67 protein-coding genes, 1 tRNA gene, 1 rRNA gene and 1 pseudogene (1 of these 70 running past the window's edge) are annotated in these 87658 nt (G+C 71.5%); 25 read left to right on the forward strand and 45 right to left on the reverse strand.

Annotated features, from left to right (window positions below; all coding sequences use genetic code 11):
* The 3 genes and pseudogenes from AB0J12_RS23100 to AB0J12_RS23110 form a co-directional block, all read right to left on the reverse strand.
* Positions 1-638: the 5' portion of an NUDIX hydrolase gene (locus AB0J12_RS23100; protein ID WP_363266243.1), read on the reverse strand. It extends 121 nt beyond the left edge of the window; 638 of the gene's 759 nt are visible here — the first part of the coding sequence; its start codon is at positions 636-638; its stop codon lies off the left edge, out of view.
* 435 nt (positions 639-1073) lie between these two features.
* Positions 1074-1307 (reverse strand): annotated as a pseudogene (locus AB0J12_RS23105) (glycogen debranching N-terminal domain-containing protein); the annotation flags it as partial.
* Positions 1308-1855: 548 nt separating this feature from the next.
* On the reverse strand, positions 1856-3394 hold the full coding sequence (locus AB0J12_RS23110; RefSeq protein ID WP_363266244.1) for a DUF4192 domain-containing protein: 1539 nt from the start codon (positions 3392-3394) through the stop codon (positions 1856-1858).
* 257 nt (positions 3395-3651) lie between these two features.
* On the opposite strand from AB0J12_RS23110, the gene AB0J12_RS23115 reads away from it, so the two are divergent.
* Positions 3652-5817: a RecQ family ATP-dependent DNA helicase gene (locus AB0J12_RS23115; protein ID WP_363266245.1), complete on the forward strand. Its 2166-nt coding sequence runs from the start codon at positions 3652-3654 to the stop codon at positions 5815-5817.
* A gap of 363 nt (positions 5818-6180) precedes the next feature.
* A complete protein-coding gene (locus AB0J12_RS23120) occupies positions 6181-6801 on the forward strand; it encodes a hypothetical protein (RefSeq protein ID WP_363266246.1) in 621 nt (206 codons plus the stop codon).
* 443 nt (positions 6802-7244) lie between these two features.
* Here the strand turns inward: AB0J12_RS23120 and AB0J12_RS23125 are convergent, their stop codons facing one another.
* The 3 genes from AB0J12_RS23125 to AB0J12_RS23135 all read right to left on the reverse strand — a co-directional run bounded on the left by AB0J12_RS23125 (position 7245) and on the right by AB0J12_RS23135 (position 9377).
* The gene (locus tag AB0J12_RS23125) at positions 7245-7862 is read right to left on the reverse strand and encodes a hypothetical protein (protein WP_363266247.1); all 618 of its coding nucleotides are present in this window, start codon (positions 7860-7862) and stop codon (positions 7245-7247) included.
* Positions 7863-7930: 68 nt separating this feature from the next.
* Positions 7931-8632 (reverse strand): ribonuclease HII, encoded by a 702-nt coding sequence (locus AB0J12_RS23130; RefSeq protein WP_363266248.1) that lies wholly within the window; start codon positions 8630-8632, stop codon positions 7931-7933.
* Positions 8633-8753: 121 nt separating this feature from the next.
* Positions 8754-9377, reverse strand: a complete 624-nt coding sequence (locus AB0J12_RS23135) for a TetR/AcrR family transcriptional regulator (RefSeq protein WP_363266249.1) — start codon at positions 9375-9377, stop codon at positions 8754-8756.
* A 181-nt stretch (positions 9378-9558) separates the two neighbouring features.
* Here AB0J12_RS23135 and AB0J12_RS23140 point away from each other — a divergent pair, with 181 nt between their 5' ends.
* Positions 9559-11106 carry an MFS transporter gene (locus tag AB0J12_RS23140; protein WP_363266250.1) on the forward strand — a complete coding sequence of 516 codons (1548 nt, stop codon included), beginning with the start codon at positions 9559-9561 and terminating at the stop codon, positions 11104-11106.
* Between the two features lie 468 nt (positions 11107-11574).
* Here AB0J12_RS23140 and AB0J12_RS23145 read toward each other — a convergent pair whose 3' ends face one another.
* The 3 genes from AB0J12_RS23145 to AB0J12_RS23155 form a co-directional block, all read right to left on the reverse strand.
* The gene (locus AB0J12_RS23145; protein WP_363266251.1) at positions 11575-12480 is read right to left on the reverse strand and encodes an ADP-ribosylglycohydrolase family protein; all 906 of its coding nucleotides are present in this window, start codon (positions 12478-12480) and stop codon (positions 11575-11577) included.
* Positions 12481-12492: 12 nt separating this feature from the next.
* A complete protein-coding gene (locus tag AB0J12_RS23150; protein WP_363266252.1) occupies positions 12493-13152 on the reverse strand; it encodes a phosphoglycerate mutase family protein in 660 nt (219 codons plus the stop codon).
* Positions 13153-13236: 84 nt separating this feature from the next.
* Positions 13237-13842 carry a YdbC family protein gene (locus tag AB0J12_RS23155; RefSeq protein WP_363266253.1) on the reverse strand — a complete coding sequence of 202 codons (606 nt, stop codon included), beginning with the start codon at positions 13840-13842 and terminating at the stop codon, positions 13237-13239.
* Positions 13843-13996: 154 nt separating this feature from the next.
* Here AB0J12_RS23155 and AB0J12_RS23160 point away from each other — a divergent pair, with 154 nt between their 5' ends.
* The gene (locus AB0J12_RS23160; protein WP_363266254.1) at positions 13997-14530 is read left to right on the forward strand and encodes a TerD family protein; all 534 of its coding nucleotides are present in this window, start codon (positions 13997-13999) and stop codon (positions 14528-14530) included.
* A gap of 93 nt (positions 14531-14623) precedes the next feature.
* On the opposite strand, the gene AB0J12_RS23165 is transcribed toward AB0J12_RS23160, so the two are convergent.
* Positions 14624-17518: a vitamin B12-dependent ribonucleotide reductase gene (locus AB0J12_RS23165; RefSeq protein WP_363266255.1), complete on the reverse strand. Its 2895-nt coding sequence runs from the start codon at positions 17516-17518 to the stop codon at positions 14624-14626.
* A gap of 166 nt (positions 17519-17684) precedes the next feature.
* Positions 17685-18260, reverse strand: a complete 576-nt coding sequence (gene nrdR, locus AB0J12_RS23170; RefSeq protein WP_363266256.1) for a transcriptional regulator NrdR — start codon at positions 18258-18260, stop codon at positions 17685-17687.
* A 612-nt stretch (positions 18261-18872) separates the two neighbouring features.
* Between nrdR and lexA the strand changes: the two genes are divergently transcribed.
* Positions 18873-19652: a transcriptional repressor LexA gene (gene lexA / locus AB0J12_RS23175; protein ID WP_363266257.1), complete on the forward strand. Its 780-nt coding sequence runs from the start codon at positions 18873-18875 to the stop codon at positions 19650-19652.
* 341 nt (positions 19653-19993) lie between these two features.
* On the opposite strand, the gene AB0J12_RS23180 is transcribed toward lexA, so the two are convergent.
* The 4 genes from AB0J12_RS23180 to AB0J12_RS23195 form a co-directional block, all read right to left on the reverse strand.
* On the reverse strand, positions 19994-22033 hold the full coding sequence (locus tag AB0J12_RS23180) for an ATP-dependent DNA helicase (RefSeq protein WP_363266258.1): 2040 nt from the start codon (positions 22031-22033) through the stop codon (positions 19994-19996).
* A 161-nt stretch (positions 22034-22194) separates the two neighbouring features.
* Positions 22195-23004: a GNAT family N-acetyltransferase gene (locus tag AB0J12_RS23185; protein WP_363266259.1), complete on the reverse strand. Its 810-nt coding sequence runs from the start codon at positions 23002-23004 to the stop codon at positions 22195-22197.
* A gap of 104 nt (positions 23005-23108) precedes the next feature.
* Positions 23109-24992 carry an IucA/IucC family protein gene (locus AB0J12_RS23190; protein ID WP_363266312.1) on the reverse strand — a complete coding sequence of 628 codons (1884 nt, stop codon included), beginning with the start codon at positions 24990-24992 and terminating at the stop codon, positions 23109-23111.
* A gap of 257 nt (positions 24993-25249) precedes the next feature.
* On the reverse strand, positions 25250-26758 hold the full coding sequence (locus AB0J12_RS23195; protein WP_363266260.1) for a diaminobutyrate--2-oxoglutarate transaminase family protein: 1509 nt from the start codon (positions 26756-26758) through the stop codon (positions 25250-25252).
* 398 nt (positions 26759-27156) lie between these two features.
* On the opposite strand from AB0J12_RS23195, the gene AB0J12_RS23200 reads away from it, so the two are divergent.
* Both AB0J12_RS23200 and AB0J12_RS23205 read left to right on the forward strand, forming a co-directional pair.
* Positions 27157-28386, forward strand: a complete 1230-nt coding sequence (locus tag AB0J12_RS23200) for a hypothetical protein (protein ID WP_363266261.1) — start codon at positions 27157-27159, stop codon at positions 28384-28386.
* 142 nt (positions 28387-28528) lie between these two features.
* Positions 28529-29737, forward strand: coding sequence for a hypothetical protein (locus AB0J12_RS23205; RefSeq protein WP_363266262.1), 1209 nt, complete (start codon positions 28529-28531; stop codon positions 29735-29737).
* Positions 29738-29827: 90 nt separating this feature from the next.
* Here the strand turns inward: AB0J12_RS23205 and hflX are convergent, their stop codons facing one another.
* From hflX to miaA, 6 genes are all read right to left on the reverse strand, one after another.
* Positions 29828-31321 (reverse strand): GTPase HflX, encoded by a 1494-nt coding sequence (gene hflX / locus AB0J12_RS23210; protein WP_363266263.1) that lies wholly within the window; start codon positions 31319-31321, stop codon positions 29828-29830.
* Between the two features lie 125 nt (positions 31322-31446).
* Positions 31447-32958, reverse strand: a complete 1512-nt coding sequence (locus AB0J12_RS23215; protein WP_363266264.1) for a M1 family metallopeptidase — start codon at positions 32956-32958, stop codon at positions 31447-31449.
* 114 nt (positions 32959-33072) lie between these two features.
* Entirely contained in the window at positions 33073-35598 is a 2526-nt protein-coding gene (locus AB0J12_RS23220) for an HD domain-containing protein (RefSeq protein WP_363266265.1), read from the reverse strand.
* 233 nt (positions 35599-35831) lie between these two features.
* Positions 35832-36701: a diaminopimelate epimerase gene (dapF, locus tag AB0J12_RS23225; protein WP_363266266.1), complete on the reverse strand. Its 870-nt coding sequence runs from the start codon at positions 36699-36701 to the stop codon at positions 35832-35834.
* A 93-nt stretch (positions 36702-36794) separates the two neighbouring features.
* Complete coding sequence (locus AB0J12_RS23230) at positions 36795-37340, reverse strand: hypothetical protein (RefSeq protein WP_363266267.1); 546 nt, start codon at positions 37338-37340, stop codon at positions 36795-36797.
* Between the two features lie 108 nt (positions 37341-37448).
* Positions 37449-38387, reverse strand: coding sequence for a tRNA (adenosine(37)-N6)-dimethylallyltransferase MiaA (gene miaA, locus AB0J12_RS23235; protein ID WP_363266268.1), 939 nt, complete (start codon positions 38385-38387; stop codon positions 37449-37451).
* A gap of 243 nt (positions 38388-38630) precedes the next feature.
* Here miaA and AB0J12_RS23240 point away from each other — a divergent pair, with 243 nt between their 5' ends.
* Both AB0J12_RS23240 and AB0J12_RS23245 read left to right on the forward strand, forming a co-directional pair.
* A complete protein-coding gene (locus AB0J12_RS23240) occupies positions 38631-38849 on the forward strand; it encodes a hypothetical protein (RefSeq protein ID WP_363266269.1) in 219 nt (72 codons plus the stop codon).
* A gap of 24 nt (positions 38850-38873) precedes the next feature.
* Complete coding sequence (locus tag AB0J12_RS23245; protein ID WP_363266270.1) at positions 38874-39167, forward strand: antitoxin; 294 nt, start codon at positions 38874-38876, stop codon at positions 39165-39167.
* A 120-nt stretch (positions 39168-39287) separates the two neighbouring features.
* Here the strand turns inward: AB0J12_RS23245 and AB0J12_RS23250 are convergent, their stop codons facing one another.
* The 4 genes from AB0J12_RS23250 to AB0J12_RS23265 all read right to left on the reverse strand — a co-directional run bounded on the left by AB0J12_RS23250 (position 39288) and on the right by AB0J12_RS23265 (position 43427).
* Positions 39288-39995, reverse strand: a complete 708-nt coding sequence (locus tag AB0J12_RS23250) for a class III extradiol dioxygenase subunit B-like domain-containing protein (protein ID WP_363266271.1) — start codon at positions 39993-39995, stop codon at positions 39288-39290.
* A gap of 127 nt (positions 39996-40122) precedes the next feature.
* Positions 40123-41640: a tRNA (N6-isopentenyl adenosine(37)-C2)-methylthiotransferase MiaB gene (gene miaB / locus AB0J12_RS23255; protein WP_363266272.1), complete on the reverse strand. Its 1518-nt coding sequence runs from the start codon at positions 41638-41640 to the stop codon at positions 40123-40125.
* A gap of 150 nt (positions 41641-41790) precedes the next feature.
* The gene (locus AB0J12_RS23260) at positions 41791-42447 is read right to left on the reverse strand and encodes a response regulator transcription factor (protein WP_363266273.1); all 657 of its coding nucleotides are present in this window, start codon (positions 42445-42447) and stop codon (positions 41791-41793) included.
* The gene (locus AB0J12_RS23265) at positions 42444-43427 is read right to left on the reverse strand and encodes a sensor histidine kinase (protein WP_363266274.1); all 984 of its coding nucleotides are present in this window, start codon (positions 43425-43427) and stop codon (positions 42444-42446) included. Before AB0J12_RS23265 ends, AB0J12_RS23260 begins: the two co-directional genes overlap by 4 nt.
* A 291-nt stretch (positions 43428-43718) precedes the next feature.
* On the opposite strand from AB0J12_RS23265, the gene AB0J12_RS23270 reads away from it, so the two are divergent.
* Positions 43719-44204, forward strand: a complete 486-nt coding sequence (locus AB0J12_RS23270) for a TrkA C-terminal domain-containing protein (protein ID WP_363266275.1) — start codon at positions 43719-43721, stop codon at positions 44202-44204.
* Positions 44205-44211: 7 nt separating this feature from the next.
* Positions 44212-45465 carry a cation:proton antiporter gene (locus AB0J12_RS23275; RefSeq protein WP_363266276.1) on the forward strand — a complete coding sequence of 418 codons (1254 nt, stop codon included), beginning with the start codon at positions 44212-44214 and terminating at the stop codon, positions 45463-45465.
* 127 nt (positions 45466-45592) lie between these two features.
* On the opposite strand, the gene AB0J12_RS23280 is transcribed toward AB0J12_RS23275, so the two are convergent.
* Positions 45593-46006 (reverse strand): MazG nucleotide pyrophosphohydrolase domain-containing protein, encoded by a 414-nt coding sequence (locus AB0J12_RS23280; protein ID WP_363266277.1) that lies wholly within the window; start codon positions 46004-46006, stop codon positions 45593-45595.
* A gap of 88 nt (positions 46007-46094) precedes the next feature.
* Between AB0J12_RS23280 and AB0J12_RS23285 the strand changes: the two genes are divergently transcribed.
* Positions 46095-47093, forward strand: coding sequence for a TAXI family TRAP transporter solute-binding subunit (locus tag AB0J12_RS23285; protein ID WP_363266278.1), 999 nt, complete (start codon positions 46095-46097; stop codon positions 47091-47093).
* Positions 47094-47238: 145 nt separating this feature from the next.
* Here the strand turns inward: AB0J12_RS23285 and AB0J12_RS23290 are convergent, their stop codons facing one another.
* Together AB0J12_RS23290 and AB0J12_RS23295 are read right to left on the reverse strand one after the other, a co-directional pair.
* Complete coding sequence (locus tag AB0J12_RS23290; RefSeq protein WP_363266279.1) at positions 47239-48669, reverse strand: HAMP domain-containing sensor histidine kinase; 1431 nt, start codon at positions 48667-48669, stop codon at positions 47239-47241.
* Between the two features lie 10 nt (positions 48670-48679).
* A complete protein-coding gene (locus tag AB0J12_RS23295) occupies positions 48680-49369 on the reverse strand; it encodes a response regulator transcription factor (protein WP_363266280.1) in 690 nt (229 codons plus the stop codon).
* Between the two features lie 296 nt (positions 49370-49665).
* Here AB0J12_RS23295 and AB0J12_RS23300 point away from each other — a divergent pair, with 296 nt between their 5' ends.
* The 8 genes from AB0J12_RS23300 to AB0J12_RS23335 all read left to right on the forward strand — a co-directional run bounded on the left by AB0J12_RS23300 (position 49666) and on the right by AB0J12_RS23335 (position 56096).
* On the forward strand, positions 49666-50442 hold the full coding sequence (locus AB0J12_RS23300; RefSeq protein WP_363266281.1) for an amino acid ABC transporter ATP-binding protein: 777 nt from the start codon (positions 49666-49668) through the stop codon (positions 50440-50442).
* A gap of 65 nt (positions 50443-50507) precedes the next feature.
* Positions 50508-51353 carry a glutamate ABC transporter substrate-binding protein gene (locus tag AB0J12_RS23305; RefSeq protein WP_363266282.1) on the forward strand — a complete coding sequence of 282 codons (846 nt, stop codon included), beginning with the start codon at positions 50508-50510 and terminating at the stop codon, positions 51351-51353.
* A 117-nt stretch (positions 51354-51470) separates the two neighbouring features.
* Entirely contained in the window at positions 51471-52139 is a 669-nt protein-coding gene (locus tag AB0J12_RS23310) for an amino acid ABC transporter permease (RefSeq protein ID WP_363266283.1), read from the forward strand.
* Positions 52136-53080, forward strand: a complete 945-nt coding sequence (locus AB0J12_RS23315) for an amino acid ABC transporter permease (RefSeq protein WP_363266284.1) — start codon at positions 52136-52138, stop codon at positions 53078-53080. The genes AB0J12_RS23310 and AB0J12_RS23315 overlap by 4 nt, the downstream gene beginning before the upstream one ends.
* Positions 53081-53255: 175 nt before the next feature.
* Complete coding sequence (locus tag AB0J12_RS23320) at positions 53256-54860, forward strand: FAD-dependent monooxygenase (protein ID WP_363266313.1); 1605 nt, start codon at positions 53256-53258, stop codon at positions 54858-54860.
* Positions 54861-54991: 131 nt separating this feature from the next.
* The gene (locus AB0J12_RS23325; RefSeq protein WP_310851512.1) at positions 54992-55063 is read left to right on the forward strand and encodes a putative leader peptide; all 72 of its coding nucleotides are present in this window, start codon (positions 54992-54994) and stop codon (positions 55061-55063) included.
* 89 nt (positions 55064-55152) lie between these two features.
* Positions 55153-55701 (forward strand): cysteine dioxygenase, encoded by a 549-nt coding sequence (locus AB0J12_RS23330; RefSeq protein ID WP_363266285.1) that lies wholly within the window; start codon positions 55153-55155, stop codon positions 55699-55701.
* A complete protein-coding gene (locus AB0J12_RS23335) occupies positions 55698-56096 on the forward strand; it encodes a rhodanese-like domain-containing protein (protein WP_363266286.1) in 399 nt (132 codons plus the stop codon). The genes AB0J12_RS23330 and AB0J12_RS23335 overlap by 4 nt, the downstream gene beginning before the upstream one ends.
* Before the next feature lie 123 nt (positions 56097-56219).
* On the opposite strand, the gene recX is transcribed toward AB0J12_RS23335, so the two are convergent.
* The gene (recX, locus tag AB0J12_RS23340; protein ID WP_363266287.1) at positions 56220-57038 is read right to left on the reverse strand and encodes a recombination regulator RecX; all 819 of its coding nucleotides are present in this window, start codon (positions 57036-57038) and stop codon (positions 56220-56222) included.
* A 3-nt stretch (positions 57039-57041) separates the two neighbouring features.
* Positions 57042-58172, reverse strand: coding sequence for a recombinase RecA (recA, locus tag AB0J12_RS23345; RefSeq protein WP_363266288.1), 1131 nt, complete (start codon positions 58170-58172; stop codon positions 57042-57044).
* 389 nt (positions 58173-58561) lie between these two features.
* Between recA and AB0J12_RS23350 the strand changes: the two genes are divergently transcribed.
* Positions 58562-59371, forward strand: a complete 810-nt coding sequence (locus AB0J12_RS23350; protein WP_363266289.1) for a hypothetical protein — start codon at positions 58562-58564, stop codon at positions 59369-59371.
* Positions 59372-59407: 36 nt separating this feature from the next.
* Here AB0J12_RS23350 and AB0J12_RS23355 read toward each other — a convergent pair whose 3' ends face one another.
* Together AB0J12_RS23355 and AB0J12_RS23360 are read right to left on the reverse strand one after the other, a co-directional pair.
* Positions 59408-60703 (reverse strand): AI-2E family transporter, encoded by a 1296-nt coding sequence (locus AB0J12_RS23355; RefSeq protein ID WP_363266290.1) that lies wholly within the window; start codon positions 60701-60703, stop codon positions 59408-59410.
* Positions 60704-60826: 123 nt separating this feature from the next.
* On the reverse strand, positions 60827-61021 hold the full coding sequence (locus AB0J12_RS23360; RefSeq protein WP_363266292.1) for a DUF3046 domain-containing protein: 195 nt from the start codon (positions 61019-61021) through the stop codon (positions 60827-60829).
* A gap of 81 nt (positions 61022-61102) precedes the next feature.
* Here AB0J12_RS23360 and AB0J12_RS23365 point away from each other — a divergent pair, with 81 nt between their 5' ends.
* The 3 genes from AB0J12_RS23365 (at position 61103) to AB0J12_RS23375 (ending at position 68139) form a co-directional block, all read left to right on the forward strand.
* A complete protein-coding gene (locus tag AB0J12_RS23365; protein WP_363266293.1) occupies positions 61103-62047 on the forward strand; it encodes a hypothetical protein in 945 nt (314 codons plus the stop codon).
* A 220-nt stretch (positions 62048-62267) separates the two neighbouring features.
* Complete coding sequence (locus tag AB0J12_RS23370; RefSeq protein WP_363266294.1) at positions 62268-67271, forward strand: ATP-dependent helicase; 5004 nt, start codon at positions 62268-62270, stop codon at positions 67269-67271.
* Between the two features lie 25 nt (positions 67272-67296).
* A complete protein-coding gene (locus AB0J12_RS23375) occupies positions 67297-68139 on the forward strand; it encodes a DNA-formamidopyrimidine glycosylase family protein (RefSeq protein ID WP_363266295.1) in 843 nt (280 codons plus the stop codon).
* A 150-nt stretch (positions 68140-68289) separates the two neighbouring features.
* Here AB0J12_RS23375 and AB0J12_RS23380 read toward each other — a convergent pair whose 3' ends face one another.
* From AB0J12_RS23380 to AB0J12_RS23425, 10 genes are all read right to left on the reverse strand, one after another.
* The gene (locus tag AB0J12_RS23380; RefSeq protein ID WP_363266296.1) at positions 68290-68622 is read right to left on the reverse strand and encodes a hypothetical protein; all 333 of its coding nucleotides are present in this window, start codon (positions 68620-68622) and stop codon (positions 68290-68292) included.
* 92 nt (positions 68623-68714) lie between these two features.
* A complete protein-coding gene (locus AB0J12_RS23385) occupies positions 68715-69185 on the reverse strand; it encodes a DNA starvation/stationary phase protection protein (RefSeq protein ID WP_363266297.1) in 471 nt (156 codons plus the stop codon).
* A 180-nt stretch (positions 69186-69365) separates the two neighbouring features.
* Positions 69366-69746: a helix-turn-helix transcriptional regulator gene (locus AB0J12_RS23390; RefSeq protein WP_363266298.1), complete on the reverse strand. Its 381-nt coding sequence runs from the start codon at positions 69744-69746 to the stop codon at positions 69366-69368.
* Positions 69747-69855: 109 nt separating this feature from the next.
* Positions 69856-70401 (reverse strand): CinA family protein, encoded by a 546-nt coding sequence (locus AB0J12_RS23395; RefSeq protein WP_363266299.1) that lies wholly within the window; start codon positions 70399-70401, stop codon positions 69856-69858.
* Positions 70398-71129, reverse strand: a complete 732-nt coding sequence (gene pgsA, locus AB0J12_RS23400; protein WP_363266300.1) for a CDP-diacylglycerol--glycerol-3-phosphate 3-phosphatidyltransferase — start codon at positions 71127-71129, stop codon at positions 70398-70400. Before pgsA ends, AB0J12_RS23395 begins: the two co-directional genes overlap by 4 nt.
* Positions 71126-72586 carry a 30S ribosomal protein S12 methylthiotransferase RimO gene (gene rimO, locus AB0J12_RS23405; protein WP_363266301.1) on the reverse strand — a complete coding sequence of 487 codons (1461 nt, stop codon included), beginning with the start codon at positions 72584-72586 and terminating at the stop codon, positions 71126-71128. Before rimO ends, pgsA begins: the two co-directional genes overlap by 4 nt.
* A 96-nt stretch (positions 72587-72682) precedes the next feature.
* On the reverse strand, positions 72683-73522 hold the full coding sequence (locus AB0J12_RS23410) for a RodZ domain-containing protein (protein WP_363266303.1): 840 nt from the start codon (positions 73520-73522) through the stop codon (positions 72683-72685).
* Positions 73523-74032: 510 nt separating this feature from the next.
* Positions 74033-76810: a DNA translocase FtsK gene (locus tag AB0J12_RS23415; RefSeq protein WP_363266304.1), complete on the reverse strand. Its 2778-nt coding sequence runs from the start codon at positions 76808-76810 to the stop codon at positions 74033-74035.
* Between the two features lie 193 nt (positions 76811-77003).
* The gene (locus tag AB0J12_RS23420) at positions 77004-77684 is read right to left on the reverse strand and encodes a response regulator (RefSeq protein ID WP_363266306.1); all 681 of its coding nucleotides are present in this window, start codon (positions 77682-77684) and stop codon (positions 77004-77006) included.
* A gap of 268 nt (positions 77685-77952) precedes the next feature.
* Positions 77953-83442 carry a HAMP domain-containing protein gene (locus AB0J12_RS23425; RefSeq protein ID WP_363266308.1) on the reverse strand — a complete coding sequence of 1830 codons (5490 nt, stop codon included), beginning with the start codon at positions 83440-83442 and terminating at the stop codon, positions 77953-77955.
* Between the two features lie 388 nt (positions 83443-83830).
* On the opposite strand from AB0J12_RS23425, the gene AB0J12_RS23430 reads away from it, so the two are divergent.
* Positions 83831-86587: a SpoIIE family protein phosphatase gene (locus AB0J12_RS23430; protein WP_363266309.1), complete on the forward strand. Its 2757-nt coding sequence runs from the start codon at positions 83831-83833 to the stop codon at positions 86585-86587.
* A gap of 54 nt (positions 86588-86641) precedes the next feature.
* Here the strand turns inward: AB0J12_RS23430 and AB0J12_RS23435 are convergent.
* The 3 genes from AB0J12_RS23435 to rrf all read right to left on the reverse strand — a co-directional run.
* Positions 86642-86717, reverse strand: a tRNA-Thr gene (locus tag AB0J12_RS23435).
* Between the two features lie 76 nt (positions 86718-86793).
* Positions 86794-87456 (reverse strand): DegT/DnrJ/EryC1/StrS family aminotransferase, encoded by a 663-nt coding sequence (locus AB0J12_RS23440; protein WP_363266314.1) that lies wholly within the window; start codon positions 87454-87456, stop codon positions 86794-86796.
* A 114-nt stretch (positions 87457-87570) separates the two neighbouring features.
* Positions 87571-87658: ribosomal RNA gene (gene rrf, locus AB0J12_RS23445) — 5S ribosomal RNA — on the reverse strand; the annotation flags it as partial.

Genomic DNA, 87658 nt, shown 5'->3' on the forward strand with positions numbered 1-87658 from the left:
GTGCCGGTCACCTTGCGGTGGAAGTTGCGCGGGTCGAGAGCGACGCCCCACACCGCCTCGTACACGCGGCGCAGCTCGCCGACCGTGAACTCGGGCGGGCAGAACGCCGTGGCCAGCGAGGAGTACTCGATCTTGGAGCGGGCGCGCTCGACGCCGTCCGCGAGGATCTGCGCGTGGTCGAAGGCGAGGGGGGCGACCGCTTCCCCGTCACGGCCGTAACCGCCCTGCTGCAGCAACTCCTCCACGGGGGCCCACCGCGCGTTGCTGGCGTCACCGCCCGCCCGCGGCGCGGGCAGATCAGGGGCCAGCGCCAGGTGCGCGACGCTGACGACGCGCATGCGCGGGTCGCGCTTGGGGTCGCCGTAGGTCGCCAGCTGCTCCAGGTGCGCGCCGTTGTCCTGGACGGGTACCGAGGGGTCGTGGACGCGCAGTCCCGTCTCCTCGGCCAGCTCGCGCGCTGCGGCCTGCGCCAGATCCTCATCGGCCCGTACAAAACCGCCGGGCAGCGCCCAGCGTCCCTTGAACGGCGCCTCGCCCCTGCGCACCGCCAGCGCGCACAGGGCATGGCGGCGCACGGTCAGCACGACCAGGTCCACGGTGACGGCGAAGGGCGGAAAGGCTGACGGGTCGTAGGGCATGCGGCGATCATAGTCGTCTGCCTGACGATAAACACGCCCTTCGTCGGCCGCTTCGCCCGCTGATCCACTTCCTTTCGCCCGTGCGGTGCGCCGTGCGTCCGGCTTCCTTTCGCCGTGCGGTGTGCAATGCGTCCGCCGCCTTCCGTTCCGGGTCATCTGTGCCGGGGTGCGGCAGGCGGTTCCCGAGACGCACGTTCTCCGGCTACCGATCTGCGGGCGCGAAGTGATCCCGGGATCAGGTCGGAGCAGCCGGTCACACACGGGCCGACCTGATCAAGTCTCAGGCAGACCGGATCACGATCGAAACAGCGCGGGTCATGGTCGACAGCGGATCACGGTCGAAGCGACGTGGATCACGGTCGTCAGCCGATCATGTCGAAACATCGCGGATCACGGTCGACAGCGGATCACGACCGAGACGGACCGGGCGAGCCGGTCGGCGCCGGTCGTCCGTGCCTGCACGGTGAGCGGTTCACGCCCGGCGACCCGGACTTGGCAGCGGGACAGCAGACGCCGGCCGGCGCGGTAGATGCCGTCCAGCCGTCGGCCGGTGAGCTGCCCGTCCTGCGAGATCGCGAGTCCGGGCAGCGCGACGCCGATCAGGCTGGTGTGAACGGCCGGGAGATCGACCGGCTGCCGGGGGGCGGTGGGCCGGGCCGGCGGCGCTATGCCGTGGGAGGTCGGTCGCGGGGCGGTCGCGGTGCTGCCGGGGGCGCCCGGTGATGTGGCCTCGGCGGTAGCGGGTGTGGCGGCATGCGCGGCCGGGTGTGGCTGCGGGATGTTGGTGGAGGCCGTGGGTGCCGTGGTCGGTGTGAGGTGCGGGCCGCCGGCTGTCCGGTGCGGCGAAGCTGTGAGGGTGTCCGGCGGGGCCGCGAACGGCGGCGTGGGCTGCCGCATGCGATGGCGCTTCTGCCCGCTGTGCGTCTCGGGCGTGGTCGGCGCCGGATGGGGGGCTGCGGCGGAGCGGGTTCGGTGCGGCCGTACACCTGGCCCTGAGGTTCCGCCACTCAGGTGAACGGAGCTGGGCTCGCCGGGGTCACGCCCCCACCGGAATGGCTCTGGGGCGGGCTGATGGTGACACGCCCGATCGCGAACCCCTCGGGGCGGGCCGGACCTGGATCGACACCCGAAAGCGTCACTGCTCACAGCGGTTCGGCGGCCCGCACCACCGCCGTCCGCGCACCTGCGACGCCCCGTGCCTGCCGGCGGAACCCCACTCACCTTTCCCCCTCGACGTCTGCGCCGGCCGTCGGCGTGCCGTCCCCGGCGGCGCCTTCGTGCCGGCCGGTCGTCCTGCCCGCGGTGCGTGGGCGTGCGCCGGCCGGTCGTTGGGTCCGCGGGCGCGTTCCGGCCCGCGGGCGTCCGGTTCCGGGGCGTCGTCGCCGCTCGCCGGTGCCGGACCTCGGCGGCACCTTCACCCCGGTACCGGTCGCAGGCTGGACGGCGTCCACATCGGCGGCATCGCCGGCGCAAAGGCCGGGTGCCGCGGAGGGCTCGTCGGCGCACGGTCGGTCCGTGCCGTCTCGGCTCTCTGCCACGGCGCCGGCACGCTCTGCTGACGTCGCGGCACGTGTGCGTTCGTCACGCGCCGCGCGCAGGCAGCGCCGCACCGACTCGGGGTCCAGCCCTTCGTTGACGGCCTGGTGGAGGAGGCGCGCGAAGACGTACGTGGGGTCCGCGGCGAGCGCCATGGCGAGGGCTTCGCGGGCTTCGATCTCGTCACCTGTCGACCAGGCGACCCATCCGGCGAGGGTGAGGGGCGCCGCGGCGTGCTCGCCGTAGGGGCCGACGCATCGACGGGCGAGTGCGCGCCACAGGCGGAGTGCGGGGTCGGCTTCGTCGCCCTCCATCCACTCGGCCAGCCGGTCGCGGGTGGTGCGGTCCTGCAGGCCGAGAATCAGGGCAGCGGCTTCGTCGTGGTCCAGCAGTTCGTCGTCACGCCGGTCCGCTGCGGCGGCGCCGGACAGCGGTGGCGCTCCAGCCAAGCGCCGCATGACCTGTTCGGCGGAGGTGACCGTCTCCTCGGCGACCTCGAGGCCCGCACCGTCGATGATCCGGGGAACCAGCGCCATACTGGCGGTGTCCAGGGCCACCTCCTGTTCGAGGGCGGCGGACGTCTCCCAGGGCAACAGGCGTGCCCGTAGCTCGCGCAGCGTGCCGCGCACCCGCACGCCCGCGTAGGCGGCCGCGGCTGCCAGTACGGAGGTGCCGGGCAGTCCCATCGGGGCGCCTTCGGAGGGGCAGCAGGCCTCGCGCTCGCAGATGTACGACCAGTAGCGGCCGTCCGAGATGCACAACGCCTCGATGACCGGTACGTCGAGCGATCCGCACTCGGTGCGGAGTTTGTGGGCGAGCGGCTGCAACCGCTCCATGACCTGCCGGCCCGTCTCGCCGGGCGCAGGCTCCTGGCAGAGGTAGGCGACGATCTGCTCCGGCGGGGCGCCTCGCCGACGGCCTCCGGTGATGAGCCCCCGGGTCAGCTCACGGGCGACCGCAGGCCAGTCGTCGGTGTTGCGGGGGATGCCGAGCCGGGCCCGGCCGCCGAACCGGCCACGTCCGCCGTGGTCGTGCAGGGCGACCAGGACGATGCTGTCCTCGGGGCGGTAGCCGAGCAGGTAGGGCAGGGCGTCGGCCAGCTCGGCGGGGGTGCGCAGGGTCACCTGGTGCGCGGGGAGGTCGTCGGGTCCGAAGGGGCCGACAAGATGGCGGAACGCGTCGTTTTCGAAGGATCCTGTGGTTTCGCTGTGGTTCGTCATGCGGAGACGATCTCGCGGATTTCGATGTTCCGGTTGGGGCTGTGGATAAGTTCGGTCAGGGACACGTCAACGTATGCCTCCGACCACCGTGGCCAGTCCTCGCCGAAGGACCGGCCGAGCGCCTCCCGAGGGCCGGCGCAGCGAGCCGTCGCAAGGCCCGCCTGCGCGAGCCGTCACTCGCCACCGGAGCCCCAGCCGAGCGAGCCGTCGGCCGCCGCCGTACCCGGATTGTCAGTGGCGTCCTGTTGTATGGACACATGGAGCACACGAGCAACGCGGATCTCCGGGCGGCCGCCGACGCGGTCCTCGCCCGTCTCGTCGGGGACCCGACCGGCGCGGCGCGACTGCGCGAGGACCAGTGGCGGGCGATCGAGGCGCTCGTCGCGGACAGACGCCGTGCCCTGGTCGTGCAGCGCACGGGCTGGGGAAAGTCCGCGGTCTACTTCGTGGCGACCTCGCTGTTGCGGGCCCGGGGCAGCGGGCCCACGGTCATCGTCTCCCCCCTGCTCGCGTTGATGCGCAACCAGGTGGACGCGGCGGCCCGGGCCGGCATCCACGCCCGCACGATCAATTCGGCCAACACCGAGGAGTGGGCGACCGTCCAGGCCGAGATCGCCGCCGGTGAGGTGGATGTGCTGCTGGTCAGCCCCGAGCGGCTGAACAACCCCGACTTCCGCGACCAGGTTCTGCCCGCGCTCGCGGCCGCCACCGGCCTTCTCGTGGTGGACGAGGCCCACTGCATCTCGGACTGGGGGCACGACTTCCGGCCGGACTACCGGCGGCTGCGGACCATGCTCGCGGACCTGCCCGCGGGAGTGCCGGTGCTGGCGACCACGGCCACCGCCAACGCCCGGGTGACCGCCGATGTCGCCGAACAGCTCGGCACCGGCGACACCTCCGACGCCCTGGTGCTGCGCGGCCCACTGGACCGGGACAGCCTGACGCTGGGCGTGCTGCGGCTGCCGGACGCCGCGCACCGGATCGCGTGGCTCGCCGACCATCTCGACGAGCTGCCGGGTTCCGGCATCATCTACACGCTCACCGTGGCCGCCGCCGAGGAGGTCACCGCCTTCCTGCGACAGCGCGGTCACACCGTCGCGTCGTACACCGGGCGGACGGAGAACGCGGAGCGACAGCAGGCCGAGGACGACCTGCTCGGCAACAAGGTGAAGGCTCTGGTCGCCACCTCCGCGCTCGGCATGGGGTTCGACAAGCCCGACCTCGGCTTCGTCGTCCACCTCGGTTCGCCATCCTCGCCGATCGCCTACTACCAGCAGGTCGGACGCGCCGGCCGCGGTGTGGAGCACGCCGAGGTGCTGCTCCTGCCGGGCAAGGAGGACGAGGCCATCTGGGAGTACTTCGCCTCGCTCGCCTTTCCCTCGGAGGACCTGGTGCGACGCACGCTCGACGTCCTCGGGCGAGCCGCGGGGCCCCTGTCCCTGCCGGCGCTGGAGCCTCTGGTGGAGCTGCGCCGGTCCCGGTTGGAGACGATGCTCAAGGTCCTCGACGTGGACGGGGCGGTGAAGCGGGTCAAGGGCGGCTGGATCGCGACCGGGCAGCCGTGGACGTACGACGCGGAGCGCTATGCCTGGGTCGCGCGGCAGCGCAAGGCGGAGCAGCAGGCGATGCGGGAGTACGCGTCGATGACGGGCTGCCGCATGGAGTTCCTGCAGCGGCAACTGGACGACGAGGGCGCCAAGCCGTGCGGCCGCTGCGACAACTGCGCGGGATCCCGTTTCACGGCCGACACCTCGGCGTCCGCTGTGGACGCGGCGCGCGTCGACCTCGGCCGGGCCGGTGTCGAGGTCGAGCCGCGGCGCATGTGGCCGACAGGCCTGCCGGCGATCGGCATCGAACTCAAGGGGCGCATTCCGGCCGGGGAACAGGCAGGTCCGGGGCGGGCGTTGGGGCGTCTGTCGGACATCGGCTGGGGCAACCGGCTGCGGCCTTTGCTGGCACCGCAGTCGCCCGACGGGCCGGTTCCGGACGATGTGGCGAAGGCCGTGATCGGCGTGCTGGCCGACTGGGCCAAGGGGCCCGGCGGCTGGGCCTCGGGAGCGGAGGAGACCCCTCCCCGCCCGGTCGGTGTCGTCACGCTCGCCTCGCGCAGCCGGCCGCAGTTGATCGCTTCCCTCGGCGCGCGGATCGCGGAGGTCGGGCGCCTGCCTTTGCTGGGATCGGTCGAGTACGCACCCGATGCCTCTCCGGTCGCGCGCAGTAACAGCGCCCAGCGCGTCAAGGCGCTCACGGGGACGCTCACGATGGCGCCGGAACTGGCCGCCGCCCTGAGAGAGGCCCAGGGCCCGGTCCTCCTCGTCGACGACTTCACCGAAACGGGCTGGACATTGGCGATCGCCGCCCGGCTGCTCCGACGGGCCGGGGCGCCCGGGGCGCTGCCGCTCGTCCTGGCGGTGCAGGGCTGAGCCACCGGCTCGGCGCGGAGACGCGAGCCGGTGCGCAGCAGCGGCCCGCCCACCGCGCCGAGCCGCCCGTTGCTCGGCACTGCAGCGGTCGTCTCTCACTCTCCGTGGCGCCTTCCGCCCGCGCCGTGGCGGTGCATCAGCGGCCGGGAACGGGGGAAGAAATACAACGCCGAGATATAAGCCTCACACCAGCTCATACCGGTCTGTGGCCCCAATTGCTCGTTGCCGCATCCAAGTTCGACAGGAAGAATTGAAGTCCGCTCCCCGCGCGGCCCGCCCGTGGTCCGGCAGAGCTCTGCTGCGGTGTGGGCTCCCTCGAATCCGACTCGCCCGCAGTATGGGCGCGTAGCCGAAGGGAGGAACGTGACCTTCGGATTCGCTCCGTCCTCGGCGGCGTCCTTGTCGACGTCCGCGTCCGCCGCGTCCGCCAGCCGCTTGCTCGAACCCGCCGAGTGGGCCGCCGCGGGAATCCCTCTGCTGCGCAACCCCAGGGAAGTCGTCAGCGGACTGCACGCCCGGCACCAGCCTGGGCCGTCGACCGCGATCGTGGCGGTTCTCGACCCCGACGAGCGGCTGCGGGCGAGCGCGTCCTTCACCCGCCGCCCCGCGCCGGCCGACGGCTGGCTGTTCCGCAACGTGCTCCTGTCCCAGCTGCGCCGGGTGATCCCGCACGACCTGCGGCGCCGTACTCCGGTGCGCACCGCCGTGCTGCTGTACTGCCGTGAGGGCGACGCACGTTGGACGGAGGAGGACGGCGCGTGGATGTGGGGACTGCGTGACGCCTGCACCTTGCACGGGCTGCGCTGCGGGGCCTACATCACCCTGACGCGCGACGGCTGGCAGGTCCTCGGCGAAGGCCGCGGCGGCCGCCGCCCCCACGCCTCCTCCACACCGGAACCCTTTGCGACGGCCGAGGCGCCGCCTCATCTGCCCCGCACGGGCGGCGTAGCGTCGGAGATCCTGCGCCGGGCAGCGGCCCGCTGACGCGACGGGCTCACCGGGACCCGAAGGCTCACCGGCTCACGGCAGTCACCGCGCTGACGGAAGCCAGCGAAAACCCACCGAAGCCGTTGGCCGTAGCAGGCAGGCCCATGACCCAACCTCGCGCCCTCGCGCCCGGCTTCACGGGCCATGCCTCACGGGCCGAGCCCGCACCCACTGCCCCGCCGGGCTCCTGCGCCGAGCCCGGCGGGAGCGGATGCAGACCGGCTCTGTGCCGTACAACAGCCCGGACGCGGAAACAGTCCGGCCACTCGAGCGGACGCAGCCGCTGTCACCCAGCGGGTACGGCGCATCTCCGGGGCGGCGCGGCCCACACGGGGCCTGGCAACCCTGGCCCGCAATGGCCTGGCAACCGTCGAGCACCGGCCCGTCCGGTCGGCCCGTAACGGTCCGCGGACGGTGCGGCCGAGGCCGTCGGCGGGCCGTCAGACTCCCGCGCCCAGCACCGCGTTGATCTTCTGCGGGTCGCCGCAGACGATCAGCAGGGCGCCTGCCTTGCCGTGCGCGATGGACAGTGCGGTCGCGGCAGCGGCGTCGGTTCCACCGTTGAGCGCGACGACGACCACGGGCCGGGAGGCAGCACGGCCGACCACGGCGGCGTCGGCATAGAAGACGTCGTCGCGCGCATCGTGCTGCGCCCAGTACGACGTCTCGCCGAACGACAGCTCGTGGGTGGCCCACGGGTGCTGCTCGCCGGTGGTGATCACCAGCACGTCACCGGGGGCGCGGCCGGAGTCGAGGAGCAGGTCCAGGGCCTCCTCGGCGGCGTCGAGGGCACCCTCGACCGAAGCCGGGATCAGCTGGATCTGCGCAGCCGCCGGGGCGGCGGCGGCCGGTGCCGGCTGGGCCGGGACCGCTTCGCGGGGCGTGCGCTGCACCGGAGGCGTGGGCCGGAGGGGGCCGGGACGGCCGGGGCGGGCCGGAGCCGCGGGGCGGGGACCGGGTACGGGACGAGGGGTCGGCGCGGTGCGGCCACTGGCCGGAGTGGCGCGGGGACCCTGGGCACTCTCGTGAATCTGAGGCTCCTCGGGAATGAGAGGCATGGGCTGATATTTATCAAACGTTGGTGCGGCTCACGTGAACGGGTGGCACATGAGTGCGAGCGAAACGGTCAGAAATCGAAGCCGAGCTGGCCCTCGATCTCCGGAACGCTTCCGTCCGCCCAGCTGCGGGCCTTCTTGAGGTGCTGCCACTGGGGCAGCGCATCAAGATACGCCCACGACAACCGGTGGTGGGGGGTGGGCCCCCACTCGGCCAGTGCGGCCTTGTGCACGGGCGAGGGGTACCCGGCGTTGTCCGCAAAACCGAAGTGTGCATGCTCGACGCCCAGTTCGGCCATCATTTTGTCGCGCTGGACCTTGGCGATGACCGAGGCCGCCGCGACCGCCACACACGAACGGTCCCCCTTGATCACCGTGCGGACCTGCCACGGTGTGCCGAGGTAGTCGTGCTTCCCGTCGAGGATCACCGCGTCGGGACGGACGGGCAGGCCCTCCAGGGCCCGTCCCGCCGCAAGCCGCAGCGCGGCTGTCATCCCCAGGTCGTCGATCTCCTCGGGGGTGGCGTGCCCGAGGGCGTACGCCGTCACCCACTTCAGCAGCGCCTGCGAGAGCTCGTTGCGTCGCTTGACGGTGAGCAGTTTGGAGTCGGTGAGCCCCTCGGGGGGGCGGCGCAGTCCGGTGACCGCCGCGCAGACGGTGACGGGACCGGCCCAGGCGCCGCGCCCCACCTCGTCGACACCGGCGATGACCTTTGCTCCGGTCGTGGCGCGCAGGGAGCGCTCGACGGTGTGAGTAGGTGCTTCGTACGGCATGGCGTCCTTAGCGTACGCCGCCGTGATCCTTGAGCGACACCCCGGCCCCCCTCCCGACGACAAGCCCTTCCCCACCCGACGACAAGCCCCTGTGACCTGACGACGCACCTGCGACCCGCCGTCAGTCGCCGCCCGGTCGCAGCAGCGGAAGCATCAACTGGTCGACCATCTCTTCGATGTCCTGGTCGCCCCATTCGCTGGCGCACATCTTGGCGCGGTACATCATCATGGCCGGAATGGCGTCCAGGACATAGCCATTCGCGGCGCCGACCCGTACCTCGCCCCGTTCGATGCCCCGTTCGATGATCTCGCGCAGCAGCTCCAGCATCGGCTGGACCACTCCGTCGACGATGACCGTGTGGAAGCGCTCGGCCTGCATCGGATCGCATTCGTGAATCACGGCCCGCAGGGCGAGTCCGGGGAGCGAGAACATGGCGTCGCGGGAGCGCCGGCACAGCGCCAGCAGATCCTCCCGCACGCTGCCGAGGTCCGGGGCGCCGTCCAGCGCCGGCAGTCCGGCCTGCAGTGCGTCGGCGACCAGGTCCTCCTTGGACGGCCAGCGGCGGTAGACCGCCGCCTTGCCGGTCTGGGCACCGGCGGCGACGCCCTCCATGGTGAGGCCTTTCCAGCCGACCGTGCTGAGCTGCTCCAGCGCGGCGTCGAGGATCGCGCGTTCGAGCACGGCGCCGCGCCGGCGGGGAGCGGCCGTCCGTGCGGGGGTGGCCGTCCAGCGCGAGGTAACCATCCGAGTGTCTCCAGGCAGAGAGAGCGGGTGTCGTGGGGCAACGGGGCTTGGGGCACGGCAGGGGGCGGGGGACACGCCGAGCAGCCGACCACAAGGTGAACGCTTGCGTTCTCTATGGGGGCTCACTACCGTGGACGCGACAGTGAACGCCATCGTTCACTAAGGCTCTTGTGGGGGACCCATGGCCACTACCTCTCAACTCGTCCAGGACCAGAAACCAGGTGCGGCTCGCCGGGAGGGGCATCCCGGCATCGCACTCGCCGTCATCGCGGCCTGCCAACTCATGGTGGTACTCGACGCGACGATTGTGAACATCGCCCTTCCGCACATTCAAGACGCGCTCAAGTTCAGCACCACCGACCTCACCTGGGTGGTCAGCGCGTACACGCTCACCTTCGGCGGTCTTCTGCTGCTCGGGGCGCGGGCCGGAGACATCCTCGGCCGGCGCCGCGTCTTCATGACCGGCATCCTGCTGTTCACCTTCGCCTCCCTGCTGGGCGGACTGGCCCAGGAGCCCTGGCAGCTGCTGGCCGCCCGGGCTCTGCAGGGCATGGGGGGCGCGATCGCGTCGCCGACGGCGCTGGCGCTGATCACCACGACCTTCCCCGAGGGCCCGGAGCGCAACCGGGCCTTCGGCGTCTTCGCCGCCGTCTCCGCGGGCGGCGGCGCGATCGGCCTGCTGGCCGGCGGCATGCTCACCGAATGGCTGGACTGGCGGTGGGTGCTGTTCGTCAATGTGCCGATCGGGCTGCTGATCGCCGCGCTCGCACCGCTGTACATCACCGAGTCCGAGCGACACCCGGGGCGCTTCGACATCGCCGGGGCACTGACCTCGACAGCCGGTATGGCATCCCTGGTGTACGGCTTCATCCGCGCCGCGGAGGAGGGCTGGCGGGACAGCCTGACCCTCGGCTCCTTCGCCGCCGCGCTCGTACTGCTGGTCACCTTCGTGTTCACCGAGAGGCGGGCCAAGGAGCCGATCACCCCGCTGCGGATGTTCGCCGACCGCAATCGCTCCGGCACCTACGTGATCATGCTCAGCCTGGCCGCGGCGATGTTCGGGATGTTCTTCTACATCGTGCTGTTCGTGCAGAACGTGCTCGGTTACAGCCCGATCAAGGCAGGTCTCGCCTTCCTGCCCGTGACGGTCGCGATCGCCATCGGCGCGGGTCTGTCCCAGCGCTTCCTGCCCCTGCTCGGCCCGAAGCCGTTCCTGCTCACCGGCTCGGCGCTGGTGGCGGTCGGGCTGGCCTGGCAGGCCATGATCGACCCGGACAGCACCTACGTCGGCGGCGTGCTGGGCCCGATGCTGATCTTCGGCTTCGGCATGGGCCTGAACTTCGTGACGGTGACGGTCACGGCCGTCTCCGGTGTCGCCCAGCACGAGGCGGGCGCGGCGTCCGGCTTGCTGAACGCGACGCAGCAGGTGGGCGGTTCGCTCGGACTGTCCATCCTGACCACCGTGTTCGGCTCGGCGAGCAGGGACGAGGCGCGGAAGCAGGTGCCCGATTTCCTCGCCAACGCAACGGCACAGCAGAAGGCTGAGTTCGCCAGGACGCACCAGCTGCCGGCCCCCTGGGGGCACGAGGTCCTTGCCCACGGCATTTCCTCGGCGTTCGTCCCCGCCGCGGCCATGGCGGCCCTCGCCCTGGTCACCGCGTGGGTGGTGATCCGGGTCCGCAAGAGCGATCTGGAGGCGCTGGCGGGCACGGCCGGACCGATGGCCTGATCCGGAGGGGCCCACACAGCCGGAGGGGCCCACGCAGGACGGCGGATGGTCGCAGCGCGCCCGGAAGACCGACGACGGCAACGCCGGTCCGGCCATCCGCACCCCTCCGGTCGGCCCCAGTCCTTGCCATCCGGGCGGCCACCACTGCCGGAGCGACGGCAACCGCAGGACAGCCAACCGCAAGGCGGCCATCACGGCCCACCCCAGATTCAAGACCAGCATCCGCATGACCACCCCCCGATCCGTCGGTGCCGCCCACTCGAGCGGCGCATATCGCCGCGAGGCAAAGACAGCGGCGCAATGCCAGCGACTGACGGGACAACGCGCGGCGATTACACGGAGTTCCCAGCCAGTACGGAGAGTTTCCCTGCGTACGTGAGCGGCGGCCCGGCAACGGGAGCACCCAAGCGCGCCGGCCGGACAACTCTGGCGGACAGCGCCCAACCTCTCAGGCCGACAACCAACCGTTCAACCGGACACCGGTACCCAGCCCGGCAGTGCCTCCGTCCGGTCCACCCAGGCCCCCGGCGGTCCGCCCGCCTTCCCGGCGGCCAGCACGCCACCCACGATGGCGCAGGTGGTGTCCACGTCGCCGCCCACCTGAGCGGTGGTCCAGAAGGCCTCCTCGAAGTCGCCGAGGGACCGCGCGGCCGACCAGAGCGCGAAGGGAACCGTGTCGTGGGCGCTCGTGCGCCGACCACAGCCGAGCACCGCGGCGACGGTCGCGGCGTCGCCGTAGTCGAGCATGTCCCGTGCGCGCCGCAGGCCCTGTCCGACAGCGCTCTTGGGTACGAGCGCGACCACTGCGTCCAGCAGCGCCTCGGGGCTGGGCGGACCGCCCGGAGCGGCGGCCAGTGCGGCGGCCGCGGCCACGGCCATGGCGCCGACCACGGCCTCACGGTGCTGGTGCGTCGGGTACGCGGAGATCTCCGCCTGGTGGGTGGCCTGCTCGGGATCGTCGGCGTACCAGGCGCCCAGCGGCGCGATCCGCATCGCGGCGCCGTTGCCCCAGGAGCCCTGCCCCTTGAAGAGCGCAGCGGACAGCTCACGCCAGTCGCCGCCCTCGCGGATCAGCCGCAGCAGACGATTGACGGCTGGGCCGTATCCGCGGTCGAAGTCGTGGTGCTCGGCGAAGGAACGGGCCAAGGCGTCCTGGTCGATGCGCTGCTGGGAGGCGAGGACGGCGACCACGGAGCAGGCCATCTCCGTGTCGTCGGTCCACTGCCACGGGCCCGGCGGCAGCTCGCGGCTCTTGAGCAGCGGATAGTTCGCGGGAACGAAGAACTGGGAACCCAGCGCGTCCCCCACCGCCAGTCCGCGCAGGCTGTTCAGGGCACGGACCAGGCGCCCGTCGAAAGAGGAATCAGCGGTCATCGCCCTGCCACTCTATCCGGTGATCCCGTACGGTTCCGGATCTCGCCAGCGGTCGAACGGCCTATCGAGCGCGTACTTGCCGTCGTCCCCGAGGACGAGCATCCGCGTCTCGCCGTTCCCCGGGTTGGACAGCGACTCGAACTCCGCGACGGTCCAGTGGAACCAGCGCATACAGAACAGGCGCATGGCCAGGCCGTGGGTCACGATCAGCACGTTCGGCGGGTGGTCCGGGGCTTCGAAGCTGCGGAACAGGCTCTCCAGGAAGCCGCCGACCCGGTCGTACACGTCGGCGCCGCTCTCCCCTTGGGCGAAGCGGTAGAAGAAGTGGCCGTAGGCGTCCCGGTAGGCCTTCTGGAGGCGGACGTCGTCGCAGTCCTGCCAGTTCCCCCAGTCCTGCTCGCGCAGGCGGGGCTCCTCCCGTACCCGTATGAACTCCGGATCGAGGTGGAAGGCGCGCAGCGTCTCGTGCGTGCGGCGGTAGGGGGACACGTAGACGCTGACCCGCTCCTGGCCGAAGAGTTCGCGCAGTCGCTTGCCGGTCTCCCCGGCCTGCTGCCAGCCCCGCTCGGTGAGAGCGAGGGCGTGGTCGGGCTCGCGTTCATACACGGTGTCATCAACGTTGCCGGTTGACTCACCGTGCCGGACAAGGACGATGCGCCGTGGTCGTGCCATGCCGAAACCCTAGATCGGGTGTCGGCCGACCGGGTAATCGGACCGGGCTTATACGGCGTAGGTCACACCCGAGCGGGCGCCGGGTCACACGGTCCAGGTGGGTTCCAGGTCCACGATCTCACCCGACAGAGAGGCGATGTCCGCTTCGGTCTGGGCGCGCAGGGCCAGGCGTTCCACCCTCTCGGTGCGGTACTTGCCGTGCTCGGCGGCCGAGCGCCACATCGACAGCACCAGGAACTCGTGCCCCGGAGCCTCTGCGAACAGCCCGCGGATCATGCCGGGCGAGCCGGCCATCGCCGGATTCCACACCTTCTCCTGCATCAGCGTGAAGTGCTCGACGCGTTCCTCGTTGACCCGGCACAGAGCGGCCCGGATCAGGTCGGCGTCGGTGAAGCGCGGCTCGAATCCGGTCTTCACGTCGAAGCGGTAGTCGAACAGCCGGACCTGCGCGTCCTTGAAGGTGCCGGCCTGCGCGGCCGCCAGCCGGTCGTGGGAGCGGGCCATGAAGGAGTCGTAGAAGGCGCGGCTCTCCCAGAAGGCGAAGAGGTTCGCGACCTCGGGGCGTTTCCGGCTCCAGCCACCCCCCTGCCCTCTGAAGCCCGGCTCCCCCAGAAGCCCCGCCCATTTCCGCTGCCCCCGCTCGAAACCGCGGCGGTCCACCACGGTGCAGCGAATCCACTTGACCAGCACCGCGCCATCGTAAGGCCAGGAAACGTGGCAGGGGTCACTGTCCGGCCGACTCTGCCCGTACGAGGAGGCACGCGTGCGTGGCAGGATGGACAACCGTCCCTGCCCAGTGGGCAGTTCGGGGCGAGGGTGGTCGGGCAGTCGGGAAGGGGAGTCCGTGAACGGCCTCAGCAAGGGAATCCGCAAGGTCGAGGTCGCACTCAAGTGGGATCCGAGTCCGGCGGGGCAGCCACCGGCCGACCTGGACCTGGTCGCCGCGACGTACACGGCGGACGAGCCGTACGGCGATCCGGACTATGTCGTCCACTTCGACAGCCGCTCTCCGGACGGCACGATCTATCTCAACCGCGACAGCAGGGACGGCAGGGGCTTCGGCTGGGACGAGGTCATGACGCTCGAGCTGGACCGGCTGGACGGCCGGTACGCGCGCGTGGTCGTCGGTGCGGTCATCCAGCAGCGGTCGGCACACCGGACGTTCATCGGGGTGCTCAATCCGGGTCTGCGGATCCGCGAGGGATACACGGATCTGTTCGAGGGCGACTTCGGCGAGGTGCTCGGGGCTACGGCGGCGACGGTCGCGGAGTTCGTCCGCGACACCTCCGGCGAGTGGGGGTTCCGTCCGGGCGTCCACGGTTTCGAGGAGGACCCGGCGGACTTCGCGAGGGTGATGGGGCGGATCCGGCCGTCCTGAAAGCGAGGCCGCGAAGCACCGCGGGGCGGTGGAACCGTCTTTCCGGTTCCACCGCCCCGCGGTCAGTCGATGCGCGCCGTGCCGGCGCTCACCTCAGCTGCAGCCGCTGGTCGAGCCGCAGCCCTCGCAGATGTAGCAGGAACCGGCCCGCTGCATCTTCGTACCGCAGGAGAAGCACAGCGGGGCGTCGGCCTGGATGCCCAGCTGCATCTCCACCAGTTCCGCGTTGGTGTGAGCCTGCTGCGGGGCGGCCTTGGTCGCACCGGCGTCCGACTGCGGCGTGGCCACGGCCTTCAGCTCCTGGGCGCGCGGCGCCGACTGGGCCAGGCCCTCGACGTCGACCTCGTCGTCGGACGGCTCGTAGGAGCCGGTCTCCAGGTGGCGCTGACGCTCCTCGGCGGAGTGGATGCCGAGGGCGGAGCGGGTCTCGAAGGGCAGGAAGTCCAGCGCCAGGCGGCGGAAGATGTAGTCGACGATCGACTGCGCCATCCGCACGTCCGGGTCGTCGGTCATACCGGCCGGCTCGAAGCGCATGTTGGTGAACTTCGAGACGTACGTCTCGAGCGGCACGCCGTACTGCAGACCGACGGAGACGGCGATGGAGAAGGCGTCCATCATGCCCGCGAGGGTCGAGCCCTGCTTGGACATCTTCAGGAAGACCTCACCGAGACCGTCGTCCGGGTAGGAGTTGGCGGTCATGTAACCCTCGGCGCCGCCGACCGTGAAGGACGTGGTGATCCCGGGGCGGCCCTTGGGCAGGCGCTTGCGGACGGGGCGGTACTCGATGACCTTCTCGACCGTCTCGCGGATGGTCGCCTCGGCCTTCTCCGTGACCTCTGCCTTCTCCTTGTCCTTGGTCTTGGCGGAGAGCGGCTGGCCGACCTTGCAGTTGTCACGGTAGATCGCGAGCGCCTTGACGCCGAGCTTCCAGGCCTCGAAGTAGATCTCCTCGACCTCCTCGACGCTCGCCGTCTCCGGCATGTTGACCGTCTTGGAGATGGCGCCGGAGATCCACGGCTGGATCGCGGCCATCATGCGGACGTGGCCCATCGGGGAGATGGCGCGCTCGCCCATGGCGCAGTCGAACACCTCGTAGTGCTCCGGCTTGAGGCCGGGGGCGTCGATCACATTGCCGTTCTCGGCGATGTGGGCGACGATCGCCTCGATCTGCTCCTCCTGGTAGCCCAGGCGGCGCAGGGCCTGCGGGACGGTGCCGTTGACGATCTGCATCGAGCCGCCGCCGACCAGCTTCTTGAACTTCACAAGCGCCAGGTCGGGCTCGACACCGGTAGTGTCGCAGGACATCGCCAGACCGATGGTGCCGGTCGGGGCGAGGACCGACGCCTGGGCGTTACGGAAACCGTTCTTCTCGCCGAGGCGGACGACGTCCTGCCAGGCCTCCGTGGCGGCGGCCCACACCGGGGTGTCCAGGTCGTCCATGCGGACGGCCTTGCCGTTGGCGTCGGCGTGCTGCTTCATGACGCGCTTGTGGGCGTCGGCGTTGCGGGCGTAGCCATCGTACGGGCCGACGACCGCGGCCAGCTCGGCGGAGCGGCGGTAGGCCGTACCGGTCATCAGGGAGGTGATGGAGCCGGCGAGGGAGCGGCCGCCGTCGGAGTCGTACGCGTGGCCGGTGGCCATCAGCAGGGCGCCCAGGTTGGCGTAGCCGATGCCGAGCTGGCGGAACGCGCGCGTGTTCTCGCCGATCTTCTGGGTCGGGAAGTCCGCGAAGCAGATCGAGATGTCCATCGCGGTGATGACCAGCTCGACGACCTTCTGGAAGCGCTCGGTCTCGAAGGACTGGTTGCCCTTGCCGTCGTCCTTCAGGAACTTCATCAGGTTCAGCGAGGCCAGGTTGCAGGACGTGTTGTCCAGGTGCATGTACTCGCTGCACGGGTTCGACGCGGTGATCCGGCCGGACTCGGGGCAGGTGTGCCAGGTGTTGATGGTGTCGTCGTACTGGATACCGGGGTCGGCACAGGCCCAGGCGGCCTCGGCGATCTTGCGGAAGAGCGCCTTGGCGTCGACCTCCTCGATGACCTCGCCGGTCATCCGGGCGCGCAGGCCGAACTTGCCGCCCTTCTCGACGGCCGTCATGAACTCGTCGTTCACGCGGACGGAGTTGTTGGCGTTCTGGTACTGGACGGACGTGATGTCGTCGCCGCCCAGGTCCATGTCGAAGCCCGCGTCGCGCAGGACGCGGATCTTCTCCTCTTCCTTGACCTTGGTCTCGATGAAGTCCTCGATGTCGGGGTGATCGACGTCGAGCACGACCATCTTGGCGGCACGGCGGGTGGCACCACCGGACTTGATGGTGCCGGCGGAGGCGTCGGCGCCGCGCATGAAGGAGACCGGACCGGAGGCGTTGCCGCCGGAGGACAGCAGCTCCTTGGAGGAGCGGATGCGGGAGAGGTTCAGGCCGGCGCCCGAGCCGCCCTTGAAGATCATGCCCTCTTCCTTGTACCAGTCGAGGATCGACTCCATGGAGTCGTCGACGGACAGGATGAAGCAGGCGGAGACCTGCTGGGGCTGCTTGGTTCCGACGTTGAACCAGACGGGGCTGTTGAAGCTGAAGATCTGGTGCAGCAGGGCGTAGGCCAGCTCGTGCTCGAAGATCTCGGCGTCGGCGGGCGAGGCGAAGTACTGGTGGTCCTCGCCGGCCTTGCGGTAGGTCTTCACGATGCGGTCGATCAGCTGCTTGAGGCTGGTCTCGCGCTGCGGAGTGCCGACGGCACCACGGAAGTACTTGCTGGTGACGATGTTGACCGCGTTCACCGACCAGAAGTCGGGGAACTCGACGCCACGCTGCTCGAAGTTGACCGAGCCGTCGCGCCAGTTGGTCATGACGACGTCACGGCGCTCCCAGGTCACCTCGTCGTACGGGTGCAGCCCGGGGGTGGTGTGGATGCGCTCGATACGCAGCCCCTTGGTGCCCTTGGCGCCCTTTGCTCGGGAACCTCGTGCCGGACCGCTCGCCGTCTCTGTCATGCCGCCTCCCTGTACGGGCGAAAACGCCCTGAAGTGCCCCGATGTTCCCGTGGCACGGTGTTCTGTCTGGTGTCGCGGGCACCCTCTCGCTGCCGCCCGCAACAGGTCTTCGTGTCGCCGCCGCCGACCGGATCCGGAAGGTTTGCTCCCGTGTCCGGCCCGTCGCTCAGTCGGCGGCGCTCGCGGGTTCGGGGACCTGGACCGCCCCCGATGACCCGCGTTCGTTTTCCTGGCTCCCCTCGCCGGCGCCTGCGCCTGCGTCGCCTTCGCGGTCCTCGTCGACCGCGGCGGGGCGTCCGGTCTGTTCCCTGAGCTCCGCGATGGCGGCCTCGAAGTCCTCGAGCGATTCGAACGCACGGTAGACCGAGGCGAACCGCAGATAGGCGACGAGGTCGAGCTCCTGCAACGGGCCGAGTATGGCCAGCCCCACGTCGTGGGTGGTCAGCTCGGCGCTCCCGGTGGCCCGCACGGCCTCCTCGACCCGCTGGCCGAGCTGGGCGAGCGCGTCCTCGGTGACAGGCCGTCCCTGGCATGCCTTGCGCACGCCGTTGATGACCTTGGTGCGGCTGAAGGGCTCGGTGACTCCGGACCGCTTGACCACCATCAGTGAGCACGTCTCCACCGTCGTGAAACGACGGGAGCAGTCAGGGCACTGACGGCGCCTGCGGATCGACGTGCCGTCGTCGGTCGTACGGCTGTCGACGACACGGCTGTCGGGGTGCCTGCAGAAGGGGCAGTGCATAAACTCCCAACCCTCCTCACAGCAGACTCAATAGCCTCGCTGGGCCTCATGAGCCCCGCGAAGCAGCCCCAAGCATAGGCGATCGCCGAGGGCTCGGAGACCAGGGGGACCACAACTTGTGGGCTGCGGTAGCCATCCAACCACTAGATGTGGGGATTGGCGCATACATGCACACCACGCGTGTGTGTCGCGCCGGTAAGCGGCTCTTGCCGCGCCGGAATGCGGTCGAGCCGGCCGGCGCCGCGGCCGAGCGCGACACGCGGGGCCGACAGGGGTACGGCACTGCGCGTCCGGCCGTATCGTTCCGGCACATCACGGAGATACCGTGGGCGCCGCACGGAGATCGGGTAGGGCTCCCGCGCAGAGCGGGGCCGGTTCGCGGCGCCCGGGAAGCCGGGTGGCAGACTGGGGCCGACGCATCACGGGATCGGCACCCGGCGGTGAAGAGTACAGCAATGGGCGCTTTTGCCCGCCAAGAACCACGTCAGCCATACACCCGGACACACGATCGCGTCACGCGAATCACGGTTTTTCACTCGAACGTGTGTTTGGCGCAACCTTTCGAAAGCAACTACCGTTGTGCTGGCAGGGAGACCACCGAGAGGGGCCGACGTGACCACCACCGCAGACAGCGCCACCATCACCGCCCAGGACCGCTCCCAGGGCCGACTCGAGCCGGTGCATGTGATGAACGAAGCCGTGAACCCCGAGGGGCCCAAGCGCTCCCTGCCGGGGCGACCTCCAGGCATCCGGGCCGACAGCTCGGGGCTCACCGATCGCCAGCGCCGGGTGATCGAGGTCATCCGGGACTCCGTGCAGCGCCGGGGCTATCCGCCTTCGATGCGGGAGATCGGCCAGGCGGTCGGCCTGTCCAGCACGTCCTCCGTCGCCCACCAGCTGATGGCGTTGGAGCGCAAGGGCTTCCTGCGCCGCGACCCGCACCGCCCGCGCGCCTACGAGGTACGGGGCTCCGACCAGGCGGCCCCGATCCAGCCGACGGACACCGCGGGCAAGCCGGCCGCGTCGTACGTCCCGCTGGTGGGCCGGATCGCCGCCGGTGGCCCGATCCTCGCCGAGGAGTCCGTCGAGGACGTCTTCCCCCTGCCGCGGCAGCTCGTCGGTGACGGTGAGCTGTTCGTGCTCAAGGTCGTCGGTGACTCGATGATCGAGGCGGCGATCTGCGACGGCGACTGGGTCACCGTGCGCCGCCAGCCGGTCGCGGAGAACGGCGACATCGTGGCCGCCATGCTGGACGGCGAGGCCACGGTCAAGCGCTTCAAGCGCGAGGACGGCCACGTCTGGCTCCTGCCGCACAACTCCGCATACGAGCCGATCCCCGGTGACGACGCGACGATCCTCGGCAAGGTGGTGGCCGTTCTGCGCCGCGTCTGAGCGCCGCTGCGGCGACCACGCCGGTACGGCCGCGTCGACGCCGCACGCAGCCAGGCGGGCATGCCGACCCGCCGCTCCCTGACTGGGCCCCGGGACCTCTGCGCCGGTTCCGGGGCCCTTGTGCTGCCCTGGCACGACCACTTGCCGGGTCGCGCTCCCGTGCGCGGCCGGCGCGCGTCCTTCGTTCGCCCCGGAATACCCGGCGGGCGGAATCCGCCCTGCACCGTTCGTCGGTCCGGTCGGTCCGGTCCGGTCGGGTGGCTCGCGTCCGCAGCCGGGCAAGCCACCCCGTACGCACCACTGTGGCGAGCCGCGTGCTCACACCGCCGCGGCCCGCATGGTCACACCGCCTCGGGCTGCTTGCTCGCCGCCTCGGCTTGCGCGTCCGCCGCCTCGGCTTGCGCGCTCACCGTCTCGGCCGGCTTCGCTGTCGCATCGATGGCCGCCAGCGACTTTCGCACCTGGTTGCGATCCGTCGTGTACCAGAAGTCAGGCATGGACGCCTTCAGATAGCTGCCGTAGCGGGCCGTGGCCAGACGCTGGTCCAGTACGGCGACCACCCCGCGGTCGCCCGAGGCCCGCACAAGGCGGCCGGCGCCCTGGGCCATCAGCAGTGCCGCATGCGTGGCCGCGACCGCCATGAAGCCGTTGCCTCCGGCGTCCTCCACGGCCTTCTGGCGGGCGCTCATCAGTGGGTCGTCCGGCCGCGGGAACGGGATCTTGTCCATGACGACCAACTGGCAGCTCGCGCCCGGCACGTCGACGCCCTGCCACAGCGAGAGCGTGCCGAACAGGCAGGTCTTCGGGTCGGCGGCGAAGTTCTTGATCAGCTCGCCCAGGGTTTCCTCGCCCTGCAGCAGGATCGGGAACTCGGGGATCCGGCTGCGCAGCTCCTCGGCCGCCAGCTGAGCGGCCCGCATCGAGGAGAACAGGCCGAGGGTACGGCCACCAGCGGCCTGGATCAGCTCGGTCAGTTCGTCCAGCATGTCGGCGCGGTCGCCGTCGCGTGCGGGACGCGCCAGATGCTTGGCGACGTACAGAATGCCCTGCTTGCGGTAGTCGAAGGGCGAACCGACGTCGACGCCCTTCCACTGCGGGACGTCGTCTCCCTCCGTGCCCTCCGGAGCGAGCCCCAGGGAAGCGCCCACGCCGTTGAAATCACCGCCCAGCTTCAGCGTCGCGGAGGTCAGGATCACCGACCGGTCGGCGAACAGCTTCTCCCTGAGCAGGCCGGACACCGACATCGGGGCCACACGCAGCGAGGCGCCGAAGCGGTCGTGCCGCTCGTACCAGACGACGTCCCATTCGGAACCGTTGACGATGCGCTCCGCCACGTCGTGCACGTTCTCCACCGACGCGAGTGCCTGCTTGCGGACCGCGTCCTCGTCCTGCACGGACTTGTCGCGCGTGGCGCCGATCGCGGAGATCACCGTGCGCGCCGCGTCGCGCAGCGCCATCAGGGCGTATCCGAGGTCCTCCGGGGTCTCCTCCAGACGACCCGGCAGCGCCAGCTCCATCAGCCGCTCGAAGCCCTCCGCGGCGGTCTGCAGCTGATCGGCGGCCTTCTCGTTCACGAGTTTCGCCGCGCGGCGCACCGCGCGGTTGACCTGGCCGGGGGTGAGCTCGCCGGTGGCGACGCCGGTGACCCGGGAGACCAGTTCGTGCGCCTCGTCGACGATCAGCACCTCGTGCTGCGGCAGCACGGGAGCGCCCTCGATGGCATCGATCGCGAGCAGCGCGTGGTTGGTGACGACGACCTCGGCGAGCTTGGCGCGCTCACGGGCCATCTCGGCGAAGCACTCGGCACCGTAGGCGCACTTGGTGGCGCCCAGGCACTCCCGAGAGGAGACCGACACCTGAGCCCATGCCCGGTCGGAGACACCCGGGGTGAGGTCGTCCCGGTCGCCGCTCTCCGTGTCGTCCGCCCAGTCGCGCAGGCGCAGCAGGTCCTGACCCAGCTTGCTGGTCGGTGCGGCGGCCTCGAACTGGTCGAACAGGCCCTCCTCCTCGTCCTGCGGAACACCCTCGTGCAGGCGGTGCAGGCACAGATAGTTCGACCGGCCCTTGAGCATGGCGAACTCCGGACGGCGGCGCAGCAATGGATGCAGCGAGTCCACGGTGCGGGGCAGGTCGCGCTCCACGAGCTGACGCTGCAGGGCGAGGGTGGCGGTCGCGACGACGACCCGCTCGCCATGCGCGAGCGCGGGCACGAGATAGCCCAGCGATTTGCCCGTACCGGTGCCGGCCTGGACCAGCAGATGCGAGCTGTCGTCGATCGCCTTGGCGACGGCTTGGGCCATGGCCACCTGGCCGGGACGCTCTGTGCCGCCGACGGCGGCGACCGCAGCGTGCAGGAGTTCGGGAAGTGAGGGCTTCGTCATAGCGCGACCACCCTACGGCTCGGCACTGACAAACGACGGATCGCGGTGGAGACGTGGGACGTGATCAAGGGCGTTCGCGTTCCGAACGAGAGAGGAAGGACCGGGCGGGAACCAACGGTCCGGCAGGGGCGTTCTCGGAGTGACACTGCTACTACACAGCGTCACAGCAGACTCCGCAGGGACCGGTCCCGAAGCATGAGCGCGGCCCGCTTCCCGGGCAGGTCCACCTCTGCGGAGAACCGGAAACCAGCGTTCAGGAACGCGGCAAGGGAGGGGACATTGCGCACATCGGGTTCCGCGACGACACGGGTGCAGGCCGGACGCCGGTCGAGGACCAGGTCGGCCACGGCTCTCAACAGAATGCTGCCGACTCCGCGCCCTCGATCGGCGACATCGCCGAGGAGAAGGTGGAGACCGGTGTCGTGAGGGCGGGCGGGATAGTGCCGGGCCAGTGGATCGAGGTCGGCCCGGTAGAGCTCCCAGTAGCTCATCGGTGTGCCGTCCAGGACGCCGAGGCAGGGCACGCTGCGCCCGTCACCGGTGAGCTGTGCGGCGAGGTGGGCCTCCGTCACGTCGGCCGGACCGGCCAGTTCCCAGAACGCCGCGACTGCGGGGTCGTTCATCCACTGGCTGATGAGCGGCAGGTCCCGGTCAAGGCGGACGGGGCGCAGCTGGAACTCCCCCGCGGCCGTGGTGGTCGGTCCCCACTCCGCGACCTGGTCGAGCAGGTCACCGCCGAGAAGCGGGAGGACGGTGCCCCACACCGGCGAGGAGTCCTGCACAGCCTCGACGCCCTGCGCCGCTTCGGCGTTCTGCACAGCCCCGACACCGGCGTTCTGCGCAGCCCCGGTGTCCTGCCCGGCCCCGGGCTCCCCGGTGACGCGCAAGGCGAGGAAATCGGCCGGGAGCTGGAGATCGAGGGTGTCCTCGGAGTCGGCGGTACCGGTCACAAGGGAGTCGGTGGGAGGCACGGCGGCTCTCCTCTCAGAGGATCAGGGAGCAGAAGGCAGAAGGCGGTACGGAACTTCAGAGGGGAAGAGGTGGGGGCGACGCAGAGGCGACGAGGGTCGCCGCTTCAGCAGCGAAGGGGGTTGGCGATGGTGACGTAGACGGACTGGGTGTCCACCGGACCGACGAGTTCGTCCAGTCCGTGCAGCCGGGTGAGGAGATTGGCCTTGCAGCGCAGGGTGGTCGCGTCCAGCAGCCGGCCGGGCAGCGTGCTGCGCAGCCGTGCGGGACCGGACACTGCGGCGTCGAGGAAACGGCGGAAGGCGGCGAGCAGCAGCCGTTCGTCGGCGAGGCGCTGCGAGCCGAACGCGCCGATCAGGCCGAACACGTTGTTGATCGCGAGGTAGTAGGTGAAGCGCTCGTCGGTGACGTCGTCGGCGACGAAGGTGTCGCTGTGCGCGCCGATGCCGGGAAGCCGGGCGTCGAGTTCGGCGCCGCGGGACTCGCGGAAGTAGTAGCCCTGGTTGTCCCGGTAGCGGCCGCCGACGGGCCATCCGTCGGGGTCCAGCAGGAGCAGCGTGTTCTGCTGGTGGGCCTCCAGCGCGATGCCGGCCTCGCCGTCGAGCCACAGGACGGGGCGGACGACGTGTTCGAGGTAGCGCAGGAACCACTCGGCGGCGACGGCTGCCCGCGGGCGTCCGGTTCGGTGAGCCAGGCGCGTGACCACGTCGGCCAGGCGGGAGCCCGGTGCTGACGCGGTGGACGGCCGGAGGGCGACGAGCCCGGCGATGCACGACACGTCGTCGGCGGGGGTGAACGGGTTGTGCCGGATCACCACGTCGAGTCCCGTCACCGGGTGGCCGTCCCGGTCGTCGACGGCGAGCCAGGCGGGGTCGCGGACGATGTCGAAGGCGGGGTGCGCGGCCTGCCACTGCCGGGCCAGTCCCGAGCGCAGCAGCCGGTGGACCTCGACACCACGGTGGAGTTCCTTGCGGAGGTTCTCACGGCGGGAGTTGGTGATGCGCAGGCCCAGGGACAGCTTGAGCATGGCCGGGGCGCCGGGTCGGTACAGGGTGCGGACGGAGGAGGTGGGGTGCCACGCGGGACCGTGGGGTCCGAGGTCGCGCAGCAGGCCGGAGTCGAACAGGGCGGCCGCTTCGGGCCGGTGGCGGACTTCGCGGAGTTGCCAGGGGTGCGCGGGCAGGGCCGCGTAGCCGTCGGGCAACGGCAGTGCGGGGCCGGCGAGTCGGGCGGTGAGCCGGTCGGCGGGGACGATCCGGCCGCGCTCGGTCCAGGCGGAGTCGGTGGCGAGTGCGGAAGGGGCGACGGCGATCCAGTGGAGTGGGAAGGAGCCGTGCAACTCGGGTGAGTAGAGCCGGTTTTCGGCCTCCGACAGGCCTTCGCGGCTCTTCGGGGTCGGATGCAGCGGATGGCCCAGCGTCAGGGCCTGCTCCGCCGAGAGGAAGAGATCCGGCCCGTGGGCGGAGCGGGCGCGGTGTTCGCTGACGAAGGAGGTGGTGCGGCGCACGGAGTCCGCGACCCGGGCGACCAGATCGGTGGCGTCGGCGTCGGCAGTGCCGCCGACGGTGGTGCCACCGCCCGTGGTGGTGCCACCGCCCGTGGTGGTGCCACCGCCCGTGGTGGTGCCACCGACGAGGCTGGTGTCGCCGCCGGTGCTGGTGCGGCCGCCGGTGGCAGCGCTCTCCCGGGTGAGCAGGGCGGCGACGGTGACGGCGTCGGCAGGCGGGGACGCTTCGGGGGCGCCGGCCAGGCGGGGCGCGCCGAAGCGGTGCCAGCCGGTCGGGGACCAATGGCGGACCGGGACGAGCAGGGCCGTGCCGGTGGCCGGCAGCGGGATGCGCAGGGTCTCTCCGGTGGGGGCGGGGACACCGGCCTCGCGGACCCAGCAGCGCAGGAGGTTCTCCACGGCCGCGGCCTGGGCCGCCGTGTGCGGATCGGGGTGGGCCACCGGGTCGGCGCCGGAGGGCGCCGGCCGGGGCACGCCGGTCACCGCTTGCGCGCTGCCGGAGGCCGCCGTCGGCCCGGGGGTGCCGTGCTGGTGTCCGCACGGCCGCCACTCGCGCGCCGGCCCTCCTTGCTGGGGGACGGTCGCGGCGGCGGGGGCGGCCGGGGCGTGCGGGTCGGGGCTGCCGGCGGAGTCGGCGGTGGGGGCGGCGGAGGCGGAGGCAGATGCGGAGGCGGAGATGGGGTTCAAGGAGGTTCCTCGTGACGTCGTGCGGTGAGGGGGTGCGCGGTGCGGACGGACGGTCAGCCCGGCTGTGGGCTGTATGCACCGCGCTGCTCGCGGTACTGGTCGCGCTCCTGGGCGGTCGGGACCGTACGGGCGGCTGCCGCCACCGCGTCGGCGAGCCGGTCGAGGACCGCGGTGGCCTGTTCGTCGGTGATCGTCAGGGGTGGAAGCAGCCGGACGACGCTCGCGTGCCGGCCGCCGAGTTCGACGATCAGTCCGCGGCGCAGGCATTCCCGCTGGACGGCTGCGGCAAGCCGCGGGGACGCCGGGCGAGGGCGTCGGGCGGATTCCGGGCGCGCGTCCCGGAGGTCTTCCGACGCGAGCCCGCCGACGCCCGATGTGTCTCCCAAGACGTCCGCTTCCACGAGGTCGCTCGCCACGACGCCGCCCGCCACGACGTCCGCCGCCTCCGCCTCCGCCTCGACCATTTCCATCCCGATCATCAGCCCCCGTCCCCGCACGTCTCCCACACAGGAGAACTCCTCGCTAAGTCGCCGAAGTTGGTTCAGCATGCGGGAGCCCAGGGTGGCCGCGCGTTCGGCGAGGCCGTGGCGGCGGACGTAGGCGAGGGTCGCCGTGCCCGCGGCCATGGCGAGCTGGTTGCCGCGGAAGGTGCCCGCGTGGGCGCCGGGTTGCCAGAGGTCGAGGTCGTCGCGGTACACGACGACGGCCAGCGGGAGGCTGCCGCCGATGGCCTTGGACAGGACCATGACGTCGGGGGTGATGCCGCTGTGCTCCACGGCCCAGAAGGCGCCGGTGCGGCCGACCCCGGTCTGGACCTCGTCGGCGATGAGGGGGATGGACCGGGCGGCAGTGATCTCGCGGACGCGCCGCATCCAGGTGTCGGGCGCCGGGATGACACCGCCCTCGCCCTGGACGGGTTCGACGATCAGCCCGGCGGGGTGCGGGACGCCGGACTTGGGATCGTCGAGCACGGACTCGGCCCAGCGAGCGGCGAGTTCGGCGCCCGCCTCCCCGCCGACGCCGAAGGGACAGCGGTAGTCCTGCGGATACGGCAGGCGGGTCACGCGGCTGCCGTGTCCGGGCAGGTCGGCGGCGTGGCCGGAGACTTCCTGGGCGCCTGTGGTCATGCCGTGATAGGCGCCGGTGAACGCGAGGATGCCGGTCCGGCCGGTCGCGGTGCGGACGAGTTTGAGCGCGGCTTCCACGGCGTCGGTCCCGGCCGGCCCGCAGAACTGGACGCGAGCACGGCCCGCCAGTCCGGGCGGCAAGGTGCTGAGCAGCTCGGTGACGAAGGCGTCCTTGACGGGTGTGGCGAGGTCGAGGGCGTGCAGGGGAGCGCCGGAGTCGAGGACGTCCCGGATCGCCTCCAGGACGACGGGGTGATTGTGGCCCAGGGCGAGGGTCCCGGCCCCGGACAGGCAGTCGAGGTAACGGCGTCCGTCGGCGCCCTCGATGGTGAGGCCGCGGGCCCGTACCGGCACGATCGGCAGGGCACGCGCGTAGGTGCGTGCCGCCGACTCGCGCGCCGCCTGCCGTCTCAGGATCCCCTCGGTGACGCCCACGGCTTGTTCTCCTCCCGCCATCCGGAGGCGAGTTGCCGCTCACAGGCTGTGTCCCGCCCCCTCACCCGGTATGCCGGAGCCGGACGGCGGCGCACCGCGGCCCCGGACCCCACCGCTACCAACAGCGCACCGCCGCACTGGTTACGGGTGGCGCGCCACCCCGCCGGTGACGCCGCACACCACGCAGGGCACACCACCCCGCGCAAGACCTCGCTTCCCTGGTCGGACGACCCGCCCCCGCTGACCGTCTGTAGCCGAACCGTTGCCGTTCCGCCGGAAGTCCCCCACAGCGAGCGCATAGTGTGTGATCCCGTTCCGGACGCCGTGCGCACGCCCCGAGCAGCACAGAGGGGCAGTGGCACGGCGGCAGTACGTCCATCCCAGGGGGAGTCAGCAGCATGCGATCCATACGGCCGTCGTTCACCGCTCGCCGGGAGGGAGGCGCACGCCGCGGAGCTTCCCGCGGGCTGGCCGCGCTCGCCCTCGTCTCGGCGCTGGCCCTCACCGCCACCGCCTGTGAGGGCGGCGACGACAACGCCGACGGCCGGCCCACCGAGAACGCGACCTCCTCCGCAGCGGGCGACACGCAGATCAAGATCCCGGACGATCTGAAGAACCGGCTCAAGGAGCACGGGATCGATCTCGGCAAGTGGAAGAACGGCGCCTGGAAGAACTGGGACAGGGACCAGTGGCTGCGTGAGGCGCAGGACTTCATCAACCCGATCATCAAGGGCCTGTGGGACCCGGACCGGATGCGGGGCGCCGAGGACCCCGACCGGGGTGTCGACGACAACGACCTCTCCGGTGACCAGGGCGTCACCGACCCGACTCCGGCGCCGGTGCAGGCGAAGGCCGTCGCGCCGGGGTACCACGCCAACGCGCCCGAGGCCGGCAAGGTGTTCTTCGACTCGCCCGAGGGCACGATGGTCTGCTCGGCGACGGTGGTGAAGGACCCGGCCCACCCGGGCAAGTCCAACCTGGTGTGGACGGCGGGGCACTGCGTCCACGCGGGCAAGAAGGGCGGCTGGTACCGCAACATCGCGTTCGTGCCGTCGTACAACGACTCCGGGAAGTCTGTCGCCGAGTTGCAGAACGCCACCCGGGAGCAGGTCGCTCCGTACGGCGTGTGGTGGGGTGACTGGGCGCAGACCTCGGATCAGTGGATCGAGCAGGGCGGCGAGACCGGCGGTGACGGGGCGTCGTACGACTACGCGGTGATCCATGTGACGCCGGAGCAGGGCAGCGGCGGCAAGTCGCTGGAGGAGACGGTCGGTTCGGCGCTGCCGGTCGACTTCGACCCCCCGGCCGTGCCGAAGATCGGGAGCCTGACGGCGACCGGCTACCCGGCGGCCAAGCCGTACGACGGGCAGAAGCTGTACCGCTGCCAGGACAGGCCCGGGCGGCTGTCGCTGAACGCCACCGACCCGACGATGTACCGCATCGGCTGCACGATGACCGGCGGGTCCTCCGGCGGTGGCTGGGTCGCGCAGGGATCGGACGGCAAGCCCGCGCTGGTGTCCAACACCTCGATCGGCCCGGTGACGGCCGGCTGGCTGGCCGGTCCGCGGCTGGGCAAGGTGGCCAAGGGCGTGTACGACGCGGTGAGCAAGAAGTACGCCGGGCAGTAGCCGCCCGCCGGGGTGAGCGGCGGTGGCGTCCCACGGGAACCTTCACGATCTCGCCGCCGTTCGCCCTCATCCGTCCGTGCATGATGACAGCGCTCCACTCACATCGGCTCGACGACAGCACATCAACGGGGGTACACGCACCATGCGTTCCACGTCAGCACGCACCACGACGCCACGCGTCCGGCGTCGCCGTACGGCTCTCGCCGCCGCCGGCGTCGTCGCGGCCCTGGCACTCACCGCCACTGCCTGCAACGGTTCCGACGACGACAAGGCGAGCGGCACGCCCGGCGCCGACGCCTCCCAGTCCGCGGATCCGGGCCAGGTGAAGATCCCGGCCGGTCTGGCCGACAAGCTCAAGAAGCACGGCATAGACGTCGACCAGTGGAAGAACGGCGGCTGGAAGAACTGGGACAAGGACAAGTGGCTCAGTGACGCCAAGGACTTCGTCAACCCGGTGATCCAGGGCCTGTGGAAGCCGGAGCGGATGAAGTCCGCGAAGGAGGCCGACAAGACGGTCACCGCCAAGGACGCCCCGGCCGACCAGGGCGTCAGCGACCCGGAGCCGGCCCCGGTGCAGGCCGTGGCCGAGAAGACGCCGTACGAAGTGAACGCGGCCCCGGTCGGCAAGGTCTTCTTCGACTCGCCCGAGGGATCGATGGTCTGCTCGGGCACGGTGGTCAAGGACGCGAACCACCCGGGCAAGTCCAACCTGGTGTGGACCGCGGGGCACTGTGTGCACGCCGGCGGCAACGGCGGCTGGTACCGCAACATCGCGTTCGTGCCAGCGTACAACGACCTCGGCAAGTCCGAGGCACAGCTGACTAACGCCCCCGCGCGGGAGATCGCTCCGTACGGCGCCTGGTGGGCGGACTGGGCCTCCACCTCCAACCAGTGGATCCAGGGCGGCTCGGAGACGGGCGGCGCGGGTGCCGCGTACGACTACGCGGTGCTGCACGTGAAGCCGGAGCAGGGCGCGAAGTCCCTGGAGGAGACGGTCGGAGCCGCGCTGGACGTGGACTTCTCCGCGCCGTCCGCGCGGCAGGCGGGCACGATGGGCGCCTGGGGTTACCCGGCGGCGCCGCCGTACAACGGGCTGAAGATGTTCAAGTGCCTCGACCGGCCCGGGCGTTTCTCGCTGTCCCCGTCGCTGCCGAACATGTACCGCATCGGCTGCACCATGACCGGCGGCAGCTCCGGCGGTGGCTGGTTCCGGGTGGTCGACGGCCGGACCAAGCTGGTGTCGAACACCTCCATCGGCCCGACCGACAACACCTGGCTGGCCGGTCCGCAGCTGGGCCCGGAGGCCGAGGCGCTGTATCAGAACATGAGCAAGACGTACGGCGGTCAGTGAGACGCCGGAACATCCCGAAGGCCCGCCCCCTGCGAGGGGGCGGGCCTTCGGGCGTCACACGCCCGTGTCACTCGTGACCCGGCAGTCTGCTCAGGCCGCCGGCGCCGGAACGTACGGCGCGAGCTCGGCGGCCAGCTCCTCGTGCACCCGCACCTTGAGCAGGGTGCCCTCCGCGGTGTGCTCCTCGGAGATCACCTCGCCCTCGTCGTGGGCGCGGGCGACCAGCTTGCCGTGCGTGTAGGGCACGAGCGCCTCGATCTCGACGGACGGCCGGGGCAGTTCCGCGTCGATCAGGGCGAGCAGCTGGGACATGTTCTGACCGGTGCGGGCAGAGACGGCGATGGAGCGCTTCTCCACCCGCATCAGGCGCTGAAGCACCAGCGGGTCCGCCGCGTCCGCCTTGTTGACCACGACGATCTCGGGTACGCCGGTGGCACCGACGTCCCGGATCACCTCGCGGACCGCGGCCAGCTGCTCCTCCGGGTTCGGGTGCGAGCCGTCCACCACGTGCAGGATCAGGTCGGACTCGCCGACCTCCTCCATGGTGGAGCGGAACGCCTCGACCAGGTGGTGGGGCAGGTGGCGCACGAAGCCGACGGTGTCGGCCAGCGTGTAGAGCCGGCCGCTCGGGGTCTGTGCCCGGCGCACGGTCGGGTCCAGGGTCGCGAACAGGGCGTTCTCGACCAGGACGCCCGCGCCGGTGAGGCGGTTGAGCAGCGAGGACTTGCCGGCGTTGGTGTAGCCCGCGATGGCTACGGACGGCACCTTGTGGCGCTTGCGCTCCTGGCGCTTGATCTCGCGGCCGGTCTTCATCTCCGCGATCTCCCGGCGCATCTTCGCCATCTTCTCGCGGATCCGCCGCCGGTCCGTCTCGATCTTGGTCTCACCGGGACCACGGGTGGCGAGGCCGCCGCCCTTGCCGCCGCCCATCTGCCGGGACAGCGACTGACCCCAGCCGCGCAGCCGCGGCAGCATGTACTGCATCTGCGCGAGAGCGACCTGCGCCTTGCCCTCGCGGGACTTGGCGTGCTGGGCGAAGATGTCGAGGATCAGGGCCGTACGGTCGATGACCTTGACCTTGACGACGTCCTCGAGGTGGATCAGCTGACCGGGGCTGAGCTCACCGTCGCAGATGACGGTGTCCGCGCCCGTCTCCAGGACGATGTCGCGCAGCTCCTCGGCCTTGCCGGAACCGATGTAGGTGGCCGCGTCGGGCTTGTCGCGGCGCTGGATGACGCCGTCGAGCACGAGCGCACCCGCGGTCTCCGCGAGGGCTGCGAGCTCGGCCAGCGAGTTCTCGGCGTCGTCGACGGTCCCCGAGGTCCAGACACCGACGAGCACGACCCGCTCCAGACGGAGCTGGCGGTACTCGACCTCGGTGACGTCCTCGAGCTCGGTGGAAAGGCCCGCCACACGGCGCAGAGCCGCGCGCTCGGAGCGGTCGAGCTGGTCGCCGTCCCGGTCTCCGTCGATCTCGTGGCTCCAGGCGACGTCCTCTTCCATCAGGGCATCGGCCCGAAGTCCTTCGGGGTAAGTGTGCGCGAGGCGCTTGGTGGCCTGGGAAGAGGAAGAAGAGGAGGTCATTGGGTCCTTACGTCGATGGGGATTCCGTCACTGTTCACAACGCGCGAGTACCCCGGGAGATTCCCGCGTCCCGCCTCGTGGCGACCCGAAGATGGTCGCACGGAACGGCCCGTCTCGTCACCGGCTTATTTGTCCGCTGTCTTGCGGTCCGCCGTCTTCTGCGAAGCCGCCGCTTTCTGCGGCGCCGCCGACTTCCAGTCGGGGTGTCCCGGCATCGGCGGGGTCTTCGTGCCGTACAGCCAGGCGTCGAAGAATCCGCGCAGGTCACGGCCGGCGATGCCGGAGGCCAGGTGGACGAAGTCGGCCGTGGTCGCGGTGCGGTCGCGATGGTTTTGGACCCAGACGCGCTCCAGGCGCTCGAAGGCGGGCCGGCCGATCTCCTGGCGCAGGGCGTACAGGGCCAGCGCGGCCCCGTCGTAGATGTTCGCCCGGAAGATGCCGATCTTCTGGCCGGGCTGCGGCGGCTTGGGGGCGGCGGGCGGCCCGCCGGCCGCGCGCCAGCCGTCGGAGGCGGCGTAGGCGGCCTTCATGCGCGCCTCCATCGGCTTGTGCGCCTTCTCTTCGGCGTACAGGGCCTCGTACCAGGTGGCGTGTCCCTCGTTGAGCCACACGTCGGACCAGGTCCGCGGGCTGACGCTGTCGCCGAACCACTGGTGCGACAGCTCGTGCACCATGATCGACTCGACGTACCAGGCCGGGTAGGCGGGGTCGGTGAACAGATCCCGCTCGAAGAGGGAGAGCGTCTGCGTCTCCAGCTCGAACCCGGTCGCGGCCCGGGCCATCAGCAGCCCGTACGTCTCGAACGGGTAGCGCCCGGCCTTGCTCTCCATCCAGGCGATCTGGTCCGGGGTCTTCTTCAGCCACGGCTCCAGGATCGTGCGGTCCTTGCTGGGCACGACGTCCCGCACGGGCAGGCCGTGCGGACCGTCGCGGTGCAGCACGCTGGAGCGGCCGATGGACACCTGCGCCAGCTCGGTGGCCATGGGGTGCTGAGTGCGGTACGTCCAGGTGGTGGACCCGCCGGCGCGGTCGACCGTGGCGGGCAGGCCGTTCGCGACGGCGGTGTAGCCGTTGGGCGCGGCCACCCGGAAGGTGAACATCGCCTTGTCGGACGGGTGATCGTTGCACGGGAAGACCAGGTGGGCCGCGTCGGCCTGGTTGGCCATGGCGAGGCCGTCCGTGGTGCGGACCCAGCCTCCGTCACGGCCCTGGACCGGCCTCGGGTCGCTGGTGTGCCGGACGGTGATCCGCGTCCAGCTGCCCGGCGCGAGCGGCCGCTGCGGGGTGACGACCAAGTCCTCACCGGCCTTCGCGAAGGAGGCGGGACGGCCGTCGACCTCGACGGAGGACACCGTGCCGTGCGCGAAGTCCAGGTTCAGCCGGTCCAGGGCAGCCGTGGTCCAGGCGTCGATGGTGGTGACCGCCTGGAGGGGCTTGTCGTTGCGGCCGGAATAGGTCAGGGACAGGTCGTACGACGCGACGTCGTACCCCGGGTTGCCGAGGTTCGGGAAGAGGCGGTCGCCGACGCCGAGCGGGGCGGCCGGGGCGTTCGCGGCGACGAGGCAGACGGAGACGGCGGAGGCGAGCAGCGCCGTCTTCAGGCGCCGGATGGTCTTCGTGCGGGGGGTGCGCGGCATGGAACACCGCTACCAGCGCACGCGCGCGTGGCGGCGACGGCACGCGCCCGGCCCACCCGAAAGAGGGGTGCGCCGGGTCGCCGGGCGGAGGTGCGGGATCGTGCCGGACGGGTCTCAGAGCAGCGGTGGGGCGTGGTGCTGGGCGCGGTCCACGTCGTAGACGCCGGGGACGTTGCGCATCGCCCGCATGAGGGCGGGCAGGTGAGCGGCGTCCGGGAGCTGGAGCGTGTAGGTGTGTCGGACGCGTTGCTGCGTCGGGGGCTCGACGGTCGCGGAGACGATCTCTGCGCCTTCGAGGGCGATGGCCTCGGTGAGGTCGGCGAGGAGGTGGGGGCGTCCGAACGATTCGGCGACCAGGGTCACCCGGCATGCCGTGGTCTCGCCCCAGCGCACGTCGACCTCCGCACGCCCCCCGCCGCGCATGCGCGCCACGGTGGCGCACTCCGCGCGGTGCACCGTGACGGCCCCGCCGCGCACGGCGAAGCCGGTGATCTCGTCGGGCGGAACGGGGGTGCAACAGCGGGCGAGCCGTGCGGTGGCCCCGTCGCGGCCGAGGACCGTCACGTCGGCGCCACGGGGGCGCGCGCCGCGCGGATGTGACGCGCGGCGTGCGCCGGGGGTGGACTCCGCCTCGGCTGCTCCGGCGTTCTCGGTGCTGTGCGTTTCCGCTGTACGGCGCGATGCTGCGGCGGCGGGTGGAGCGGAGGCGTCGTACGGCATGCCTGCACGAGCGGGGCCGCTGACGCGTTCGGCGTTCTCCGCCGCAGGCACACCGGCCGCGCTGCCGACGATGCGCGAGGGAGACTGTGCGCCCTGGTCGAGGTCTCGCGCGCCTGTCGCGCCCCCGGCACGTCCCCCTGCGCCCGGCGCTCCCCCGCGCGCCGGGCGCACGCCAGGCGCACTGGCGCTCGCACCGGCGCTCTCAGCACCCTGATCCGCGCCTTCGCGCTGCGGCTGCCCCGCCTCCTCCGCCTGCGCCGTCTTGTCCGGGCCCTGGGCTTCCGGCCCCGGGTGCGACGCCAGCCACCGCTGGATCGCGATCCGTGCCGCGGGCGTGTGCGCGTACTCCAGCCACTCCGGCGACGGTTCCGAGGCCGGGTCCTGCCCCATGAGCGGCTCCACGGTGTCGCCGTCGCGCAGGACCGTGCCCAACGGCGCCAGCAGGCCGTTGAGGCGGGCCCCGATGCAGGCGTGGGCGTCCTCGCCGTACTGCGCGTAGGCGGCGTCCACGCAGGTCGCCCCCTCGGGCAGGCCGATCGGGCCGCCGTCGGGCCGGAAGACGGTGATCTCCCGGTCCTGGGCGAGGTCCTCGCGCAGGGTCGTCCAGAAGGTGTCGGGGTCGGGTGCGGCCCGCTGCCAGTCCAGGAGCCGGGAGAGCCAGCCGGGCCGGGTGGGATCGGCGCGCTCACCGTCGGGCGGGGACTGCTCGTCCGACGGCGGCGCGTAGGGATTGCCGAGGGCGACCACGCCGGCCTCGGCGACCTTGTGCATCTGGTGGGTGCGGATGAGGACTTCGGCCACCTGGCCGTCCGCGCGGGCCACCGCGGTGTGCAGCGACTGGTACAGGTTGAACTTGGGTACGGCGATGAAGTCCTTGAACTCCGAGACGACCGGCGTCATACAGGTGTGCAGTTCGCCGAGCACGGCGTAGCAGTCGGCGTCCTCGTTGACCAGCACGAGCAGGCGGCCGAAGTCGGCGCCGCGCAGCTGACCGCGTTTGCGCGCGATGCGGTGCAGGGAGACGAAGTGGCGGGGCCGGATGAGGACTTCGGCCGGGATGTCGGCCTCGCGCAGTACCCTGCGCGCCTCGTCCGCGATCTCGGCGAGCGGGTCGCCGGCACGCGCGGCGTTCTCGACGATCAACTCGCGGGTGTGCTCGTACTCCTCGGGGTGGAGGATCGCGAAGACCAGGTCCTCCAGCTCGGTCTTGAGGGCCTGGACGCCGAGGCGTTCGGCGAGCGGGATGAGCACGTCGCGGGTCACGCGCGCGATGCGGGCCTGTTTCTCGGGGCGCATCACGCCGAGGGTGCGCATGTTGTGCAGCCGGTCGGCGAGTTTGATCGACATCACGCGGACGTCGTTGCCGGTGGCGACGAGCATCTTGCGGAACGTCTCCGGTTCGGCGGCGGCGCCGTAGTCGACCTTCTCCAACTTGGTGACGCCGTCGACCAGATAACGCACCTCCTCGCCGAACTGCTCCCCGACCTGATCGAGCGTCACGTCCGTGTCCTCGACGGTGTCGTGCAGCAGGGAGGCGGTCAACGTCGTGGTCTCCGCGCCGAGTTCGGCGAGGATCAGGGTGACCGCGAGGGGATGCGTGATGTACGGCTCGCCGCTCTTGCGCATCTGACCGCGGTGCGAGGACTCGGCCAGCACGTAGGCGCGCCGCAGGGGGTCGAGGTCGGCGTCGGGGTGGTGGGCGCGGTGGGCGTCGACGACGTGGCTGATGGCGTCGGGCAGCCGGTCGCGGGCGGCGGGGCCGAGCAGCGCGGCGCGGCCCAGGCGGCGCAGGTCGATGCGGGGGCGGCCCTTGCGGCGCGGGGACGGCGGCGCGCCCTGCTCCAGCGCCGCGGTGGAAGCGGGCGCGACCTGGCCTGTCACCGGGCCTTCGGTCACAGGATTCGTGGCCTCCGCACTCATGGGCACCTCCGGCTGCGTGGACCGGCGGACGGGGTGCCCCAGGACGGACACGGCTCAGGGGAGGGCGACTCCCCCGTCCGAGCCGGTGCTTGATGCTACCGAGCCCACCACGCGCGTTTGACCGTCTCTCGGCGAGCGTGAAACGGATCACCCATTCGAGCGACGGTCAACGGGTTTGCGGCGTGGCGTCAACCGCCGTCCGGGCGCTACCGGGTCGGCGGCCGGGCCGGGTGTCAGCCGAGCGCGCCGCGCAGCCACTCCGCGTCGATCCGGCCCTCCGCGACGATCACCGCGGGGCCGGTCATCTCGATCTCGCCGTCGGGACGCTCGGTGATCACCAGACGTCCGCCGGGGACGTCCACGGTGTACGTCGCCGGGGTGCCGGTGGTGGCCGGCTCGGCACCGTCGCGACGGGCGGTGGCGACGGCGACGGCGCACGCGCCCGTGCCGCACGAGCGGGTCTCACCGGAGCCTCGCTCGTGCACGCGCATGGCGACGTGCCGCTCGCCGCGGTCGACGACGAACTCGACGTTGACGCCGTCCGGGTAGGCGGAGGCCGGGCTGAACGGCGGCGGGGTGTACAGGTCCCCCGCGTGCGCGAGGTCGTCGACGAAGGCGACGGCGTGCGGGTTGCCCATGTTGACGTTCCGCGCGGGCCAGCTGCGCTCGCCGACGCTCACCGTGACGTCGCCCTCGGGCAGGACCGCCTTGCCCATGCCGACGGTGACGTCGCCGTCCTTGGCGATGTGCACGCTCTTCACGCCCCCGCGCGTGGCGACGGCCAGGTCGCCCTCGCCGACGTGGCCGGCGTACTGGAGGTAGCGCGCGAACACGCGCACGCCGTTGCCGCACATCTCGGCGATCGAGCCGTCGCCGTTGCGGTAGTCCATGAACCATTCGGCCTCGGCGGCCATGGCCTTCGCCTCGGGATGTGCCGCGGACCGCACGACGTGCAGCACTCCGTCGCCGCCGATGCCCGCACGGCGGTCGCACAGGGCGGCGACGGCGGCCGGGGACAGGTCGAGGGCGTTCTCCGGGTCCGGGACGATCACGAAGTCGTTCTCGGTGCCGTGACCCTTGAGGAAGGCGATCCGCGTGCTCATGCCTCGATCGTACGGGAGGGCTCCGCCGGGACGCCGACGGGAGGCGGGCCAGGTGAGCGGCGGTGCGGGCGGTCCCGCACGGCACCGGCGCGCTCAGCGCAGCCGTGCCACCCGCCACACGGCGAGCGTCACGACGACGGCCACCAGCAGGACGTACCCGAGTACGACCCGCCAGTCCAGGCGGCGGCCCGAGCCACGGGGTGGCAGGCCCGGCCAGGTGTAGCCCACGCGCCGGGCGGCCATCATGCCCCAGCCGGCCGCGCAGGAGCAGATCAGCAGCCCCAGCATGGCGATGACGGCACCGCTGTCGCCGAAGTCGAAGGCGAGCGGGAAGGCGAACATCAGGGAGCCGCTCGCCGCGAGCGCGACGATCGGCGCGAGCTGCCACAGCCGCAGCCGGCGCTGCGGGCGCAGCTCGACCTCGACCTCGGGCCCGCCCACGAACATCTCTTCCGGTTCCGGACCGTCCGCGGTCACGCCGCCCTGGGTGTCGTCGGGGCCGTCGGGGCTCAGCGGGTCCCCGTCCGGTACCGAACGGTCGCCGTCGAGGCCCGAACCGCTTGTGCCCTGCGGCTCTTCACCCCTGTCGGTGGTGACGGGCTCGGTGTCTTGTGCGGTGTCGCGAGGGCCGGCCTCCATCGCCACGCGCCCTCCCAACTCGGACTCCACTTGGTCGATCGAAGCTCGATGATGGCACGGCGCCGGAGGCCGGGATGACGGCCTGGGCGTCCCGATGCCATGACGTGATCAGGCTGTAACCGGTCGGTCGATCAACGCCAGGGCGAGCTGCGGAAGTTCCCCGAGGTCCGCCGCGGCCCCACTGAGCCAGTGCACCCGCGGGTCGCGCCGGAACCACGAATCCTGGCGGCGCGCGAAGCGCTTGGTGGCACGGACGGTCTCGGCGCGCGCCTCCTCGAGGGTGCACTCCCCGGCGAGCGCCGTGAGCACCTGCTGATAGCCGAGGGCGCGCGATGCCGTACGCCCCTCACGCAACCCCCGCGCCTCCAGCGCACGCACCTCGTCCACGAGCCCGGCCTCCCACATGCGGTCGACCCGGCGGGCGATGCGCTCGTCGAGTTCGGGGCGTGTCACGTCGACGCCGATCTGCACGGTGTCGTAGACCGAGTCGTGGCCGGGGAGGTTCGCCGTGAAGGGCTTGCCGGTGATCTCGATCACCTCGAGCGCCCGGACGATCCGGCGCCCGTTGCTGGGCAGGATCGCCCGCGCCGCTTCGGGGTCGGCGGCGGCCAGCCGGGCGTGCAGGGCGCCGGAGCCGCGCAGCGCCAGCTCCTCCTCCAGGCGGGCCCTGACCTCGGGGTCGGTGCCGGGGAACTCCAGGTTGTCGACGGCACCGCGGACGTAGAGGCCCGAGCCGCCGACCAGGATCGGCCAGCGGCCGGCGGCGAGCAGGTCGTCGATCCGCTGGCGGGCGAGCCGCTGGTACTCGGCGACGGAGGCGGTGACGGTCACGTTCCAGATGTCGAGGAGGTGGTGCGGCACTCCGGCCCGCTCCTCCTGCGTCAGTTTGGCGGTGCCGATGTCCATCCCTCGGTACAACTGCATGGAGTCGGCGTTGACGACCTCGCCGCCGAGTTGCCGGGCGAGAAAGACGCCGAGGTCGGACTTGCCGGCTGCGGTGGGGCCGACGACGGCGATGACGCGGGGGGCGGGAGGTGCGCTGCTCACCGCACCAGTTTCGCAAACCCCGGACCCTGTCCTCGAACGAGTTACGTGACGCGGTACGAGCGAGGTCGTTGCCACCTTGCGAGATCCCGTCACCGGCTCGTCGGGAGCGGTGATCCCGGTGGCGCAATCGGACGCACCGGGCTACGCGGAATTTCGCCCGGACGAGTACCGTATGGAGTTGATATGGGCGTTTTTGCGAAACTTTTTCGGAGGTCGGGGGCCACGGCGGCGGCCGAGCAGGCCGTGAACGAGCCCTCCGCCGACGACGCTGAGGCGACGGAGAGCGCGGAAACCGAGACCCCCGAGACCGCCGAGGCGACCGGGCCCGGTGAGGCGACCGAGGCTGCCGAGCCCGGGGCGAGCGAGAAGGACGAGGAGAACGCGGGGGCCGCCGGCATCCCCCAGCAGCAGTCCGCCGAAGCTGCCGCCGACAGCGAGGCCGGTGAGAGCGCCCACACGTAACTGTCCCGCCAGGGAAGGTGGACCATGGGTCTGATGGACAATCTGAAAGCCAAGCTCGGCCCGGCCAAGGACAAGGTGTCGGACCTCGCGCAGCAGCACGGGGGCAAGGTCCAGCACGGCATCGACCGGGCCGCGAAGGTCGTCGACGAGAAGACCAAGGGCAAGTACAGCGACAGGATCCAGACGGGCACGGGCAAGGCGAAGGGCGCCATGGACCGGCTCGCGCACAAGGGCGGCGCCGCGGCCGACGGCGGCGCGGCCACCCCGCCGACCCCTCCCCCGGCCACCCCGCCCCAGGGCCCGCCGCCCACCTCCTGACCCCGGCCCGCCATGGCCGGGGGCGTCAGGGCCCCGGCCACAGGCGCACCAACGGACGGCCGCGCACTCTCATGGTGCGCGGCCGTCCGGTACCTGCCCTCGCGTCGCCTGTGTCCGGCGCTAGGACCAGGTGGCGACCAGGTAGCCCACGCCGTACGGCGCGTCCTCGTACAGCAGCGCCCCCGACAGGTCCGCCTCCGCTGCGGCTCCCGCCAGCACCTGCCACGGGGCCCGGCCGGAGGCCTGCAGTTCGTCCGCGAGCCGCGCGTCCAGTGCCCGCAGCGCCGCCACGTCCGCCGCGCCCAGCGCCCGCGCCACCCCGGCGTCGAAGGGCGCCGCGCGTTCGTCGAGGTAGCCCGGCGCCTTGACGGTGCGGCAGGCGCTGGCGTCGCCCATCACCAGCAGCGCGACCCGTTCGGCGCGCCCGGCGAGGTCCGCGCCCAGCTCGGCGCACCGCTGCGGCGCCAGCGTCCGCGCCACGGCCAGTCCCTCGATCGGTGCGTCCGCCCATCCGGTCCGCCCCAGCAGCCAGCCGGCCACCGCGAGCGAGACCGGCAGCACGGGCCCTGCGGCCGCGTCCTGGCCCTCGCCGAGGGTTACGTCGACGTCCACGCCGAAGCCTCGGAACGAGCCCCGCGCTCCCTGCGGGTACGACCCCGCCTCCTCGGCGGCGCCGACGACGACCAGCCGGTCGGGGCGGGCGGCGGCGAGGACACCCAGCGCGTCGGTGCAGGCGGCACGGGCGGCGTCCAGCTCGGGAGCGGCGCCCGTGGCGACCTCGGGCACGAGGAGCGGCGGGCAGGGGCAGACGGCAGCGGCGACAAGCATGATCAGCAGATTACGCGGTCAGTACCGGACGGACGCGTCCAGCCGTCGACGGCGACCCGGGTCGGGGACGGTCCGTCCCGCGGCAGGTCCACCGGGCCGGAACGGGCCGGTCCGCCGCGGCCGCAGGTCAGTCGCAGCCGCAGCCGCTGCCCGTGGCGACCGGCAGGGGCGCGGGTGCGCCGATCTTCGGCAGCCCCAGCATCACGCCGGCCGGCTTGGCCTGCTCGGCCTCCTGACGCTTCTGCCAGGCGTCGCCCGCGCGGGTGCGGCGCACGTCCAGCACCGGGCCCTCGGCGAGGAGGTGGTGCGGCGCGGCGTACGTCACCTCGACGGTGACGACGTCTCCGGGGCGCACCTCCTGCTCCGGCTTGCTGAAGTGGACCAGGCGGTTGTCGGGGGCGCGGCCGGACAGGCGGCGGGTGGCGTCGTCCTTGCGGCCCTCGCCCTCGGCGACCATGAGCTCCAGCGTGCGGCCGACCTGCTTCTTGTTCTCCGCCCAGGAGATCTCCTCCTGGAGGGCGACCAGCCGCTCGTAGCGCGCCTGGACGACCTCCTTGGGGATCTGGTCCTCCATGGTCGCGGCCGGGGTGCCGGGCCGCTTGGAGTACTGGAAGGTGAAGGCCTGCGCGAACCGGGCCTCGCGGACCACCTGCAGCGTCTGCTCGAAGTCCTCCTCGGTCTCGCCGGGGAAGCCCACGATGATGTCGGTGGTGATCGCGGCGTCCGGGATGGCGGCGCGGACCTTCTCGATGATCCCGAGGTAGCGCTCCTGGCGGTAGGAGCGGCGCATCGCCTTCAGGACGGTGTCCGAACCGGACTGCAGCGGCATGTGCAGCTGCGGCATCACGTTCGGCGTCTCGGCCATGGCGGCGATGACGTCGTCGGTGAAGTCACGCGGGTGCGGGGAGGTGAAGCGGACCCGCTCCAGGCCCTCGATCTTCCCGCAGGCACGCAGCAGCTTGCTGAAGGCCTCGCGGTCGCCGATGTCGGAGCCGTAGGCGTTGACGTTCTGGCCGAGCAGGGTGATCTCGCAGACGCCCTCGGCGACCAGGGCCTCGACCTCGGCGAGGATGTCGCCGGGGCGGCGGTCCTTCTCCTTGCCGCGCAGCGCGGGGACGATGCAGAAGGTGCAGGTGTTGTTGCAGCCGACGGAGATCGACACCCAGGCCGCGTAGGCGCTCTCACGGCGGGTGGGCAGCGTGGAGGGGAACGCCTCCAGCGACTCGGCGATCTCGACCTGCGCCTCCTCCTGCACGCGGGCGCGCTCCAGCAGGACGGGCAGCTTGCCGATGTTGTGCGTGCCGAAGACGACGTCGACCCAGGGGGCCTTCTTCACGATGGTGTCGCGGTCCTTCTGCGCGAGGCAGCCGCCGACCGCGATCTGCATGCCCGGCCGCTGGGCCTTCCTCGGCGCGAGCCGGCCGAGGTTGCCGTAGAGCCGGTTGTCGGCGTTCTCCCGGACGGCGCACGTGTTGAAGACCACGACGTCGGCGTCACCGTCGGAGCCCTCGGGGGCGCGCACGTATCCCGCGTCTTCGAGCAGGCCGGCGAGCCGCTCGGAATCGTGGACGTTCATCTGGCACCCGTAGGTGCGTACTTCGTAGGTCTTGACGTCCACTGCGGGGCTCCGGTCGCTGCTGCTCATGCCATACAGGGTAGGCCGTTCCGGGACCACCCCGATCCGGCCTGTGGACAAGGAGCCGCAGGGCCTGTGGACGGGCAGCCGCCGGGCCGGTGGACGGGCAGCCGTGAGGCCCGGGGACGACGGGCCGCGGGGCCGGCGGACGAGCGGGGCTCAGGGGTCGACGAGGCCCGCGCGGATCGCGTAGCGGGTCAGTTCCAGGCGGTCGCGCAGGCCGAGCTTCTGCAGGATGTTCGCGCGGTGCCGCTCGACCGTCTTGACGCTGATGAACAGCAGGTCACCGATCTCCTTGGAGGTGTGCCCCTCCGCGACCAGCTTGAGGATCTCCTCCTCGCGCTCGGTGACAGCGCGCTCGGGCAGACCGTCGCCGCGGTGGAGCCGGTCCAGGTAGGAGCGGACCAGCGCCCGCTCGGCGCCCGGGTAGATGAACGGCTCGTCCCGCATGGCCGCCCGGCACGCCTCGACCAGGTCGCGGTCGGCGACGGACTTCAGCACATACCCGCTCGCACCCGCCTTGAGCGCCTCGAAGAAGTATTGCTCGTTGTCGTACATGGTCAGGATCAGCAGGCGCAGACCGGGCAGCCGCCGCGACAGCTCGCGGGCCGCCTGCAGGCCGGTCATCCGGGGCATGGCGATGTCCAGCACGGCCAGGTCCACCTCACGCGCGCGTGCCAGCTCGACCGCCTCGGCCCCGTCGCCGGCCTCGGCGACGACCGTCAGGTCCGGTTCCGACTCGAGGATGAGGCGCACGCCCCGCCGTACGAGGGTGTGGTCGTCGGCGAGCAGCACGCGGACGGGGCGGCCGGTCACCGGGGAGCTCCCGCGTCAGGGTGCGGCGTGCCCGGCGGTACGTCGGCACGGTGCGGTACGCGCAGCCGTACGTCCGTCCCGCCGCCCGGCGCCGCTGCGACGCTCAGCCCGGCGCCGACCAGCAGGGCCCGCTCGCGCATGCCGCTGATGCCGGCACCCTCGATCGCCCCGGCCGTGCCCCGGCCGTTGTCCCGCACCAGCAGCTCGACGCCCGCGGCGTCGCCGCGCAGGCGCAGCTCGGCGCGGTCGGCACCGGAGTGCCGGGCGGTGTTCGTGAGGGCCTCCTGCGCGACCCGGTACAGCACGAGTTCGGTCTCGCCGGGCAGCGGCGTCAGGTCGGCGGCGAGGTCGTGGCGGACGGTCAGCCCGTGCCCGGTGAACTCGGCGGCGAGGGAGCGCAGTGCGCTGTGCAGCCCCAGTTCCTCCAGCAGGGCGGGCCGCAGCCGGCGGGCGATGCGGCGGATCTCGTCCAGCCCGGCGCGGGTGGCCTCCTGGGCCTGGCCCACCTCCTCGCGCAGCTCCGCCGGGGCCCGGTCGGCGACGCGGCGGAGCTGGAGCAGGACGGCGGTCAGGGTCTGGCCGACCTCGTCGTGCAGCTCGCGGGCCACCCGATGGCGTTCCCTCTCCTGCGCGGACAGCACACGGGCGGCACCGGCGGCACGCTCGGCCGCGAGCCGGTCGAGCATCGCGTTGTACGTCGTGATCAGCCCGGCCGTCTCCGCCGGACCGGCGACCTCGGGACGTGCCCCCGGGCGCAGCAGGTCGGCGGTGGCCATGGCCCCGGCCAGCCGGGTGAGCGGGGCGAGCCCGATCCGCAGGACGGCGGCGTTGACGGCCAGCAGCGCGGCCAGCCCGCCGACCACCACCAGCGCCTCGCCGGGCAGCACCGGGGTCGAGACGGTGACCGGGCCGAGCAGCAGCGCTGTGGCGATCACCAAGCCGACGGCGTTGAGGCAGAAGATCCGCCAGAACAGCGACACGCGCCTGGCACCTCCTCGTCTTCCGTTCCCCCACGGCTCTGTTCTTCCGTCCGCCCGCGGCGCCGCCGTGACGTCCGCCCACGGGTCTGCCGTGCTGTCCGCGCACGGGTCTGCCGTGCGGTGTGCCCACGGCCCTGCCGTGACCAGCCTCTCCGCCGCCCGCGTACCGCGTCCATCCGTGCTGACACCCATGTCGCCACCGTACGGAAGGGTGGCAGCATGGCCGCTCGGCACCGGCCGGGAACGATCACCGGCGGTGCCCGTACCACCGGCGAATGAAGGGGAAGAAACGTGTCTGCGCCGCGCCTGAGGGCGACACCGCTGCCAGGTATCGGGGTCAAGTACGACCTGGTGACACGCGAACAGGGCCATCTGTCGGTGGTGGCGCACCGGGACGGCACCCGCACCCTCAGCGTGTACCGGGCCGACGACCCCGATTCCTGCGCGCACTCGCTCCGGCTGACCGGCTCGGAGGCGGACTCGCTCGGCGACGCGCTGATGCCCGCCCACCACAGCCCGAACCTGCTGCACACCACGGACCTGGGCCTGGTGGCCGAGCGGATCGAGATCGCGGCGACCTCGTACTGGAACGGCCGGCTGCTCGGCGAGACCCGGATGCGGACGCAGACGGGCGCGTCGATCGTGGCGGTGCTGCGCCGCGCCGACGCCGTGCCCTCCCCCACGCCGGACTTCCGGCTCGCGGGCGGCGACACGCTGATCGTGATCGGCACCCGCGAGGGCGTGGACGCCGCCGCCGCGATCCTCGGGCGGGAGTGAGCCGCCGGTGCACTCCTCCGCGGTTCTGCTCATCGAGTTCGGTTCGATCATCCTCTGCCTCGGCCTGCTCGGGCGGATGGCGGCCCGCTTCAGCTTCTCGCCGATACCCCTGTACCTGCTGGCCGGGCTCGCGTTCGGCGAGGGCGGACTGCTGCCGCTGGGGGCGAGCGAGGAGTTCGTCGCCACCGGCGCCGAGATCGGCGTCATCCTGCTGCTGCTCATGCTGGGCCTGGAGTACACGGCCAGCGACCTGGTCTCCAACCTGCGTACGCACTATCCGGCGGGTCTGGTCGACTGCGCCCTCAACGCGCTGCCGGGCGCGGCCGCCGCGCTGCTGCTTGGCTGGGGGCCGGTGGCGGCCGTGGTGCTCGCCGGGGTCACCTGGATCTCCTCCTCCGGGGTCATCGCCAAGGTGCTCGGTGACCTGGGCCGGGTCGGCAACCGGGAGACACCGGTCATCCTCAGCGTGCTGGTCCTGGAGGACCTGGCCATGGCGGTCTACCTGCCGATCGTCACCGCGCTGGTGGCAGGCGCGGGGTTCGCGGCGGGCAGCGTGACCCTGGCGATCGCGCTGGGCGTGGCGGGCGTGGTGCTGTTCGTCGCGGTCCGCTACGGCCGCCTCATCTCACGCTTCGTCTCCAGCGACGACCCGGAGAAGCTGCTGCTGGTCGTGCTGGGTCTGACGATCCTCGTCGCCGGCGTGGCGCAGCAGTTGCAGGTGTCGGCCGCGGTGGGCGCGTTCCTGGTCGGCATCGCGCTGTCCGGGGAGGTGGCGGAGGGGGCGCACGCGCTGCTGAGCCCGCTGCGGGACCTGTTCGCCGCGGTGTTCTTCGTCTTCTTCGGCCTGCACACCGATCCGGCGAGCATCCCGCCGGTGCTGCTGCCCGCGCTGGCGCTGGCCGCGGTCACCGTCCTGACGAAGATCGCCACCGGCTACTGGGCGGCCCGCCGCGCCGGGGTCTCGGTCAAGGGGCGGTGGCGCGCGGGCGGTGCGCTGGTGGCGCGCGGCGAGTTCTCGATCGTCATCGCCGGGCTCGCGGTGACGGCGGGCATCGAACCGTCCCTGGGCCCGCTGGCCACGGCGTACGTCCTGATCCTGGTCGTCCTCGGCCCGCTGACCGCCCGCTACACGGAGCCGCTGGCGGCCCGCTGGTCCCGGCGCCGCGCCGCCTCACGCGCCGTGGCGGCGGCACCGGCGGGCGTGGAGGCCGAGGCGGCAGACACCGAACCGCGGCAGCGGACGGCGGTCCCACGGGACTGAGACCGACTGAGACCCGCAGGCGCAGACGCCTGACTGCGGGCTCGGGCCCCTGACTAGGCATCCGGCACTCCGGCCCCTGACTACGACCTCAGGCCCCTGACTGCGGGCTCAGCCCCTGACTGCGGGCTCAGGCCGCGCTCTCACCCCCCGGCTCCCATCCCTGCCGGCGCAGCACGCCGGCCACGTCTGGTGCCTCGTAACTCTCCCCCTTGAGCACCTTGCCGTCGGCGCGGCGGGCGACCTGGCCGTCGGGGCCGAGCTTGGTCATGTTGGAGCGGTGGATCTCGGCGATCACCTGGTCGAGGTCGATGCCGTGCACCAGCGCGGTGCCGTACGCGACGTAGACGACGTCGGCCAGCTCGTGGGCGAGCTTGTCGAGCGGTCCGGTGACCGACACCTCGGCGACCTCCGCGGCCTCCTCCGCGAGCAGTTCACCGCGGTGGGCGGCGAGCGCGGGCGGCACCTCGGTGGGCGTGCTGCGGGCGTCGAGACCGAAGGCGAGGTGGAACTGACGGACCAGGTCGGCGGGGGAGGTACTCATACGGGCGACTGTAACGGGCGCCACTGACAGCCTCGCTCCGCCCGCCGCCCCTGGTCAGCACGGCGCAGGGCCTGGCAGGATCGCGCCCATGTCCAAGCTGCTCCCCCGTATCGGCAGGCGCCGGGCCCTGACGGGCGCGGCAGCCGGCGTCGTGGCGCTCGGCCTGCTGCTGTGGTGGCTGCTGCCGCTGGGCGAGGAGCCGCCGAGCGGATCGATCACCGTCAGCACGGGCACCCCGAGCGGGGTCTACCAGGACTACGGCAAGCGGCTGCGCACCGCGCTCGCCAAGGACATGCCGCAGCTGAAGGTGCGCCTGCTGACCAGTGACGGCTCGCAGGAGAACGTCACGCGCGTGGCGCGCGGCCAGGCCGACTTCACGATCGCCGCGGCCGACGCGGTGGAGACGTACGAGGTGAACGGCGGCCAGGGCGCCGACCGGCTGCGCGGCGTCGCCCGCCTGTACGACGACTACGTCCAGCTCGTGGTCGCCCGCGACTCGGGCATCCACTCGGTCGCCGATCTGCGCGGCAAGCGGGTGGCCATAGGCCCGCCGGAGTCGGGTGTGCGGCTGATCGCGGACCGGGTACTGCGGGTGGCGGGCATCGACGCGGACAAGGACATCACGCCCGAGGCCGACGGCATCGGCAGTGCGCCGAAGCGGCTGCGGGACGGCGCGATCGACGCGTTCTTCTGGTCGGGCGGTGTGCCCACCGACGGGGTACGGCAGCTCGCCGGTTCCTTCCCGATCCGGTTCGTACCGATCGGACCGGATCTCGTCGCGCGGCTGCACCGCGAGGGGGACGCCTCGCGCTACTACCGCGCCACCAACATGCCGGAGTCGGCCTACCCCACCGTGCAGAACGGCGCGGCCGTCCCCACCATGGCGGTCTCCAACCTGCTGATCACGCGCGCGGACATCGATCCACGGCTGACCGAGTGGGTGACCCGCACGGTCATCAAGAGCCGCGACGGCATCGGCGCGCACGTGCACTCCGCGCAGCTCGTGGACCTGCGCACGGCGATCTACACGGACCCGCTGCAACTCCACGAGGGCGCACGGCGGTACTACCGCTCGGTGAAGCCGTAGAGCCGCCGACCGTCACCGCACTGGCCGCTCGATGAAGCCGTAGAGCCACCGAACGCACCCGCCACTCCGTGGTGCAGCTGTAGAGCCACCGACCACACCCGCCGCCCCGTGCAGCCGGACGCCACCGACCGCACCCGCCGTCCCTTCAGGCGGGCGCCGCGTCCTGTGTGGACGCCGGCTGCGGGGCGTGCCGGGGCACCGTCACCGTCACCACCAGGCCGTGCGGCTCGTGGTGGCCGTAGGAGATCGAGCCGCCGCCCGCCGCGAGCAGCGCGCGGGTGATGGACAGGCCGAGGCCGGAGCCCTTGACGTTCTGGTGCCGGCCGCTGCGCCAGAAGCGGTCGCCGACGCGGGTCAGTTCCTCGTCGGTGAGACCGGGGCCGTTGTCGGTGACGACGACGGTCACGGTGTCGCCGCCCGCCGCGACCGCCACCTCGACGTGCTCCCCGGCGGGCGTGAACTTCACCGCGTTGTCGATCACCGCGTCCAGCGCCGACGACAGCGTCACCGGGTCGGCCCAGCCGGTCGTGGGCGGGCAGTCGCCGACCAGGCGTACGCCCTTGGCCTCGGCGGTGGGCGCCCAGGCCGCCACGCGCTCGGCGGCGAGCGCACCGATGTCGGTGGTCTCCATGTCCGCCTCGGCGTGCTCGGCGAGCGCCAGGTCGAGCAGGTCGTCCAGGACCTGCGCCAGCCGCTTGCCCTCGGCCTGGACCGAGGCGATCTCCGTATTGCCCTCCGGGAGTTCGAATTTCAGCAGTTCGATGCGCAGCAGCAGCGCCGCGAGGGGGTTGCGCAGCTGGTGCGAGGCGTCCGCGACGAAGGCGCGCTGCTGCTCCAGCACATCCTCGACGTGGTCCGCCATCTCGTTGAACGACTTGGCCAGCCGCTGGAGTTCCGGCGGCCCGCCGGCCGCCGCCACCCGGGACTTCAGGCGTCCGGTGGCGATGTCGTGGGTGGTGGCGTCCAGGACGCGTACGGGCTTGAGGACCCAGCCGGTCAGCCGGAGCGCGGCGCCGACGGCGAGCAGCATCGCGGCGACGAGGCCCGCGCCGATGACCAGCCAGCCGCGCAGGATCCGCGAGCGCATCTCGCCGGTGGGCGAGTCGGTGACCACCACGGCGACGACGTCCCCGTCGCGGATCACCGGTGAGGCGACGACGAGCCGGTCGCGCTGCCAGGGCCAGACCTGCTGCGGATCGTGGCTGCGCCGGCTGAGCAGCGCCTCCTCGAAGGCGGCCCGCACCTCGCCCGTACGGGGGAGGAAGAACCCCGCGGGGGCGTGCGCCATGGGCGTGTCGGTGCGGTAGAAGACGCCGGCGCGGATGCCGTACACCTCGTAGTAGCTGGCGAGTTCGTGGCTGAGGGTCTCCAGCCGTTCGTCGCCCGGGTTGCGGTCGATGGTGGCGGCGGTGTCGACGTACTGCGCGAGGGCCGCGAAGCGTGCGGTGTCGTCGATCCGGTCGACGACCACTTTCTGCTGCTGGCCGGCGGCCACGCTGACGGCCAGCGGGATGCCGAGGGCGAGCAGGACGGCCGCCATGAGGACGATGAGCAGCGGCAGCAGGCGTGTGCGCAACCCGTCCCCGCTAGGCGGCCGGGGCGACGAGGCGGTAGCCGACGCCGCGTACGGTCTCGATGAGGGCCGGCATGCGCAGCTTGGCGCGCAGGGAGGCGACGTGCACCTCCAGGGTCCGGCCCGTTCCCTCCCAGCTGGTGCGCCACACCTCGCTGATGATCTGCTCGCGGCGGAAGACCACGCCGGGCCGCTGCGCGAGCAGCGCGAGCAGGTCGAACTCCTTGCGGGTCAGCTGGACGACGCTGCCGTCGACGGTGACCTGACGGGTGGGCAGCTCGATACGGACCGGACCGAGGTGGACGGCGGTCCCGGTGCTGTCGGTGGTCTCCTCGGCGGCGGGGCGGCGCCGGCTGACGGCGTGGATACGGGCGAGGAGCTCCCCGGTGTCGTACGGCTTGACCACGTAGTCGTCGGCGCCGAGGTTGAGGCCGTGGATGCGGGAGCGCACGTCGGAGCGGGCGGTGACCATGATCACCGGCGTCGCGGTGCGCTTGCGGATCTTGCTGCACACCTCGTAGCCGTCCTGGTCGGGCAGGCCGAGGTCGAGCAGGACGACACCGAAGCCGGGACCTTCCGGGACGAGCGCCTGCAGCGCCTCCTCGCCGTTGCGCGCGTGCGTGACGTCGAAACCGTGCCGGGCCAGGACCGCGGACAGTGCGGCGGCGACATGGTTGTCGTCCTCGACGAGCAGCAGTCTCATCCCGGCCTCCTCCGATTCATCAGGCGTACGGTTTGTCTAAGTAACAACGCGTGCACGCCCGCGTGCACCATGGCAGTCACGCTGATGGACGAGGATGGCGTCAAGAGGGTTCCGGTGGGTCCGGGCTTTAGTTATCCGGCCGATACGTGCCCAGGTGGCCCCCAGGTCCGCAGTGCTACGACATGTGTCCGATTGCTATCGGATCGTGATGCTCAGATTCCCCTCAGATGTAATGACGCTGGTCGAGGCTGGTTACTACATTCCTCCGAAACCGAGGAGGACGGAGCCTGAGAGCCATGACCGAAGTATCGGTGGCCAAGCAAGACGTGGCCCCCACCGACGAACTCGTCGTCCTGAAGAGCGTCAACAAGCACTTCGGCGCGTTGCACGTGCTCCAGGACATCGATCTGACGATCGCGCGTGGCGAGGTGGTCGTGGTCATCGGACCCTCTGGGTCCGGTAAGTCCACCCTGTGCCGCACCATCAACCGCCTGGAGACCATCGACTCCGGCTCGATCAGCATCGACGGCAAGCCGCTGCCCGCCGAGGGCAAGGCCCTGGCCCGGCTGCGGGCCGATGTCGGCATGGTCTTCCAGTCCTTCAACCTCTTCGCGCACAAGACCGTGCTCGAGAACGTGATGCTGGGCCAGGTCAAGGTCCGCAAGGCCGACAAGAAGCAGGCCGAGGAGAAGGCGCGCGCCCTGCTGGACCGGGTCGGCGTGACCACCCAGGCCGACAAGTACCCCGCGCAGCTCTCCGGCGGCCAGCAGCAGCGCGTCGCGATCGCGCGGGCGCTGGCCATGGACCCGAAGGTGATGCTCTTCGACGAGCCGACCTCGGCGCTCGACCCGGAGATGATCAACGAGGTGCTGGAGGTCATGCAGCAGCTCGCCCGCGAGGGCATGACGATGGTCGTCGTCACCCACGAGATGGGGTTCGCACGTTCGGCTGCAAACCGCGTGGTGTTCATGGCGGACGGCCGGATCGTCGAACAGGCTGCGCCCGACCAGTTCTTCAGCAACCCGCGCAGCGACCGGGCCAAGGACTTCCTGTCGAAGATCCTGCACCACTGATCCGGCCGCGCGCCCGACGCGCCGCCCCGCGCCCCGCATCGTTCCTCACGCAAAGGATGTCCACCATGAAGCTCCGCAAGGTGACCGCCGCCTCGGCCGTCGTTCTCAGCATCGCCCTGTCCGCCACGGCGTGTGGCGGTGGCAGCAAGGACAACTCGTCGTCCTCGTCGAGTGGTGGCGGCAACAAGATCAAGATCGGTATCAAGTACGACCAGCCGGGTCTCGGCCTGAAGGAGCCGAACGGCGACTTCGCCGGCTTCGACGTGGACGTCGCCACGTACATCGCGGGACAGCTCGGCTACAAGCCGGACCAGATCCAGTTCGTGGAGACCAAGAGCGCCGACCGCGAGAACGCGCTCTCGCGCGGTGACGTGAAGTTCATCGCGGCCACGTACTCCATCACCCCGAAGCGGCAGGAGAAGGTCGACTTCGCCGGTCCGTATCTGCTGGCCCACCAGGACCTGCTGGTCAAGAAGGACTCGAAGATCACCAAGGGCACGGACCTCAACGGCCAGAAGCTGTGCTCCGTGGTCGGCTCCACCTCGGCGCAGAACGTCCAGCAGACGATCGCGCCGAAGGCCCAGCTCAAGGAGCTCGGCGGCTACTCCGAGTGCATCGCCGGCCTGCAAAGCGGCGCCGTGGACGCGGTGACCACCGACGACTCGATCCTCGCGGGCTTCGCCGCGCAGGACAAGTACAAGGGCCAGTTCAAGCTCGCCGGTCTCAAGCTGAGCAACGAGAACTACGGCGTCGGTGTGAAGAAGGGCGACACCCAGCTGGTCGACAAGATCAACAAGGCGATCGAGAAGATGGAGAGCAGCGGCGCCTGGGAGGCGGCCGTGAAGAAGAACTTCGGCCCGGCCGACTACAAGAACGAGCCGGCTCCGAAGATCGGCCAGATCGTCAAGTAACGCGGCCCACCGCAGTCAGCTCGGGGTCCCCCTGGTGTGCGCCGCCGCCCGTCGCCCTGCCGGCGGCGGCGCGCCCCGCCCTCCACGTACGTCATCCACCCGGAAGCGCGGGAGATCGTGTTCGACTTTCTTGAAGGCTACGACGTCCTAGGGGCGTTCTGGATGACGGTGAAACTCACCGTCTTCTCCGCCGTGGGCTCCCTGATCTGGGGCACCCTGCTGGCCGCGATGCGGGTCAGTCCGGTCCCGCTGATGCGCGGCTTCGGCACCGCCTACGTGAACATCGTCCGGAACATCCCGCTGACGGTGATCATCGTCTTCTCGTCGCTCGGCCTCGCCGACATCTTCGGGGTCACCCTGGGCGCCCCCGACGACTTCAAGCTCCAGGGCTTCCGGCTCGCGATCCTCGGTCTGGTCGCCTACACCGCGGCCTTCGTCTGCGAGTCGATCCGCTCCGGCATCAACACGGTGCCCCTCGGCCAGGCCGAGGCGGCCCGCGCGATCGGGCTGAACTTCACCCAGACGCTGCGGCTGATCGTGCTGCCGCAGGCCTTCCGGTCGGTCATCGGCCCGCTGGCCAACGTGCTGATCGCCCTGACGAAGAACACCACGGTCGCCGCCGCCATCGGTGTGGCGGAGGCCGCCTCCCTGATGAAGTCGATGATCGAGAACGAGGCCCAGACGCTCGCCATCGGCGCCGTCTTCGCCTTCGGTTTCGTGGTCCTGACCCTGCCCACGGGCCTCATCCTCGGGTGGCTCGCCAAGCGACTGGCGGTGAAGCGATGAGTTCCGTCCTCTACGACACGCCCGGGCCCCGGGCCAAACAGCGCAACATCCTTCTGTCGGTCGTCTTCTTCGTCCTCCTGGCCCTGCTGGTCTGGTGGATCTGGCAGACGATGGATGACAAGAACCAGCTCACGAGCGCTCTGTGGAAGCCGTTCGTCCAGGGCGACACGTGGACGACCTACCTGATCCCGGGCCTGGGCAACACCCTCAAGGCGGCCGCGCTCGCGATGGTCATCGCCCTGCCGCTGGGCGCGTTCTTCGGCATCTCACGCCTGTCCGACCACCGCTGGGTACGTGTGCCGTCCGCCGTGGTCGTGGAGTTCTTCCGGTCCATCCCGGTGCTGCTGCTGATGCTGTTCGCGAACGAGCTCTACTCCCGCTACACGAACGTCACCAGCGAGGACCGGCCCTTCTACGCGGTCGTCACCGGCCTGGTGCTCTACAACGCCTCCGTGCTCGCGGAGGTGGTCCGTGCGGGCATCCTGTCCCTGCCCAGGGGCCAGAGCGAGGCGGCCTACGGCATCGGTCTGCGCAAGACCCAGACGATGACCAGCATCCTGCTGCCGCAGGCGGTCACGGCCATGCTGCCGGCGATCGTCAGCCAGTTGGTGGTCATCGTGAAGGACACCGCGCTGGGCGGTGTGATGATCGGCTACAACGAGCTGCTGAACTCCCGCAGCACCCTCGCGGCCAACTTCGCCAACGTCATTCCCAGCTTCATCGTCGTGGCGGCCATCTACATCGTGCTGAACTTCATCCTGACGTCCTTCGCGAGCTGGCTGGAGGGCTACCTGCGGCGCAGCAAGCGCAGCACGGGTGCGGTCCTCAGCGCGGAGGACATGGAGGAGCTGAACCCGGCGGCGGTGGGCGGCACCTTCGGCACCGGCGGTGAGGGCGGTGGCCCAGCCGGCTTCACTCACACCGGCGGCAAGAAGCCATGACGGCCAATCAAGCAGCTTGACCCAGACGGAGGCAGTGGCATGATCGCCACTGCCTCCGTCACTTGACGCAAGCTTCGGCAATGGGTTGCATACGTTCTGTGATCGTGCACCCTGCTCCAACCTGTTGTTCACATACGTCCCCGAGGACACCGCTGCGAGCAGGGGGCGCCGCGCCGTGGACCCGGTGATCATCGCCGGAGCGGGGCCCGTGGGGCTCACGCTCGCCCTGGCGCTGGCGCGTCAGGAGGTGCCGTCGGTCGTGCTGGACGAGGGCCCCGGCAAGGACGAAGCCCGGCTCGCCCGCACGGTCGTCCTGCGCGAGGACACCGCCGCCCTGCTTCAGCGGCTCACCGGGGTGCCGCTGGACGAGGCCGGTCTGCGTTGGGCCGGATGGCGGTCGATGCGGCGCAAGCAGGTGATGCGCGAGATCGCCTTCGACGACGACACCGAGCCCGCTCCCGTGCACATCGCCCAGCACGTCCTGACCGGCGCCCTGCGCGATGCCCTCGCCGGTCACCGCCTCGTCGAGATCGCCACGGACAGCCGCCTGGACGCCGTCGAACAGGAGCCCTCCGGCGTCACCGCGCACACCCGCGGCCCGAACGGCACCTGGTGGCGCGGCAGTTTCCTCGTCGGCTGCGACGGCCCCCGCTCCACCGTGCGCAAGCTGGCGGACATCCGTTTTCCGGGCCGTACGGCGGTGGAACGGTACGCCGTGGCCGCGCTGCGCACCGAACTCCCCTGGGACGGCGAGGCCGTACTGCACCGTCTGCCGCCGTGGCGCACCTCCGGCCCGACCGCCGGCGAGGTCACCGCCCAGCCGCTGCCGGACGGTGTGTGGCGGCTGGACTGGCTGCTGCCGCCCGGCAAGGACCTGGTCACGCCGGAGATGCTGGTCGCCCGCATCCGCGAGACCCTGGCCGGCTGGCACGCCGGCGCCACACCGCCGTACGACCTGCTGGACACCGGTGTGCACACCGTCCACCACCGCCTCGCCCGCCGCTGGCGCTCGGGCCGGGTTTTCCTCGCCGGGGACGCCGCCCACCTGCTGGGGGCCCTCGGCACCCAGGGCCTGGACGAGGGACTGCGCGACGCCGACAACCTCGCCTGGAAGCTGGCGCTGGCCTGGCACCACGGACCACGCGAGGCGCTCCTCGACAGCTACCAGACCGAGCGCCGCGCCGCCGTCGCCGCCCGGCTGCGCGCCGCCGACCAGGTCCTGCCGCTGCTGCGGGGCGGCGGCGGACTGCGGTCGTACGTCCCCGGCGCGACCCGCGGACACGACGCCCTGCTCACCGACGGCCACCTGGGCCGCGGCCCGCTCGGCGAGACGGCCGACTACTCCGGCTCCCCGCTCGCACCCCGGCACCTGGAGGCGGCGGTCCCCGTCGCCACCGCGCCCGGCGCACAGGTCGCCGACGTGCTGGTCACGGCGGAGGACGGCTCCTTCGTGCCGCTGCGCGACCGGCTCGGCCGCGGGGCCCTGCTCGTCGTCCTGATCGCGCCCGGTACCGGCGTGTGGGAGCGCAAGCACTGGGTCACGGCCGGGATCATGCCGCGGCTGGCCGCCGCGGTGACCGCTCTGCCGCATCCGGCGGAACTGCTGGTCGCCGAGGAGTACCCGGGTGCCGCCGCCCACACGGTGCTGCTGGTGCGGCCCGACGGCCACCTGGTCACCGCGCTCAGCGGAGTACGCCCGGCCGACCTGTACGCCGCCGCCGAGGCCACCTTGGGTGGACCGGCGCGGGCCGAGGCGACGGCGGGCTCCGCCCCGAAGTGACCCCGCTCGCCGTCACAACCCGCACGCGTCACGTACGGATCCCGCTCGCCGTCACTGTGCGCCCGCATAGTGACGGTGAGTTGACCGTCCGGGACCGTCGTGGTGTACTCCGGAGCGTGACCGACACCGATGTGCGCCTGTGGCGGAGGGTCCATATGGACCTGCTCCGATACGCGGGCTGCGTGTGTCGTCCGTCCTGCTGAATTCGCATCCCCCCTCTTTTCTCTGCCGCGCGCCGTGCCCGTCGTGCCGTCGCGCGCTGCCGACGCGAACGCTCAACAGGACGGTGCCCGTGTCTGTCTTCCCCTCGCTCCCCTCTGCCCTGAACAACGCGCCCGCCGCCGCTTCCGTGCCCACTCAGGCGGATCTTCTGGAATTCGTCCGGCGTGCGGCCGCCGACACCGCGCTGATCGACTCGCTCCCCCTCGACCCCGAGGGCCGCACCTGGGTGCGCCTCGAGGGGCCCGGTGGCAGCGAGGCCTGGCTGATCGGCTGGCCGCCCGGCACCGGTACCGGCTGGCACGACCACGCCGAGTCCATCGGTGCCTTCGTCACCGCTCGTGGCGAGCTGCGGGAGAACGCGCTGGCGGCGCGGCTGCCCACCGACGGCTGGAAGACGCTGGAACTGACCGACGGGGTGGACCGGACCCGGCAGCTGCCCGCCGGCCTCGGCCGCTCCTTCGGCCACCACCACGTCCACGAGGTGCTCAACCAGTCCACATCCGAGCACGCCGTCTCCGTGCACGCCTATTACCCTCCGCTGCCGCTGATCCGCCGCTACAGCCGGACCGGTCAGGTGCTGCGCCTGGAGCAGGTCGAGCGCTCGGAGGACTGGCAGTGAGCGAGGCTGTGGGCATTGACGCGCTGCTGGAGCGGGTGCGTGCCGGGTACGCGCGTGTGGAAGCGCGGGAGGCGTACGAGGCCGCCGGCGCCGGTGAGGCACTACTCGTCGACATCCGGTACGCGGCCCTGCGCGAGCGGGACGGTCTGATCCCGGGCGCGGTCGTCGTCGAGCGCAACGAGCTGGAGTGGCGCCTCGACCCCCAGGGCAGCCACCGCCTCCCCGAGGCCACACGTCACGATCTGCGGATCGTGGTGATCTGCAACGAGGGTTACGCCTCCAGCCTGGCGGCCGCCTCCCTGCACCAGCTCGGCCTGCATCGGGCCACCGATCTGGTCGGCGGCTTCCAGGCCTGGCGGGCGGCGGGGCTGCCGGTGGCTCCACCGGAACAATGAGAGCAATAGGGCGGTGGGAGTGTTACGGCGGTGCCGGACCCGTACGGAGTCCGGCACCGTGACCCTGGTCAGGGACCGGGGCGTGGAGACGTCGGAGTCCATCGGTCCAGTACCGGGACGACGTCAGAATCCTCCTTCGTCGAGGAAGTCCGTCTCCTCGCCCTCGTCCTCGAGCGCCTGCCGGACCACGCGCAGGGCCATGCCCTCCGGGTAGCCCTTGCGGGCGAGCATGCCGGCGAGGCGGCGCAGGCGCTTGTCGCGGTCGAGGCCGCGGGTGGCACGCAGCTTGCGGGCGACGAGGTCCCGCGCGGTCGCTTCCTCCTGCTCGCTGTCCAGCTGCGCCACGGCCTCGTCGATCAAGGCCGAGTCGACGCCTTTGGTGCGCAGTTCCCGGGCGAGAGCCCGCCGGGCCAGGCCCCGGCCGTGGTGCCGGGACTCCACCCAGGCGTCCGCGAAGGCGCTGTCGTTGATCAGTCCGACCTCTTCGAACCGCGACAGCACCTCCTCGGCGGCCTCGTCCGGGATGTCGCGCTTGCGCAGGGCGTCCGCGAGTTGCTTGCGGGTGCGCGGGGTCCCGGTGAGCAGGCGCAGGCAGATCGCCCGTGCCCGCTCGACCGGGTCCCCCGGAGGCTCCCCCTGCTCGGCCCTCGACAAGGAAGAGGCGCCCCCGTCCTCGGCGGACGGCTCCGGCTGCTCGCCGAAGCCGCGCCGCCGACGCCCACGGCCGCCGCGCGTCCCCCCGGTACGCGCGCCGTCCCGTGCACCGCCGGCGCGACGCGGCTCCGCGCTGTTGTACCCGGCGGCGTCGCCGTACCCCGGGTAGTCGTCGCCCCCGGTGCCGTCGGTGGCCCGGGCCCTGGCCCGGCCCACGCCCTGCCTCTCGGCCTGCTCATCGAGGGCGTCGAGGTGGGCGTACTCGACCCAGTCGGTTCGTCGTGTCACGGGTCAGCTCTTGGCTGCGGCAGCCTTGGGCTTGGTGACCTTGGCGGCTGCCGGAGCGGGAACCGCCTTGGCCGCGTCGTCGGCCGCGGCGGGGGGGACCGTCGCGTCCGCGCCCGGCTGCGCGGCGGGCTCCTCCGGGCGGACACCCACGCCCAGCTTCTCCTTGATCTTCCTCTCGATCTCGTTGGCCAGGTCGGGGTTGTCCTTCAGGAAGTTGCGCGCGTTCTCCTTGCCCTGGCCGAGCTGGTCGCCCTCGTACGTGTACCAGGCGCCGGCCTTGCGCACGAAGCCGTGCTCCACGCCCATGTCGATCAGGCCGCCCTCGCGGCTGATGCCCTGGCCGTAGAGGATGTCGAACTCGGCCTGCTTGAAGGGCGGTGCCACCTTGTTCTTGACGACCTTGCAGCGGGTGCGGTTACCGACCGCCTCCGTGCCGTCCTTCAGGGTCTCGATGCGGCGGATGTCGATACGCACCGAGGCGTAGAACTTCAGCGCGCGGCCACCGGTCGTGGTCTCCGGCGAGCCGAACATCACGCCGATCTTCTCGCGGAGCTGGTTGATGAAGATCGCCGTGGTCTTGGACTGGTTGAGCGCGCTGGTGATCTTCCGCAGCGCCTGGCTCATCAGACGGGCCTGCAGACCGACGTGGCTGTCGCCCATCTCGCCCTCGATCTCCGCACGCGGCACGAGCGCGGCGACGGAGTCGATGACAATGAGGTCGAGCGCGCCGGAGCGGACCAGCATGTCCACGATCTCCAGCGCCTGCTCGCCGTTGTCCGGCTGGGAGAGGATCAGGTTGTCGATGTCGACGCCGAGCTTCTTCGCGTACTCAGGGTCGAGGGCGTGCTCCGCGTCGACGAAGGCGACCTGGCCGCCGGCCTTCTGCGCGTTGGCCACCGCGTGCAGGGTCAGGGTCGTCTTACCGGAGGACTCCGGGCCATAGACCTCCACCACACGGCCGCGCGGCAGGCCGCCGACACCGAGGGCGACGTCGAGTGCGGTCGACCCGGTGGGGATGACCTCGATGGGCTCGTTCGGCCGCTCGCCCAGGCGCATCACGGCGCCCTTGCCGAATTGCCGTTCAATCTGTGCGAGCGCGGCGTCGAGCGCCTTCTCGCGGTCGGTACCTGCCATGGGTTCCACCCGGTTTGCTTGAGTCGATCGCTTCACGTCAAAGACGCTAACGCCTGCCACTGACAACGCGCCCCGACGCCGGTTCGGCCTGTGGATAACCTTGGGACACACCCGCACGAACTAGGGCGAAATCCCCTCCGCTGAGCCTCGCCGGAGCCTCCATATGAATGGATGTTCGATTTTGGTGTCAAGCGCGCCACGCGGCACCTCCGAGCGTACGCCCGGCTCCCGCACCACCCCGGACCACCACGAGCGGCCGAACCTGGATCGCCGCGAGCCTCAGGGAGCCGGGCCGGGCTCCGGCCGCGGACCCCTGCTCCGCCGGGCGTACGCGCGATGCCTCCGGCGGTACGACGACGGCCCGCCCCTCGGCCGCGAAGCTCGGTCGCATGGACAACAGGTCGGCACAGGCACAGGGCATCCGCCACGGCACACCCCCCGCCACGACTCGCGCCCCTGCTCCGACACCTGCCGTCGACCGGCTCTGTCTGGTCACAGCGGCCGTCCTGATCGTCTCGGGGCTGGCGCATCTGCTGGTCTTCGCCGTCGACGGCGGCCCCTGGTACGGGCCGGTCTCCTGGCGGAAGCCGGTGACCTTCGGGCTGTCGTTCGGCGTGACCCTGCTCGCCGTCGCCTGGGTCACCTCGTACGTCAGCGTGAGCGCGCGGCTGCGGTCCGCGCTGCTCACCGTGTTCGCCCTGGACTGCGTGGTGGAGGTCGGCGGCATCACGCTGCAGGCGTGGCGGCGGGTGCCCTCCCACCTGGACATGGAGACGCCGTTCGACACGGCGGTCTCGATGACGCTCGCGGTGGGCGGCGGTGTGCTGGTCGTGCTGCTGACCGTCTTCGCGGTCGCGTCCTTCCGGCGGCCCCCGTCCGGTCCGGCGGGCATGCCGCTCGCCGTGCGCTCCGGTTTCGCGATCCTGCTGGTGGGCCTCGTCTCGGGCGCGGCGATGATCGCGCGCGGTGTCGTGCTCACCCGGACCGGCCATCAGGAGGCGGCCTATCACTCGACGGCTCCGCTCAAGCCGCTGCACGGGGTGAGCCTGCACGCGGTCCTGGTACTGCCCGCGCTGGCCTGGCTGCTGGCGCGCACACCGTGGGACGCGGCGGTCCGCAGACGGATCGTGGGGATGGCGGTCGGCGCCTATGGCGCGGCGGTGGCCGGAGCGGCGGTGTGGGCGCTCGTCACGTACTAGCGTCCGTCCGGGGGGTGTGCGTCCCTGGCCCGGTGCTCACGCGCCGGGCCGCCCGTCGCCGGAGGCACCCCTGTTCGCCTCGTCCCGGCGCTCCTCGTCGCCACCGCGCAGCGGTCCCCGCCCCCACAGGCCCCGGGCCCGGGTGAGCACGCCCGCTCCCGTGCCGCGGCCGCGGTGGCCGTGGACGCGGGGGTCGTCCGTGACGGTGTAGCGCTTCACGTACGCGCCCAGGAAGGCCTGCAGCGTGGCGACCGCGGGGATGGCGATGAGCGCGCCGACCGCGCCGAGCAGGGCGGTGCCGGCGATGACCGAGCCGAAGGCGACCGCGGGATGGATGTCGACGGTCTTCGAGGTCAGCTTCGGCTGCAGCATGTAGTTCTCGAACTGCTGGTAGACCACCACGAAGATCAGCACCCACACCGCGTACAGCGGGTTGACGGTGAAGGCGATCAGCATCGGCAGCGCGCCGGCGAGATACGTGCCGATGGTCGGGATGAACTGCGACACCACACCGACCCACATGCCGAGCACGGGCGCGTACGGGATGCCGAGGGCCTGCAGCATGACGTAGTGCGCGACGGCCGAGATCAGCGCCATCAGCCCGCGCGAGTACAGGTAACCGCCGGTCTTGTCGACGGCGATCTCCCACGCGCGCAGCACCTCGGCCTGCCGGGCCGGCGGCAGCACCGAGCATATGCCGCGCCGCAGCCGGGGTCCGTCGGCGGCGAAGTAGAAGGAGAACAGGCCGATGGTCAGCAGCTGGAAGAGACCGCCGAGGACCTGTGTGGACACGTCCAGCACGCCGGCCGCGCTGTTCTGCACGTACTTCTTCAGCCAGTCGGAGCGGAGCAGCCCCTGCTGGATGTCCAGCCGCTTGAGGTCGGTGTGGAAGGTGCTGTTGATCCAGTGGATGAGCGAGTCGAGGTAGTCGGGGAAGTGCTCGATCATCTTGATGATCTGGCCGGCGAGCATCGAGCCCAGGAGGGCGACGAACCCGGCGGAGACGATCAGCAGGCCGAGGAAGACCAGGAACGTGGCGAAACCGCGGCGCAGGCCACGGGAGGACATCCAGCTGACCGCGGGTTCGATGGCCAGGGCCAGGAAGAACGCGATGAGGACGTTGATCAGCAACCCGGTGAGCTGGTGGAACGCCCAGCTGCCCAGCTGGAAGGCGGCGATGAGGGCGAGCGCGAGCACCATAGCGCGCGGCAGCCAGCGGGGCATGCGGGCGGCCGGCCCGGCGTCGCTCACGGCCGGGGGCCGGGTGGGCGGCGTCGTGCCGTCGGGGGATGCCTGGGGGGCGGACTGCCCGGTGTCGTCAGTGGATGCCACGGACCAAGTCTCCTTGACGCCACTGACAACCCTTCACCGGCCCGCGATCGGCAAGCGGCCGTCCCGCGATCTTGACCGCGGTTTCCCGTCCCGGACGGGGGCCCGTCGTCCTCACGGCCGCGCTCAGCGCCTCTCCTGCGGAACGTTCATCACCGTGCACACCACACGCCACACGTCCTTGGCCTCCCAGCCGGCGGCCAGCGCCTCGTGCACCGTGCGCTCGCCCAGCTCCGACATCACGTGGTCGCGCGCGAAGGTGTCGGCATAGCCCACACCGAAGTGCTCCGCCATCCGCTCCCAGAAGACCGTCAACCGCATGCCATCAGTATCCCGCCCCTGGGAGTGGGCTCCGGCCCGGGACCGCTCACCGAGACCGCTTTGCGGCCTACGGTCTGGTCCATGGCCGAAACCGGAGCATCCCCACTCCTCTCCACGCCCCCGGCGCGCTCTCCGCTCTCGCGCGCCGAGCACTTCGTCTGGCTCACCGCGCGCGTGCTGGAGCAGCGTCTGTTCGCGTACCACTTCCTGCGGGGCGACGCCGACCCGGTGGAAACCGCACTGGACGCCTACCGCAACCCCGACGGCGGATACGGCCACGCCCTGGAACCGGATCTGCGCGGTCCGGTCAGCCAGCCGCTGCACACCGCGCACGCGCTGCGCGTACTGGACCGCATCGGGCGCTGCGCGGGGCAGCGCGTGGAACGCGTGTGCCGCTATCTGACCTCGGTGTCCACGGCCGAAGGCGCGCTGCCGGCCATCCATCCCAGCCAGCGGGGCTATCCGGCGGCACCGTTCCTCCCGATCGTGGACGATCCGCCGAGCGACCTGCTCGCGACCGGGCCCGTGGTGGGCCTGCTGCACCGCAACGAGGTCTGGCACGCGTGGCTCTTCCGGGCCACCGACTTCTGCTGGCAGCGCATCGAGTCGCTGGAGAAGTCCCATCCGTACGAGATCGAGGCCGCCGTCGCCTTCCTGGACTCCGCGCCCGACCAGGCGCGTGCCCATGCCGCGGCGGACCGCCTGGGGCGGCTGGTGCGGGAGCACCGGCTCGCCGCCCTGGACCCCGACGACCTCGGGGCCTACCCGGTCGCGCCGGGCTACGCCCCGGGCGAGCACCATTTCCCGTACGACTTCGCGCCTGGGCCGGACTCGCTCGCGCGCGCATGGTTCACCGACGACGAGATGGCTCGGTCCCTGGACCATCTGGCGAGCGAGCAGCGGGAGGACGGCGGCTGGCCGGTCCGGTGGCGCCAGTGGGCACCGGGCACGGTGCTGGAGGCGCGGCCCATGGTGACCATCGAGGCACTGCGCACGCTCAGAGCGTACGGCCGCGCCATCGGGTGAGCGGGTGGAGCGGGTGGCTCCGGAGGGGGTGGCAGGACGGGGGCCCCGCCCGGACCCCCGTCCCCGCCCAGCACCCCGCCTCGGCCTCCGCCGCCGCGACTGCGCCTGGCACAGTGACCCACCCGGCCCCGCCCCGCCCCGCCAGGCACCGAGACTGCCCGGAGCCGCCGCGTCCCCGCAGCTCAAGGCCGTTGTCAGTGGGTGGGTGCAGGATGGACGCATGGTCAGCTCCGCCCATCCGGCCCTCGACGGCTTCTCCCCCGCGACCCGCGGCTGGTTCACGGGGGCCTTCTCCGCGCCCACGGCCGCCCAGGCGGGCGCGTGGCAGGCCATCCGTGCGGGGTCGGACGTGCTGGTGGTCGCTCCCACCGGCTCCGGCAAGACCCTGGCCGCGTTCCTCGCCGCCCTGGATCAGCTCGCCTCCACGCCGCCCCCGGCCGACCCGAAGAAGCGCTGCCGGGTGCTGTACGTCTCCCCGCTGAAGGCCCTGGCCGTCGATGTGGAGCGCAACCTGCGCAGCCCGCTGACCGGCATCCGCCACGAGTCCGTCCGCCTCGGCCTGCCGGAGCCGGAGGTGAAGGTCGGCATCCGCTCCGGTGACACCCCGCCGGCCGAGCGCCGCGCGCTGTCCACACGGCCGCCGGACATCCTGATCACCACCCCGGAATCGCTGTTCCTGATGCTGACCTCGGCCACGCGTGACGCGCTGGCCGGCGTGGAGACGGTGATCCTGGACGAGGTGCACGCGGTGGCGGGCACCAAGCGCGGGGCACATCTCGCGCTGTCCCTGGAGCGGCTGGACGAGCTGCTGCCGAAGCCCGCCCGCCGTATCGGCCTGTCGGCGACCGTCCGCCCGGTCGACGAGGTCGCCCGCTATCTCTCGCCGCACCGCAAGGTGGAGATCGTCCAGCCCGAGTCGGGCAAGGAGTTCGACCTGTCGGTCGTCGTCCCGGTCGAGGACATGGGCGAGCTGGGCGGCTCCCCGGCCGCCGACGCCTCCGAAGGCGCGGAGCGGCCCTCGATCTGGCCGCACGTGGAGGAGCGGATCGCCGACCTCGTGCAGTCCCACCGGTCCACGATCGTCTTCGCGAACTCCCGTCGTCTCGCCGAGCGCCTGTGCAACCGGCTCAACGAGATCGCCTACGAGCGGGCGACCGGGGAGACGCTGGACGAGCACCATGCGCCGGCCGAGCTGATGGGCGGCTCGGGCGCGGCCCAGGGCGCCCCGGCGGTCATCGCTCGCGCCCACCACGGCTCGGTGTCGAAGGAGCAGCGGGCCCTGGTCGAGGAGGACCTGAAGGCGGGCCGGCTGCCCGCCGTGGTCGCGACGTCCAGCCTGGAGCTGGGCATCGACATGGGCGCCGTCGACCTCGTCGTCCAGGTCGAGTCGCCGCCCTCGGTCGCCTCCGGCCTGCAGCGCGTCGGCCGCGCGGGCCACCAGGTGGGCGCGGTGTCCACGGGTGTGGTGTTCCCCAAGTACCGGGGCGACCTGGTGCAGGCGGCCGTGGTCACCGAGCGGATGCGCATCGGCGCCATCGAGTCGCTGAAGGTGCCCGCCAACCCGCTCGACGTGCTCGCCCAGCAGCTCGTCGCCATGACGGCGTTGGACACCTGGCAGGTCGACGACCTGCTCACCGTGGTGCGCCGCGCCGCGCCCTTCGCGTCGCTGCCGGAGTCGGCGTTCACCGCCGTGCTCGACATGCTGGCGGGCCGCTATCCGTCCGACGCGTTCGCCGAGCTGCGCCCGCGCGTGGTGTGGGACCGCGTGGCCGGCACGGTGACCGGCCGCCCCGGCGCCCAGCGCCTCGCGGTGACCTCCGGCGGCACGATCCCCGACCGTGGCCTGTTCGGGGTCTTCCTCGCCGGGTCCGACCCGAAGAAGGGCGGCGGCCGGGTCGGCGAGCTGGACGAGGAGATGGTCTACGAGTCGAGGGTCGGTGACGTCTTCACGCTGGGCACCAGTTCCTGGCGCATCGAGGACATCACCCGCGACCGGGTCCTGGTGTCCCCGGCGCCGGGCGTGCCGGGCCGGCTGCCTTTCTGGAAGGGCGACCAGCTGGGCCGCCCGCTGGAACTGGGCCGTGCGGTCGGCGCGTTCCTGCGCGAGGTCGGCTCACTCGACCGGGACGACGCGCGGCTGCGGCTGCTCGCGGCAGGGCTGGACGCCTGGGCCGCGGACAACGTACTGGCGTATCTGGACGAACAGCGGGAGGCCTGCGGCCACATCCCCGACGACCGCACGATCGTCGTGGAGCGCTTCCGTGACGAGCTCGGCGACTGGCGGGTCGTGGTGCACTCCCCCTTCGGCGCCCAGGTGCACGCCCCGTGGGCGCTCGCGCTCGGCGCCCGCCTCGCCGAGCGGTACGGCATGGACGCGCAGGTCATGCACGCCGACGACGGCATCGTGCTGCGGCTGCCGGACGCCGACCTGATGGGCCTGGAACTGCTCGATCAGCAGCCGGCGAAGGCGGGCACGGAGTACGACGCCGACCAGGCCCCGGTCGGGGCGGCCGACGTGGTCTTCGACAAGGGCGAGGTCGACCAGGTCGTCACGGACCAGGTCGGCGGCTCCGCCCTGTTCGCCGCCCGCTTCCGCGAGTGCGCCGCCCGCGCGCTGCTGCTGCCGCGCCGCAACCCCGGCCGGCGCACCCCGCTGTGGCAGCAGCGCCAGCGCGCCGCACAACTGCTTGAGGTGGCGAGCGAGTTCGGTTCCTTCCCGATCGTCCTGGAAGCGGTCCGCGAGTGCCTCCAGGACGTCTTCGACGTCCCCGGCCTGACCGAGCTGATGGGCGACCTGGAGTCCCGCAAGGTGCGCCTGGTCGAGGTGACCACCCCGGAGCCGTCCCCGTTCGCCCGCTCCCTCCTCTTCGGGTACGTCGCCCAGTTCCTGTACGAGGGCGACTCCCCGCTCGCCGAGCGCCGCGCGGCCGCGCTGTCGCTGGACTCCCGGCTGCTGGCCGAGCTGCTGGGCCAGGCGGAGCTGCGCGAACTGCTCGACGCGGAGGTGCTCACCGAGCTGGAGCGGGAGCTGCAGTGGCTCACCGAGGACCGGCGCATCAAGGACGTCGAGGGCGTGGCGGACGCGCTGCGCGTGCTCGGCCCGCTCACCGAGGCGGAGCTGGTCGAGCGCGGCGCAGAGCCCCCGTGGGCGCACGAACTGGCCGCGGCCCGCCGGGCCATCCGGGTCCGCATCGGCGGCCGGGACCACTGGGCGGCGATCGAGGACGCGGGCCGGCTGCGCGACGCGCTCGGGACCGCCCTGCCGGTCGGGGTCCCCGAGGCCTTCACCGAGCCCGTCAAGGACCCGCTGGGCGACCTCCTCGCCCGCTACGCCCGCACCCACGGCCCCTTCACGTCGGCCACCGCCGCCGCGCGGTTCGGGCTGGGCGTCGCGGTCACCGACGGCGCCCTTCAGCGGCTCGCGGCGGCCGGCCGGGTCGTCCAGGGCGAGTTCCACCCCGCCGGTATCGGTCAGGAGTGGTGTGACGCGGCCGTACTGCGCCGGCTGCGCCGCCGTTCCCTGGCCGCGCTGCGCCACGAACTGGAGCCGGTGCCGCCGGCCGCGCTCGCCCAGTTCCTGCCGCAGTGGCAGCACATCGGCAAGGGCCATGCGCTTCGCGGCGTCGACGGACTCGTGCGGGCCGTGGAGCAGTTGCAGGGCGCGTCCGTGCCCGCCTCCGCCCTGGAGAAGCTCGTCCTGCCGTCCCGCGTCAGCGGTTACACCCCCGCGATGCTCGACGAACTCACCGCCGCCGGAGAGATCGTCTGGGCCGGTGCGGGCGCGCTGCCCGGCAAGGACGGCTGGGTCTCCCTCTACCTGGCGGACGCGGCCCCGCTGCTCCTGCCGCCGCCGCACCCGCTGGAGCCGACGGCCCTGCACGAGTCCGTACTGAACACCCTGTCGGGCGGCTATGGCCTGTTCTTCCGTCAGATCGCCGACCAGGTACGGGCCACCACCCACCCCGACGCCACCGACCCCCAACTGGCCGACGCCCTGTGGGACCTGGCCTGGTCCGGCCGGCTCACCAACGACACGCTCGCCCCGATGCGTTCCCTGCTGGGCTCCGGCCGCACCGCGGGCTCCACCGCCCACCGCGCCAAACGCGCGGCCCCGCGCGGCCGCTACGGCTCCCTGACCGCCGCGGCCCGCCCCGCCTCCCGCAGCGGCCCGCCGACCGTCGCCGGCCGCTGGTCCCTGCTCCCGGCGCAGGAGCCGGACCCCACGGTCCGCGCCCACGCCCTGGCCCGCACGCTGCTCGACCGGCACGGTGTGGTGACGCGGGGCGCCGTCGGCGCGGAGGGCGTCGAGGGCGGCTTCTCGGCGGTGTACCGCGTCCTGTCCGTGTTCGAGGAGAGCGGGCAGGCCCGTCGCGGGTACGTGGTGGAGGGCCTCGGCGCCGCGCAGTTCGCCATGGACGGCGCGGTCGACCGGCTGCGCGCGGTGGCCAACGCCCGCGAGCGCGGTGACGCCGCGAGGGCAGCGGCCCCGGCAGGCTTCGGCGCCCCGGACGGCGACGGCCACGGCAGCCCCGGCGGTCTTCCGTCCGACGGTTTCCCCGCCACCGACGTCGACTGGACCAGGACCTTCGACGCGCCCGACGGCACGCAGTTCCCGGACTTCCCGCTCTCCCCCGGCGACTACGTCTCCCCGAGCGACTTCGCATCCCCGGGCGCCGGCGGCCCCCGAGGCGGCGGCCCGGGCCACGGCGCCGGCTCACCGTACGACGGCTACGGCGGCGGCTACGACACCGGCGGCGGCACGACAGGCGGGTACGACCGTCGCTTCGGCAACCACGGCACGTACGGCAACCGCCGCGCCGACCCCACCGCCGCCACCCGCTGCGTCGTCCTCGCCGCCGCCGACCCGGCCAACGCCTACGGCGCCGCCCTGCCCTGGCCCGAGCCGCCGACCGGCGCCGGGCACAAACCGGGCCGCAAGGCGGGCTCCCTCGTGGTGCTGGTCGACGGTGACCTGGCGCTGTACATGGAGCGCGGCGGCAAGACCCTGCTGGCCTGGCCCGCCGAGCCGGACGCCGAGGCGAGCGAGGATCCGCGTCTGCGGGCGGCAGCGGAGGCCCTGGCAGCGGCGGCCCGCGCGGGTTCGCTCGGCACGGTCACGGTGGAGCGCGTCAACGGCACCTCCGCCCTGACCTCCCCCTTCGGCACCCTCCTGGAAGGAGCCGGCTTCATCGCGACCCCCCGCGGTCTGCGGCTACGGGCCTGACGGAGCCGCATGCCACCCTTGACCCATGCCCGAAGGTGACACGGTCTGGCAGGCCGCGAGGCGGTTGCACGGAGCCCTCGCGGGCAGCGTGCTGACCCGCAGCGACCTGCGCGTCCCCCGGTACGCCACGGTCGACCTCACCGGCCGCGCCGTCCTGGACGTCACCTCGCGCGGAAAGCACCTGCTCACCCGCATCGAGGGCGGCCTGACCCTGCACTCGCACCTGAAGATGGACGGCTCCTGGAAGGTGTACGCCCCCGGCCAGCGCTGGAGCGGCGGCCCCGCCCACCAGATCCGCGCGATCCTGGGCACCGCCGACCGCACGGCAGTCGGCTACCGCCTACCGGTGCTGGACCTGCTGCGCACCACCGAAGAGGAACACTTCGTCGGCCACCTCGGACCCGACCTGCTCGGCCCGGACTGGGACGGCGACCGTGCGCTGGCCAACCTGCTGCGGGACCCCGCGCGCCCGCTCGGCGAGGCCCTGCTCGACCAGCGCAATCTCGCCGGAATCGGCAACATCTACAAGAGCGAGCTGTGCTTCCTGCTGGGCGTCACCCCCTGGCTCCCGGTCGCTGCCCTGCCCGCCGAGCGCGCCGCGCAGCTGCCCGCGCTGGCCAAGAAGCTGCTGGAGGTCAACCGCGACCGCCCGGTCCGCGCCACGACGGGCCGGCGGGACCAGGACCTGTTCGTCTACGGCCGCGCGCCCCGCCCCTGTCTGCGCTGCGGCACCTCGATCCGGGTGGCCGACCAGGGCGACGGATCCCGTGAACGCCCGACGTACTGGTGTCCGAGGTGCCAGACGGGCCCGGCGCCCACCCCGGCCCCGCGGGGCGGCCCCCGATCCCGGTACCGCACGACACCATGAAGACCAGGCCGACCTGGTACCCGCCGCGCCCTGCGTCGGCGCGGCCCACCCGGTAACCGGCAAGCCCTGCGTCGGCGCGGCCCACCCGGTAACCGGCAAGCCCTGCGTCGGCGCGGCCCACCCGGTAACCGGCAGGCCGTGCGTCGGCCTTCAGGGGCCGGACTCCTCGCCCGAACGGGGGTGTCCCGCAGCCGGGGTGTCCCCGGTCATCCCGCCCGGATCCACCGCACCGGAACGCACCGCGCCCCCGCCCCACGCCTCCCGCCACCGCCCGGCACGCACCGCCCCCGCGGCCCGCCCCTTGGGCACGCAGTGCACCGGCAGCAGGCTCAGCCCCCAGCCGCCGACCGCCACGGCGCCCTCCAGAGCCCCTGCCGCGGGGCTGAGGGCGAGCCGCAGGACGGCCCACCACCACACCGCTGCGAGGCCCGCCCCGGCCGCGCAGCGCGCTATCGCGCCCCAGCGTGCCGTCCGCCCCGCCATGCCACCACCACCTCCAGCCGGACGCCGGAAGGCCGCCCCGGAGGCCGCCAGGGCGCAGGAGCGGCATACCGGGGCACCGTCGGGCCCGGCCGTCAGCTGTTCTCGGCCTGGAACATCCAGTGATGCTTCTCGAGATCCTGCGTGATCTGGATGAAGATGTCCTGGCTGACCGGGTCGGGATCGGCGGTCGACGTCACGCGTTCCCGCATCCGGGTGATCGCCGCACCGAGCGCTTCCACCAGGGTGCGCACCGCGTCCCCGTCCTTGATCCAGCCCTCGGAGACCTGGCCGAGGCCGCTGCCGGCGGCCACCGTCGCGGCCCGGCCGTCCGGCGACACGCCCAGCGCGGACGCTCGCTCCGCGACCGTGTCCATGTGGGTGCGCGCGCTGTCGACGACCTCGTCCAGCTGGAGGTGCACGGACCTGAACCGCGGCCCGACGACGTTCCAGTGCACCTGCTTGGCGACCAGTGACAGGTCCACCAGGTCGACGAGCGCGCCCTGCAGGGCCTTGCCGACGGTCCTCAGGTCGGAGTCGGACAGGGGGCTCTTCACGACGTTCATCCACGCCTCCGTTGGTTCACCCGGTCGTCCCCTCCACCATGACGGCCCCACCCATGACCGGCAAATGGACCAAAAGCGCCGGCGAACACCGCTCAGCAAAGGGCGCTGGTACGCAAAAACCCCGACCGCGCTTCTCCGTTCGTTCCGGAGAAGCCCCGGCCGGGGCCACGGACAGGTGTGTCAGGCGGCGACGACGTCCACCGCTTCGCTGGGCGCCTTGATGGTCACCCGTTCCGGTGGCACGCCGGTCACCGACACAGAGCCCAGCATCGGACGGACCGGTGTGCGTACAGGTTCGCTGGGAGTGGCCGCAGCAGACTGCGCCAGCTCTGCGAGGGCGAGTTCGTCGCTCACTTCCCGCATGAGCTCGGACATCCGTACGTCCAGCGCGTCGCAGATGGCGGAGAGCAGCTCGGAGGAAGCCTCCTTCTGCCCCCGCTCCACCTCGGAGAGATAGCCGAGCGAGACTCGGGCGGACGAGGAGACTTCGCGCAGAGTACGGCCCTGGCGTTGGCGCTGCCGACGCAGCACGTCACCCAGCAGGCGACGGAGCAGAATCATCGGTGGCTCCCTCCTCGGACCGCGTAGCCGCATCCTTCTCGCCCCACCGTACCGCCTCGCGCCGCGGCCGTGCGGGGAGCGATGTCGTGTTCACTCAGGGCTGCAAACATCAAAACCCCCCGTTCCGTTCCGTATCCTGTGCCCGCTCATTCCCGGTCTGTTCGCCCGTAAGCTCTTTCAGAAGCAGTACGAGCACGCTCCGTACACTCTCTCTACGAATTTCCTCGCGGTTGCCGTTCAACCGCAGGGGCTCCACTTTTCCGCCACCGGCGCAACCGGAATCCCCGCCACGAGGGCCGTCCACGGCCACGAAGACCGTGCCCACGGGCTGCCCGTCCTGCGGTTCCGGACCGGCGACGCCGGTGGTCGCGATGCCCCAGTCGGCGCCCAGCGCCTTGCGCACGCCAGACGCCATCTCGGCCGCGACCTGCGCATCCACCGCTCCGCGCTCGGCCAGCAGGGTGGCGTCGACGCCGAGCAGCTCCTGCTTGAGCGCGGTGGCGTACGCCGTCACCGAGCCGCGGAACGCCTTGGACGCCCCGGGCACCGCGGTGATCTCCGCCGCCACCAGCCCGCCGGTCAGCGACTCGGCGACTGCCAGGGACTCGCCCCTCACCGTCAGTAGTCGCACCACGTCGATGGCCGGGAAAGTCACGCTTCCCTCTCCTCCAACGCCGACTGACGCTCGGCGATTCCCTGCCGGCGCAGGACAATGGCCTGTCTGATGTAGTCCAGACCGGTCACCACAGTCAAAACGACTGCCGCGGCCATCACCCAGAACCTCAGGGTGGCCAGCCACCCCGTGAGCGCCAGCACGTACATGCCGACGGCGACGCCCTGGGTGAGCGTCTTCAGCTTGCCGCCCCGGCTGGCCGGGATGACGCCATAGCGAATGACCAGAAAACGCAGCAGCGTGATGCCGAGTTCCCGGCCGAGAATCACACCCGTCACCCACCACGGCAGATCACCGAGACCGGACAGACAGATCAGCGCCGCTCCCATGATCGCCTTGTCGGCGATGGGGTCGGCGATCTTCCCGAAGTCGGTGACGAGGTTGTAGGTGCGCGCCAGATGCCCGTCGAACAGGTCGGTGATCATGGCGACGGCGAAGGCGGCCCAGGCCAGCGACCGCCACGCCGGGTCGTACCCGCCGTCGGCCAGCATGAGCGCGACGAAGCCCGGCACGAGCAGCAGCCGGAGCATGGTCAGCAGATTGGCGACATTCCACACGCTCGCCTGGTTGACGGCGGCAGCGGCGATCTTGCCGCCGCGCGGCGGGCGGGCGCCCGCCGATGCGCCGGAGGCGTCCGAGCCGGACGGCACCGGCGCCCCCTTCGCCTGGGAGGAGCCGCCCGCGGCGGACGACGCCGGGACACCCGTCATCTGCCCGCCTCCTCAGGACACGCCAGCGGCTCGGCCACCAGGTCGACACCTTCCGTACCGACCACCTTCGCCTCGACCATACGACCGACGCTCAGGCCTTCGCCGCTCGTGAGCAGCACCTGGCCGTCCGTCTCGGGCGCCTGGTGCGCCGCCCGGCCGTACACGCCCTCTTCCTCGTCGACGGACTCGACCAGCACGTGCACGGTTTCGCCAACGCGCTCCTCGGCGCGCTGGGAGACGAGTTCCTCGGCCAGCCGGGACACCCGCGCCAGTCGCTCGGCGACGACGTCCTCGTCGAGCTTGTTGTCGTACGTCGCCGCTTCGGTGCCGTCCTCGTCGGAGTAGCCGAAGACGCCGATCGCGTCCAGCCGCGCGCCGTTCAGGAAGCGCTCCAGCTCGGCCAGGTCGGCCTCCGACTCGCCGGGGAAGCCGACGATGAAGTTGGAGCGCACGCCCGCTTCGGGGGCCTTGCTGCGGATGGTGTCGAGCAGCTCGAGGAAGCGGTCGGTGTCGCCGAAGCGGCGCATCGCGCGCAGCACGTCGGGCGCGGAGTGCTGGAAGGACAGGTCGAAGTAGGGGGCGATCTTCGGGGTCGAGGTCAGCACGTCGATCAGGCCGGGGCGCATCTCGGCCGGCTGGAGGTAGCTGACGCGCACCCGCTCGATGCCGTCGACCTCGGCCAGCTCGGGCAGCAGCGACTCCAGCAGACGGATGTCGCCGAGGTCCTTGCCGTAGGAGGTGTTGTTCTCGGAGACCAGCATGATCTCCTTCACGCCCTGCTCCGCCAGCCAGCGCGTCTCGTTCAGCACGTCGCTCGGGCGGCGCGAGATGAAGGAGCCGCGGAAGGACGGGATGGCGCAGAAGGAGCAGCGCCGGTCGCAGCCGGAGGCGAGCTTGACGGAGGCCACCGGGGAGCCGTCCAGACGCCGGCGCAGCGGGGAGCGCGGGCCGGAGGCCGGAGCGACGCCCTCGGGCAGGTCGGCCGGGCCGTGCCCGGGCAGGGCCACCGCGGCGGCCGACTCCTGGCGCTCGGCCGGGCTGATCGGCAGCAGCTTGCGCCGGTCGCGCGGGGTGTGCGCGGCGACGTGACCGCCGCTGAGGATCGTCTGGAGGCGGCCGGAGATGTCGGCGTAGTCGTCGAAGCCGAGCACACCGTCGGCCTCGGGCAGCGCCTCGGCGAGTTCCTTGCCGTACCGCTCGGCCATGCAGCCGACCGCCACGACGGCCTGCGTTCTGCCGTGACCCTTGAGATCGTTGGCCTCCAGGAGGGCGTCCACGGAGTCCTTCTTGGCGGCGTCGACGAAGCCGCAGGTGTTCACGACGGCGACGTCGGCGTCCGAGGCGTCCTCCACGAGCTGCCAGCCGTCCGCCTCCAAACGGCCTGCGAGCTCCTCCGAGTCCACCTCGTTACGGGCGCAGCCAAGGGTGACGAGTGCGACGGTACGGCGTTCAGGCATGGGCTCAAGACTACTTCGTCCCACCGACACCCCATGTCGAAGGGGCTGGCCGATCTTGGCCCGCCCCTTCCGTTCCGCTTCCGTGCCGTGCCCTTGCTACCCGACCTGCGGGTCGCCCTTGGTGTACGTCAGACGCTCCACCGCGCCCGGCTGGAAGTCGTCCTCGATCTTCTTGCCGTTGACGTAGAGCTGGATCGCGCCCGCGTCACCGAGGACGAGGTTGACCTTGGCGTTGTCCTGGAAGGTCTTGGACTCGCCCTGCTTGAGCAGGCCGTCGAAGAGCAGCCGGCCGTTGTGGTCCTTGGCCGAGATCCAGCTGCGCCCGTCGGTCGCGGTGACCTGGACGGTCACCTTGTCCTGGGGCGCGGCGGCGATGGCGCTGTCGGAGGGCTCCGGCTTCTGGTCGGCGGGCTTGTTCTTGGTCGGCTTCGGCGCGGCGGGCGCGCTGGTCGCGGCCTCGGAGCCCTCGGCGACCTGCTGCCCCGCGCCGCTGTCGTCGCCGCCCTTGACGAAGGTGAAGCCGACGAAACCGATCACGACGACGATCGCGGCGACCATCGCCGCGGTCCAGTTCGGCCCGCGCCGCTCGGGGCGGATACGTTCCGCCTCGAAGAGGGGCGCCGCGGGCGTGGGAGCAGGGCGCCCGCCGTGGTCGGCGTCGTACTGGGCGACCAGGGGTTCGGGATCGAGGTGGACGGCCCTGGCCAGGGTCCGGATGTGACCGCGGGCGTAGACGTCCCCGCCACAGGGGGCGAAGTTGTCCGCCTCGATCGCGTGGACGATCGCGATACGGACCCGGGTGGCGTTGCTGACGTCGTCGACGGTCAGTCCGGCGGCGATACGGGCCTGCTGCAGGGCACGGCCGACGGAGAGGCCGGCTTCCTCGCGACCGTCTTCGAAGGGACGCTCGTCTTCAGGGGAGTTGCCGAGGGACACGGGGGCGCCTTTCGAGCGTGTAGCCACCTGTGCTGGAGGTTCAGTCTAGGGGGGGTACGAAAGGGTGGGGCAACCGGGCGGTAGGACTTTGTACGCCATCGGAATGGCCGGTCACGCCGATGACGGGACGGGCGCGGGGCCCATGATGAAACCCCTACCCGTCCTCTCGCTCAACTTGACGTGTGTCAAAGGGAAACGGTTGCCCGGCGTTCTCTAACGGGTGAGTCACGGACCATCCACACGGGTGAGCCGCCGGAACCACTCCCACTCGTCCGGACGAGCCCGTGACCCGCATTCCTCCCCAGCGGGTGAGCCGCCGGACCCGACGCCCTGCCCGGCGGACGAGCCGCCGGACGCCGCGTCCGTCCCCGACGGGTGCACCATCGCGCCCGTTGTCCCTCCCCGGCGGATGCACCCTCGCGGTCGACGTCGTACCCGAGGGTGAACCGCCGGGCCCCAAACCTCTCCCGCCGGACGAGCCTCCGCATCCCGAGCCTCTCCGCGATCGGCCTACCCCTCGGACTCACCCCGGAGCACCGCCAGCACCCCGTCCAGCTCGTCCGGCTTCACCAGCACGTCCCGTGCCTTGGAGCCCTCGCTGGGGCCGACGATGTTGCGCGACTCCATCAGGTCCATCAGCCGGCCCGCCTTGGCGAAGCCGACCCGCAGCTTGCGCTGGAGCATGGACGTCGACCCGAACTGCGTGGAGACCACCAGTTCGGCCGCCTGGCACAGCAGGTCCAGGTCGTCGCCGATGTCCTCGTCGATCTCCTTCTTCTGCTTGGTCCCGACGACGACGTCGTCCCGGAAGACCGGCGTCATCTGGTCCTTGCAGTGCTGGACGACGACAGCGACCTCTTCCTCGGTCACGAACGCGCCCTGCATACGGGTCGGCTTGTTCGCGCCCATCGGCAGGAACAGCCCGTCGCCCTTGCCGATCAGCTTCTCCGCGCCCGGCTGGTCCAGGATGACGCGGCTGTCGGCCAGCGAGGAGGTGGCGAACGCCAGCCGCGAGGGCACGTTCGCCTTGATCAGGCCGGTGACGACGTCGACGGACGGGCGCTGGGTGGCGAGCACCAGATGGATGCCGGCGGCGCGCGCGAGCTGCGTGATGCGCACGATCGCGTCCTCGACGTCGCGCGGCGCGACCATCATCAGGTCGGCCAGCTCGTCGACGATCACCAGTAGGTACGGGTAGGGCTGCAGCTCCCGCTCGCTGCCCTCGGGCGCCTTGACCTTGCCCTCGCGCACGGCACGGTTGAAGTCGTCGATGTGCCGGTAGCCGTACGCCGCGAGGTCGTCGTAGCGCATGTCCATCTCGCGCACGACCCACTGCAGCGCCTCGGCGGCCCGCTTGGGGTTGGTGATGATCGGCGTGATCAGGTGCGGGATGCCCTCGTATGCGGTCAGCTCGACCCGCTTGGGGTCGACGAGGATCATCCGCACGTCCTCCGGGGTCGCGCGCATCATCACCGAGGTGATCAGGCAGTTGATGCAGGACGACTTGCCGGAGCCGGTGGCGCCGGCCACCAGCATGTGCGGCATCTTCGCCAGCGAGTGCATGACGTACCCGCCCTCGACGTCCTTGCCGAAGGCGACCAGCATCGGGTCGTCGTCCTCCGCGGACTCCGCGAGACGCAGTACGTCGCCGAGGTTGACCATCTCCCGGTCGGTGTTCGGAATCTCGATGCCGACCGCGGACTTGCCCGGGATGGGGCTGATGATCCGCACGTCCGGGCTGGCCACTGCGTAGGCGATGTTCTTGGTGAGAGCGGTGATCCGCTCGACCTTGACGGCCGGGCCCAGCTCGACCTCGTAGCGGGTGACCGTCGGGCCGCGCGTGAAGCCGGTGACGCGCGCGTCGACCTTGAACTCGGTGAAGACGGTGGTCAGCGACTCGACGATGGCGTCGTTGGCCGCGCTGCGCGCCTTGCCGGGGCCGCCACGGGTGAGCAGGTCGAGGGAGGGCAGCGCGTAGGTGATGTCGCCGGACAGCTGGAGCTGCTCGGCACGCGGCGGCAGGTCGCGCGGCTTGCTCGGCGGCGCCTTGGTGAGGTCGGGGACCGCGGACTTCGTCTCTTCCGGTTCCGGCGGCGGGGTGCGCTTGCCCGGCTGGGGCCGCGCGGCCGGAACCGGGGTGGACGCCGGCGCGGGGGCAGGCGTGGGAGTCGGGGTGGTGTCCTCGCGGTCGCCGATGCGCACGCCCTGGGTCAGGTCGGCGACGATCGGCGAGGGCGGCATGCCGTGCAGGACCGCGCCGTCGAGGTCGGCGGCGGCAGCGGCGGCGAAGTCCACGGCGTCCAGCTGCCGGTCAGGGGCGGGCTGCGGCACGGCGGAGCGGCGCGGGCGGCCCCGGCGCCGGGCGAGGGCTTGCTGCTCGGCGCTGTCGGGGTCGTGTCCCTGAGGGGCGCTCGAGCGCCGGCGGGGGCGCGCGGGCAGTGCCTCGCGCCACTGCTCGTCGTAGCGTTCGTCGTCGTCGCTGTATTCGGCGTACTCGTCGTACTCGTCGCCCACCGGGTCGGGCAGGATGCCCAGCCGCACGCCGAGCTGCCGCAGCCGCTGCGGGATCGCGTTGACCGGGGTCGCCGTGACCACCAACAGCCCGAAGATGGTCAGCAGCACCAGCAGGGGCACGGCGAGGACCTCGGTCATGGTGTACGTCAGCGGGGTGGCCGCCGCCCAGCCGATGAGGCCGCCGGCGTCCCTTATGGCCTGCATGCCGCCGCTGCGGGCGGGCGAGCCGCAGGCGATGTGGACCTGGCCGAGCACGCCGATGACCAGCGCGGACAGCCCGATCACGATCCGGCCGTTGGCGTCCTGCTGCTCGGGGTGGCGGATGAAGCGCACCGCGATCGCGCCGAGCAGCAGCGGCACCAGCAGGTCCAGCCGGCCGAACGCACCGGTCACCAGGATCTCGACCAGGTCGCCGACCGGGCCCTTCAGGTCGGCCCAGGTGCCGGCGGCGACGATCAGCGCGATACCGAGCAGCAGCAGCGCGGTGCCGTCCTTGCGGTGGGCGGGATCGAGGTTCTTCGCTCCTTGCCCTATGCCGCGGAAGACGGCGCCGACGGCGTGCGCCACGCCGAGCCAGAGCGCGCGCACGACCCGGTACACGCCCCCGGTGGGGTTGGGCGCCGGTCTGGGCGCGGGCTTCTTCGCCACGGCCTTCCTGGCGGGCGCCTTCTTGGCCGGGGCCTTCTTCGCGGCGGCCTTCCTCGCCGGAGCCTTCGCGGGAGCGGCCGCCTTCTTCGCGGGCGGCTTCTTGGCTGCGGAGGGACGTGAGGCCATGGGTGTGAGGTTACCGGTGGAGACGTCAGCGGACACGTGTGCCCACTGCTTCACCCGTTCGTGTCGCCGCAGACAGCAGGGAAGCCGACGTGCTTGACGGCAAGCGGAACGACCCACCCGACACCGGGGGGAGCTGACGCGCGCTCATACGCAACTGGGCGTACCGCACGCGTCGTTCGCACCCCGTGCGGCGTCAGCCCTGCGAGGGCACCGGGGAGCCGCCGCTGCCGGTGCCCGGCTCCAGGGCGTCCAGGGCCCTGCGCAGCCCGGTGAGTTTGCGCTCCAGGTGGGCCGCCGTGGCGACCGCGGCCGCGTCGGCCGACTCCTCGTCCAGCTGTTTGGACAGCGCCTCCGCCTGCTCCTCGACGGCGGCGAGCCGCGCGGACAGCTCGGCGAGCAGCCCGGCCGACTCCTTGCCGGCCACACCGCCCTTGCCGCCGCCCTCCAACTGAAGCCGCAGCAGCGACGCCTGCTCACGCAGCTGGCAGTTCTTCATGTACAGCTCGACGAACACGGAGACCTTGGCGCGCAGCACCCACGGGTCGAAGGGCTTGGAGATGTAGTCGACCGCACCCGCCGCGTAGCCGCGGAAGGTGTGGTGGGGGCCGTGGTTGATCGCGGTGAGGAAGATGATCGGGATGTCCCGGGTCCGCTCCCGCCGCTTGATGTGCGCGGCCGTCTCGAACCCGTCCATGCCCGGCATCTGGACGTCCAGCAGAATGACCGCGAAGTCGTCCGTGAGCAGTGCTTTGAGTGCTTCCTCCCCGGACGATGCCCGCACCAGCGTCTGATCGAGCGCAGAGAGGATCGCCTCCAGCGCCAGCAGATTCTCCGGCCGGTCATCGACCAGGAGGATCTTGGCCTTCTGCACCATGGCCCGTCCTCCTCGCCCCGGCTTGGGGCCTCCCCTGTCCGCAGGACTTGGGGAAGCACCGGGCGCCGCCCCACTGGACGACTCCCTTGCGCCGTCCGTCCTCGTGCCGGTCATCGTAGCTGCACCCCGCCTGTCGCCACACCCTGTCACCGCGATGTCACTGTGCACGTAGCAGAAACGTAGTGGGAGACCAGAAGGTTCCCCGAATCCCGTACTTCTACACGGCCACGCGCACCGTGCGTCAGCGGCTCCCGGTGAACGTCACCGATCATTCCCCGCGCATCCACTGCTCCATCACGGACAGCAGGTGATCGGGGTCGACCGGCTTGGTGACGTAGTCGGACGCGCCCGACTCGATGGCCTTCTCCCGGTCGCCCTTCATCGCCTTCGCGGTGAGCGCGATGATCGGCAGCCCGGAGAACTGCGGCATCCTGCGGATCGCCGTGGTCGTCGCGTACCCGTCCATCTCGGGCATCATGATGTCCATCAGGACGACCGCCACGTCCTCGTGCTGCTCCAGCACCTCGATGCCCTCGCGGCCGTTCTCCGCGTACAGCACCGACAGCCCGTGCTGCTCCAGGACGCTCGTCAGCGCGAAGACGTTACGGATGTCGTCGTCGACGATCAGCACTTTCTGGCCACCGAAGCGGATGCCCCGGTGCGGCTGCGGCGCCCCCTCGTGCTCGCTACCCGAGACCCCGGACGCACCGGACGCCGCCCCGGACCACTGCTCGGGCTGGGCGGCCGGGCGCTGTTCGAGCGCCGCGGACGCGGCCCGGCGGCGGCGCCGGAAGAGCGCCGCGGCACCGTTCTGGGTCTCGTGATACGACTTCACCTCGGCCGGCGTCTCGAAGTCCGGACCCGACAGCTCCCGGGCTCCGTTGTGCGACGCCGCCCGCTCGCCGCCCCCGAGCGCCGGCGCGGCCTGCTGGTAGCCCTGCGGCGGCAGCTCGCTCATGTGCAGCGGCAGGTACAGCGTGAACGTCGAACCGCGCCCCGGCTCGCTCTGCGCGTGGATCTCACCGCCGAGCAGCTGCGCGATCTCCCGCGAGATCGACAGCCCGAGGCCCGTACCGCCGTACTTGCGGCTGGTGGTGCCGTCGGCCTGCTTGAACGCCTCGAAGATCACCCGCATCTTGCTGGCCGCGATGCCGATACCGGTGTCGGTCACCGAGAACGCGATCAGCGGCTCGTCCGGGCTGGTCAGCGAGCCGACCTCGAGCAACTGCTCGCGGATGGACTGCGGCACGTCGGCGCCGGCCGGACGGATCACCAGCTCCACCGAACCGGAGTCGGTGAACTTCACCGCGTTCGACAGCAGGTTGCGCAGCACCTGCAGCAGCCGCTGCTCGTCGGTGTGCAGCGTGGCGGGAAGCTCCGGCGAGACCCGCACCGACAGGTCCAGGCCCTTCTCGGCGGTCAGCGGCCGGAAGGTGGCCTCCACGTAGTCCACGAGCTGCACCAGCGCGATCCGCGTGGGCGAGACGTCCATCTTGCCCGCCTCGACCTTCGACAGGTCCAGGATGTCGTTGATCAGCTGCAGCAGGTCGGAGCCGGCGCCGTGAATCGTCTCGGCGAACTCCACCTGCTTCGGCGACAGGTTGCCCTCGGCGTTGTCCGCGAGCAGCTTGGCCAGGATCAGCAGCGAGTTCAGCGGCGTACGCAGCTCGTGCGACATGTTGGCGAGGAACTCGCTCTTGTACCGCATCGACACCGCGAGCTGCTCGGCGCGCTCCTCCAGGACCTGCCGCGCCTCCTCGATCTCGGTGTTCTTCACCTCGATGTCGCGGTTCTGCCGCGCCAGCAGCTCGGCCTTCTCCTCCAGTTCGGCGTTGGACGCCTGAAGCGCCTTCTGCCGCTGCTCCAACTCCGCCGACCGCTCGCGCAGTTGCTCGGTCAGCTCCTGCGACTGCTTCAGCAGCTGCTCGGTCTTGGTGTTGACGGAGATGGTGTTGACGCTGGTCGCGATCATCTCTGCGATCTGGTTCAGGAAGTCCTTCTGGATCTGCGTGAACGCCGTGAACGACGCCAGCTCGATCACGCCGAGCACCTTGCCCTCGAACAGCACCGGCAACACGATCACCTGCGCGGGCGGCGCCTCACCGAGCCCGGAGGAGATCTTCAGATAGCCGCTGGGCGCGTTCTCCACGAGGATCGTGCGCTTCTCCTCGGCGGCCGTGCCCACCAGCGCCTCACCGGGCCGGAACGACGTCGGCATGGAGCCCATCGAGTAGCCGTACGACCCGAGCATGCGCAGCTCGTAGTCGTCCTCGCCGCCGGAGACGTCCTTGCCCTCCATCAGCGGCATGGCGACGAAGAACGCGCCGTGCTGCGCGGAGACCACCGGGGTCAGCTCGCTCATGATCAGCGAGGCCACGTCCTCCAGGTCGCGCCGGCCCTGCATCAGCGCCGAGATGCGCGCCAGGTTGCCCTTCAGCCAGTCCTGCTCCTTGTTGGCGATCGTGGTGTCGCGCAGGTTGGCGATCATCTTGTTGATGTAGTCCTGCAGCTCCTGGATCTCGCCGGACGCATCCACGTCGATCTTCAGGTTCAGGTCGCCGCGGGTCACCGCGGTCGCCACGCGCGCGATGGCCCGCACCTGCCGGGTGAGGTTTCCTGCCATCTCGTTCACGGACTCGGTCAGGTCGCGCCAGGTGCCGTCGACGTCACGCACGCGTGCCTGGCCGCCGAGCTGCCCCTCGGTGCCCACCTCGCGGGCCACGCGCGTGACCTCCTCGGCGAAGCTGGAGAGCTGGTCGACCATCGTGTTGATCGTCGTCTTCAGCTCGAGGATCTCGCCGCGGGCGTCGATGTCGATCTTCTTGCTCAGGTCGCCCTTGGCGATCGCGGTGGTGACCAGGGCGATGTTGCGCACCTGACCGGTCAGGTTGGACGCCATCTGGTTCACCGACTCGGTGAGGTCCTTCCACGTGCCGGCCACACCCGGTACGTGCGCCTGACCGCCCAGGATGCCGTCCGTGCCCACCTCACGGGCCACCTTGGTGACCTGCTCGGCGAACGAACTCAGCGTCTTCACCATCGTGTTGATGGTGTCGGCGAGCTGCGCGACCTCACCGCGCGCCTCGATGGTGACCTGACGCGTCAGGTCACCGTTGGCGACCGCCGCCGACACCTGGGAGATGTTGCGCACCTGGGTGGTCAGGTTCTTCGCCATCAGGTTGACGTTGTCGCTGAGGTCCTTCCAGATGCCCGTCACACCCGGCACGTGCGCCTGGCCGCCCAGGATGCCCTCGGTACCCACCTCGCGGGCCACCCGGGTCACCTGCTCGGCGAACGACGACAGCTGGTCCACCATCGTGTTGACGGTCGTCACCAGCTCGAGGATCTCGCCCTTGGCGTCGACGGTGATCTTCTTCGACAGGTCGCCCTTGGCGACGGCGGTGGTGACCTCGGCGATGGACCGCACCTGAAGGGTCAGGTTGTTGGCCATGCCGTTCACGGACTGCGTGAGGTCCTTCCAGGTACCGGAGACGCCCTGCACCTCCGCCTGGCCGCCGAGGATGCCCTCGGTGCCCACCTCACGGGCCACGCGCGTGACCTCCTGGGCGAACGACGACAGCTGGTCGACCATCGTGTTCAGGGTGTTCTTCAGCTCCAGGATCTCCCCGCGCGCGTCCACGGTGATCTTCTGGGAGAGGTCACCGCGCGCCACCGCCGTGGCCACCTGCGCGATGTTGCGCACCTGGGCGGTGAGGTTTCCTGCCATTCCGTTCACGGAATCGGTCAGATCCCGCCACACGCCGGCCACACCGGGCACCTGCGCCTGACCGCCCAGACGCCCGTCGGTGCCCACCTCGCGGGCCACCCGGGTCACCTGGTCGGCGAAGGCGGACAGCTGGTCGACCATCGTGTTGATGGTGTTCTTCAGCTCCAGGATCTCGCCGCGCGCGTCCACGTCGATCTTCTGCGACAGATCACCGCGCGCCACCGCCGTCGTCACCTGGGCGATCTGCCGCACCTGCGAGGTGAGGTTGCCGGCCATGAAGTTGACGGAGTCGGTCAGCTCCTTCCAGGTGCCCGAGACGCCGTCCACGCGGGCCTGACCGCCGAGCCGGCCCTCGGTGCCCACGTCCCGCGCCATGCGCGTCACCTGGTCGGCGAACGACGACAGCTGGTCCACCATCGTGTTCACGGTGTTCTTCAGCTGGAGCATCTCGCCGGAGACGTCCACGGTGACCTTCTGCGACAGATCACCGTTGGCCACCGCCGTCGTCACCTGGGCGATGTTGCGCACCTGCCCGGTGAGGTTGCGGAACGCGGTGTTCACCGAGTCCGTCAGGTCCTTCCAGGTCCCCGCCGCCCCCGGCACCTGCGCCTGACCGCCGAGCTCACCCTCGACACCGATCTCCCGCGCCACGCGCGTGACCTCGGCACCGAACGCCTGCAGCTGGTCCACCATCCCGTTGACGGTGTTCTTCAGCTCCAGCATCTCGCCGGCCACGTCCACGGTGACCTTCTGCGACAGATCACCGTTGGCGACCGCCGTCGTCACGGCCGCGATGTCCCGCACCTGCGTCGTCAGGTTCCTGAAGACGGTGTTGACGGAGTCCGTCAGGTCCTTCCACGTGCCCGCCGCGCCCGGCACGTTCGCCTGCCCGCCGAGCCGCCCCTCGGCACCCACCTCGTTGGCCACGCGCGTGACCTCGTCGGCGAAGATCCGCAGTGTCTCGGTCATCTGGTTGATCGTGTCGGCGAGCTGCGCGACCTCACCGCGCGCCGGAACCGTCACCTTCCGCGACAGATCACCGCTGGCGACCGCCGTGGTCACCTCGGAGATCCCGCGCACCTGGGCAGTGAGGTTTCCTGCCATCGTGTTGACGGAGTCGGTCAGCTCCTTCCACACCCCGTCCACGCCGGGCACCTGCGCCTGGCCGCCCAGGATGCCCTCGGTGCCCACCTCACGCGCGACCCGCGTCACCTCCGAGGAGAACGCGGAGAGCTGGTCGACCATCGTGTTGACGGTGTTCTTCAGCTCCAGCATCTCGCCGGCCACGTGCACGGTCACCTTGCGTGACAGATCACCCTTGGCGACCGCCGTCGTCACCAGGGCGATGTCCCGCACCTGCGCGGTGAGCCGGGAGGCCATCGTGTTGACGGAGTCCGTCAGGTCCTTCCAGGAGCCCGACAGGCCACGCACGCGTGCCTGCCCGCCGAGCTTGCCCTCGGTGCCCACCTCGCTGGCCACCCGCGTGACCTCGTCGGTGAACGTCGACAGCTGATCGACAAGGTTGTTGACAGTCCGCGAGACCTTCAGGAACTCCCCGCGCAGCGGATGCCCGGGCCCTTCCGGCGCCTGGGTGCGCAGCTCCATGCGGGGCGACAGATCGCCCTCCGCCACCGCCGACAGCACCCGGCTGACCTCGGAGACGGGCCGTACGAGATCGTCGACCAGGTCGTTGGAGGCGTCGATGGCGGCCGCCCAGGAGCCCTCGCAGGCACCCGTCTCCAGCCGTTCCGTGAGTTTTCCCTCACGTCCCACCATGCGCCGCACCCGCGACAGCTCACCCGTCAGATGCAGATTGCGGTCGGCCACCTCGTTGAACACGGCCGCGATCTCCGACATCACGCCGTCCCCGGACACCGTGAGCCGCTTGCGGAAGTTCCCGTCCCGCATGGACACCAGAGCCGCCAGGAGCCGGTTCAGGGCAGCTGTGTCCACCACGGTCGTCCCGCCCCGCGATGGGCGCTGGTTCTTCGCGCGCGTCTTCGTGCCCCGCGTCGCTGCGCCAGACTCCACTGTGTCCCTCCCGCAGGGATCGACCGTTACTGCCGTGCTCGTAGTGCCCCGGTCCCGCCGTTCCGGCGTACCAGGTGCCACCGGGTGTGTCAGCCCGTTGCCGGCAGACCACACGAACGGGCTGCTGCCCGCTCTGGCCGGACGACACTCGGCCTGCCCGGACCTTCACCGGGAGCCTGCCCAGTGTTTCACCCTCGCCGAACCAGGCCATAACAGTTCGGCAGCTTCGCACATCGTCCGCACACCCTCTGGACGGAAACACTGCTGACCGGCATCCGCATGGACGGGGAAGGTAAGTACCCTTGCATGCGGCTGTCCAGCCGCACCGATCCGTCCGGCCTGGGCGGTGGCACGAGTACGAGCGGGCATCGGAGGGGCGGCCGCAGACATGACCACCGGACTGATCCCGGGGGCACAACCCCCGGAACCCCGGCCGACGAGCGCGCGCCCGCCGCACCAGCGGAGCGAGCCCGACCACGGGGCAGCCCAGCACGTCGACGACCGGCCGAGGAGTTTCGTGATCACCGCGCGCGCGGCTGCCAGCTTCGAGCCCGTCGGGCGATCGGTCGCGACCGCTCGCTCCTTCGTCCGCGACACCCTCCAGGGCTGGGGATTCGCGGACATCGTGGACGACGCGGTCGTCCTGACCAGCGAACTGGTGACCAACGCCGTGGTCCACGCCGGCACCCACGCCGACGTGCTGTGCCTGCGCACGGAGAACGGCGTCCGCATCGAGGTGTCCGACCGCTACCCCGAGCGGGAGATCCCCGTCCAGAGCGCCGCCGTCACCATGGGCAGCCCCGACCGCGAGGGCGGCCGCGGGCTCCAGCTGTGCGCGGCGCTGGCCGGCCGCTGGGGCGTGGAGTACTCGCCCACCCACAAGAACGTCTGGTTCCAGCTCGACCTGCCCGCGCGCCCCGTCGGCACCCGCACCGCCGGTCCCGCCCTGCCGGCCGAGTTGCTGCCCGTCGCCGACGGCCGGATCCGCGTCGCCGTCGTCCAGATCGACCGCGGCGGCGCGATCAGCACCTGGAACGAGGACGCCGAGGAACTCTTCGGGTACGCCGCCGACCAGGTCACCGGCAAGCCCCTCACCGACCTCGCCGCCTGGCCGCAGACCCCCGGCACCAGCACCGGCATCGCCGAGGCCCTCCGGCTCTCCCGCTGGGAGGGCAGCTACGGCATCCGCTGCGCCGACGGCCGCGTCACCCCCGTCTACGCCTCCCACCTGCGCATCCGTGACACCTCCGGCGAGCCCTCCACGATCTGCCTCCTGGTCCGCGACCACGAACGCGCCGTACTGCAGACGCCCTCGCGCGCTCCCGCCACGGACACCGCCACATCCGCCGACGGCCAGAGCAACGACCCGTTCGACGCCTTCATCGGCTCCCCCGCGCCCGACGACCTCGACGGCCTCCTCCAGCGCACCGTCGAACGCGCCCGCGACATGCTCGACGGCGACTCCGCCTTCCTGCTGCTCGCCACCGACGACGAGACCGAGCTGGAGGTCCGCGCCTCCACCGGGCTGCCCTCCGCCCGCCAGCGCTTCGCGCGCGTGCCCGTGGAGGCCGGTCCCGGCCGCTACGGCTCCGCCCGCATGCCGGCCGTCCACGAGGACCTCACGGCCGTCCCCGGCGCCGTTCCCCTGCTGAACGGCACCGGCATGCGCTCCGTCGTCACCGTCCCGCTCAAGGTCGAGGGCCGCCTCACCGGCTCCCTCGGCGTCGCCGCCGAGGCCCCGGGCCGCTACTCCAACGAAGAGGCGCTGCGGCTGCAGTTCGCCGCCGACCGCATCGCGCTGGCCGTCGAGTCGGCCCGCCTGGGCGAGCTGGAACGCCTGCGCCGCGGCTCGCTGAGCTTCCTGGTCGAGGCCTCCGACCTTCTCGCCGGCACCCTGGACCGCGACCAGACCCTCGCCCTCATGGCCCAGATGACGGTCCCGACGCTGGCCACCTGGTGCGCGGTCTACACGATCGCCGACCAGGCCTCCGAGCCCTATCTGTCGTACGTCCTGCACGAGGACGAGGAACTCATCGACGGCATCAAGTCGTTGCTGTCGAAGATCGCCCCGCCGGATCCGGTGCCCACCCCCGGCGCGCGCGTCTGGACGACCCCCGGCGAGACCGCCCACCAGGCGGCCCTGCGGAGCTCCATGCGCAGCCTCGGCCTGACCGGCGGCCCCATCCGCCAGATCGCCTCCGGCATGGGCCCCACGCTCGCCGTGGCCTCCGCGCTCGGCGGCGAGACGGTCGTGCTGCCGCTGGTCGCCCGCAACCGCGTCATCGGCATGCTCACCCTGGGCAAGCCCACCGACGAGCACTTCCGCCAGGAAATCCTGGAACTGGCCGAGGACTTGAGCCGCCGGGCCGCCCTGGCCCTGGACAACGCCCGCCTGTACTCGGAGCGCACGGCCATCAGCCAGTCCCTCCAGCGCAGCCTCCTGCCGCCGGAGCTGCCGCACATCGACGGCGTCGAGGTCGAGGTCATCTACCGCGCGGCCGGCGAGGGCAACGAGGTCGGCGGCGACTTCTACGACCTGTTCCCGATCAGCGACGGCGCCTACGGCTTCGCCATCGGCGACGTCTGCGGCACCGGCCCGAACGCCGCCGCCGTCACCGGCCTCGCCCGGCACGCCCTGCGCCTGCTGGCGCGCGAGGGCCTGAGCGGCCCGGCCGTCCTGGAGCGCCTGAACTCCGCGATCCTCGACGAGGGCGCCCGCAGCCGCTTCCTGACCCTCCTGTACGGCGAGATGCGCCCGCAGGAGGACGGCAGCGCCGAGCTGAAGGTGGTCTGCGCCGGCCACCCGCTCCCGCTGCGCCTGCGCCAGGACGGCACGGTGGAGGCGGCCGCCGAACCCCAGCCGCTGCTGGGCGTCATGGAGGACCTGGAGCTGTACGAGCAGACGGTCACGCTGGATCCGGGTGACGTCCTGCTCTGCGTCACGGACGGCGTTACGGAACGCCGCGAGGGCACCCGCATGCTCGGCGACGACGGCCTCGCCGACGTCCTGACCACCTGCACGGGCCTGACCGCCGGCGCGGTCGCCGCACGCATCATGCGGGCGGTGGAGCGCTTTGCCTCGGACGCCCCGTCGGACGACATGGCCATCCTGGCGATGCGGGTGCCGGAACCGCACAAGGACTGAACGTGGAGTGAACACGAAAAAGCCCCCCGCCCATCGGGCGGGGGGCTTTTCTCATGGAGCCCCCAAACGGAATCGAACCGTTGACCTTCTCCTTACCATGGAGACGCTCTGCCGACTGAGCTATAGGGGCTTGTCACTTTTTCGAGGTTTCCCTCGCGGCAACGGAAAGAATCATACCCTGATCGAGTCGGGATTCCCAAACTCGTTCAGAAGGCCGGAGCAAGCAGCCCACCGAGCGCATTACAGGCACCCACAATGCGCTGCATGTCCCGTTTCGTGAGTCCGGCGTCGACCGGCAGCGCAAGCGTCTCGTCGGCGGCCCGTTCGGTCACCGGCAAGGACACGCACCGCCGGAACTCCGGCAGCCGGTGCACCGGCGTCTTCACGGGCACCCGGCAGTCAACGCCTTTGGCCCGTACGGCCCGGGCGAAAGCGTCGCGATCTGGCCGCCCATTGCCCGGCACCCGCACGACGTACTGCTGGTAGGTGTGCCCGTCACCGCCGTCGGGGACCAACACCCCCCGCAGCCGGGCATCGAGATAGGCCGCCCGCTCTCGCCGCTGCGCGACCTCGTCGTACGGCGCCTCCGACTCCGCCTGTTCCAGCACGAGCAGCCCGTGCCGCTGCCCGAGCGCACGCAGCGCCCCGAGCTCGGCCACCCGCCCGAAGCGGTGTACGACAACGACGGCTGCGGTCCGCGGAGTCAGGGCCGCCTCGACCGCGGCCGTGTCCAGGCAGTACGTCACCGGGTCTATGTCGGCGAACACCGGCAGCGCGCCGGCCAGGGTCACCGCACCGGCGACCTCCGCGTTCCCGAAGGCCGGCACGACGACCTCGTCACCGACGCCTATGCCGGCGGCCCTGAGCATTGCAGCAGCACCCATGCCACCGATGCTCGATGCGGAACCTGAACCTCAAGTGACGGCAAACAAAAAAGGGTTGGACTCGGAACCGAAGTTCTGGGTCCAACCCTTTGAATGATTGTTCGGCGGCGTCCTACTCTCCCACAGGGTCCCCCCTGCAGTACCATCGGCGCTGTAAGGCTTAGCTTCCGGGTTCGAAATGTAACCG

The organism is Streptomyces sp. NPDC049915 (genome assembly GCF_040656475.1).
Taxonomy (GTDB): domain Bacteria; phylum Actinomycetota; class Actinomycetes; order Streptomycetales; family Streptomycetaceae; genus Streptomyces.

What these genes read in the sequence shown, in the direction of transcription:
- AB0J12_RS23110 (WP_363266244.1), bottom strand. Translation starts at nt 3,394, where the DNA reads ATGACGAACCACAGCGAAACCACAGGATCCTTCGAAAACGACGCGTTC.
- AB0J12_RS23115 (WP_363266245.1), top strand. Translation starts at nt 3,652, where the DNA reads ATGGAGCACACGAGCAACGCGGATCTCCGGGCGGCCGCCGACGCGGTC.
- AB0J12_RS23125 (WP_363266247.1), bottom strand. Translation starts at nt 7,862, where the DNA reads ATGCCTCTCATTCCCGAGGAGCCTCAGATTCACGAGAGTGCCCAGGGT.
- AB0J12_RS23130 (WP_363266248.1), bottom strand. Translation starts at nt 8,632, where the DNA reads ATGCCGTACGAAGCACCTACTCACACCGTCGAGCGCTCCCTGCGCGCC.
- AB0J12_RS23135 (WP_363266249.1), bottom strand. Translation starts at nt 9,377, where the DNA reads ATGGTTACCTCGCGCTGGACGGCCACCCCCGCACGGACGGCCGCTCCC.
- AB0J12_RS23140 (WP_363266250.1), top strand. Translation starts at nt 9,559, where the DNA reads ATGGCCACTACCTCTCAACTCGTCCAGGACCAGAAACCAGGTGCGGCT.
- AB0J12_RS23145 (WP_363266251.1), bottom strand. Translation starts at nt 12,480, where the DNA reads ATGACCGCTGATTCCTCTTTCGACGGGCGCCTGGTCCGTGCCCTGAAC.
- AB0J12_RS23150 (WP_363266252.1), bottom strand. Translation starts at nt 13,152, where the DNA reads ATGGCACGACCACGGCGCATCGTCCTTGTCCGGCACGGTGAGTCAACC.
- AB0J12_RS23165 (WP_363266255.1), bottom strand. Translation starts at nt 17,518, where the DNA reads ATGACAGAGACGGCGAGCGGTCCGGCACGAGGTTCCCGAGCAAAGGGC.
- nrdR (WP_363266256.1), bottom strand. Translation starts at nt 18,260, where the DNA reads ATGCACTGCCCCTTCTGCAGGCACCCCGACAGCCGTGTCGTCGACAGC.
- AB0J12_RS23180 (WP_363266258.1), bottom strand. Translation starts at nt 22,033, where the DNA reads ATGACGAAGCCCTCACTTCCCGAACTCCTGCACGCTGCGGTCGCCGCC.
- AB0J12_RS23200 (WP_363266261.1), top strand. Translation starts at nt 27,157, where the DNA reads ATGCGATCCATACGGCCGTCGTTCACCGCTCGCCGGGAGGGAGGCGCA.
- AB0J12_RS23205 (WP_363266262.1), top strand. Translation starts at nt 28,529, where the DNA reads ATGCGTTCCACGTCAGCACGCACCACGACGCCACGCGTCCGGCGTCGC.
- hflX (WP_363266263.1), bottom strand. Translation starts at nt 31,321, where the DNA reads ATGACCTCCTCTTCTTCCTCTTCCCAGGCCACCAAGCGCCTCGCGCAC.
- AB0J12_RS23215 (WP_363266264.1), bottom strand. Translation starts at nt 32,958, where the DNA reads ATGCCGCGCACCCCCCGCACGAAGACCATCCGGCGCCTGAAGACGGCG.
- AB0J12_RS23220 (WP_363266265.1), bottom strand. Translation starts at nt 35,598, where the DNA reads ATGAGTGCGGAGGCCACGAATCCTGTGACCGAAGGCCCGGTGACAGGC.
- dapF (WP_363266266.1), bottom strand. Translation starts at nt 36,701, where the DNA reads ATGAGCACGCGGATCGCCTTCCTCAAGGGTCACGGCACCGAGAACGAC.
- AB0J12_RS23230 (WP_363266267.1), bottom strand. Translation starts at nt 37,340, where the DNA reads ATGGAGGCCGGCCCTCGCGACACCGCACAAGACACCGAGCCCGTCACC.
- AB0J12_RS23245 (WP_363266270.1), top strand. Translation starts at nt 38,874, where the DNA reads ATGGGTCTGATGGACAATCTGAAAGCCAAGCTCGGCCCGGCCAAGGAC.
- AB0J12_RS23250 (WP_363266271.1), bottom strand. Translation starts at nt 39,995, where the DNA reads ATGCTTGTCGCCGCTGCCGTCTGCCCCTGCCCGCCGCTCCTCGTGCCC.
- miaB (WP_363266272.1), bottom strand. Translation starts at nt 41,640, where the DNA reads ATGAGCAGCAGCGACCGGAGCCCCGCAGTGGACGTCAAGACCTACGAA.
- AB0J12_RS23280 (WP_363266277.1), bottom strand. Translation starts at nt 46,006, where the DNA reads ATGAGTACCTCCCCCGCCGACCTGGTCCGTCAGTTCCACCTCGCCTTC.
- AB0J12_RS23285 (WP_363266278.1), top strand. Translation starts at nt 46,095, where the DNA reads ATGTCCAAGCTGCTCCCCCGTATCGGCAGGCGCCGGGCCCTGACGGGC.
- AB0J12_RS23295 (WP_363266280.1), bottom strand. Translation starts at nt 49,369, where the DNA reads ATGAGACTGCTGCTCGTCGAGGACGACAACCATGTCGCCGCCGCACTG.
- AB0J12_RS23300 (WP_363266281.1), top strand. Translation starts at nt 49,666, where the DNA reads ATGACCGAAGTATCGGTGGCCAAGCAAGACGTGGCCCCCACCGACGAA.
- AB0J12_RS23305 (WP_363266282.1), top strand. Translation starts at nt 50,508, where the DNA reads ATGAAGCTCCGCAAGGTGACCGCCGCCTCGGCCGTCGTTCTCAGCATC.
- AB0J12_RS23315 (WP_363266284.1), top strand. Translation starts at nt 52,136, where the DNA reads ATGAGTTCCGTCCTCTACGACACGCCCGGGCCCCGGGCCAAACAGCGC.
- recA (WP_363266288.1), bottom strand. Translation starts at nt 58,172, where the DNA reads ATGGCAGGTACCGACCGCGAGAAGGCGCTCGACGCCGCGCTCGCACAG.
- AB0J12_RS23350 (WP_363266289.1), top strand. Translation starts at nt 58,562, where the DNA reads ATGGACAACAGGTCGGCACAGGCACAGGGCATCCGCCACGGCACACCC.
- AB0J12_RS23360 (WP_363266292.1), bottom strand. Translation starts at nt 61,021, where the DNA reads ATGCGGTTGACGGTCTTCTGGGAGCGGATGGCGGAGCACTTCGGTGTG.
- AB0J12_RS23365 (WP_363266293.1), top strand. Translation starts at nt 61,103, where the DNA reads ATGGCCGAAACCGGAGCATCCCCACTCCTCTCCACGCCCCCGGCGCGC.
- AB0J12_RS23370 (WP_363266294.1), top strand. Translation starts at nt 62,268, where the DNA reads ATGGTCAGCTCCGCCCATCCGGCCCTCGACGGCTTCTCCCCCGCGACC.
- AB0J12_RS23375 (WP_363266295.1), top strand. Translation starts at nt 67,297, where the DNA reads ATGCCCGAAGGTGACACGGTCTGGCAGGCCGCGAGGCGGTTGCACGGA.
- AB0J12_RS23380 (WP_363266296.1), bottom strand. Translation starts at nt 68,622, where the DNA reads ATGGCGGGGCGGACGGCACGCTGGGGCGCGATAGCGCGCTGCGCGGCC.
- AB0J12_RS23385 (WP_363266297.1), bottom strand. Translation starts at nt 69,185, where the DNA reads ATGAACGTCGTGAAGAGCCCCCTGTCCGACTCCGACCTGAGGACCGTC.
- AB0J12_RS23390 (WP_363266298.1), bottom strand. Translation starts at nt 69,746, where the DNA reads ATGATTCTGCTCCGTCGCCTGCTGGGTGACGTGCTGCGTCGGCAGCGC.
- pgsA (WP_363266300.1), bottom strand. Translation starts at nt 71,129, where the DNA reads ATGACGGGTGTCCCGGCGTCGTCCGCCGCGGGCGGCTCCTCCCAGGCG.
- rimO (WP_363266301.1), bottom strand. Translation starts at nt 72,586, where the DNA reads ATGCCTGAACGCCGTACCGTCGCACTCGTCACCCTTGGCTGCGCCCGT.
- AB0J12_RS23415 (WP_363266304.1), bottom strand. Translation starts at nt 76,810, where the DNA reads ATGGCCTCACGTCCCTCCGCAGCCAAGAAGCCGCCCGCGAAGAAGGCG.
- AB0J12_RS23420 (WP_363266306.1), bottom strand. Translation starts at nt 77,684, where the DNA reads ATGGTGCAGAAGGCCAAGATCCTCCTGGTCGATGACCGGCCGGAGAAT.
- AB0J12_RS23430 (WP_363266309.1), top strand. Translation starts at nt 83,831, where the DNA reads ATGACCACCGGACTGATCCCGGGGGCACAACCCCCGGAACCCCGGCCG.
- AB0J12_RS23440 (WP_363266314.1), bottom strand. Translation starts at nt 87,456, where the DNA reads ATGCTCAGGGCCGCCGGCATAGGCGTCGGTGACGAGGTCGTCGTGCCG.